This is a genomic window from Acinetobacter sp. ANC 3929, assembly GCF_000369405.1.
Lineage (GTDB): Bacteria > Pseudomonadota > Gammaproteobacteria > Pseudomonadales > Moraxellaceae > Acinetobacter.
On sequence record NZ_KB849994.1, the window covers coordinates 303613 to 418955 of the forward strand.

115 protein-coding genes, 3 tRNA genes and 4 pseudogenes (2 of these 122 only partly in view) are annotated in these 115343 nt (G+C 40.7%); 68 read left to right on the forward strand and 54 right to left on the reverse strand.

Annotation, left to right across the window (positions count from 1 at the left end):
• Together F909_RS18290 and F909_RS18285 are read right to left on the reverse strand one after the other, a co-directional pair.
• Nucleotides 1-62 carry the 5' portion of a Smr/MutS family protein gene (locus F909_RS18290; RefSeq protein WP_005145360.1) on the reverse strand. 628 nt of this gene lie to the left of the window's left edge, so the window shows 62 of its 690 coding nt (coding positions 1-62); the start codon lies at nt 60-62; the stop codon falls past the left edge of the window.
• A gap of 124 nt (nt 63-186) precedes the next feature.
• The gene (locus tag F909_RS18285; protein ID WP_005145362.1) at nt 187-885 is read right to left on the reverse strand and encodes a hypothetical protein; all 699 of its coding nucleotides are present in this window, start codon (nt 883-885) and stop codon (nt 187-189) included.
• An 84-nt stretch (nt 886-969) separates the two neighbouring features.
• Between F909_RS18285 and F909_RS18280 the strand changes: the two genes are divergently transcribed.
• Genes F909_RS18280 through F909_RS18270 form a run of 3 tightly spaced genes read left to right on the forward strand, consistent with a single transcriptional unit; the run spans nt 970 to nt 2610 of the window.
• A complete protein-coding gene (locus F909_RS18280) occupies nt 970-1293 on the forward strand; it encodes a hypothetical protein (RefSeq protein WP_005145364.1) in 324 nt (107 codons plus the stop codon).
• Nucleotides 1294-1295: 2 nt separating this feature from the next.
• Entirely contained in the window at nt 1296-2087 is a 792-nt protein-coding gene (locus F909_RS18275) for a hypothetical protein (RefSeq protein WP_005145365.1), read from the forward strand.
• Between the two features lies 1 nt (nt 2088).
• Nucleotides 2089-2610: a hypothetical protein gene (locus F909_RS18270; RefSeq protein ID WP_157407560.1), complete on the forward strand. Its 522-nt coding sequence runs from the start codon at nt 2089-2091 to the stop codon at nt 2608-2610.
• Between the two features lie 112 nt (nt 2611-2722).
• Here F909_RS18270 and trpC read toward each other — a convergent pair whose 3' ends face one another.
• Both trpC and trpD read right to left on the reverse strand, forming a co-directional pair.
• Nucleotides 2723-3529: an indole-3-glycerol phosphate synthase TrpC gene (gene trpC / locus F909_RS18265; RefSeq protein WP_005145369.1), complete on the reverse strand. Its 807-nt coding sequence runs from the start codon at nt 3527-3529 to the stop codon at nt 2723-2725.
• Nucleotides 3530-3538: 9 nt separating this feature from the next.
• Nucleotides 3539-4588 carry an anthranilate phosphoribosyltransferase gene (trpD, locus tag F909_RS18260; RefSeq protein WP_032877580.1) on the reverse strand — a complete coding sequence of 350 codons (1050 nt, stop codon included), beginning with the start codon at nt 4586-4588 and terminating at the stop codon, nt 3539-3541.
• Nucleotides 4589-4957: 369 nt separating this feature from the next.
• Here trpD and F909_RS18255 point away from each other — a divergent pair, with 369 nt between their 5' ends.
• Together F909_RS18255 and F909_RS18250 are read left to right on the forward strand one after the other, a co-directional pair.
• On the forward strand, nt 4958-7690 hold the full coding sequence (locus F909_RS18255) for a TonB-dependent receptor plug domain-containing protein (RefSeq protein ID WP_005145372.1): 2733 nt from the start codon (nt 4958-4960) through the stop codon (nt 7688-7690).
• 7 nt (nt 7691-7697) lie between these two features.
• Nucleotides 7698-10470, forward strand: a pseudogene (locus F909_RS18250) (M1 family metallopeptidase).
• A 58-nt stretch (nt 10471-10528) separates the two neighbouring features.
• Here the strand turns inward: F909_RS18250 and F909_RS18245 are convergent.
• Together F909_RS18245 and F909_RS18240 are read right to left on the reverse strand one after the other, a co-directional pair.
• The gene (locus F909_RS18245; RefSeq protein WP_005145375.1) at nt 10529-11893 is read right to left on the reverse strand and encodes an L-cystine transporter; all 1365 of its coding nucleotides are present in this window, start codon (nt 11891-11893) and stop codon (nt 10529-10531) included.
• A 356-nt stretch (nt 11894-12249) separates the two neighbouring features.
• Nucleotides 12250-12834 (reverse strand): anthranilate synthase component II, encoded by a 585-nt coding sequence (locus F909_RS18240; RefSeq protein WP_005145378.1) that lies wholly within the window; start codon nt 12832-12834, stop codon nt 12250-12252.
• A 623-nt stretch (nt 12835-13457) separates the two neighbouring features.
• On the opposite strand from F909_RS18240, the gene glnA reads away from it, so the two are divergent.
• The 5 genes from glnA to F909_RS18215 all read left to right on the forward strand — a co-directional run bounded on the left by glnA (nt 13458) and on the right by F909_RS18215 (nt 18530).
• The gene (gene glnA, locus F909_RS18235; RefSeq protein WP_171067252.1) at nt 13458-14873 is read left to right on the forward strand and encodes a type I glutamate--ammonia ligase; all 1416 of its coding nucleotides are present in this window, start codon (nt 13458-13460) and stop codon (nt 14871-14873) included.
• Between the two features lie 391 nt (nt 14874-15264).
• The gene (locus tag F909_RS18230; RefSeq protein WP_005145382.1) at nt 15265-15756 is read left to right on the forward strand and encodes a chorismate--pyruvate lyase family protein; all 492 of its coding nucleotides are present in this window, start codon (nt 15265-15267) and stop codon (nt 15754-15756) included.
• Between the two features lie 15 nt (nt 15757-15771).
• Nucleotides 15772-16653 carry a 4-hydroxybenzoate octaprenyltransferase gene (gene ubiA / locus F909_RS18225; protein ID WP_005145384.1) on the forward strand — a complete coding sequence of 294 codons (882 nt, stop codon included), beginning with the start codon at nt 15772-15774 and terminating at the stop codon, nt 16651-16653.
• 109 nt (nt 16654-16762) lie between these two features.
• Nucleotides 16763-18208, forward strand: a complete 1446-nt coding sequence (locus tag F909_RS18220; RefSeq protein ID WP_005145386.1) for an alpha/beta hydrolase — start codon at nt 16763-16765, stop codon at nt 18206-18208.
• Between the two features lie 115 nt (nt 18209-18323).
• Nucleotides 18324-18530, forward strand: coding sequence for a hypothetical protein (locus tag F909_RS18215; protein WP_005145387.1), 207 nt, complete (start codon nt 18324-18326; stop codon nt 18528-18530).
• A 19-nt stretch (nt 18531-18549) separates the two neighbouring features.
• Here the strand turns inward: F909_RS18215 and F909_RS18210 are convergent, their stop codons facing one another.
• The 4 genes from F909_RS18210 to F909_RS18195 form a co-directional block, all read right to left on the reverse strand.
• Nucleotides 18550-18990, reverse strand: a complete 441-nt coding sequence (locus F909_RS18210) for a DUF2726 domain-containing protein (RefSeq protein ID WP_032877582.1) — start codon at nt 18988-18990, stop codon at nt 18550-18552.
• A 58-nt stretch (nt 18991-19048) separates the two neighbouring features.
• Nucleotides 19049-19124, reverse strand: a tRNA-Asn gene (locus F909_RS18205).
• 85 nt (nt 19125-19209) lie between these two features.
• Nucleotides 19210-19518: a DUF8200 family protein gene (locus F909_RS18200; protein ID WP_005145395.1), complete on the reverse strand. Its 309-nt coding sequence runs from the start codon at nt 19516-19518 to the stop codon at nt 19210-19212.
• Between the two features lie 180 nt (nt 19519-19698).
• Nucleotides 19699-19774, reverse strand: a tRNA-Asn gene (locus F909_RS18195).
• Nucleotides 19775-20010: 236 nt separating this feature from the next.
• Here F909_RS18195 and F909_RS0120090 point away from each other — a divergent pair.
• Nucleotides 20011-20442, forward strand: coding sequence for a hypothetical protein (locus tag F909_RS0120090; protein ID WP_032877584.1), 432 nt, complete (start codon nt 20011-20013; stop codon nt 20440-20442).
• A 36-nt stretch (nt 20443-20478) separates the two neighbouring features.
• Here the strand turns inward: F909_RS0120090 and F909_RS18190 are convergent, their stop codons facing one another.
• Nucleotides 20479-20916, reverse strand: a complete 438-nt coding sequence (locus F909_RS18190; RefSeq protein WP_005145399.1) for a PaaI family thioesterase — start codon at nt 20914-20916, stop codon at nt 20479-20481.
• A gap of 182 nt (nt 20917-21098) precedes the next feature.
• On the opposite strand from F909_RS18190, the gene F909_RS18185 reads away from it, so the two are divergent.
• On the forward strand, nt 21099-21524 hold the full coding sequence (locus tag F909_RS18185) for a GFA family protein (protein ID WP_005145401.1): 426 nt from the start codon (nt 21099-21101) through the stop codon (nt 21522-21524).
• Between the two features lie 70 nt (nt 21525-21594).
• Here F909_RS18185 and F909_RS18180 read toward each other — a convergent pair whose 3' ends face one another.
• Nucleotides 21595-22821: a pyridoxal phosphate-dependent aminotransferase gene (locus F909_RS18180; RefSeq protein WP_005145403.1), complete on the reverse strand. Its 1227-nt coding sequence runs from the start codon at nt 22819-22821 to the stop codon at nt 21595-21597.
• Nucleotides 22822-23035: 214 nt separating this feature from the next.
• Between F909_RS18180 and F909_RS18175 the strand changes: the two genes are divergently transcribed.
• Entirely contained in the window at nt 23036-23215 is a 180-nt protein-coding gene (locus tag F909_RS18175; RefSeq protein WP_004652676.1) for a hypothetical protein, read from the forward strand.
• Between the two features lie 36 nt (nt 23216-23251).
• On the opposite strand, the gene F909_RS18170 is transcribed toward F909_RS18175, so the two are convergent.
• Nucleotides 23252-24046: an A1S_2505 family phage non-structural protein gene (locus F909_RS18170; RefSeq protein ID WP_005145405.1), complete on the reverse strand. Its 795-nt coding sequence runs from the start codon at nt 24044-24046 to the stop codon at nt 23252-23254.
• 432 nt (nt 24047-24478) lie between these two features.
• On the opposite strand from F909_RS18170, the gene uvrB reads away from it, so the two are divergent.
• The 8 genes from uvrB to proB all read left to right on the forward strand — a co-directional run bounded on the left by uvrB (nt 24479) and on the right by proB (nt 34052).
• Nucleotides 24479-26503, forward strand: a complete 2025-nt coding sequence (uvrB, locus tag F909_RS18165) for an excinuclease ABC subunit UvrB (RefSeq protein WP_005145406.1) — start codon at nt 24479-24481, stop codon at nt 26501-26503.
• Between the two features lie 120 nt (nt 26504-26623).
• On the forward strand, nt 26624-27208 hold the full coding sequence (locus F909_RS18160; RefSeq protein ID WP_005145407.1) for a lipocalin family protein: 585 nt from the start codon (nt 26624-26626) through the stop codon (nt 27206-27208).
• A gap of 101 nt (nt 27209-27309) precedes the next feature.
• Nucleotides 27310-28251 (forward strand): EamA family transporter RarD, encoded by a 942-nt coding sequence (gene rarD, locus F909_RS18155; protein WP_005145408.1) that lies wholly within the window; start codon nt 27310-27312, stop codon nt 28249-28251.
• A 268-nt stretch (nt 28252-28519) separates the two neighbouring features.
• Nucleotides 28520-29977 carry a glyceraldehyde-3-phosphate dehydrogenase gene (locus F909_RS18150; RefSeq protein ID WP_005145411.1) on the forward strand — a complete coding sequence of 486 codons (1458 nt, stop codon included), beginning with the start codon at nt 28520-28522 and terminating at the stop codon, nt 29975-29977.
• Between the two features lie 137 nt (nt 29978-30114).
• Nucleotides 30115-30858 (forward strand): hypothetical protein, encoded by a 744-nt coding sequence (locus tag F909_RS18145; protein ID WP_005145412.1) that lies wholly within the window; start codon nt 30115-30117, stop codon nt 30856-30858.
• The gene (locus F909_RS18140) at nt 30858-31538 is read left to right on the forward strand and encodes a hypothetical protein (protein WP_005145414.1); all 681 of its coding nucleotides are present in this window, start codon (nt 30858-30860) and stop codon (nt 31536-31538) included. Before F909_RS18145 ends, F909_RS18140 begins: the two co-directional genes overlap by 1 nt.
• A gap of 147 nt (nt 31539-31685) precedes the next feature.
• On the forward strand, nt 31686-32903 hold the full coding sequence (cgtA, locus tag F909_RS18135; RefSeq protein WP_004808499.1) for an Obg family GTPase CgtA: 1218 nt from the start codon (nt 31686-31688) through the stop codon (nt 32901-32903).
• A 15-nt stretch (nt 32904-32918) separates the two neighbouring features.
• On the forward strand, nt 32919-34052 hold the full coding sequence (gene proB / locus F909_RS18130; protein ID WP_005145416.1) for a glutamate 5-kinase: 1134 nt from the start codon (nt 32919-32921) through the stop codon (nt 34050-34052).
• A gap of 26 nt (nt 34053-34078) precedes the next feature.
• Here proB and F909_RS18125 read toward each other — a convergent pair whose 3' ends face one another.
• Together F909_RS18125 and F909_RS18120 are read right to left on the reverse strand one after the other, a co-directional pair.
• Nucleotides 34079-34753, reverse strand: a complete 675-nt coding sequence (locus F909_RS18125) for an HAD-IB family hydrolase (protein WP_005145418.1) — start codon at nt 34751-34753, stop codon at nt 34079-34081.
• Complete coding sequence (locus tag F909_RS18120) at nt 34720-35928, reverse strand: DUF1615 family protein (RefSeq protein ID WP_005145420.1); 1209 nt, start codon at nt 35926-35928, stop codon at nt 34720-34722. The genes F909_RS18125 and F909_RS18120 overlap by 34 nt, the downstream gene beginning before the upstream one ends.
• 82 nt (nt 35929-36010) lie before the next feature.
• Between F909_RS18120 and dusB the strand changes: the two genes are divergently transcribed.
• Nucleotides 36011-37033, forward strand: a complete 1023-nt coding sequence (gene dusB / locus F909_RS18115; protein WP_005145422.1) for a tRNA dihydrouridine synthase DusB — start codon at nt 36011-36013, stop codon at nt 37031-37033.
• Between the two features lie 59 nt (nt 37034-37092).
• Here dusB and oxyR read toward each other — a convergent pair whose 3' ends face one another.
• From oxyR to rubA, 4 genes are all read right to left on the reverse strand, one after another.
• Complete coding sequence (oxyR, locus tag F909_RS18110; protein ID WP_005145424.1) at nt 37093-37998, reverse strand: LysR family transcriptional regulator OxyR; 906 nt, start codon at nt 37996-37998, stop codon at nt 37093-37095.
• Nucleotides 37999-38004: 6 nt separating this feature from the next.
• A complete protein-coding gene (gene estB, locus F909_RS18105; RefSeq protein ID WP_005145426.1) occupies nt 38005-38949 on the reverse strand; it encodes an esterase EstB in 945 nt (314 codons plus the stop codon).
• 84 nt (nt 38950-39033) lie between these two features.
• Nucleotides 39034-40215 carry a rubredoxin reductase RubB gene (gene rubB, locus F909_RS18100; RefSeq protein WP_005145428.1) on the reverse strand — a complete coding sequence of 394 codons (1182 nt, stop codon included), beginning with the start codon at nt 40213-40215 and terminating at the stop codon, nt 39034-39036.
• An 83-nt stretch (nt 40216-40298) separates the two neighbouring features.
• Nucleotides 40299-40463, reverse strand: a complete 165-nt coding sequence (gene rubA / locus F909_RS18095; RefSeq protein ID WP_004678010.1) for a rubredoxin RubA — start codon at nt 40461-40463, stop codon at nt 40299-40301.
• A gap of 348 nt (nt 40464-40811) precedes the next feature.
• Here rubA and F909_RS18090 point away from each other — a divergent pair, with 348 nt between their 5' ends.
• A complete protein-coding gene (locus F909_RS18090; RefSeq protein ID WP_004808488.1) occupies nt 40812-41249 on the forward strand; it encodes an SRPBCC family protein in 438 nt (145 codons plus the stop codon).
• A 158-nt stretch (nt 41250-41407) separates the two neighbouring features.
• The gene (gene lysS, locus F909_RS18085; RefSeq protein WP_004808486.1) at nt 41408-42934 is read left to right on the forward strand and encodes a lysine--tRNA ligase; all 1527 of its coding nucleotides are present in this window, start codon (nt 41408-41410) and stop codon (nt 42932-42934) included.
• Between the two features lie 53 nt (nt 42935-42987).
• Here the strand turns inward: lysS and F909_RS18080 are convergent, their stop codons facing one another.
• Entirely contained in the window at nt 42988-43485 is a 498-nt protein-coding gene (locus F909_RS18080; protein WP_005145431.1) for a DUF2059 domain-containing protein, read from the reverse strand.
• A 167-nt stretch (nt 43486-43652) separates the two neighbouring features.
• Here F909_RS18080 and F909_RS18075 point away from each other — a divergent pair, with 167 nt between their 5' ends.
• The 4 genes from F909_RS18075 (at nt 43653) to F909_RS18060 (ending at nt 48473) form a co-directional block, all read left to right on the forward strand.
• Nucleotides 43653-45098 carry a capsule assembly Wzi family protein gene (locus tag F909_RS18075; protein WP_005145432.1) on the forward strand — a complete coding sequence of 482 codons (1446 nt, stop codon included), beginning with the start codon at nt 43653-43655 and terminating at the stop codon, nt 45096-45098.
• A 322-nt stretch (nt 45099-45420) separates the two neighbouring features.
• Nucleotides 45421-46329 (forward strand): sulfate adenylyltransferase subunit CysD, encoded by a 909-nt coding sequence (cysD, locus tag F909_RS18070; protein ID WP_004808480.1) that lies wholly within the window; start codon nt 45421-45423, stop codon nt 46327-46329.
• 83 nt (nt 46330-46412) lie between these two features.
• Nucleotides 46413-48026 (forward strand): sulfate adenylyltransferase subunit CysN, encoded by a 1614-nt coding sequence (gene cysN / locus F909_RS18065; protein ID WP_005145434.1) that lies wholly within the window; start codon nt 46413-46415, stop codon nt 48024-48026.
• Between the two features lie 90 nt (nt 48027-48116).
• A complete protein-coding gene (locus F909_RS18060) occupies nt 48117-48473 on the forward strand; it encodes a hypothetical protein (RefSeq protein ID WP_005145436.1) in 357 nt (118 codons plus the stop codon).
• Between the two features lie 47 nt (nt 48474-48520).
• Here the strand turns inward: F909_RS18060 and F909_RS18055 are convergent, their stop codons facing one another.
• Nucleotides 48521-49072 (reverse strand): DUF2239 family protein, encoded by a 552-nt coding sequence (locus tag F909_RS18055; protein ID WP_005145438.1) that lies wholly within the window; start codon nt 49070-49072, stop codon nt 48521-48523.
• Between the two features lie 217 nt (nt 49073-49289).
• On the opposite strand from F909_RS18055, the gene F909_RS18050 reads away from it, so the two are divergent.
• Nucleotides 49290-49805 carry a hypothetical protein gene (locus F909_RS18050; protein WP_005145441.1) on the forward strand — a complete coding sequence of 172 codons (516 nt, stop codon included), beginning with the start codon at nt 49290-49292 and terminating at the stop codon, nt 49803-49805.
• 67 nt (nt 49806-49872) lie between these two features.
• Entirely contained in the window at nt 49873-50136 is a 264-nt protein-coding gene (locus F909_RS18045; RefSeq protein ID WP_005145444.1) for a ribosomal protein L7/L12, read from the forward strand.
• Nucleotides 50137-50174: 38 nt separating this feature from the next.
• On the opposite strand, the gene F909_RS18040 is transcribed toward F909_RS18045, so the two are convergent.
• Together F909_RS18040 and F909_RS18035 are read right to left on the reverse strand one after the other, a co-directional pair.
• Nucleotides 50175-51503 (reverse strand): polyamine export protein PaeA, encoded by a 1329-nt coding sequence (locus tag F909_RS18040; RefSeq protein ID WP_005145448.1) that lies wholly within the window; start codon nt 51501-51503, stop codon nt 50175-50177.
• Between the two features lie 201 nt (nt 51504-51704).
• The gene (locus tag F909_RS18035) at nt 51705-52706 is read right to left on the reverse strand and encodes a LysR family transcriptional regulator (protein ID WP_004808464.1); all 1002 of its coding nucleotides are present in this window, start codon (nt 52704-52706) and stop codon (nt 51705-51707) included.
• A gap of 530 nt (nt 52707-53236) precedes the next feature.
• On the opposite strand from F909_RS18035, the gene F909_RS18030 reads away from it, so the two are divergent.
• Complete coding sequence (locus F909_RS18030; RefSeq protein ID WP_005145450.1) at nt 53237-54841, forward strand: isocitrate lyase; 1605 nt, start codon at nt 53237-53239, stop codon at nt 54839-54841.
• A 311-nt stretch (nt 54842-55152) separates the two neighbouring features.
• On the opposite strand, the gene F909_RS18025 is transcribed toward F909_RS18030, so the two are convergent.
• The 3 genes from F909_RS18025 to F909_RS18015 form a co-directional block, all read right to left on the reverse strand.
• Nucleotides 55153-55779, reverse strand: coding sequence for a superoxide dismutase (locus tag F909_RS18025; protein ID WP_005145453.1), 627 nt, complete (start codon nt 55777-55779; stop codon nt 55153-55155).
• A gap of 227 nt (nt 55780-56006) precedes the next feature.
• Nucleotides 56007-56630, reverse strand: coding sequence for a superoxide dismutase (locus tag F909_RS18020; RefSeq protein WP_005145456.1), 624 nt, complete (start codon nt 56628-56630; stop codon nt 56007-56009).
• Between the two features lie 351 nt (nt 56631-56981).
• Nucleotides 56982-57740: a Nif3-like dinuclear metal center hexameric protein gene (locus tag F909_RS18015; RefSeq protein ID WP_005145458.1), complete on the reverse strand. Its 759-nt coding sequence runs from the start codon at nt 57738-57740 to the stop codon at nt 56982-56984.
• Between the two features lie 188 nt (nt 57741-57928).
• Between F909_RS18015 and F909_RS18010 the strand changes: the two genes are divergently transcribed.
• The gene (locus F909_RS18010) at nt 57929-59113 is read left to right on the forward strand and encodes a trypsin-like peptidase domain-containing protein (protein WP_005145459.1); all 1185 of its coding nucleotides are present in this window, start codon (nt 57929-57931) and stop codon (nt 59111-59113) included.
• Between the two features lie 204 nt (nt 59114-59317).
• Here F909_RS18010 and F909_RS21640 read toward each other — a convergent pair whose 3' ends face one another.
• The 6 genes and pseudogenes from F909_RS21640 to map form a co-directional block, all read right to left on the reverse strand.
• Nucleotides 59318-59452 carry a hypothetical protein gene (locus tag F909_RS21640; RefSeq protein WP_005145460.1) on the reverse strand — a complete coding sequence of 45 codons (135 nt, stop codon included), beginning with the start codon at nt 59450-59452 and terminating at the stop codon, nt 59318-59320.
• Nucleotides 59439-60650, reverse strand: a complete 1212-nt coding sequence (locus F909_RS18005) for an MFS transporter (protein ID WP_005145461.1) — start codon at nt 60648-60650, stop codon at nt 59439-59441. Before F909_RS18005 ends, F909_RS21640 begins: the two co-directional genes overlap by 14 nt.
• A 178-nt stretch (nt 60651-60828) precedes the next feature.
• Nucleotides 60829-61095: pseudogene (locus tag F909_RS18000) on the reverse strand (porin); the annotation flags it as partial.
• A gap of 83 nt (nt 61096-61178) precedes the next feature.
• Nucleotides 61179-62525, reverse strand: coding sequence for an MFS transporter (locus F909_RS17995; protein WP_005145463.1), 1347 nt, complete (start codon nt 62523-62525; stop codon nt 61179-61181).
• Between the two features lie 380 nt (nt 62526-62905).
• Nucleotides 62906-64048, reverse strand: coding sequence for an OmpW/AlkL family protein (locus F909_RS17990; protein WP_032877514.1), 1143 nt, complete (start codon nt 64046-64048; stop codon nt 62906-62908).
• A 204-nt stretch (nt 64049-64252) separates the two neighbouring features.
• Nucleotides 64253-65077 carry a type I methionyl aminopeptidase gene (gene map / locus F909_RS17985; RefSeq protein WP_005145466.1) on the reverse strand — a complete coding sequence of 275 codons (825 nt, stop codon included), beginning with the start codon at nt 65075-65077 and terminating at the stop codon, nt 64253-64255.
• 213 nt (nt 65078-65290) lie between these two features.
• On the opposite strand from map, the gene rpsB reads away from it, so the two are divergent.
• Together rpsB and tsf are read left to right on the forward strand one after the other, a co-directional pair.
• The gene (gene rpsB / locus F909_RS17980) at nt 65291-66043 is read left to right on the forward strand and encodes a 30S ribosomal protein S2 (protein ID WP_004652723.1); all 753 of its coding nucleotides are present in this window, start codon (nt 65291-65293) and stop codon (nt 66041-66043) included.
• A 138-nt stretch (nt 66044-66181) separates the two neighbouring features.
• Entirely contained in the window at nt 66182-67057 is an 876-nt protein-coding gene (tsf, locus tag F909_RS17975; protein ID WP_005145469.1) for a translation elongation factor Ts, read from the forward strand.
• Between the two features lie 100 nt (nt 67058-67157).
• Here the strand turns inward: tsf and F909_RS17970 are convergent, their stop codons facing one another.
• The gene (locus F909_RS17970) at nt 67158-67631 is read right to left on the reverse strand and encodes a copper resistance protein NlpE (RefSeq protein ID WP_005145471.1); all 474 of its coding nucleotides are present in this window, start codon (nt 67629-67631) and stop codon (nt 67158-67160) included.
• Between the two features lie 108 nt (nt 67632-67739).
• Nucleotides 67740-67865, reverse strand: a complete 126-nt coding sequence (ykgO, locus tag F909_RS20660; RefSeq protein WP_081401646.1) for a type B 50S ribosomal protein L36 — start codon at nt 67863-67865, stop codon at nt 67740-67742.
• A 298-nt stretch (nt 67866-68163) separates the two neighbouring features.
• Between ykgO and F909_RS17965 the strand changes: the two genes are divergently transcribed.
• Nucleotides 68164-68511 (forward strand): hypothetical protein, encoded by a 348-nt coding sequence (locus tag F909_RS17965; RefSeq protein WP_005145472.1) that lies wholly within the window; start codon nt 68164-68166, stop codon nt 68509-68511.
• A gap of 21 nt (nt 68512-68532) precedes the next feature.
• On the opposite strand, the gene F909_RS17960 is transcribed toward F909_RS17965, so the two are convergent.
• The 15 genes from F909_RS17960 to F909_RS17900 form a co-directional block, all read right to left on the reverse strand.
• The gene (locus tag F909_RS17960; RefSeq protein WP_005145473.1) at nt 68533-68829 is read right to left on the reverse strand and encodes a hypothetical protein; all 297 of its coding nucleotides are present in this window, start codon (nt 68827-68829) and stop codon (nt 68533-68535) included.
• 4 nt (nt 68830-68833) lie between these two features.
• Entirely contained in the window at nt 68834-70225 is a 1392-nt protein-coding gene (locus F909_RS17955; RefSeq protein WP_005145475.1) for a DEAD/DEAH box helicase, read from the reverse strand.
• Entirely contained in the window at nt 70222-70425 is a 204-nt protein-coding gene (locus F909_RS17950; RefSeq protein WP_005145478.1) for a hypothetical protein, read from the reverse strand. The genes F909_RS17955 and F909_RS17950 overlap by 4 nt, the downstream gene beginning before the upstream one ends.
• Nucleotides 70422-70685: a PDDEXK family nuclease gene (locus tag F909_RS17945; RefSeq protein WP_005145480.1), complete on the reverse strand. Its 264-nt coding sequence runs from the start codon at nt 70683-70685 to the stop codon at nt 70422-70424. Before F909_RS17945 ends, F909_RS17950 begins: the two co-directional genes overlap by 4 nt.
• Entirely contained in the window at nt 70666-70827 is a 162-nt protein-coding gene (locus F909_RS21200) for a hypothetical protein (RefSeq protein WP_005145483.1), read from the reverse strand. Before F909_RS21200 ends, F909_RS17945 begins: the two co-directional genes overlap by 20 nt.
• Nucleotides 70828-70838: 11 nt before the next feature.
• Nucleotides 70839-71444, reverse strand: coding sequence for a beta clamp domain-containing protein (locus tag F909_RS17940; protein WP_005145487.1), 606 nt, complete (start codon nt 71442-71444; stop codon nt 70839-70841).
• A 4-nt stretch (nt 71445-71448) separates the two neighbouring features.
• On the reverse strand, nt 71449-73512 hold the full coding sequence (locus F909_RS17935) for a bifunctional 3'-5' exonuclease/DNA polymerase family protein (protein ID WP_005145488.1): 2064 nt from the start codon (nt 73510-73512) through the stop codon (nt 71449-71451).
• Complete coding sequence (locus F909_RS17930) at nt 73509-74225, reverse strand: hypothetical protein (protein WP_005145490.1); 717 nt, start codon at nt 74223-74225, stop codon at nt 73509-73511. The genes F909_RS17935 and F909_RS17930 overlap by 4 nt, the downstream gene beginning before the upstream one ends.
• Nucleotides 74226-74326: 101 nt before the next feature.
• Complete coding sequence (locus tag F909_RS17925) at nt 74327-75145, reverse strand: DUF2303 family protein (RefSeq protein WP_005145493.1); 819 nt, start codon at nt 75143-75145, stop codon at nt 74327-74329.
• A gap of 62 nt (nt 75146-75207) precedes the next feature.
• Complete coding sequence (locus F909_RS17920) at nt 75208-75537, reverse strand: hypothetical protein (protein WP_005145496.1); 330 nt, start codon at nt 75535-75537, stop codon at nt 75208-75210.
• A gap of 168 nt (nt 75538-75705) precedes the next feature.
• Nucleotides 75706-76260, reverse strand: a complete 555-nt coding sequence (locus F909_RS17915; protein ID WP_005145498.1) for a DUF2815 family protein — start codon at nt 76258-76260, stop codon at nt 75706-75708.
• Nucleotides 76261-76273: 13 nt separating this feature from the next.
• Nucleotides 76274-77566 (reverse strand): DUF2800 domain-containing protein, encoded by a 1293-nt coding sequence (locus tag F909_RS17910; protein WP_005145499.1) that lies wholly within the window; start codon nt 77564-77566, stop codon nt 76274-76276.
• Nucleotides 77567-77576: 10 nt separating this feature from the next.
• Complete coding sequence (locus F909_RS21205; protein WP_005145501.1) at nt 77577-77735, reverse strand: hypothetical protein; 159 nt, start codon at nt 77733-77735, stop codon at nt 77577-77579.
• Nucleotides 77732-78226 (reverse strand): hypothetical protein, encoded by a 495-nt coding sequence (locus F909_RS17905; protein WP_005145503.1) that lies wholly within the window; start codon nt 78224-78226, stop codon nt 77732-77734. The genes F909_RS21205 and F909_RS17905 overlap by 4 nt, the downstream gene beginning before the upstream one ends.
• Before the next feature lie 145 nt (nt 78227-78371).
• Nucleotides 78372-79037, reverse strand: a complete 666-nt coding sequence (locus F909_RS17900; protein ID WP_005145505.1) for a LexA family protein — start codon at nt 79035-79037, stop codon at nt 78372-78374.
• Nucleotides 79038-79190: 153 nt separating this feature from the next.
• On the opposite strand from F909_RS17900, the gene F909_RS17895 reads away from it, so the two are divergent.
• From F909_RS17895 to F909_RS17770, 29 genes and pseudogenes are all read left to right on the forward strand, one after another.
• Nucleotides 79191-79448, forward strand: coding sequence for a helix-turn-helix domain-containing protein (locus F909_RS17895; RefSeq protein WP_005145507.1), 258 nt, complete (start codon nt 79191-79193; stop codon nt 79446-79448).
• The gene (locus F909_RS21210; protein ID WP_005145509.1) at nt 79445-79597 is read left to right on the forward strand and encodes a hypothetical protein; all 153 of its coding nucleotides are present in this window, start codon (nt 79445-79447) and stop codon (nt 79595-79597) included. Before F909_RS17895 ends, F909_RS21210 begins: the two co-directional genes overlap by 4 nt.
• A 2-nt stretch (nt 79598-79599) precedes the next feature.
• Nucleotides 79600-79914 carry a hypothetical protein gene (locus F909_RS17890; protein ID WP_005145511.1) on the forward strand — a complete coding sequence of 105 codons (315 nt, stop codon included), beginning with the start codon at nt 79600-79602 and terminating at the stop codon, nt 79912-79914.
• The gene (locus tag F909_RS17885) at nt 79911-82523 is read left to right on the forward strand and encodes a phage/plasmid primase, P4 family (protein WP_005145512.1); all 2613 of its coding nucleotides are present in this window, start codon (nt 79911-79913) and stop codon (nt 82521-82523) included. The genes F909_RS17890 and F909_RS17885 overlap by 4 nt, the downstream gene beginning before the upstream one ends.
• A gap of 209 nt (nt 82524-82732) precedes the next feature.
• Nucleotides 82733-82942, forward strand: a complete 210-nt coding sequence (locus F909_RS21380; RefSeq protein WP_005145514.1) for a hypothetical protein — start codon at nt 82733-82735, stop codon at nt 82940-82942.
• Nucleotides 82942-83517 (forward strand): terminase small subunit, encoded by a 576-nt coding sequence (locus F909_RS17875; protein WP_005145516.1) that lies wholly within the window; start codon nt 82942-82944, stop codon nt 83515-83517. The genes F909_RS21380 and F909_RS17875 overlap by 1 nt, the downstream gene beginning before the upstream one ends.
• Nucleotides 83510-83866: a hypothetical protein gene (locus F909_RS17870; RefSeq protein ID WP_005145518.1), complete on the forward strand. Its 357-nt coding sequence runs from the start codon at nt 83510-83512 to the stop codon at nt 83864-83866. Before F909_RS17875 ends, F909_RS17870 begins: the two co-directional genes overlap by 8 nt.
• A 69-nt stretch (nt 83867-83935) precedes the next feature.
• Nucleotides 83936-84187 (forward strand): hypothetical protein, encoded by a 252-nt coding sequence (locus F909_RS17865; RefSeq protein ID WP_005145519.1) that lies wholly within the window; start codon nt 83936-83938, stop codon nt 84185-84187.
• Complete coding sequence (locus F909_RS17860; protein WP_005145520.1) at nt 84184-85806, forward strand: hypothetical protein; 1623 nt, start codon at nt 84184-84186, stop codon at nt 85804-85806. Before F909_RS17865 ends, F909_RS17860 begins: the two co-directional genes overlap by 4 nt.
• A 76-nt stretch (nt 85807-85882) precedes the next feature.
• Nucleotides 85883-86167: a hypothetical protein gene (locus F909_RS17855; RefSeq protein WP_005145521.1), complete on the forward strand. Its 285-nt coding sequence runs from the start codon at nt 85883-85885 to the stop codon at nt 86165-86167.
• Nucleotide 86168: 1 nt separating this feature from the next.
• Nucleotides 86169-87857, forward strand: a complete 1689-nt coding sequence (locus F909_RS17850) for a portal protein (RefSeq protein ID WP_005145522.1) — start codon at nt 86169-86171, stop codon at nt 87855-87857.
• Nucleotides 87850-88179, forward strand: coding sequence for a Bbp19 family protein (locus tag F909_RS17845; RefSeq protein ID WP_005145527.1), 330 nt, complete (start codon nt 87850-87852; stop codon nt 88177-88179). The genes F909_RS17850 and F909_RS17845 overlap by 8 nt, the downstream gene beginning before the upstream one ends.
• Nucleotides 88142-88786, forward strand: coding sequence for a hypothetical protein (locus F909_RS17840; RefSeq protein ID WP_005145529.1), 645 nt, complete (start codon nt 88142-88144; stop codon nt 88784-88786). Before F909_RS17845 ends, F909_RS17840 begins: the two co-directional genes overlap by 38 nt.
• A gap of 17 nt (nt 88787-88803) precedes the next feature.
• Nucleotides 88804-89799 carry a major capsid protein gene (locus tag F909_RS17835; RefSeq protein ID WP_005145531.1) on the forward strand — a complete coding sequence of 332 codons (996 nt, stop codon included), beginning with the start codon at nt 88804-88806 and terminating at the stop codon, nt 89797-89799.
• 9 nt (nt 89800-89808) lie between these two features.
• Entirely contained in the window at nt 89809-90213 is a 405-nt protein-coding gene (locus tag F909_RS17830; RefSeq protein ID WP_005145533.1) for a Bbp16 family capsid cement protein, read from the forward strand.
• A 2-nt stretch (nt 90214-90215) separates the two neighbouring features.
• Complete coding sequence (locus F909_RS17825; protein WP_005145535.1) at nt 90216-90494, forward strand: hypothetical protein; 279 nt, start codon at nt 90216-90218, stop codon at nt 90492-90494.
• Between the two features lie 130 nt (nt 90495-90624).
• A pseudogene (locus F909_RS21385) lies at nt 90625-90792 on the forward strand (DUF2829 domain-containing protein); the annotation flags it as partial.
• Nucleotides 90775-90990, forward strand: coding sequence for a crAss001_48 related protein (locus tag F909_RS21710; RefSeq protein WP_081401895.1), 216 nt, complete (start codon nt 90775-90777; stop codon nt 90988-90990). The pseudogene F909_RS21385 and the gene F909_RS21710, both read left to right, overlap by 18 nt.
• Nucleotides 90991-91006: 16 nt before the next feature.
• Nucleotides 91007-91561, forward strand: coding sequence for a phage connector family protein (locus F909_RS17820; protein WP_005145539.1), 555 nt, complete (start codon nt 91007-91009; stop codon nt 91559-91561).
• A 2-nt stretch (nt 91562-91563) separates the two neighbouring features.
• Nucleotides 91564-93561 (forward strand): phage tail protein, encoded by a 1998-nt coding sequence (locus F909_RS17815; protein WP_005145541.1) that lies wholly within the window; start codon nt 91564-91566, stop codon nt 93559-93561.
• On the forward strand, nt 93558-94025 hold the full coding sequence (locus tag F909_RS17810) for a hypothetical protein (RefSeq protein ID WP_005145543.1): 468 nt from the start codon (nt 93558-93560) through the stop codon (nt 94023-94025). The genes F909_RS17815 and F909_RS17810 overlap by 4 nt, the downstream gene beginning before the upstream one ends.
• The gene (locus tag F909_RS17805; protein ID WP_005145544.1) at nt 94026-94520 is read left to right on the forward strand and encodes a hypothetical protein; all 495 of its coding nucleotides are present in this window, start codon (nt 94026-94028) and stop codon (nt 94518-94520) included. It abuts the gene before it with no gap.
• Complete coding sequence (locus tag F909_RS17800) at nt 94520-96802, forward strand: transglycosylase SLT domain-containing protein (protein WP_005145547.1); 2283 nt, start codon at nt 94520-94522, stop codon at nt 96800-96802. Before F909_RS17805 ends, F909_RS17800 begins: the two co-directional genes overlap by 1 nt.
• Nucleotides 96803-97141, forward strand: a complete 339-nt coding sequence (locus F909_RS17795) for a hypothetical protein (protein WP_005145549.1) — start codon at nt 96803-96805, stop codon at nt 97139-97141.
• Between the two features lie 78 nt (nt 97142-97219).
• Nucleotides 97220-103753: a hypothetical protein gene (locus tag F909_RS17790; protein WP_005145550.1), complete on the forward strand. Its 6534-nt coding sequence runs from the start codon at nt 97220-97222 to the stop codon at nt 103751-103753.
• Between the two features lie 91 nt (nt 103754-103844).
• Nucleotides 103845-106526: a GDSL-type esterase/lipase family protein gene (locus F909_RS17785; protein ID WP_005145557.1), complete on the forward strand. Its 2682-nt coding sequence runs from the start codon at nt 103845-103847 to the stop codon at nt 106524-106526.
• A 110-nt stretch (nt 106527-106636) separates the two neighbouring features.
• Nucleotides 106637-107041, forward strand: a complete 405-nt coding sequence (locus F909_RS17780) for a hypothetical protein (protein ID WP_005145558.1) — start codon at nt 106637-106639, stop codon at nt 107039-107041.
• Entirely contained in the window at nt 107034-107243 is a 210-nt protein-coding gene (locus F909_RS17775; protein WP_005145559.1) for a hypothetical protein, read from the forward strand. Before F909_RS17780 ends, F909_RS17775 begins: the two co-directional genes overlap by 8 nt.
• On the forward strand, nt 107233-107853 hold the full coding sequence (locus F909_RS17770) for a lysozyme (RefSeq protein ID WP_005145560.1): 621 nt from the start codon (nt 107233-107235) through the stop codon (nt 107851-107853). Before F909_RS17775 ends, F909_RS17770 begins: the two co-directional genes overlap by 11 nt.
• 130 nt (nt 107854-107983) lie before the next feature.
• On the opposite strand, the gene F909_RS17765 is transcribed toward F909_RS17770, so the two are convergent.
• The 5 genes and pseudogenes from F909_RS17765 to F909_RS0120105 all read right to left on the reverse strand — a co-directional run.
• Complete coding sequence (locus F909_RS17765; RefSeq protein WP_005145561.1) at nt 107984-109273, reverse strand: Y-family DNA polymerase; 1290 nt, start codon at nt 109271-109273, stop codon at nt 107984-107986.
• 132 nt (nt 109274-109405) lie between these two features.
• Nucleotides 109406-110422 (reverse strand): tyrosine-type recombinase/integrase, encoded by a 1017-nt coding sequence (locus F909_RS17760; RefSeq protein ID WP_005145562.1) that lies wholly within the window; start codon nt 110420-110422, stop codon nt 109406-109408.
• A gap of 217 nt (nt 110423-110639) precedes the next feature.
• A tRNA-Gly gene (locus F909_RS17755) sits at nt 110640-110715 on the reverse strand.
• 62 nt (nt 110716-110777) lie between these two features.
• The gene (gene cysS / locus F909_RS17750) at nt 110778-112199 is read right to left on the reverse strand and encodes a cysteine--tRNA ligase (RefSeq protein ID WP_005145572.1); all 1422 of its coding nucleotides are present in this window, start codon (nt 112197-112199) and stop codon (nt 110778-110780) included.
• A 108-nt stretch (nt 112200-112307) separates the two neighbouring features.
• Nucleotides 112308-112673: pseudogene (locus F909_RS0120105) on the reverse strand (cytosine permease); the annotation flags it as partial.
• Between the two features lie 226 nt (nt 112674-112899).
• Here F909_RS0120105 and F909_RS17745 point away from each other — a divergent pair.
• The 4 genes in view from F909_RS17745 to lptA are tightly spaced (at most 39 nt apart) and all read left to right on the forward strand, a layout consistent with a single transcriptional unit that may run on beyond the window.
• Nucleotides 112900-113877, forward strand: a complete 978-nt coding sequence (locus tag F909_RS17745) for a KpsF/GutQ family sugar-phosphate isomerase (RefSeq protein ID WP_005145577.1) — start codon at nt 112900-112902, stop codon at nt 113875-113877.
• A gap of 3 nt (nt 113878-113880) precedes the next feature.
• Nucleotides 113881-114420, forward strand: coding sequence for a KdsC family phosphatase (locus F909_RS17740; protein WP_005145578.1), 540 nt, complete (start codon nt 113881-113883; stop codon nt 114418-114420).
• Nucleotides 114421-114459: 39 nt separating this feature from the next.
• Nucleotides 114460-115011, forward strand: coding sequence for an LPS export ABC transporter periplasmic protein LptC (lptC, locus tag F909_RS17735; protein WP_005145579.1), 552 nt, complete (start codon nt 114460-114462; stop codon nt 115009-115011).
• On the forward strand, nt 114995-115343 hold the 5' portion of the coding sequence (gene lptA / locus F909_RS17730; RefSeq protein ID WP_005145580.1) for a lipopolysaccharide transport periplasmic protein LptA. It continues 200 nt past the right edge of the window; only the first 349 of its 549 coding nucleotides appear in the window; its start codon is at nt 114995-114997; the stop codon falls past the right edge of the window. The genes lptC and lptA overlap by 17 nt, the downstream gene beginning before the upstream one ends.

The following is a 115343-nucleotide window of genomic DNA, read 5'->3' on the forward strand; positions in this document are numbered from 1 at the left end:
TTTTTAAAGGCTTTCAGTAAATTAAACTGATCTTTAGAAAGCGATGAATCATGTTTACTCATAATTTTAGAAAACAGGCAAGATAGCAGAGAGGGGTAAAATTATAGTCTGAAACCGTGCTGATTTGAACTGTCTTGCATTCATGGGAAAGGTATGCATGGTTCTAAGAACAATATCATTGTAAGCCTATGAGTTAGTTTCCTGCTCATAATAATATGTTAAATCTATTGGTATATTCTGTTGATTAGGAATATGCCACATTGAGCAAACATTTTTTGTTTGAAGAAAAACATCGAAACTCGAGCTCATTAATGTATCTATTTTACTTTGTTTTTTATAGATAGGGGCGAGTTGACTAATATAATGGGATAACCAAGCTTCATCGTTAGGAAATGCTTGATAATCTTTTATATTTTTATAAAGACTTTGAAGATCTGTTTCGATTAATGTAATGTCTGGGTAGAATAGCCAAATAATGATATCCATCGATTGGATAGGAACCATAGTGTATTCTTGAGATGGTTCAAATCTTTCGATTTTATAAAGTTGTACGCCTGTACTGTCAGAATAGGAGCACAGTAATTTTGTATTTTCAATTTGGTAATAACCTTTACCAACTTCTAACTCCCTTAAATATCTAGAAATATTTAGACATTCTGGTAGTTCATTAATATCTGGAAATGTCAAACTCTTAAAAATGGATGTTGCTCGATGTATAACATGAGCCTCTCCTGTGCCTGTTATTAATCCGTGTTTCCATGGATAAAGTTTTGATAGCTTATCTTTATTGAATTGAATTTCTCCAGTATTCTTTAACGTGATTTTTTTATTGTCCGCAGCGATAATGATGCTATCATTCAACTGAATGGCGATGATAAAAGTCATGGTTCCATATTTTTTAAATTCGTCTGTTATATATTAAGCGATAATTGATTTATTTTATATTTTTATAAAAAGATAGGTGTCTGAATGGCTGGCGGCTCGCAGGTAATTATTAATAAAGCAGGTATTACGTTTATTACTCAGGCAAAGTTTGAGGCAAAAGCTGGACAGCATTTGTTTAAAAATGGAGAAAAAATAGATTCAAAACTTCCTTTTTTGCCTGAGGGAACCAATTATAACTTACGGTACTTATTTACTGATGATGAAGGAAAACCATATAGAAATATAGCTTATACAGCAACTTATCCTAATGGAGCAGAGGTCAAAGGTATTACAGATAAAGAAGGCTATTCTTCTACATTTTTTTCGAGTGAAGAGAAAAGTATAAAAATTCATCTAGAGCTAGAGTAAAGATGACAATTTTACAAAGACAAATTTCAACGGCTGTTACGGCTTCCGCGGAAAATAACACGCATCACGTTAAAATTACTAAGAAAAAACAATTGTTTCTTTTGTTCTATACTACTCAGAATCATAGAGGTGATGATTTAATGTATTTTTCGGCTAAAACAAGAAGACATAATATTGAAAAAGCTTCATGGTTTGATCCAGAAAGACATTTAATTTTTAATGTACCAATTCAAGACATAGCTGAAATTATTACTACAGTGGCAAGTTCTATTCAGAAAAGAGGAGGAATAGGAAAAGTCGAAATTAAAGAAGTCAATATTTTTTCTCATGCTTGGTATGATGGCCCTACAGGATCTGTGCCATGTAGTGTCGAACCAGAGGGATATCAAATGAAATTAGCTGGTTGGTCACTTATTGATTTTCAATGGGCAGCAAAGTCTCGTTTCGCGATGTTTGGTTGTAATACAGCAACAGATGAATATAACGCGAGAGTCTTTGCAGAAGATTTATCTAATTCCCCAAACTTTAAAGATGTTGAAGTATGGGGACAAACAAGCCCAGCAAAACCTTCTTTTTATCCTGACCAGAGGGATAGTAGCGTTTTAAGAAACATGGATACAGGATGGAGCGTAAATTTTACATATATGGTGGCTTCAATCAAAGGAGATGGATGGGCTGCAACCCGTGGTATTCCTAAAAAGTCTCCTCCAGCTATGCCTATGAAGAAATATATGAATGGAGTGCTAATAGAAAGAGCATTTCAAAGTCAATTTAATGATCACAGGAAACTTTAGGTTGAATAAAAAAATTGGTCTCGGAATAATGATTGTTAGCGCGATTATTATATTATTGGTAACTAAGTCTATGAAAAAATATGAAACTAATATTGATATTGTATTAAATGAAAATATAGAGAAAAAAGATTTAAAAATTATTTTAAATACATATGGTTATCTATTGAATGGTTATGAAATTGATAAAAAAGTTGGACAGACAAATACTTTTTTCGCTTTATACAAAGATGGTTCTAGTCAAGATTATAAAAAAACTAAGATTAATCAATACAGTGATTATATTGTCTATGCAAAATATAAAGATAAATATGCAAAAATGAGATCAACGAATACTTTGGTGATGGGGCAAGATGTAACGAATATAAAAGTAGTTGTGAGCAGTTTTAATAATTATGTTTATATTTCATCTAGTGAAGTTACTCCAAGCATTGAATCTATAAAAGAAGCTTCTTTTAAGAGTAAAGATGAGTATTTGAAAGATAAGCATGACATAAAAATGTTGGAATATTTAGATAGATTATAGCTTTTATTTGGAATATAGATTTTATTAATTGATGGTTTGTAAGAAATAGAGAAAAGATCTGATTCTGACGTATTAAGGTCCAAGGTAAAATCTCACCTTGAACCTTATTTACTTAAATTTGCTCAGGCTGTCCAAACAATTGATTAAATGCTTGATCAGGGCGAGGCTGCTTCATAAAACTTTCGCCCACAAGGAACGTATGAATATCATTGGCTTGCATCATTTCTACATCAGCAGGTGTGGCAATTCCACTTTCAGTGACTAAAACACGAGCAGCAGGTAATAATTTCTTTAAACGCAATGAGGTATTTAAATCAACATCAAAGGTTTTAAGATTACGGTTATTCACACCCAAAATACATTGCTCAGAAAGTTTTAGCGCACGTTCTAATTCATATTCATCATGCACTTCAACTAACACATCTAACTGCTGTTCAAATGCGGTCTTCGACATTTCTTCCAGTTGTTGGTCAGATAAACAAGCCACGATCAATAAAATACAATCCGCTTGCAGTGCACGTGCTTCAACCACACTGTAAGGATCAATCAAAAAGTCTTTACGCAAAGCTGGTAGGGCACAATGCTGACGTGCAATCGCAATATTTTCGTCTGCACCTTGGAAGAAATCCACATCGGTCAATACCGACAAGCAAGCAGCACCCGCCTGCTCATATTGTTGGGCAATCTCAGCAGGATTGAAATCTGCACGAATGATGCCTTTAGACGGTGATGCTTTTTTAATTTCAGCAATTACAGCAGGGCGTTTGTGCTGTAAAGCATTGGCAAAACCACGTACAGGTGTTGCTTCATTTGCCCACTGCTCGACATCATGTAAGTTACGTTGTTTTAAACGTGCTACAAGTTCCTCATGTTTGCGGTCAACAATTTTACCTAAAATGGTATTTTGAATATCGATCATGAGAAGTCCTTAGTCTGCCTGATATTGTTTCAATGTCTTGGTAAATTCAGCCAAGATACTCATTTTTTCTAGCGCTTGTCCGCCATAAAGAATATCTTGAGCCAACTCAACGGCTTGTTTATAGGTTTTGGTCATGCCTGCGACGTAAATGCCTGCACCTGCATTCAGTGCAATCATATTTGCTGCTTTTTCACCAACGTCTGATTTGTCCCGACTTAAAGCATCTTTAATCAGTTTTAAGCTTTCTTCTGAACTATTGACGACTAACCCTGTGAGAGTTTGAGAGGCAATACCAACGTCTTCAGGGTTTAGCGTCCATTCGGTAATCTCGCCATCTTTAAGTTCGGCCACAGCAGTTGGTGCAGCCAAACTAATTTCATCTAGGCCATCTTTAGAATGTACAACCAGTACATGCTCGGCACCAAGCTGTTTTAATACTTCAGCAATTGGACGACACAATTCATCTGAGAATACGCCAATCACAAAACGATTTACGCCAGCAGGGTTGGTGAGAGGACCAAGTAAGTTAAAAATACTGCGGATACCCAATTCACGACGGGGTGCCACTGCATATTTCATGGCTTTATGATGATTTGGTGCAAACAGAAAACCAACACCCATTTCACGGATACAGCGTTCAGTTTGCTGCATGTCTAAATCGAGCTGAATGCCAATCTGTTCAAGTACATCAGAAGAACCAGATTTGCTGGATACGCCACGGTTACCATGTTTAGCAATGGTTGCTCCCGCAGCAGCGATCACAAAACTTGAAGCGGTTGAAACATTAAATAAGTTTTGACCATCACCACCTGTACCCACGATATCGACGAGATGAGGAATATCACTGACATCAATTTTAATCGCGAATTCCCGCATGATACGTGCAGCAGCAGTAATTTCATCAATACTCTCACCCTTCATGCGCAAACCCATCATTAGTGCACCAATTTGAGCATCTGTGGCTTCACCTTGCATGATACTACGCATGACATCTTCCATTTGTGGCTGGGTCAGATGGATGTTCTTGGTAATGTTATTGAGTGCCTGTTGGATATTCATAGTCATGAGTTACAGCATTAAATGATTAAAAAAATTGAATGAAAGTGGTTAGTGGTGAGGGATAGCTCGGCTTTTTGTGGTGTATGTCCCACACATTAAGGGGGTATGTTAGCAGAAAATAGCTCAAGATTTAGGTTGTGGCTAGAGAGTTTTTAAAATTTTACCCGTTTAAGCAAGTTGGTAAATTTTTGACTGGGAGTGATTGAATGAAAAAGGTTTTATTTTATGAGAGGGTTATTTGAGTTTTTATGATAAATAATCAACCATTTGGTATATATTATTCACACATATCCCTATAAAAAATGTGTATAAATCAAATAAATAAAAGTGGATATATTAGGGCGGTCTTCATTTTAGTCATTCATAAATATGTATCTAAATTACTTGAAATATCTTGGGGCTGTTAAAAATAAAGGCTGCTTTGTTTTTGTGTTTATTACATGCCTTCATCCATTAGAGAGCTATGCTGAGACAAATATAGAAAAGCCACAAACAAAGACAACATCGGATAAAGTGGTACATGTTGCGGTCACAGGTTCACGTATTTCCAAAGCCCAAAAAGATGGTCCAACCAGTGTAACGGTGATTACCGCAGCGGATATTGAAAAGCAGGGCTTTAGCAATGCTTTTGATGCATTAAACAATCTGACCCAGAATACAGGTTTTGTGCAGGGGGCTGACTATGGTAATACCTTTACGCCAGCGGCCAACGCGATTAGTTTACGAGGTTTGGGGCCGAATCATACATTGACTTTGATCAATGGACACCGAGTTGCCGACTATCCTGTGCCATATGATGGTGCTGTGAATTTTGTCAATTTAGCCAATATCCCTACTGCGATTATTGACCGTATTGAAATCTTAAACGGTGGTGCTTCAGCGATTTATGGTTCAGATGCGATTGCGGGTGTGGTGAATATTATTCTGAAAAAGAAGACCGATGGGACGCAATTTAATATCAAGGCAGGTGGCACTAAAGAAGGTGGTGAAAATTTACGTCTACAATTGAGTGGCAGTAAAACACTGGACAAGCTTAATCTGGTTTATGGTGTTGAACTGAGTGGGCGCGAACCGATTTGGGCGGCTGACCGAGATTTTATGTCGAGCCGAACGCGTCGAGGGGAAAAGCCAGACACGATCGTTGGGCGTAAAAATGCCAAGACAGGCCAGTATCTTTCAATTAGTGGCTGTGATGCATTTGATGATCTATTTAAAGGCTCAGTAAAAAATATTGGAAAAGCGGGAGCAGATAACTGTGCTAGTGGTTTAGCTCGACCGACCTATTGGACTGTTCAAACCAAGAATCGCAGTCAAAATGGCTATCTTGGTTTGGATTATGAACTGAATGAAAAAACACAATTATTTGCAGATGTTTTGATTGGTGCCAATCAAATTGAAAATAATACCCGTGGTCCGACATGGACATCTTTAGGTGCAAGTAGTGGTTATTTCCTAAACCAAGACACAGGAAATTATGAAATCTGGACACGACGTTTTGCACCAGAAGAGTTAGGTGATGTGGAGCAAGCCAATAAAAAATGGAAAGAACTCTCCTCAAATTTAAACTTTGGTATCCGCGGTGATATTGGAGACAGCAGTTGGCGTTATGAGGCCGCCTATAATGGCTCAATTTATACCAGTCAATTACGCAAACAAGGTCTGGTTCGCTCGAATGTTGATGAATATTTCTTGGGTCAGCGATTGGGTACTGATCAAGATGGCATTTCGATTTATTCACCGAATCTGGATCGTTTAAGTCGACCACTGACCGCCAGTGAGTTTAGAGCGATTTCGGGTACGACAGAAGAAAAAGATAAGTCTTGGGCACAGAGCTTAACTTTAAGTGCCAATGGTGATGTGTTTGAACTTCCTGCAGGAACGGCCAAGCTTGCTGCTGTGGCAGAAATCGGGCGTCAAGGTTTTACAATTAAACCCGATAAGGCGGTAGAAAATGGTGACTTCTATAATGCGACTTCCAGTGGCGAATATGGTGGGGCGCGTACCCGCCAAGCGTTAGGTACCGAATTATTCTTACCTTTAGCCAAGCCACTCAATTTGACCTTATCTGGACGCTATGACCGCTATGCCTTATCAGATAACAGTATTGATAAATTCACATTTGGTTCAGGCTTAGAATTTAGACCACATCCAACCTTATTAGTGCGAGGCAACTACGCCACCAGTTTCCGTGCGCCAGATATGAACTATCTGTTTTTAAATAAACAAAGAGGGTATTTCCCAAGTACCACCGATTATTTACGTTGTAGCCAAACGGGGCAATCATTAGATAAATGTAGCTTTAAAGATTATTCGCCTGGCGCGAACTACACATTAACAGGCAACAAAGATTTAAAACCTGAAGAAGGTAAATCTTATGGTGCAGGGTTTGTTTGGTCACCAAGTAATAAGTTTGATATTTCAGTCGATTATTGGGATATCAAAATTGATAATCTAGTGACCAATTTAAGTGAAGATAAAATTTTACGTTTAGAAGCAGACTGCCGTTTGGGCGCACAAGATATCAACTCGGCACAATGTGTTGATGCGTTGGCACGTGTAGAGCGCAACCCTACAAATGCAATGGTTGATCCAAATGTGATCAATAATATCAATATTGTACCGATCAATGCAGCCTCAGATCATACTCGTGGGATTGATTTCACCAGCAAATGGCGTTGGAAAACAGAAAATCTGGGTAACTTCCTGTGGACGGTGAATTATAGCCGTGTGCTTGAACGTGAATATCAACAATCCAAAGATGGCGAGAAAGATAACTATTTAAAAGACTTAACCATTCCAGATTGGCGAGACCGCTTTAATACCAGTCTCAGTTGGAGTCTCGGTGATTGGGCATCAACCGTATTAGTCAATCGCTATGGCAAGATTCCAAACGGTAATCAAACAGCTTACTTAAGCCCAACTTATTTGGTCAATTGGAGTGGAACTTATAAAATTTCACCCATGGCCTCTGCATCAATTATTGTGAATAATCTATTTGACAAAGTGAAACACGATGACACAGGCGGATGGCCATATTATCCAGTAGGATCATATTCACCAATCGGCCGTCAGGGTTGGTTGGAGTTTAATTATAAATTCTAACAATGATGTGTGGACGCAGCGAAGTGGTACACCATTTGCTGCGTCTTTTTATTTTAAAAACTACAGAGGACAGATCTCCTATGTTGGTCAAACCTTCATTTAAAAAACAATTGCTACTTACAACATTACTTTCATTATCTGCAACACAGATTTTTGCATCAAATAGCAATGAACAAATTCCAATCGGCAAATTACCTGAATGGGCCATACCTGAATCTTATGATTTAGATTTTAAAATTGATCCTGCACAAAAAAGTTATAGCGGTAAAACTACAATCCATTTAAAACTGACCCAAGCAACCGATCATGTTTGGATTCATGGTAAATCTTTATCGGTAAAAGATGCCAACATCCTATCCGCAACCGGGCAGAAAACCACGGCCAAATATGAGCAAGCTTCAGAAGTCGATGGAGTCAGTGTAATTAAATTTGCCAAGACACTTCCCGCAGGACAATACCGCTTAGTATTGGATTTCAATGCGGATTATGATCAGCAACTGGATGGTATTTATAAAATTGAATTTGAGGGTAAACCTTATGTCATGACTCAAATGGAGGCGATCAGCGCACGTCAATCTTTTCCATCATTTGATGAGCCGCGCTTTAAAACACCCTTTAGTATTCGCTTAACCATACCAAACAAATATTCAGGTTTTGCCAATACCAATCAAGTCTCTGAACAGGCCGAAAAATCGGGGTGGAAAACTTTAAGCTTTGCAGCGACCAAACCGCTACCAACTTATCTACTTGCACTGGCGGTTGGCCCTTGGCAAGTACAACAAGGTCCTGATATTGGTGCGACTGAGTGGCGTAAAGAGGCGATCAAATTACGAGGTCTTGCACCTGATGGTAAGGCTGAAAAAATGCAGCAGGCTTTATCGGAAACCCCTGCAATTTTAAAAACATTAGAAGATTATTTTGCATTCGGATATCCCTTCGACAAATTAGACTTACTTGCTGCACCTGATTTTGCTGCGGGTGCAATGGAAAATCCTGGGTTGATTACCTTTAGAGATTATTTGATGCTGCTAGACAAAGACTCTCCAGTGTCTTTTGTACAGAGTTCATTTAATGTCAATGCACATGAGTTGGCACATCAATGGTTTGGGGATGTGGTGACCATGCCGTGGTGGGATGATCTGTGGTTGAATGAATCTTTTGCTACGTGGATGCAAAGTAAAATCACCCAACAATTACATCCTGAATTTAACGCTGATCTTGAACGTGTCGCTGATACTGCAGGCGCAATGAAAAGCGATAGTTTGGTCAGTGTACGCCGTATCCGTCAGCCAATTTTAAGTAATGCGGATATTCAAACGGCTTTTGATGGTATTACTTATCAAAAAGGTGCAGCTGTTTTAAATATGTTTGAAAGTTATTTAGGCGAGGAAAAATTCAAACAAGGGGTAAGAAACTATATTAAAAAGCATCAGTATGGCAGTGCCACAGCCAATGACTTAATTAGTTCCCTCGCACAACAGTCTGGTCAAGCTGAGCACTTTAGCAAAGCGGTAAAAAGTTTCATTGATCAACCAGGCGTACCTTTGCTGAATACTTCATTGCAGCAACAAGGTAATAAAGTCTTTTTAAATGTGAAACAAACGCGCTATCTCCCTGTCGGTTCAAAAGGGGATGCGAACAGTCTTTGGGGCGTACCATTGTGTGTGCGTTACGAAGTGCCAAATGCAGCGAGTAAAGTTCAATGTGAACTGGTTGACCAAGCTGAAGCCAAAATTGAACTCAAAGGTGCAACGATGAAGAGTTGGTATATTCCAAATGCTGATGCGGCAGGCTATTACCAATTTAGTTTACCTGAACCAGAGCTTGCTCGTCTGACTGCGGCGACAGAGAAGCTTTCTAACACTGAACAATTGGCTTACGCCTATGCTATTTCAGCAGCATTTAACCATGGCGATATTAATTTGTTGGCGGTGGTGGATGTGGCGAAGAAATTTGCTCACTCGAACAGCCGCCAAATTAGTACAGCATTGTTTCAGCAGCTTAGCGTTATACAACGTCATGTGTTGAAGACCGAGGTAGAACGTGAACACTTAAGAAAGATTTTGGCGAATTTGTATTTACCAAAATTGAATCAGTTGGGTTATACCAATAAATCAGGTGAGTCTGCCGAAGACAGTTTATGGCGGAGTGAGTTGGCGCAGTTCCTTGCACTGGAAATTCAGGTGCCAGAAGTTCGTCAAAAACTCTTAAAGCAATCGGATGCTTTATTTGAACAGAAGCAACTGAACTTTGCTCAGCTCACACCAGAATTATTACCGACGATTTTGGCGGTACGTGTCCAAGAAAAAGGACAGCCTACATTTGACCGTTTAGTTGGCGAATTACAACGTATCACGCAACCGACCCAACGTTTGGCGATTCTCACTGCTTTAGGCTCCGCAAATCAGGTGGAAACACGTCAGCAGGCCCGTCAGTTAGTTTTAGACCCACGTGTGAAAGTCGGTGAAGTACGTACCGTAATTAATTCAATCAATAGCTATAGTGGCGAACAAGGTGGACTCTGGACATGGTTTAAGACCAATCACGATGCTGTGTTTGATCGTTTAGGTAAATCTTCTGCAGGACGCTTCCCCGCATTGTTTAGTGGTGCAGCATGTTCACAACAAGAAGCGACACAGTTGAATGCTTTCTTTGCACCGAGAACCAAAGAACTGGTCGGGGTTGAGCGCGGTTTAAATCAAACCAAGGAGCGTATCCAACTCTGTGAGTCTTTAGTCGCAAAACAAGATGGTTCGCTTGTACAACAACTGAAATTATAATTAATTCAATCATAAAAAAGCCAACGATCATGCGTTGGCTTTTTTATTTTAATAGGGCTTAAGCATCATTATCTGGTTGCGGATTTCTGACACCGAGCAATTGACTGGTTGCAGTGCCTGCAGTCATCGAACCGTTAACGTTTAAAGCCGTACGGCCCATATCAATCAATGGCTCAATTGAAATCAGTAAGGCGACTAAAGTAATCGGTAAGCCCATTGCTGGGAGGACGATTAAAGCGGCGAAGGTTGCACCACCACCAACGCCAGCAACACCAATTGAACTAAGGGTCACGACGACAACCAACTGGGCAATCCATAATGGGTCAAGTGGATTAATGCCGACTGTTGGTGCAACCATCACGGCAAGCATCGCAGGGTATAAACCTGCACAACCATTTTGACCAATCGTCGCACCAAATGAAGCAGAGAAGCTGGCGATACCTTCAGGTACACCCAATTGTTTGGTTTGTGCTTCGATATTGAGTGGAATACTCGCGGCACTTGAACGACTGGTAAATGCGAAAGTTAAAACAGGAAAAACCTTCTTGAAAAAGTCGATTGGATTGACACGTACAAATAGCAAAATTAGTGCATGTACGAGGAACATAATCGCAAGGCCAAGATAAGATGCGACGAGGAATTCACCCAGCTTGACAATGTCGGCTACGTTTGCTGTTGCCACCATTTTAGTCATCAATGCCAATACACCATAAGGCGTAAATTGCATCACCAAGCGGACCAGACTAATCACCAATGCTTGTAGTGCTTCAATTCCATGTCTGATTCTTTCACCATTAACGGTGTCCTTATCCATCAGTTTTAAGGCTGCTACACCTAAAAACGCAGAGAAAATCACAACACTGATAATTGCAGTAGGGCGAACACCTGTTAAATCAGCAAATGGGTTTTGAGGGAATAGCGAAAGCAATAATTTGGGAACGTCTAAATCTGTTACTTGTCCAATGTACTGGCTTTGAATGGTCGCTAGGCGTGCTGCTTCTTTGGTACCTTGTACCAATCCTTCAGCGGTTAAGCCAAATAAGTTGGTAATCCCAGCACCGACAAGTGCCGCAATAGCCGTTGTGACGAGCAAGATACCGATCACGAGTACACTGATTTTTCCAAGAGAAGTGGTTTGGTGTAACTTCACCACTGCACTTAAAATTGAAATGAAAATCAGAGGCATGATCACCATTTGTAATAGTTGTACATAACCATTACCAACAAGGTTAATCCATGCAATTGAATGCTCAATAACAGGGTTGTCACCATAGATCGCTTTCAGTGCTAAACCAAAAAAGATACCTGCGATCATACCGATCAGAACTTTTTTGGAGAGACTCCAATCTTTACGATAGCTAAAAAACAATCCTGCCATGAGCAGGACGAAAACAATAATATTCAATAAAACCAAGGTATTCACAATAGGTTATCCTGATAAATCATTCAGGGGGGAATGCTAAGAACAATGACTTAGATTCTATCATCCAGCCGCCCTGAAACTTAATCATTCCTATGACTATAGTTAATCTAAAAAAGTAAAAAGCAATTCACGCTGCTAGAAAACACGTATTGAACTTACTTTTTATAACGTGTGAAAAGTGGATTAATTATTGAAAAAGAATGACTTGTTTTAAATGTATTTTTTCACTTTTATTTTAATGCTGTAAATTTATGCAGTATGTATGAGTTGTATATTGTTTTTATATGTTCAAAATAAAAACAGCCTATTCATAAAAAATAGGCTGTTTAAAGATGAAGTATGGTTAAGTCTTGAGATTAAGCATAAATATCTAAGAAGTTTTTGAAAATTTGATGGCCATGTTCACTTAAAATAGACTCAGGGTGGAATTGGACACCTTCCACAGGCAGTGTTTTATGTCTGACACCCATGATTTCTTCAATCGTACCATCTGTTTGATTGGTCCAGCAGGTGACTTCTAGGCATTCAGGCAAAGTTTCTTGTTCAATCACGAGTGAATGATAACGTGTCGCTGCAAAAGGCGAAGGCAAGTTGCTAAAAATTCCTTTGTCGCTATGGTGCATGTCGGATAGGCGACCATGCATCACTGTTTTAGCACGAATGATGTTGCCACCAAAGGCTTGACCAATTGCTTGATGGCCTAAACAGACACCCAATAACGGAATTTTGCCAGCAAAGTGATTGATGGCTGGAATTGAGATACCTGCTTCACTTGGGGAACAAGGGCCAGGACCAATGACCAGATATTTTGGCTGCCATCGTTCAATATCCTCTAATGTCACTTGATCATTACGAACAACTTTTACTTCTTGATTCAACTCGCCAAAGTATTGAACGATGTTGTAAGTAAATGAGTCATAATTGTCAATCATTAGAAGCATGATTATAACCTTTTGAAAAATATGCACTTAATTGTGCTATTGAATTCGATAAACTGATCTGAACGCTATACGATTTCATCTATCTTTAACAGGAGAAGGATTATTCTAGCGATAGCGGGAAATCATCATATCAAAACCGATCATTAATGTGGAAAGTTTTGAAACAAAGCGTGGGTTGGAATCAGCTCGATATTCTTGCTTTGAAATACCTGCTTAATTGAGAATAAATTTTTGTAATTGAAAGGCTTGGTAAAAAAACATGAAAGTGAATCTAAAGTCTAAATGAATTGATTGGAATGATCTTGAAAAGAATGATATAAAAAGCCAATTTATGCTAAGAATAATAGCGTAATTGGCACTACATTGGTTCTTTGTTATATGTATTGCACTATTTTGGTTCATTTTGTCTTTTTTAGGGACGCGCCAAAATAGGAATGTGTAAATATGGTGCGTTTTTGGATATAAGCATTATAGTAGACATAGGACATGGAGCTTAAAGCATTTTTTCTGCAAAGAATTTCAATGTTTTAGGTATGCTTTAAAATTGTTGGTATGATAATTGCTAATTAGATATCAACAACTAACACGCACTTAACAGGTGCATAGAAATTTCATTGGAGCAAATGAGCATGGCGAACAAGGTCCTTCAACTCATCAAAGAAAGTGGCGCAAAATGGGTCGATTTTCGCTTTACTGATACTAAGGGTAAAGAGCAGCACGTAACTTACCCAGCTGACACGATTGATGAAGATACATTTGAAGACGGTAAAATGTTTGATGGTTCTTCAATCGCTGGTTGGAAAGGCATCGAAGCGTCTGACATGATCTTACGTCCAGATGCTGAAACAGGTTTTCTTGACCCGTTCTTTGCTGAGCCTACAGTTGTTGTGACTTGTGACGTAATCGAGCCATCTACTGGTCAAGGTTACGAGCGTGACCCACGTTCGATTGCTCGTCGTGCTGAAGAATATTTAAAATCTACAGGTATCGGTGATACTGCATTCTTTGGTCCAGAACCAGAATTCTTCGTTTTTGACGAAGTAAAATGGGACATCGACATGTCTGGCGCGCGTCATACATTGATCGCTGAAGAAGCTGCATGGTCAACGGGTAAAGATTACGAAGCGGGTAACTCTGGTCACCGTCCACGTGTTAAAGGTGGTTACTTCCCAGTTCCTCCTGTTGATTCTTCACAAGATATGCGTGCTGAAATGTGTGCAAAAATCGAAGACATCATGGGTCCTGGTCGTGTAGAAGTACATCACCACGAAGTTGCATCTTGCCAATTAGAAATTGGTGTGAGCTTCAATACTTTAGTTCGCAAAGCGGACGAAGTTCAACAGTTCAAATATGCAGTTTGGAACGTTGCGCATCAATACGCTAAAACAGCAACATTTATGCCTAAACCAATGGTAGGTGATAACGGTTCTGGTATGCACGTTCACATGTCAATCTCTAAAGATGGCAAGAACTTGTTTGCTGGTGATGAATATGCTGGCTTATCAGAAATGGCATTATTCTTTATCGGTGGTGTGATCAAGCATGCTCGTGCATTGAATGCGATCACAAACCCTTCTACGAATTCGTACAAGCGTTTGGTTCCGCACTTCGAAGCACCAATTATGCTTGCTTACTCAGCGCGTAACCGTTCTGCATCTATCCGTATTCCTTACGTTTCTAGCCCTAAAGGCAAGCGTATCGAAGCACGTTTCCCAGATCCAATGATGAACCCGTACTTAGGTTTTGCGGCATTATTGATGGCGGGTATCGACGGTATCCAAAACAAGATTCACCCAGGTGAAGCTGCTGATAAGAACTTGTATGATCTTCCTCCTGAAGAAGAAGCGAAAATCCCAACAGTTGCTCACAGCTTGGATATGGCACTTGAAGCTCTTCAAAATGACCATGAGTTCCTGTTGAAAGGTGGTGTATTCACTAAAGAAATGCTTGATGCATATATCGAACTTAAAACTGAAGATGTACGTCGTCTTAACACGACAACTCACCCAGTTGAATTTGATATGTACTACAGCCTGTAATACATTCAATTCAAAAAAGCTCGCTTCGGCGAGCTTTTTTTATGTTTTTGATTCAATTGAAAGTCATACTCTTTTTTGAAAAAAATCATGTACACTCATAGGGGCTGCTGATACTTCACAGATGCTTGCGACAGAGGGCATTTTTTAGATGCTACAAGGCAGGTCGTATGAAATTTAGTGATTCTAAAAAAATACGAGCTAACGTAGTAACATCAAAAAATTTCCCTGTCCCGAAGGGTTATGGCTAAAACTCCCCCAAACTTCGTTATGAAACTTGACAAGGGTATCGCCATTGTCTACGTTCCATGCCTTGTCTGTGTGGTTTTAGCCTATAACGCAATGCATGGTTGAAGTATCAACAGACCCTAAAGATGTTTTTAGTGAGCCAAGCATGCCAAATTTACGACCAAACAGAATAAAGGGGAAAGAAATCCCGGTTGATTTAAAGAAATGGTTGTATGCATCTGGTTCGCTTACTCAACAATTAACCGATTTAGGTCTTGGTCAGTTCCATGTTGAGCGATTGAAAGAACATTATCAGCGTTTAACCTTTGCCGATAGTCAATGGATGCAGATGCCACCTCAGCATATTGGTTGGGTGCGTGAAACTTATCTTTATGGTAGTGAAGAGCAGGCATGGGTCAAAGCGAAAAGTATCTTTCCGATTCTGAGTATGCAAAAAAAAGCACGCTTGTTTCGGCATATCCGTAATAAGCCGATTGGCTGGTTTTTATTTCAAAGAACAAATCCCGCTTGCGAACGACGAGTGATTCATCTTGAAGAAGGGTGGACACGACAGAGTTGCTATACATGGCATGGATGTAAATTTATTGTGCAAGAAACATTTTTACCTGCATTTGAACAATTTATTCGACAGCATTGACTCTAAGGATTCATCATGGAAACAGTGCAACACACAACTTGGCGGCAGCGTTTAGAGGCCTATTACTATTTGTGCCGTTTCGATAAACCGATCGGCACAGAACTGGTTTTTTGGCCAACCATGTGGGCTTTATGGATTGCTGCGGGAGGATTACCTCCATTTCAGATCCTCATTGCGATGGTTTTGGGTACGATTTTTATGCGTGCAGCGGGTTGTGCAATTAATGATTTTGCAGATCGTAAAGTTGATGCGCATGTAGAGCGAACGAAAACCCGTCCATTGGCAACAGGCGTTATTCGTCCACGCGAAGCGGTTTATGTTTTTCTTGCATTAGTCGCAGCAAGTGCCTGCACTTTATTTTTCCTGCCGATTGCAACCTTTTATTGCGCGCTTGCTGGGTTGGTGTTGGCATTCATTTATCCATTCATGAAGCGCTATACGCATTTGCCACAAGTGGTTTTGGGTATGGCTTTTTCATGGGGAATTCCTATGTCTTTTACCGCAATGGGTAAGCCTTTAGATTTAACTTGCTGGCTTTTATATTTTGGTAATTTGGCGTGGACGGTTGCCTACGATACTCAATATGCAATTACAGATCGCGAATATGATTTGAAAATTGGAGTGAAATCTACGGCGATTTTATTTGGTCGTTACGATATACAGATTATTGGTTTACTCCAGATTTTAAGCTTACTCCTTATTGGTGGGGCCCTATATTTGGAAAATCTGTTATTGCCATTTGGATTGGCTGCATTGCTAATTGTTGCTGCTGATTTTGCCTATCAGGCGTTTAAAACCAAAGATCGTGATCCGCAAATTTGTTTCTGGGCATTCCGTCACAATCGCTGGGTTGGGCTGATTATTTTCATTGGAATTTTTTTAGAATTAATATTTTAAACTGACTGAATAGTTGAAAAGTGTTCTATGCAGAGCACTTTTTTTATGCCTTAATAATGTGGCATGTAGTTTCATGCTTAAAATAAAACAAGGACTAAAAGGATATTTTATGAAACGGTCTAAAATTGCGTTGGCAATGACATTCTCTATTTCTGCATTATTTTTAACCGCATGTAATGACAATGATGATGATTACACTGGGGTAAATACGGAAAAAACTTATCTGTCTGAAAGTAATTATGCGATTGATCAAGTTGATAATGCTTCATCTATTAAAGTCATGACCTATAACATGGCAAATGTCCAAGGAAAAACTGCAACGGCAACAGCGTTGGTATTGTTCCCGAAAGCAACTCAACCTAAGGATGGTTATCGAGTCGTGGTGTGGGAGCATGGAACTGTTGGGGTAGGTGATGGCTGTGCACCAAGTAAAAATGTGATTAATCCGCGTTTTAGAATTCTTGCTGATACGTTATTGGCAGCTGGGTATGTTGTCATAGCGCCAGACTATGAGGGCTTAGGTACACCAGGTGTTCATCCATATCTTAATTTGAGTAGTGAAGCAAAATCTGCACTTGCCGCGGTCAAGGCTGCAAAAGATCATTATGGCACTCAATTGAAAGGGGATTGGATGTCGATTGGTCAGTCACAAGGTGGACATGCTTCATTAGGCACAGCGGAGTTTGCAAATACAGATGCAAGCTATAAAGGCGCAGTGGCGGGTGCACCTGCATCAAGTTTGGGAACAATTATTCAGATTTATATTGATCCACAATTTAATCTTGATACGGATGGAAAGCCTAAAGTTGTAAATAAATTGGATGAGAGCTTACTACAAGTACGTTATGCAGTAGCGAATAACATACTCACACCAGCACAAGGCCAAGCAAAAATTGAGGAAATCGCAGATGGTTATGCGGAGTTGTTAGCATATGCAGCTTTAGCTAGTGCTGGGATTAAAGCACAGCAACCAAACTACGATTTAAAAACAATCTTTACCTCGGGAGCGGCTGATATTGCAGAATTAGCTCATGGGCGTACAGGGGATGATGGAGCATGTTTAAGTTATCCAGCACCAGATAGTGCAAATGGCTTGCAAGAAAAGTTTAAAGCCGGAATCTTAGCTTTCTTGGCTGATCCTACACATCAAATTGCACAGTACGGTATTGATCTGAATAAATTTAAGAATGATCAAGTTGTTAAAAACTTTTTAGCAGATACCCAGCCTGCAACCAATGCGACAGCAGCGAAAGTAATTAAAACGCCAGTGTTTATTATTCAGGGCGAAAAAGATCAAGCGGTATTACCTGTAGTAACACAGGGGTTATTTGCGAATATGAAAGCTAATGCTTTGAAGTTCTTCCCACAAGCAGCTTATGATAAAGGCTATAGTCTAACTATTGTTCCAAATGCAACGCATACACAAGCGATCATATGTAAAAATGCCCAAGCTTATGACTTTATCCAAGCCAATATGTCGGCTGGTACGGGTATTGTATTAACGGATGCGCAGAAGGATGCCAGTCAAAGCCCTCACTGTACTGGTAAATTCTAAGATTTATTTGCTTATTTAGAAGAAATTTTCTTTTAAAAAGAGTCTCTTTATAGGGACTCTTTTTTGTTATATTGTTGCACTGTTTAAAGCCATGCAATTTGAGTTTAGATCACTTATGAGCCAGCCGCCTGTTGAGAAAAAGTCAATCCCTTGGTTATTAATGAGTTTGGGATTGTTGATTCCAATTTTTATTGTCGGTATGGCCTTTGTTGCTGCCAAAAGTGATGCGCAAACCAAGAAAAAATATGATCAGCAACGCGCTGAAATGGCAAAGAAATTTGAACAGCAGAAAAATGCTGAACAATCGGCAAAGACGGAATAATCTTTCTTAAATTAGCTGACTATCGAAGATCCATCTGTAGCTGTTTTATAGATGGAATCTCCGTATAACGTTGTACTTGATAGCCTGCTTCTTGCAACATCTGATCGCGCTTTTTATCTTCTAATTCTTTACCTATATGGCTTGGGTCATCTAACTCAATAATCGCCAAAACATTCATCTGCTGATCTAAAACCACAAAGTCTGTCACCTTACGATTAAACTTACTGCGAATCTTGTAATGATCACTGGTAATCAATGCACTAAAGGCAACCTGCGCAAGCACATGGTGCTGTGGAAAGGCCTGTTGTAATCGTACAAACATTCTTGATTCAAATGATGTGATGACAGGTCGAGCAAAGAATTTTTGTTTGGGAAAGAAAGGGCGTATACAGCTAAAGAGTAATATAGCTGTACTAATAAAACCAATCGTTAGAAATAGGAAGTGATTTGATTCAAACATGTGTTTATCAAAGAGCAAATAAAAAACCCACTCAATTAAGAGTGGGTTTTTAGAATCTTGGCTCTCCCACCTGGGCTCGAACCAGGGACCTGCGGATTAACAGTCCGTCGCTCTACCGACTGAGCTATGGGAGAATCTGGAGCGAATTTTAGGGCTTAAATGTCAGTCCGTCAAGTAAAATTAGTATGAATAATAATCGCTTAACCAAAATGTTGAGTATTAACGTGCAACTTGATTACATTGTGCCAATTCAGTGGAGCGGGCATTCCAGATTGCACCTGCTGAGTTTTTATAATAACTAATCTTACCGATACGTAAGACGAGACTCTGACAAGAATCCAAGGAGAGCGCATTGCCCCAAGGGCCAGACATGCTACAGACATGACCATTACATTTCCAGACGACATTGGGACCATTCTCAATTGGTACAGTCACCGTGCCCTTATAAGAAGAACCAGCATACCAAGTGGTTTGGGCAGCCATTGCTGGACTGCAAAAGACGATTAAACAGAATAGAAGTTTTTTCATTATACGCTTTCCCTAATATTATAATTAAGGCTTATTTTATATTGAAATTATAGCGGCGATTGAAATTTATACGATATACAACATGAAATGAACAAAATAATAGCAATTATAAGTATAGATGTATTTTTTTGGCTAACAATAAAAAAAGCCCATATCATTGATATGGGCTTTTTATAATCTTGGCTCTCCCACCTGGGCTCGAACCAGGGACCTGCGGATTAACAGTCCGTCGCTCTACCGACTGAGCTATGGGAGAATCTGAGAGCCATTATAGGCAGCTTTTAAAATTGGTCAAGATAAAAGTGTCATGTTTCTTTCATTTTTGCATCGTATGCTTTTTATTTGCACAATTGCGATAAATTAGGAAAAATAACTTGAACTTTGAACAGGCTGTTGCTAGATTCGAATAAGAAAGAGCGTTTAGATATTGATCTAAACAGTGTGGATTTAACCCTACTTGCCAGCACTAAAATGGCTAAACTGGAGGTCGAAATGACTATTCTAAATATTCAATCTATTTTTTCAAATTTGCCTTTTTATCAAGAGCATTATCTCGAAATTATTCAAGATGCGGCGCAGTATTATACGCCCGTCGAAAATTCATTTATAAATACCTTTCCGTTTAAACAACAAGCCTTGTATCTGGGCGATTTATTGCAATTATGGTTTGGCAATAAGTGGAAAATTCAAACGGCTAAAGATCTACTCACACAAAAAAATACATCAACTGTTGATGAGCATGCCCCTTTATATTTATTTCAACTTGGTGGTGAATTATTTTTAGGCGCAAATACTGCTTTGGCTTGGTCTGTGGCAGAGCAAAAAATTGTCTCAGTACAAGTGAAAAGCATTTGGCAATACGCAGTATTCAGTCATTTGTGTATTCGACCAAAAAAGTTTCAAGCAACTCAAGCGATTGCATAGGGCTATAAGGAAATAGCCCATTTGCTTAATCTGTGCTTATGGGCGAATGATCATGCAGGTCGCGGTGGCATGGGCATAAAGCTTTCCATCAGCATCGATGATCTTGCCTTCAGAAATGCCAAGGTTTTTACTCATATTGATGATGCTACCCGTTGCAATGAGCTTTTGGTTTTTAGGAATAGGGCGGCACATTTTAATATTCAGATCGATAGTGCCATAACCTACACCTGCTTCTAGAAGTGTATGAACAGCGCACCCAGTGACTGAATCGAGTACAGTCGCAGCAAAACCACCATGTACACCGCCTAAGGGGTTAAGGTGACGTTGATCTGCTTGAACTTCAAATTTAATAAATCCTTCTGCAACTTCGACTGGCTGCATAGGGATGGTTTCACTAATACTGGCAGGTGGAATTTTTCCTTCACACATCGCAGTTAAAAGCTCAAGTCCGTTCATTTCTTTCGGGTGTTTCATGTTGTTTATCCTTTATAGTTCCAAAATAGAACTCGTATATAAAATAGACTTTGTGGTTGCGAGTGTCAAGTATCACTGCTGCTAAGCATCTGTTTTACAAATTGTTCGTTGCTAAAGATTTGGATTGTTTTATGCTATTTGAAAAATCATGCATAACAATTCTGGATAAAAGGTAAATGATAATGAACGGACAATGCGTTTGTGGTGAAACCACTTTTGAAGTTGAATTAAGCAATCATGATGTGCATGCCTGTCACTGTTCTATTTGTCGCCGACAGACCAGTGGTGTGATTATGACGATTGATGTCAAACAGGGAGGCTTAAAATTTTTAAAACAAGATCATCTTTCGGTATATAACTCATCAGCTTGGGGCGAACGTGGTTTTTGTAATGCCTGTGGAACCAATTTATTTTGGCGAACTAAAGACCAGAGTTATTGTAATATCAATGCATTTGCCTTGAATGAGGCACCAAAAGATCTGAATCTTGATTTGGAGATTTATATTGATTATAAACCTGAGTTTTATGCTTTTGAAAATTTGACCAAGAAAATGACCGAAGCTGAGGTGGTCGCACTATTTAGTGGAGAATCCCCAGAAGAGGGTTAAGCATTTTTGATTTATAAATAAAGAGATAAAAAAAGCTTCCATTTGGAAGCTTCTTTTACTGTAACTTAAATTATTGAGCAGCTTTTTCTGCTGCGATTGCAGCGTCTACGCCCTCAATTGAATCAGCCGCTTTTTTGATACGTGCTAAAGCATCTACTAAAACTTCGTCAGCAGTTGCGTAAGAAATACGCATGAAACCGCCTAGACCGAATGCATCACCAGGAACAACAGCAACGCCAGTTTCTTCAAGTAACCATTCAGAGAATTCTGTGCAAGATTTTAAGCCTTTGGCACGAATCAATGGACGGATGTTTGCATAGGCATAGAAAGCACCATCAGCAGGAAGACAAGAAATCCCTTTAATGTCGTTCAAACCACTCACAACGAGGTCATGACGACGTTTAAATGCTTCAATCATTGGCTCAAGTACATCTTGTGGGCCATTCAATGCTGCTTCAGCTGCAACTTGCGAAATCGATGTTGGGTTTGAAGTCGATTGTGACTGGATCTTTTTCATCGCACCAATGATTTTTGCAGGACCCGCTGCATAACCAATACGCCAGCCTGTCATTGCATAGGCTTTAGATACGCCATTTAAAACGATGGTGCGGTCATATAAGTCTGGTGCAACAGTCGCGATATTGTAGAACTCATCTTCCCAACGGATTGGTTCATACATGTCATCAGATGCAACAAAAACCTGTGGGTGACGACGTAAGACTTCAGCCAATGCTTCGAGCTCAGCTTTGGTGTAGATCATGCCTGTTGGGTTTGAAGGGCTGTTTAATACAACCAAACGTGTATTTGCTGTGATCGCTGCTTCTAACTGCTCTGGCGTGATTTTGAAGCGTTGTTCTTCACCACATTTTACGATAACAGGAGTACCTTCTGCAATGATCACCATATCTGGATAGCTGACCCAGAACGGCGCAGGGATGATCACTTCATCACCTTTGTTTAACAAAGCAAGAGCCAAGTTAAAGAAACTTTGCTTACCACCACAAGATACGAGAATCTGGTTGGCTTGATAATCTAAATTATTATCGCGTTTGAGTTTTGCAATAATTGCTTTTTTTAAGCTTGGAGTACCGTCTACCGCTGTATATTTGGTAAAGCCTTTATTAATCGCTTCAATTGCAGCATCTTTGATGTGTTGAGGGGTATCAAAGTCTGGTTCGCCTGCACCTAAACCAATCACGTTTTTACCTGCAGCTTTAAGCTCAGCAGCTTTGTTGGTTACTGCAAGTGTAGGGGACGGTTTGATGGCATTGACACGATCAGAGAGACGTACGTCCACGGCATTATTCCTTCTTATGGGATTAAAAAATAAAAAGCAGGTTATCTTAGCCTAAATCGCCTTCTTTGTGGCTGAAACTTGCCAGAATCGCATAAAAAGTTACTAAATTTTAAGCATTAGAATCATTGTGTTTTTTTACATATTTTATTTTTATCAAAAGCGCAAAAATCTATTACAATATGCGGCTAGAAATCTAGATTTCGAGAGAATTCCAATGAGTACCCAACAACCTAAAGCCAAAAAAGCTTTGGTGAAATTGCCTTTCCCTATGCCATCTGCTCAGGATGATGCTGAGGATGCAACGCATAATCAGGTTCGTCCAAAACCTGAACAATATGCTGATCGCACTTGGATGCCACCACGCGGTACACGTCGTTCGATGGGTAAGCGTTAATAAAAAAGCCAATCATTCGATTGGCTTTTTTATTGTTTAATGGCGGTTTAATGGATGCTGTATTTCTAATTCACCACGCCAAAGTTTAATAAAATCATACTCATCAATGTCATACAATTCCATTAAGGCAATAATTACACTGACAAAAATCATTGCACCTTCTTTATTGTCGTGGAAATTAAAAATCTTGCCGTTGAGCTTTCCGAGAATATCGCTGATTTCATGTTCACGCCCGCGTCCATAACGATCACGTGGATAAAGTTCTTCATTTAAAACCACTAGTGCAATGGCTTTTTCGGCTGCAGTTAAATTGGTTTTATCCAGTGCCTCTTCAAATGACTCATAACCATGATTGAAGTAGAAAATCACTTCATCATTAATAAAGGCATGTACCGCTGCGGCGGTTAAGTTGGGAAATTGTGAAACCGCATCTTCTTCAATATAGGGACGGAAAGATTCTGGAAAAATCACATTGGAATGGATGCCTTTGAATAATGGTGCGATTTCTGAGACTTTATAGCCTGCAATACCACAACCTAGAGCTGTCAAAAAGTATTTCATTTTTGCATGGTTTTTGGCGTAGATTTTAAAGTCATCGACATAATGCTCGATTTGGGACAGTGGCATTTGTTGTAAGTGTTCGTTCAGTGTTGGAATTGCGAAGGTTTGTCCTGCCCAACCACGACCAACACCTTTGACTGCTGCAAAGTGTTGTGCTGCAACACGGGCCGCACCGCTGTCATGTATACCTGCTAAATTACTACCAAAAACAAAGACCGTATCTTCTGGAAGTTCCGTTACGATTGTTTCATCGTGATATTGGTAAGCCATATTCTTATCATTGACATTGAGTATAAGTCCATGTTGCAGTTGATTACGTAGCGGGTCAAGTCTTGCTTAAGATTAATTTGTTCAAGACATGTTTTTGAGGGGCGATATTCCAATGATGATTAGATTCAAATATTGCTAAGCACTAAAATACAGATCATGTCATGCTTGGCAGAGTCTTTGGTATTTTGATGTGTTGTCTGGGAGTTATAGTTAACAATTGATGTAAAACTAGATTGAAATTTCATCCCATTCTGTTAAGTTTTTTAGGTTTATAAATATAAGTTGCGAGCTTTTTAAAGAGCAGGGCAATCCCTTGATTGGACCATATTGTAAATTGCATAACAATTCAAAGGTATCGTTAGACTTTAAAAAGCGGTTTGTTGCCCCCATTAGAAAGTGAAAATAGCCATCCAATCAGTTGAGTATCTCTGTATGAGCGAAAACCAACCTTTTGAATTAGTCACCAACTATCAACCTGCGGGAGATCAACCTCAGGCGATTGAAAAGTTGGTCAGCGGTATCGATCAAGGTTTTCGCAATCAATTGCTGCTCGGGGTTACTGGGTCAGGGAAAACCTATACCATGGCCAATGTGATTGCCCAAACGCAACGGCCAACGATTGTCATGGCACATAATAAAACACTTGCTGCACAGCTCTATGGTGAGTTCAAAGCCTTTTTCCCGAATAATGCAGTTGAGTATTTCGTTAGTTATTACGATTACTATCAGCCTGAAGCCTATGTGCCATCTTCAGATACATTTATTGAAAAAGACTCTGCCATCAATGACCATATTGATCAGATGCGTTTGTCCGCAACGCGTGCTTTATTAGAACGTCGTGATGCCATTATTGTGGCCTCGGTTTCTGCGATTTATGGTTTGGGTGATCCAAATGCCTATATGCAAATGTTATTGCATATCGTACAAGGCGATCGTGTCAGTCGTGATGAAATCATCCGCCGTCTAGTTGAAATGCAATATACCCGTAATGAACTAGAGTTTTTACGCGGTACTTATCGTATACGTGGTGAAATCATTGATATCTTCCCAGCGGAATCGGACAAAGATGCGATTCGCGTTGAGTTATTTGATGATGAAGTTGATTCGATTCGTTGGTTTGATCCGCTGACAGGGAAGCTGGTACGTAAAGTTCCTCGCGTGACCATCTATCCAAAAAGTCATTATGTGACGCCGAAAGACCATTTAACCCGTGCCATTGATACCATCAAAGATGAGTTAAAAGATCAACTGAAATTCTTCAAAGAGCATGACAAATTATTGGAGGCTCAGCGGATTGAACAGCGTACGCGTTATGATTTGGAAATGATGCAACAACTGGGCTATACCAACGGTATCGAAAACTATTCACGCCATCTTTCAGGTCGTAGCGCTGGAGCAGCACCGCCAACCTTATTTGATTATATTCCCGAAGATGCATTGTTGATTATTGATGAGTCACATGTGACCGTTCCGCAGATTGGTGCGATGTACAAAGGTGACCGTTCGCGTAAAGAAAACTTGGTCAATTATGGTTTCCGTTTGCCAAGTGCTTTAGATAACCGGCCGATGAAATTTGAAGAGTGGGAGCGGATTGTTCCAACTACGGTCTTTGTCAGTGCAACGCCTGCACATTATGAATTGGAAAAGTCAGAGCAAATCGTTGAGCAGGTGGTGCGTCCAACGGGTTTGATTGATCCTGAAATTGAAGTACGTCCAGTGTTAACACAGGTGGATGATGTGTTATCTGAAATCAATATTCGCAAGCAACTGAATGAGCGGGTACTGGTGACGACTTTGACCAAACGTATGGCTGAAGATTTAACCTCATATTTAAAAGAATATGGTGTGAAAGTTGCCTATCTGCATTCAGATATTGATACCGTCGAACGTGTGAAGATCATCCATGAATTACGTACAGGTGTCCATGATGTACTGGTCGGGATTAACTTGCTGCGTGAAGGTCTGGATATGCCGGAAGTGTCTTTGGTGGCAATCTTAGATGCAGATAAAGAAGGTTTCTTGCGTTCAGAGCGCTCATTAATTCAGACCATTGGCCGTGCTGCACGTAATGTGAAAGGTAAAGCGATTTTATATGCAGATCGTATTACCGACTCTATGCGTAAAGCAATGGATGAAACGGATCGTCGTCGTAACAAGCAAATTGAATTTAATGAATTACATGGGATTACACCACGTAGTGCGGTGCGCCAAGCGATTAAAGAAATCGATACTGGTGAAGTGCTGACTGATGATGAGATTGATGAAAAAGTGCTTGAGCAAGGGCAGGCGATTAGCGCGGATGAACAGCATTTGTTGTCTGATCCAAAACTGTTTGCCAAGCACATCAGCAAGCTTGAAAAAGAGATGTTGAAAGCGTCTAAAGAGCTTCAGTTTGAACAGGCAGCAAGATTGCGTGACGAGATCGTGCGCTTAAAAACACATATGCTGCAATCTTAATTAGACAGAGAAATCCTCACAAGGGATACATATCGCAACAGTTTTTGTTTATAAAGTAGGCTATTTTTAGTAGCTAACTATATGACTATTGATAACAAATTACTGTTTTGAGGATTTCTCATGCCCTTTATTCAAAATTTCCCGAAAGCGAGTTGGCGCCTTGCAAAGATTGCGATTGGTGGGGCCGTCTTAACAGGTTTGGCTGTTGGAACCATTGCTTATGCACAGGCAAAACCTTTACCGACAGTAGATAAAGTTGAACTCGATAAGTATTTGGGAGTTTGGTACGAAGTAGCGCGAAAACCGATGTTTTTTGAGCGTAAGTGCGCTTATAACGTCACTGCGACTTATACCTTAAATGAAAATGGCAATATTGTTGTTGATAACAAGTGTTATGACAGTGAAGGCAACGTACAGCAAAGTGTCGGTGAAGCCTTTGTTGCCAATGCACCATTTAACAGTAAATTACGTGTCAGCTTTCTACCAGAGGTCGTACGTTGGGTCCCTGTGATTCGTGGTGATTATTGGATTTTAAAGCTAGATAATGATTATCAAACCGTATTGGTTGGAGAGCCACGCCGAAAATACTTATGGGTACTTTCACGGATACCCAATCCGAGAAAAGAAATTATTCATGAATATCTAAATTATGCTAAATCATTGGGTTATGATATTGCGGATGTGATTTATCCTGAACATCACTAAATAAGATATACTTGTTTTAAAACCATGCTTGCATGGTTTTTTTATTTTCATATAGTGGATAAATCACATATTTTTAATTCTTTCAAATTTAGAGGTCCAAAGTGTTTAAAGGAATTGCTTATTCAGTTTTGGCTTCTGTGACTTTTGGGGTTCTGTACTTTTATACTCAATTGCTTGGTGCATTTGATAGTGAACAAACCTTTGGTTGGCGCATCATTGCGACATTGCCCGTTTTAACGCTATTTATGTGGTTTAGCGGTGATTTAATTCATATCAAACATATATTTAAAAGAATTCTGGCACAGCCCTCACTATTACTACTTTTAATCATTACCTCGGTGCTGACATCAACGCAGTTATGGCTGTTTTTGTGGGGACCTATGCATGGCCGAGGTTTGCAGGTTTCATTGGGCTATTTCTTATTGCCTTTGGTCTTAGTGCTGGCTGGAAGCGTTTTGTATGGTGAAAAGCTTTCAAAATTCCAGTACCTCGCTGTATTGCTCGCTGCTTTAGGGGTTGGACATGAAATATGGCGTTTAGGTAGTATTGCTTGGGAAACCGTCTTTGTTGCAGTCGGTTATGCAGCTTATTTTATTCTTCGTAAAAAGATTCAAACGGATAATTTAGGTGGGTTTTGGTGGGATTTATTATTGATTTTGCCCATTGCAATTTTCTTTGCTCAAACAGGGAATACGCCCTATCTCAAATTCTTAGAACATCCAAGCTTGGTATTGGTGGTGATCGGACTTGGGTTACTCAGCGCAATTGGCTTAGGCAGTTATATTCTTGCCAGCCGCTATCTTCCACTGATTATCTTTGGTTTGTTAGGGTATTTGGAACCTGTATTGCTGGCCTTGGTGTCTTTGCTACTTGGGGAAAAAATTGGAGCAGGTGAATGGTTAACCTATATCCCAATTTGGTTGGCAGTGTTGGTATTGGTGATTGAAGGTGCGGTGCATTTAGTACAGCAAAAGCAACGCAAACAGCATTTGCAACTTAATGTCAAAAAATATTCAAAACGGGTGGGGATAGATGAAAAATAGGATAAATCTGCGATTTACTTTTTCATGAAGCAAAAATTATCAATAAAACTGTTATAAGCATTGATTAAATTGAACATATTGTGATGAAGGAGAGTTTGTTTTACCAAAATTCACAAAAATAATTATAGGTATTTTATGAATTTATAGTCAATTAGGACAAAATCTTAGCGCGTTTAGCAGCTTTTGATTCAATCTTGATGATAATTCTATTACAATAATGGCGTTTTAAAAATTCACGCCCAGTATATATAAATTAGAGGACGTAACTGTGAGCAAAGAAACAATCGTTGCCCTACACGCAGAACACCAAGGTCGTTGGAAAAACCGTGAAGAAATCGCGGAACGTATGATTACCTTAATCGGTCAATTGTACCGTGAGAAAAATATTGTTGTTTCTGTTTACGGTCGTTCTTTAATCAACCGTTCAGTAATCCAAATTTTAAAAACACATCGCCGTACGCGTATGCTCGATGTTGAACTTTCAGTTGTAAATACCTTCCCAATTTTGGAAGCGTTAATGAAAGTTGAGAACATCGGTTCTGCTGAAGTTGATATCGGTAAACTTGCAGTTGAATTCAAAAATGCAGGCGGTGATGTTGACGCTTTTGTTGCAAATGCTGTTGCTTCAATTCAAGGTAAAGAGACTGCTGCTGCGCCTAAAGATGTTGTTCTTTACGGTTTTGGTCGTATCGGTCGTATCTTGGCTCGTTTAATCATCAGCCAATCTGGTTTAGGTCGTGGTTTAAGCCTTAAAGCAATCGTTGTTCGTAAATCATCGGATGGTGACTTGGCAAAACGTGCTTCATTATTACGTCGTGACTCTATTCACGGTACTTTTGATGGTACGATTTCTGTAGATGAAGAAAACGAAGCAATCATTGCAAATGGTCAGTTCATCAAAGTGATTTATGCGTCAAGCCCAAGCGAAGTGGACTACACTGCTTATGGTATTGAAAATGCACTTTTGATCGACAATACAGGTAAATGGCGTGATGCTGAAGGCCTAAGCCAACACTTGAAATGTGCAGGCGTTGCACGTGTTGTATTAACTGCACCAAGTAAAGGTGAGATGAAGAACGTTGTATTTGGTGTGAACAACACTGATATTTTAGATGAAGATAAAATCATCTCAGCTGCAAGCTGTACAACGAACGCAATTACACCTGTATTAAAAGTTTTAGATGACAAATACAAAGTATTGAATGGTCACGTTGAAACAGTTCACTCTTTCACAAATGACCAAAACTTGATTGATAACTACCATAAAGCTGATCGTCGTGGCCGTGCTGCAACGTTGAACATGGTGATTACAGAAACGGGTGCGGCTAAAGCAGTTGCTAAAGCTTTACCTGGCCTTAAAGGCAAGTTAACAGGTAACTCTGTACGTGTTCCAACACCAAACGTTTCGCTTGCAATCTTGAACTTAAACCTAGAAAAAGAAGTTGATCGTGAAGAAGTGAACGAATACATTCGTCAAATCTCGATCAGCTCTAGCTTACAAGGTCAGATTGGTTATACAAACTCGACTGAAGTTGTATCAAGTGACTTTATCGGTTCTCGTACAGCGGGTGTGTTTGATGCGCAAGCAACAATCACTTCAGGTACACGTTTAACCGCTTATGTTTGGTACGATAACGAAGTGGGTTATAGCTGCCAAGTATTGCGTATCGCAGAACAAATGTGTGGCGTAAGCTATACAAAAATTCCTGCTGAAACAAATGCATAATTTGTTTGTAGCACGATAAATAAAAAAGCCCAGTTTGACTGGGCTTTTTTATTGACTGTACAGAATATATGCTGAATAAAACATAAAAATCGATGAGAATGATGGAAAAGGGACATAATTAATCAAGGAATCATTCATTGTTGCAGTTTAGACGTTTATTTATCGTATTTGCTTTAATTGTGGTGGCCAATTTGTGTGGTGTGTATATCGCAATGTGGGTATTCAAGCATTTTAATATTTATATTCCGTTGAAGAATCAAGATGTCGCCATCGATTTACAAGAGCCTTTGCAGGTACGGGTAAAAGTCAAAGATGCTTTAAATGTTGATGTCAATGGACGTGTTGATGCAAAAATTCCAATCAATGAACAACTGAATGTTCCTTTAACTCAAACACTCACACCACGAGTTTATTTTGATAATGTGGTTCCGATTAGTACGACGATTCCAGTCAAGGAAACCATTAAAGTCAATCAAAGTTTGCCAATCGATACCAAAGTTCAGGTAAAGATTTTAGGTAAAGATGTGACGTTGCCTTTGAAGGGTTCGATTCCTCTACAGCTTGATGTTCCAATCGATATTCAAGTACCGTTACAGCAAAAAGTACATTTAAAATTTGATGCGCCTGTCCGTACTGTACTTAAGGAAAATTTAAATATTCCGTTGAAAGCGCAATTGAATGCCAATATTCCTATTCAAGGCAATTTGAATGTCCCGATTACTTCTGAACTCAATGCCACAGTGGATGTAAAAAATACGTTACCTGTCAAAATCGCGCAGGGTGAATTAAAGATTCCTTTATCAACCATGTATTTGGACCGTGTCAAAACTCAACCTGTAGAAGCTCCAGTCACTCAAAATGATGTAAAAGCAGGTGAGTAATGGAAATGCCAAAAACACTCAAAAGTTTTTTAATCAGTTTTGTGATTGTGACCACGTTGGTGGCGATTTTGTTTTGGTTCTATCTGAATATACAGGCTTCTTTGATCGTTTCAGCACAGCAGGCGGATATTCGTTTACCTGAGTCATTGGGTACCAAGATTCAGGTGGGTGATCATTTACGCGTAAAATCAGAAGGTCAACTGAATACGGTTTTGAACATTGATCGTAGCTTGCAATTGCCGTTAAAAGGTAAATATTTGGCCGATCTGAGTTTTGAAGTTGAAACCCCGATTACGGTGGATATCAATTATGAAACCATGCTGAAAGTGGATGAAGTCGTGCCGATTGAAACCAGCACAGATTTGATCTATCAAAATAAACTATTGCCTAAGTTTCCTTTGAGTCTGAATATTCCAGTGAAATTGGATATTCCTTTTCAACTGAAAAGAACCTATACCGTGCCAGTGAAAATTGTTTTTGATGGACCTGTGCATTTTGCGTTTGATGAGTCGGTAGATTTGCCAGTGAAGCATCAATTTAAACCAAGTTTTTATATGAATGATGCAATTAATATGAGTAAGATTTCTTCCTTTGATGCGGTCATGTATAACTCGGTGCAACAGACCAAAGCCAATTTAGATATGCAAATGGAACTGCCTTTGAAGAATGTGAGACCATAATCAGCTAAAAAAATCTCTATAGTTCGTTGACTTGGATAATGAAATTGAATAATAAGTTTAAAAAAATCAATTTGCTGATTTTTCTATTCGAGAATTTTCTTAAAATGTGGCAAAATAGTCCGCTTTTAAGAATTTGAGGATTGGCACATGCGCTTTGTTGATGAAGCAGTCATTATCGTAGAGGCTGGCGACGGTGGCAATGGCGTAGCCAGTTTTCGCCGTGAAAAATTTGTCCCTTTTGGTGGCCCAGATGGCGGAGATGGGGGACGTGGCGGAAGTGTATATATTCAAGCTGATGATGATACCAGCACACTGGTAGATTACCGTTATACGCGTCGCTATCGTGCAGAGCGTGGTAAAAATGGTTCGGGTGCGAACTGTTCTGGTCGTGGTGGCGAAGATGTTATTTTGAAAGTGCCAGTCGGTACAACCATTGTAGATACCGAATCGGGTGACATTATTGGTGACTTGGTCGCTGATGGTCAGCGTGTAAAAGTTGCCCATGGTGGTGATGGTGGTTTAGGTAATACTCACTTTAAATCATCAACCAACCGTTCGCCACGTAAGTGTACGCACGGTATCAAAGGTGAATATCGTGAAGTCCGTTTAGAGTTGAAAGTACTTGCAGATGTTGGCTTACTCGGTATGCCAAATGCAGGTAAGTCAACGTTCATTCGTGCAGTCAGCGCAGCAAAACCAAAAGTTGCAGATTATCCGTTTACCACGATGGTACCAAACCTCGGTGTGGTTGATGCGGATCGTCATCGCTCATTTGTAATGGCAGATATTCCAGGATTAATCGAAGGGGCTGCTGAAGGTGCTGGTCTAGGAATTCGTTTCCTTAAGCATTTGGCGCGTACGCGTATTCTTTTGCATATTGTGGATGTTCAACCAATTGATGGTTCTGACCCAGCACATAATGCAAGAGCGATTTTAGGTGAGTTAGAAAAATTCTCTCCGACATTGGCAAAACTGCCAGTGGTCTTGGTATTAAATAAACTGGATCAAATCGCAGAAGAATCAAGAGAAGAATGGTGTCAGCACATTCTTGATGAATTGCAGTGGAAAGGTCCTGTATTCAAAACTTCTGGTCTTATGTCGGAAGGAACCAAAGAAGTTGTGTATTACTTAATGGATCAAATCGAACAACAACGTGAGCGCGAAGTTGAAGATCCTGAGTATGCAGCAGAAGTGAAAGCATTCCGTGAACAGCTTGAAGCTGAGACACGTGAACAAACCATCGCAGCGAAAGAAGCATATCGTGCCATGCGTAAAGCACAGCGTGAAGCTGGTTTGGACGATGATGAAGACTTTGATGACGATGAAGACGAAGGCGATGTAGAAAGCGTCTACATTCGTGACTAGTAAACCGAGGGAAAAATGATAGAAGTGGTCGATGGGCAACGTCAGCTCAATGCGTGTAAACGAATCGTTGTTAAAATCGGATCATCTTTACTCACTGCAAATGGGCAAGGTCTAGATTTAAATGCAATTTCGCACTGGGCGAAACAAATTGCAGATCTACACAATGCTGGACATGAGATTATTCTGGTGTCTTCAGGTGCAGTTGCAGAAGGGATGGTACGCATGAAACTTGCGAGTCGACCCACTGATCTACCCAGTCTACAAGCTTGTGCTGCTATTGGCCAAATGGGTTTAATCCATACCTGGTCAAGCGTACTGGATCAACATGGTATCCAAACTGCACAAGTCTTACTCACGCATGATGATCTTGCTGATCGTCGTCGTTATCTCAACTCTTGTGATGCTTTGCAAAACTTGATTGATTGGCATGTTATTCCAGTCATCAATGAAAATGACACCGTATCAACTGATGAAATTCGCTTTGGTGATAACGATACTTTGGCAGCGATGGTTGCGGGTCAGGTACAAGCAGAATTACTGATTATCCTTACCGATCAGCAAGGGATGTTTGACTCAGATCCACGTAGCAATCCAAATGCAAAACTGTTCTCTGCTGTTCGAGCACTCGATGATCGTTTGTTTGAAATGGCTGGTGGTGGTGGTGTGCTTGGTCGTGGTGGCATGGTCACCAAGGTTCGTGCTGCGCGTTTAGCGGCAAAGTCAGGTTGTCCAACGTTGATTGCCAGTGGTGAAAGTGATAACGTGCTGGCTCGTCTAATGGCGGGTGAGATGTTGGGGACCTTATTTACTACTGACAATGATCGTGTCACAGCACATCAGCAATGGTTGGCTGCACATTTGCAAACTGCGGGTCGTTTAGTGATTGATGATGGCGCTGTTGAAGCGATTAAGCTCAAACATCGTAGTTTATTGCCTGTCGGAGTCAGAGCGATTGAAGGGCATTTTGATCGTGGTGATGTGGTTGAATGTGTTGATAAAAATGGTGGTCGTATTGCAGTAGGTCGTGTCAATTTTAGTTCACGTTCTGCCGAAATGATTAAAGGTTTATCATCAGAAAAAGTCTATCAAGTTCTCGGTGAAGCGCGATCGCTAGAGATGATCCATCGTGATCATATGGCAATCTACTAAATTGTTTTAAAATAAAAAAGCCCGCATTAAGCGGGCTTTTTTATGTCTGCTTGATTTAATTGTTTTAGCTCTAAGGTGGGAAGTGCTTTCTCTTCTCCCATCATATAAGGATGGTCTGCTAAAGAGAGCATTTCTAAATCCTCCTCACTATTCCCATAGGCATAAATCGTTTGATAATTTGCTAAATTGTAGGTTTGTAAAATGCGCAATTTCTTTTGCTCACAACTACAATCTTCTGAACTGTAGCGACCTGTTAAACGTCCATCTTTACTTTCAGTTTGGGTGCACAGTAATTCAATATTGAGAACCTCACAAATGGGAGCCAAATAAAGATCAACCGATGCCGATACCAGAACAATGTGATCACCACGTTGTTGATGCAGTTGAAGCTGTTGAAATAAATCTGGATCTAATTTTTTAATCAGTTTGTGTGCGTATTCTTGGGCCAGTTGCTCGACCACATCTACAGAAATGTCTTTAAACATACTTTGGAATAAACGTGGACGCATGGCATGTGCGGGGTAGAGGCGTAAATAATAGGCTTGAATCCAAGGCAGGATTTTCAAGCCTCTTTTGACAATATGGCGTTTTGATAAAGCAAAGAAAATAAATCCAGTGAAACTGTCTCTTGGATAAAGTGTTCCATCAAAATCAAATAAAGCAAGATTTAGAGTTTTATACGTTTCGCTCTTTGCATGCATGTTTCATATCGTCCATTAACGCGACTGGCAAACCAATTGGTATTATAGTCACGACTCAGTTTAGGGCCTGAAATAACGACTTCAGGCATAATTGCATAAATAGGCTCTTTATTGGTTTTATTTTGATACAACTTTTGAACGGCTAAATAAGTTTGTGTATCTTCGAACTTCTTCTCTTTTTCTTTCTTTAAGTCCGCACGAATTTGGCGTGGAGTAACTAAAATCTTATTGTTTGTAAATGCTGAGATCACTTCTTTTTCGGATTGGCTCAGTGCAGATTGTGGGTTTCCATCTTTATTGTAAAGTAATAAATCGCCATCCAAATCAAGGTCTTTACCTTGTATAACTTCAAGCATTTTTTGAAAAGCAGCATTACGACTCGAGAACATACCTGAGTTGTAATCAGCAAAACGATAGATGGCTTTGTCATAATCAGCAGAGTATTCCATCAAACGGTGAATGCCATAATACAAACCACCATATTGGGTATAGAGATCATCACGCAGTTCAGCAATATTGCCACTTTGACGCTTATGTTCTCTGGCATAATTGATATGCACTTGCATCGAACCCAAGGTAGTAATTGGATTCATTTTCTCGCCAATGTCTTGTCCCACCAGTTTTGCAGCACCTGTTAACGCACTGACATGATAATGCTTCGACATATAGTCAAAAATTTCACGGTAGAGCAGATCGAGTTCGCGTTCAGTTTTTACTTTGCGCATTTGGCTCATGTAGTTATTTTCTGGTGAAGGTTGGTTCTTGAGTACATCCTCAAAATAACCTGCCACTGTGCCGCCAATGGTTTCACCTAATTTAGCTTCAAATTTCTCATTGAGTCGGGTATTGATTTCCTGAACGGCTTTTTCACCCAAGCCGGGTACAGCAGGATCAGCAACAAAGTTAGACTCTTGATCGACCACCGCCACAATGCTGCATACATTTTGCTTGGTTTTGGGAATACTCAGTTGTTGCATGATATCAAAAATATCTTGCGACCAAGACTGTCGGTCATTCACCCGTGGTGGCAACACTTTTGTAATTTGCTCTGCCTTCATTTCAGGTTCTTTATTATTTGACCACCAAGCATTATCACCACAAGCTACTAAGCTTATGCTGATTGCCAATAGGCTAAATGTTTTGAATAGAGGACGAGTCGAAAACGATTGGTTCATAATGAAGACAACACCGCACAAAAAGATGAGCCGAACGGGCGAATGAAGTATACTATGTTGATCAGAAATTGTAAGAAAATATATGTATATTGGTTCATATCAACTGTCAAATAATTTGATCGTTGCCCCAATGGCAGGCGTCACCGATAGACCCTTCCGGACGCTATGTAAGTACTTTGGTGCAGGACATGCAGTCAGTGAAATGATGACCGCAGACAAGACACTCCGTATGAGCAAAAAGAGTCTCTATCGGGCTAATTTTGATGGTGAGCTTGCACCAATCTCTGCGCAAATTGCAGGTTCTGATCCTGAGCAATTGGCAGAGGCTGCGCGTTATCAGGTATCGAATGGTGCGCAGATTGTTGATATCAATATGGGTTGTCCAGCCAAAAAGGTGTGCAATAAGCTTGCTGGTTCGGCTTTACTGCAAGATGAAGATTTAGTCGCACGTATTCTCGATGCAGTGGTTACAGCTGTGGATGTGCCCGTGACATTGAAAACTCGATTGGGGTTTTTAAATGGTCATGAAAATATTTTGCGTGTAGCAAAACGTGCTGAAGAAGCGGGCATAGCTGCTTTGGCATTGCATGGGCGTACCCGTGAAGACATGTATTTGAACACTGCACGTTATGAGTTGATTAAACAGGTTAAAGAATTGATTGATATTCCATTGATTGCTAATGGTGATATCGATAGTCCTGAAAAAGCCAAATATGTGTTGGACTATACCGGCGCAGATGCCATTATGATTGGGCGTGCTGCCCAAGGCCGACCTTGGATATTCAGAGAAATTGCCCATTATTTAAAAACAGGTGAGCATCTTGCTGCGCCTGATATTGCTGAAGTCAAAGCAGTATTATTGGGACATTTGGCTGAGCTATATGATTTCTACGGTGAATACTCAGGTTGTCGTATTGCGCGTAAGCATATTGCGTGGTACACCAAGGGCTTGCGTTCAAGCAATGAGTTCCGTCAGAATATGTATAAAGTTGAAAGCACAGTGGATCAGGCTAAAGTAGTGGAATCGTATTTTGATCAGTTGCTAGATCAAGGCCTGCGAATGAGTGATGTACAAGTTGAACAAGTGAATTTATTGGATATTTAATAATTATTTTAATTGTATTGAAAAGCCTGTAATTCGATCTGAATTACAGGCTTTTTTTATTACGATAAATGAGCCGTGATTTTTTGCAGAATTTGCAAGATCACATCAAACTCACTTTGTAATGGTGTGCTTTTACGGGTCACTAAAGCCAATGTGCGGCTTGGTGCAGCTTCAATCGCTTTCACATCAATCTCTTCATTGAAATGAATCATGCTGTTTTTGAGTGCGATTTCAGGTAAAAGGGTGAAACCAAGATCTGAAGAGACCATTTCAACCAGTGTTGGTAATGAGCTTGCTTTTAAGCGATGATCATTTTTGCGCTCACCCACAGGGCAGGCACTTAAAGCATGATCACGTAAGCAATGCCCTTCTTCGAGCAACATTAAACGAGATAAATCTAAATCATCTAATGAGTTGGCATTGGCAGCATTAGTGTCTTTCTTGTTATACACAAGGAAGAGGTGCTCTTTGGCAATTTCAGCAACTTTTAGACTGCGCGTATCAAACGGAAGCGCAAGTACAATCATGTCTAAATTACCATGTTCTAACTTCTCTACAATCTTCTCACTTTGAGCTTCATGTAAGTGTAGTTGGATTTTTGGCAATTGCTGATGAACTTCATCTAAGAGTTGAGTCAGAATAAAAGGTGCAATGGTTGGAATAATACCGAGATGTAAATCACCTGTTAATGGTTCACTCATCTCTCGACTTAAACGCATCAGGTCCTGGGCATCGGCAAGCAACACTCGCGCTCGCGCTACCACTTGCTCACCTAATGGGGTTAAACGGACGTTTTGACGATCACGCTCAACTAAGACGCCACCTAATAAACGCTCCAATTCCATGATGCCACCAGACAGTGTTGACTGGGTAACAAAGGAACGACGCGCTGCTTCAGTAAAATGTAAAGTTTCTGACAACGTAACTAAATATGATAGCTGTCTTAATGAGGGTAATGCAGCCATAGTGTCCTAGTGTGATGATCTAAAGTGGTGAGTAAACAAACCACTAAGTTGCGGAATGAAATGTGCAGGAATATCATGCCCCATTCCTTGAATTAATTCAAACTTAGCACCAGAAATTGCTTTTGCAACAGCTTTCCCGTGACTTGGTGGTAACAGGCGATCTTTTGATCCGTGTACAACCAATGTCGGCTGAGTAATTGTTTTGTTCAATGCTAACAAAGAACCTGTACATAATATTGCTAAAAATTGTTGAAGTACACCCGCTGGGTAAAAACTACGTCGATATAATTTGCGAATGGTTTGAATTGATTCGACTGGATTGACATAACCAGGTGAACCGATTATGCGGAAAACATTTAAACTATGATTAATAATTGTTTCTTCATCATGCCCCTCAGGTTTACCTAATAAACTGAAAAGCTGCTTTGGAAAAGGCGGAGGTAAAAATGGTTGATTATTACTGGTAAATAACAAACCGATTTTTTCTACTTTTTCTGGATATTTCGCAGCAACAATCTGTGAAATCATTCCGCCCATTGAGGCACCAATAATGTAGGCTTTTTCGATACCTAATTGATCAATCAGCATCGCCACATCATCGGCCATATCATATAAGGTATAAGGTGCACCTTCATTGCGAAGGCCAAACATGAAGCGACTCATCAATTTCATGGTATTGAGTCGTTTGCCTTTATTGCGAATTTTAGAAGATAAACCAATATCACGGTTATCAAAGCGGACCACACGGAAACCTTGATCGATTAAGGCTTTACAGAAGAAATCAGGCCAAAACAGCATTTGTGCGCCTAGGCCCATGATTAATAAGATCGTTGGATGCTCGGGATTCCCACCCATTTCAACATGTAGTTCAATGCCATTGCCCAAAGTAACTTTGGTTTCCTGCATAAAAGACGCATAGGGTGACACGTTAAATTGGAGGGCACTGTTCATGATCTTCGTTCCAAATAGTATTCTTCTTATTGCGTAGAGAGTTTGGAGGAAATTCTTTTCTCAACAAACTCTCGTATTTAAACCTTAAACTTGCGCTGGAATCAAGTCAGGAACCAGCTTGGTAAGTGTTAAACGCTGTTTGCCTGCAGTTGGGCCTAACAGTACAAAACCTCTTAAGGTTCCTTCGCCATCAGCTGCTTTGGCAAGCATACCGTCATCAAACTCTTCAGTTTCCCAGTTCACATCCACATTAAGTGGTGCAGGTAAAACCGTCAATGGCGCAGCTGGTGTTTTTACCGCAACTGGCATCGCTGGGTAGTGTACCGCTGTACTTTGACCACTGAGGGTTTTTGCTAAAGCGCGTGCTTGTTGCATGATTGGCATCACATATGGCAATAACGTGCCATTTACTTCTGCACAGTCTCCAACAGCATAGATATCAGCTTGATTGGTTTCTAGCAATGTGTTGGTAATAATGCCACGACTGGTTTGAATGTCTGCTGTTTTTGCTAAAGCGATATTCGGCTGTAAACCAATCGCGGATAGTACAATATCTGCCACTAAGGTTTGACCGGTAGCTAAAGTGACTTCGTAGTCTTCACCATTGTTAATTTTGGTGACTTTTTCAACCGTGGTAGAGAGGGCGAACTTAATGCCTGCCTGCTCTAAATTGGTTTTGAAGGCTTCAGCGACATGGTTCGGTAATAAGCGACCGAGGGGCTGAGGGGCTAAGTCAATCACTGTAACATCATATTGGCTATGCAATAAGTCATTGGCAAATTCACAGCCAATCAGACCTGCACCAAGAATAACCACACGTTTATCTTTACGTTTTGCAAGGTTTTCACGGAAGATACGGTAGTCGATCAGCGAGTTCACGACATGAATGTCATCACTGCCATCACCCGCAATGGCTAATCGAATCGGGTTTGCACCGACAGCCAATACTAACTTTGAATAAGGCTGAGTAATGGTTTGACCATTTTTTTCTAATATAATTTCGTGGTTTTCAGCATCAATGGCTTTTACCCAAGTATCTGCTTCAATACGCATATTCAGTTGAGTTGCCATTTTAGTCGCATCGCCTAAAGCGATTTGTTCTGGTGCTTTGTTCCCCGCAAAGGCATTGGATAATGTTGGTTTTGCATAATTTACCGCATCATCTGCACAGATCATAACCAGTTCTTGTTCAGGACTTAGTTTACGAAACTCTCGCGCTACGGTGTAACCTGCCATGCCCGATCCGATGATAACGATAGGATGCATTCTATTCTCCAATATTTTCTTATTTAAAAACAAACGATAGCAAAAAAAAGACCATGATCATTGTCACGGCCTTCTCGATCTATTTAGATTTCAACCATTTCAAAATCAGCTTTTGAAACGCCGCAATCTGGGCAAGTCCAATCATCTGGGATATCTTCCCATTTGGTCCCTGCTGCAATGCCGTCTTGTGGCCAACCTTCTGCTTCGTCGTAAATCCAACCACAAACGATACATTGATATTTTTTCATGTGACTCTCCAAACTGATAGGTATGTTCAAGTTGCCTTTCAGTAAAACTATTCCGTAATGTCGCTATGATCGCTGCAATAGGAACTAACTTATGCTAATCGGGAGTTAGATTTTTACGCAGAACGACATTTAAGTAAAGTAAATGCAAGAGTTTAATCATTTATTCAAAAAGTGATATGGCAATTCTATCTGAAAGTCTTGTTATTTGAGCAATTGCTCTAATTTTTTGTAAAAATATAACGCTTATACAGTTTAAAAAAGCCAAAATGTATAAATATAGTGTGTATAAAAAACAAACATTCAGAATCAATATATGATGATGAAAACAATGATCAAGGAGAAAAAAACATGGAAACCTTATCTTATAATATAAAAATTTATGCGACCCCTGAGAAAGTTTGGGAAGTTCTTTGGACTCCAGAAAGTTATCAAGCATGGACAAAATTCTTTGCATGTGATTCAACCATGACGACGGATTGGAAAGTCGGTGGCAAAACTTATTTTGGTGATGGTAAAGGCAATGGCATGATCTCCACCATTGAAAGTATAGATGAGCCTAAAGAGATTGTTTTTAAACATCTTGGGATGATCGAGAACGGCAAAGAAGATCTGGAGAGTGAGACTGTAAAGTCTTGGGCAGGTGCTTTGGAAAAATATATGCTGTTTGATTTTAATGGTGAAACACAACTGCATGTAGAAGTCGATATTCAACCAGAGCATGCAGAATTTATGAATAAAGGCTTTGATCAGGGACTTGCCATGGTCAAGCATCTGGCTGAAAAATAAGTTGTAATTGTGATCATCAGCAGAGGGTGATTGTTGTGTTATCTATATTCAAAATTGATAAATCTTGATTTTTTTGAATTGTCTGGTTGAAACAATACGAAAATGAGTTGTGATCTGCTATTCTATGTCACTTCATTTTTTACTTAATCGAGGCAGAGATGACGCAACAAAACGCTCAATCGACTTCTGAACAAACACTTTCCGAAAACGATTTAATCGCACAGCGTCATGCCAAATTAAAGCAAATCCAAGAGACTGCAAAACAAACGGGTAAGAGCCCGTGGCCAAACACGTTTAAACGTGAGCATTATGCTGCTGATTTGCAAGAACAGTTTAAAGATCAAGATAAAGCGCAAATTGAAGGTGCTGAAAAAGTTTATGTAAAAGTTGCGGGTCGTGTGATGTTAAACCGTGGATCATTTATGGTGATCCAGGACATGACAGGTCGTATCCAACTTTATGTGGACCGTAAAGGTTTGCCAGCTGACATTTTAGAAACGATTAAAAGTTTAGACCTTGGCGATATCATCGCTGCTGAAGGTTATATTGGGCGTTCGGGTAAAGGTGACTTATATGTACACCTTGAAGGTTTTGAATTACTGACCAAATCACTTCGTCCACTGCCAGATAAATTCCACGGTTTAACTGATACAGAAGCTAAATATCGTAAACGTTATTTAGATTTGATTGTAAATGAAGAGACGCGTAAGACTTTTGAAATTCGTGCCCAAGTGGTTGCAGGTATTCGTGCCTTCTTGACCAATGAACGCTTCATGGAAGTTGAAACGCCAATGATGCATGTCATTCCTGGTGGTGCATCTGCAAAGCCATTCGTAACGCATCATAATGCTTTGGACATGGAGTTGTATTTACGCGTTGCACCAGAACTCTATTTAAAACGCCTTGTGGTAGGTGGTTTTGAGCGTGTGTTTGAAATTAACCGTAACTTCCGTAATGAAGGGGTTTCGACACGCCACAACCCAGAATTCACTATGATTGAATTCTATCAAGCCTATGCAGATTATAAAGACTTGATGGTATTGACTGAAAATATGCTTGAAAAATTGGCAGTCGATATCTTGGGTTCTACTGATGTGCCTTATGGTGAAGAAGTCTATAGCTTCAAAGGTCCATTCAAAAAGATCTCAATGTTTGATGCAATTCTTGAGAATAACCCTGATTTCACACCTGAAAATGTGAATGATCGCGAGTTCTTGGCGAAATTTACCAAAGATGTTTTAAAAGAGCAGGTGAAACCTGGTTTTGGTTTAGGTAAATTGCAAACCATCGTATTTGAAGAAACGGTAGAAACGAAGCTACGTCAGCCTACTTTCATTACTGAATATCCAGCTGAAACGTCACCACTTGCACGTCGTAATGATGATAATCCACATATTACTGATCGTTTCGAGTTCTTTATTGGTGGTCGTGAACTGGCAAATGGTTTCTCTGAGTTAAATGACCCGATTGATCAGGCTGAGCGTTTCCAAGCACAGGTTGCTGAGAAAGATGCTGGTGATGACGAAGCAATGCATTACGATGCTGACTTTATCGAAGCATTGGAATATGGCTTGCCACCGACAGCAGGTCAAGGCATCGGTATTGACCGTTTGGTGATGTTGTTTGCCAATGCTGCGAGTATTCGTGACGTGTTGTTGTTCCCGCATATGCGCCGTAAAGATTAATTCTTTGATTAATAAAAAAGCCACTTTAAAAGTGGCTTTTTTATGTTGACTGATTATTCTGCTTGCATATCTTTTGCTAGTTTATCAGCAGCTTGCATAATTTTAGGTGTAATGGCATCCATTTGTTTGTAGCCCACTTGCATACTTTTTTGCATGACAATTGGCATTTTATCAATAGTCGATTGCCCTACAGGCGTTTTATAAAATTTAATCATACCGTCGATTTCTTCTTGGCTAAACTCTTCAGCATAGATTTTGATCATTTCAGGTTCTAATTTTGCCCATGTTAATTCTTCTTGCATAATTTTGCCGAGTTCCTGAGTGTAGTTAACAACGGCAAGCTCCTGTTTGGTCGTTAATTTTCTTCCTTGAGTGATCTTTTCTATACTTGAATGCATCATGCTATTGATCTGCTGACTCATTTGACCGAGGAATTGTTCTGACTTGGTTATCTTTAACAACTCTTTTACAGATTCTTTCGTTGTGGGTTGAGCAAAAGCAGGGGTAGAAATTGCTGTCATAATGACAAATGTCGCAATCATCTTTTTCATTATTTGATTTCAGTTGTGTTATAGATGAATTAAATGTTACTGATTGGCATCAATTATTGTCAATTTATGTTGCATGTTAAAAAATGTAATTGTTTCGTTTGACGATTGAAAACTACTCATAAACCAACGATCATGTCACCATAAATAAATTTGAGAACAGTTTGGATATGTTTTTAAAAAAATCGCTTTATATCGCATTATTCGCTTCTCTTTCTTTCCCAGTATTTGCACAGGGTATTGTGCTCAATGATGAAAATTTAAGAACTGATCTGAATTGGCTCAACCAACAAGGTGTAATTCAAATCAGTACATCGACTTGGCCGATGAGCGGTGATGAAATTCAACGTGCATTGTCTCAAGCAAAGATCAGTAATAATACACAGCAAAAGGTTGTGAATTCTATTGTAAACGCCTTACAAGCAGATAATGCAACTGTGAAAGTGGGCTTACATGCTGGAACAGATATTAAGACTGTTCCGCAAGCATTCGGTGACAATCAGAAATCTCAATATCAGGCTGCAGTTGAGTTTAATGCGGGCGGTGAAAATTGGGATGCAAAACTTCGTGTGAATGGCGAAAAAGATCCATTAATTGATAATGGGCATGATGCAAATGTTGAAGGTTCATACATTGCAGGCAAGCTGTGGAATCAGTGGGTCATCGCTGGTCAGATTCCGACCTATTGGGGACCTGGGCATGATGGTAGTTTGATCCGTGGTGATGCGAGTCGCCCTGTTTATGGTGTGACTGCGCAACGTGCAGTGCAAAATGCATTTGAAACAAAATGGCTGTCTTGGATTGGTCCTTGGCAATACCAAGCTTTTGCTGGGCAACTGGATGATTATAAAGCGGTGCCAGATACTAAATTGATCGGTTTGCGTTTAACAGCTCGTCCATTCCAAGCCTTAGAAATTGGTGCTTCACGTGCAATTCAGTGGGGCGGTGAAGGACGACCAGAAAGTTTGAGTTCGCTTTGGGATGCTTTCACTGGAACAAAAGATAATGGCGGTACGGGAAAAGCTGATCCATCTAACCAGATTGCTGGTTTTGATGGTCGATTGTTCTTACAGCCATTATTGAATGTGCCTGTGAGTTTATATACGCAATTTGTAGGTGAAGATGAAGCAGGTGGCCTACCAGCTAAATATATGTACCTTGGTGGTGCTGATTTTTCATCGAGCTATAAAAATATGCCATACCAGCTTTATGCTGAATGGGCGGATACGCGTACCAATGGCGAAGTAAGAAAAATTTCTTATACCCATACGACCTATAAAGATGGTTATTACCAACACGGTTTCCCATTGGGACACGCGATTGGTGGTGATGGTCAAATGTATTCGGTTGGCGGTGATATTCGTTTTGATCTGATGAATCGTTTAAATGGGCGTGTTATATATGCCAAAGTGAATCAATCCAACTTGGCAATTAATGCAGCATTTCCAAAAGAGGATACCGTAAAAGGTCTTGATTTGACTTGGACGCATTATCTGAAACCGACTATTCCATTAAAAGTGAATGGCTGGGTCAGTGACTCAGATCGTGATGGTCGTGATGGCGGGGTTTCAGTTGGTGTTGAAATTCCTCTGGAAACAAAGATGTTCCGTTTCTAATTCATGTATATAGTAAAAGAAGCTCTTAGGAGCTTCTTTTACTTTGCTTCATTTATGTAAAGTGGATTGTTTTAATATCTATGAATCTTATTTTCATATCATAATTTTGCATATTGATATGAAAAAACAAGCTAAAGAACTGAATCTAAATTATTATAATGAATAACCTTTACTCAGTAGCAAGTTCTACTGCAAGTAAGAATATCGATATCATGAAAAATTGGAGTTGTTATGGCACTCGTTCCTCCACACAGTCTTCAAAGTGGTGGTTTAATACCGCTTATAGATTTTATGGATAGCATGGATAAGGAGGAAATTGTACATGACTGAAAATAGATTAACTCACCTCAAGCAACTTGAGGCAGAAAGTATTCATATTATTCGTGAAGTTGCAGCTGAATTTGAAAATCCTGTGATGCTTTACTCGATTGGTAAAGACTCGGCAGTGATGTTGCATTTGGCATTAAAAGCATTCTATCCAGCGAAACTCCCATTCCCACTATTGCATGTAGATACGGGTTGGAAGTTTAAAGACATGATTGCTTTTCGTGACAACATGGCCAAAACGCATGGCTTCGATTTGATCGTGCATCAGAATGTAGAAGGTCGTGAGGCTGGGATTAACCCGTTTGATCATGGCAGTTCAAAATATACGGATATCATGAAAACCCAAGGTTTAAAACAAGCTTTGGATAAGTATCAGTTTGATGCTGCTTTTGGTGGTGCACGTCGTGATGAAGAAAAATCGCGTGCCAAAGAGCGTGTGTATTCTTTCCGTGACAATAAACATCGTTGGGATCCAAAAAACCAACGTCCAGAACTTTGGAACCTTTACAACGGTAAAGTGAACAAAGGCGAAAGTATTCGTGTATTCCCATTGTCTAACTGGACTGAGTTAGATATCTGGCAATATATCTATTTGGAAAACATTCAACTCGTTCCTCTTTATTTCTCCGCGGTTCGACCTGTGGTTGAGCGTAGTGGTACGTTAATCATGGTTGATGATGAACGTATGCGCTTAAAAGAGGGTGAAGTTCCACAAATGAAATCGGTACGTTTCCGTACACTTGGTTGTTACCCCTTAACCGGTGCAGTTGAGTCTGAAGCAGATACCTTGCCTGAAATTATCCAAGAAATGCTTTTAGCAACTAGCTCTGAGCGTCAGGGTCGTATGATTGATCATGATGAGGCTGGTTCGATGGAAAAGAAAAAGCAAGAAGGTTATTTCTAATTTCCTTAAGCAAGTTCCTCTTTTGAAAGAGGGATTTAGGGAGATTAAAACCGATTTCTAAAGAATATGTGGAGTTTTGAGCAATGTCTCATCAATCAGATCTTATTAGCCAAGACATCTTGGGATATTTAAAACAGCATGAGCAAAAAGATTTATTGCGGTTTTTGACGTGCGGTAATGTCGATGATGGTAAAAGTACCTTAATTGGTCGTTTACTTTACGATTCAAAATTGATTTATGAAGATCAATTGCAAGCGGTAACACGTGACAGTAAGAAAGTAGGTACTACAGGTGATGCACCTGACCTTGCCTTACTGGTTGATGGTTTACAGGCTGAACGTGAGCAAGGTATTACCATTGACGTGGCTTATCGCTATTTCTCTACCGAAAAGCGTAAGTTCATCATTGCCGATACGCCTGGACATGAACAATACACACGTAATATGGCAACGGGCGCATCAACGGCCGATCTTGCGATTATCTTGATCGATGCACGTTATGGTGTACAAACACAAACTCGTCGCCATTCGTTCATTGCAAGCTTACTCGGTATTAAAAATATCGTTGTCGCGATTAACAAGATGGACTTGGTTGAGTTCTCTGAAGCGCGTTTCAATGAAATCCAAGTTGAATATGATGCCTTCGTCAGTCAACTCGGTGATCGTCGCCCTGAAAATATTGTATTTGTTCCGATTTCGGCATTGAATGGTGATAACGTCGTTAATCCATCTGCAAGTACGCCGTGGTACAAGGGTCAAACCTTGATGAACCTTCTTGAGTCAGTGGAAATTAAACGTGAATCGAATAAGCGTGAATTCCGTTTCCCTGTTCAGTATGTGAATCGTCCAAACCTCGATTTCCGTGGTTTTGCAGGTACGATTGCGCTGGGTGAAATTAATGTTGGTGATGAAATTATTGCATTGCCATCAGGGAAAAAATCAACAGTTAAAGAGATTGTAACTTTTGATGGAAATCTTGAACAAGCGGTTGCTGGCCAAGCTGTTACTTTAACCTTAAATGATGAAATTGATATTTCACGTGGCAACGTACTAGTACGTGCAGGTGAACAGCCATTAATTTCACGTAGTGTGCGTGCATCTGTTGTTTGGATGAATGAACATCCTTTGGTGAAAGGCAAGCTGTACAACGTCAAAATTGGTACGCAAACTGTTCCTGCTAAAGTGACTGCAATTAACTTCCGTGTCAATGTGAATACATTGGAGCACACGCAAGTTGAGGAACTAGAGTTGAATGCAATTGCGGATGTTGTAGTCGAATTTGATGCACCAGTAGTCTTTGATCAATACCAAGACAGCCGTTACACAGGTTCATTTATCTTTATTGACCGTCTAAGCAACGTGACGGTCGGTGCAGGTATGGTTGAAGCCGCGGTTGAATGGACAGCGCATAGCAATCCTGTGACTGCGGAAGATCGTGCAGCTCGTTTAGGTCAAAAGCCTGCGGTGATTGGTGTTTCTGCATCGTTGATCGAGAAAGCTCAAGCTTTAGAAAGCTTATTGATCCAACAGGGTGTAGTTGCGATTGCGAAAGCAAATTTAACTGCTGAGCAAATTGCATTGTTGCGTGAGACAGGTGTTGTAATTATCACGACGACTGTGGATGGTACAGATACCGAGATTTCTGCTGAAACGGTTGAGGAAGCCGCTGAGAAAGTGGTGGAATTAGTTCGTCTTTAATCGGCTGAATTGATTTTGTAAAAACCCGCGTAAGCGGGTTTTTTTGTATTGTGTATACTCTATATTTTTATATAACTACATTTCTAATAGATGAAACTTGAAACCTTGAATAAAAATGCTGAATTCTATATCGCTTCACTAGCTCTAGGAGTTTTAGGGGGAATGAAACAGGGTGTTCTTTCTCCTGAAGCTGGAATATGGTCTTTAGCAAGGTCGAGCTTTTCTAATGAATTCTTAAAATCCACAATAATTTCTGACGATCTGAAATATGTAATCGCATGTTTTGATGAGATTGATGCTTTATCTGACTTTGATGGTGGAGAGGTAAAGCAACAGAAAATGATTGATGAATTGAAAGAGAGATGTCTAAATTGTTTGCAGAGAGTTGATTATAAAAATATTGATATGAAAATGACATCTTCAATAAGTGATGAAGATGATTTATAGGTTAAGTCTGATTGTTCCACTTATCAAAAGGCGGAACAATCAAAAAATTAAAAAATATTTTGGGTTTTTTGAATTAAATATTCTTTTAGATCTTTAGGATAATCCTGAATTATTTTCAAAAAGACTTCCCGATCACCCTGATATAAAGCACGGGTTGCCTCTTCATAATTTGGCATATTACCTAGCATGGCAGACATAAAGCGGTCTGTAGACTGTTTGGCAAGCATGATATTGCTTTCAGAAGTTGGGTCATTCAGCTCTTTATCAATCAGTTTACGAATCACAGCAGAAGCACTTGCACTCTGTTGGTCTAACCAATCCCAATGTTTTTTCTGTAAGGTAATTTCACGAGAGATGACTCCAAGTTTAGGTCGCCCAACTTTCTTTGTCGGCTCAGGCTCGCTATAACGTTGATGAATTTCTTGTTCAGAACCAGAAAGATCAAGATCAACCTGTCGGCCAGTTTGATCATTGAAAATTAAAATATTCTCAGCTGTCTTAGGCGTAAGTTTAATCTTAATTGCAAGTTCAGCAGGTTGCCCACTTGCGATAAATGTACTCCCTGAAAAGGCAGTGTAGGTTGTTGTTTGAGTATTCATTTTCTTTGGATTGTTTTATACGGGTAAAATGATATTATCAGGGTATAAATAATTATGCAAATAAATAACGCTTCAAAAAGATCTGATTCATTTGGAGAGCCAGCTCTGAAACCTGACATAAAAAATGATGCAGATAGAATCCCAATTTTCAATTTTATTCTGCTTTGATAACGCTTTTATGAGACAATGTTTTTTTATTTTGTGTATTAGGACTCCCATGATTGAGCAATCTCCTGAATCTTTAAGCGATATCGAAATTTTAGACATTTTACAGTCTATGAAAAAAGATAAGCTGGATACGGAAGCAAATGAGATTATCCGTAATGGGGGGAAAGCCGGACGTCAAGAAGCACATAAACAAGCTTTGGTTGCACTGAATACAAACTTTGAAGAAAAGTTTGTAGAAGCGGTGACACTGGCATTAGGCTTGAATGCAGGTCAGGCGAAAAAAATTCGCTATAAAAAAGATCGTATCCGTATTTTAAAAGTGCGAGGTATTGATTATTTAGCGATTGATGGTGCAGAAACTGCACAGGTTTTAGCTCAGGTTGCTCAAGCGATTACTCGTGAAGATGCGATCGTGACCGAAGGTTTGCACAATATTTTCCCATTTTGGAAAGAAGGTTGGCCGATGGTTCAGTTTGATAATGCCTATAAAATCTTGGCAGAAGACATTGGGATTCACTATCAAGCGACGCTGGATGAGCTCATTTCATTGTATGGCGGGAATTAAGGAATTATAAATATCCTGTTCTGATCAATACGGTTGCCAATAGAAAATAACAAGGATTGTTACTTTTATGAATTTACCACCAACGATTCCTGCAGAAGCTTTAGCTATGCTTCGCGCAGGGCAACTGATTGATGCAATCAAGATCACACGAGAAAAAACAGGTTTAGGTCTAAAGGAATCTAAAGATTTAATTGATCAGTATTTGCAAGACCATCCACAAGAGCAGGCGCAGATTCAAGAGCAGTTAGCGCAGCGGAGTCGTGGTGGAATTAAAATATTTATTTTAATTTTATTGATTTTCGCAGCCGTGATCTGGTTTGTTGTGAAATAAAAAAAAGCCCATCTATGGGCTTTTTTTAGCTTTCAAGATTAATCATCTTGGGGAGCTGGAGATTCACCTTCGAGATTTGGTAAAACTTGGGTCACCAGTAATTGGTCAATTTTATAGTGGTCAATATCGACAACTTCAAACTTAAACCCTGCATATTCTACTGCATCGGCAGGGCGTGGGATTTTGCGTAAACGATACATGATAAAGCCCGCAATCGTTTCGTAATTTTCATTTTCTGGAAATTCTTCGATAGTTAAAGCATGTTTTACATCTTCAATTGGTGTGCTGCCATCAATCAGCCAAGAATGATTATCGCGTTTGATAATCTGCTTTTCCTCATCCATTGGTGTGACCCAGTCTCCCATGACCGTGATCATAATATCGCTGAGCGTGATAACACCTACAACCAAAGCATACTCGTTGATCACAACAGCAAACTTTTCTTTGGTCGAGCGGAAACGATCCAGCAATTCAGACAAGGTTAAAGAGTCTGGAATAATCAGGACATTACGGATGGTCGATTCATTGAGTTGGGTAAAGGACTGATTGTTTAAGATACGCACCAAAATATCTTTGGCATCGACATAACCAATGACCTGATCAATATGTTCACTACACACTAAGAATTTTGAATAAGGATGTTCAGCCAGTTTTTGACGAATACTCTGTTCTGCTTCATTTAAGGTGAAATAAACAATATTTTCTCGTGCTGTCATGCTGGATGGGACAGTCCGTTCTTCAAGCTCAAATACATTTTCAATGAAATGATGCTCTTGTTTTTGTAAGACACCAGCTTGTGCACCTGCATTTACGATGGCAGAAATATCATCAAAAGTCATACTGTCATCGCGTTTAGTATCAATTTTAAAGATTCTAAAAATTGAATTTGCAATGATATTAATAAACCAAGCCAATGGTCTGCAGATTTTGATAAAGATGGTAATTGGATTGATGACTTTAATGGCTAATTTTTCTGGGAAAATCATGGCCAGACGTTTTGGCATCAAATCAGCAAATAAGATAAATAGGGAAGTGACTGTTAAAAAAGATAAGCTGAATCCGATCGTATCTGCCCAAGGGCCTGGATAAAGCTCTGTCGCCAAGTTATGGAAGTAGGGACGCAATGAGGATTCACCGACAATACCACCCAGGATCGCGACAGCATTCACACCGACTTGCGTAGATGCGAAAAAGTCTGCGGAGTTTTCCTGCAACTCAATGACTTTATTTGCTCTTTCCTCACCGCTTTCAGCAATGAGTTTGAGTTTGAGTTTTCGTGATCCAGCAATCGCGATTTCAGATAAGGATAAAAAGAATGAACATGCGACTAGAAGGACTAGAATCATCATGCTTTGTAAAATATCCATACATCACCTATGTTGATAGGACACAGCCTATAAAATCGCTTATGCAAATAATTGTTTGTTACGCATTATTTCACTCGCTTATTCTTTAAGAGAATATAATCTATCAATAAGTAAAAGAAATAAATTTTTATTGATATTATTATTAAAACAATCAGCCACACATAAGATATGGCTGAAATTTCATCTTGTTAATGTGTCTGTTTAGAAAAAGCTATGTGGTAATTGTGAATTGCCATTATTCAACAAATACTCACGATTTTCTTCCTCAATCATTTGACGTGCAACAAACAAAATCAATTGTCTGAGCCAACGATGTGCAGGATGATGATGCAATAACGGACACCAAGCCATTTTTAGTTCAAATTCTGGAATATAGAAAGGAGGGTCTTTTATAACCAGTCTAGGATTTTGTGTTTGTAAGCGCGCCATACGTGTTGGTAGCGTCGCGATTAAATCTACATTTTGCGCCAAGAGTGCTGGCATTTGATAATGACGGGTAAATACAGAGATCTTACGGCGTTGACCAATACGCTCTAAAGCTTGATCAATCCAACCTAAGCCCGCTTGTTTTTCTGGATTAACACCAAAGCCGACACCCATGCCCGTTTTAGACACCCAGATATGTTGTGCATCTAAATAGCTTTTTAAATTGAGGTGAGTCACTGCAGGGTGCTTATCATTTAAAATACAGCTAAAACTATCACGCCATACCAAAACCTGATGAAAGCTTTGAGGAATTTCGTTGAAGCGGTTAATCGCTAAATCAACTTTACCTTGTTCCATATCACGGTAGGACACGTCACTTGGTGTTAAGAAATCCAAGACAACGTTCGGTGCTTCTGAGCGTAATGCCTTAACAAGACGTGGTACCAAAGTCGCTTCGGCATAATCGGATGTCATAATCCGGAATACACGATTACTGGTATAAGGACGGAATTCAGTACGTGGTTCAAGGATCATTGAAAGATCAGCTAACGCATCTCGAATACGTGGCTGTAATTCTAATGCACGTTCTGTTGGCGTCATGCCTTCAGAAGAACGAATGAGTAGGGGGTCGTTAAATAAATTACGTAAACGACGTAGAATATTACTCATCGCAGGCTGGGTGACACCCAATTGCTCTGCTGCGCGGGTGACATTTTTTTCACGAAGAAGTACGTCAAGATAAATTAATAAATTGAGATCGACGCGCTCCAGATTCATAAAAAAAATACCGAAAATAAAATCCTTGAATTGCCTTGAATTATGACATATTCAGAGGGATTTGTGTAACTTAATCCTACATAAAAGCAACAGCGGCAATGCTTATCCCCCAACTTGGCACATTCTGTCGATTTATTTAATTTTGACGGCTTTTTATGGTGTGCTTTTGTATTCAAATTGAAGAAAAACATAGAGGAAAATTGTCATTTTCTGCAACTTGAATAAGTAAATTTTAGCTTTTTCTGAACTGATGAGTCTAGAAAGTGAGTCTGAAACTTGATGATTAGCTATAACTATGTATTTTATAAGTTTAATAAAAACAATTATTTGTATTATGTTTTTTGCATTTTTGAAAAATGGTTATACATATATTTTTTTAGAAAATACTGAAGATTAAGCTAGAATATTGGATAAAACACTTGCCAAAGACTAAGCTGTGATACATGTTGATGACGTGCTTTAAATCTAGACTAAATAAAATCAGGATTTTTTAGCGATCATTCGATGCCAATCCGCAAAAGGAATATATCATGTCTACATATCAAACAGCGATTGATGCAATCCGCGAACTAAAAGCAAAATTCGGCGACACTTGGCGCGATATTAGCCCAGAAGATGCTGCGCGTATGCAAATGCAAAACCAATTCAAAACTGGTTTAGATATTGCTAAATATACAGCTGCGATTATGCGTCGTGATATGGCTGCTTATGATGCTGATTCTAGCAAATATACTCAATCATTAGGTTGCTGGCACGGTTTTATCGCGCAACAAAAAATGATTGCGAACAAAAAATACTTTGGTACAACTGAACGTCGCTATATCTACCTTTCTGGTTGGATGGTTGCTGCACTTCGTTCAGAATTTGGTCCACTTCCTGACCAATCTATGCATGAAAAAACGTCTGTACCTGCTTTGATCGAAGAAATCTACACTTTCTTACGTCAAGCTGATGCGAAAGAACTTAACGATTTATTCCGTGCACTTAAAAAAGCAAACGAAGCAGGCGATACTGCTAAAGCTGCTGAAATCACTGCTCAAATCGATGGTTTCCAAACTCACATCGTACCAATTATTGCAGATATCGATGCTGGTTTCGGTAACGAAGAAGCGACTTACTTACTTGCACGTAAGATGATCGAAGCGGGTGCTTGTGCACTTCAAATCGAAAACCAAGTATCTGATGCGAAACAATGTGGTCACCAAGCTGGTAAAGTAACTGTTCCACATGAAGACTTCATCTCTAAAATTCATGCATTACGTTATGCATTCTTAGAAATGGGTCTTGATGACGGTATCATCGTTGCACGTACTGACTCTGAAGGCGCTGACTTGACTCAAAAAATCCCAGTGGTTAAAGAGCCAGGCGACATCGCTTCTCAATACATCAGCTACTTAGATACAACTGAAATTGACATCGCTGATGCTCAAGAAGATGAAATCTTAATCAAACGTAATGGTAAATTACACCGTCCTAAGCGTTTAGCTTCTGGTTTGTATCAGTTCCGTGCTGACACTCAAATTGACCGTGTTGTACTTGACTGTGTATCTAGCCTTCAAAATGGTGCTGACCTTCTTTGGATCGAAACTGCGACTCCAAACGTAGAAGAAATCGCTCACATGGTTAACCGTGTACGTGAAACTGTTCCAAATGCGAAGCTTGTTTATAACAACAGCCCATCATTCAACTGGACTTTAAACTTCCGTCAACAAGCTTACGACCGTTGGGTTGCTGAAGGTAAAGACGTTTCTGCTTACGACCGTGCTAAATTAATGAGCGCTGAGTATGATGCTACTGAATTAGCTGCTGATGCAGACGCTAAGATCCGTACATTCCAAGCAGATGCTGCTCGTGAAGCAGGTGTGTTCCATCACTTGATCACACTTCCGACTTACCATACTGCTGCTCTTTCTACTCATGAGCTTGCACAAGGTTACTTCGGTTCTGAAGGTATGTTGGCATATGTTGCTGGCGTACAACGTAAAGAAATCCGTGGTGGTATCGCTTGTGTTAAACACCAAGCAATGGCGGGTTCTGACATCGGTGATGATCACAAAGAAATCTTCTCTGGTGACAACGCTCTTAAAGCGCACGATGATGCTAAAAACACAATGAACCAATTCGCTGCTCACTAAGCACTGAGTTGATTCAAAAAAACCCTGCGTAAGCAGGGTTTTTTATTGCTTTAAAATAAATATTTAAGACTGAATCTTTGTTTCAAGAAAACTAATTATGGCCTTTCTGATTATTAGTGATGAGACGCTTTCTATTGAAAGCACTTATTCAATGAGAGTGGGTCTATCTTTATTAACCTAAGGACAATGTAAAAGAGACTTTATTTTAACAAGAGCGAGTGAATTGGATGGCTGAGTCGAATGATTCCATCAAAATATAGACATAAAAAAACTGCCCATGAAGAGCAGTTTTTTATTCAAGAAATAATCACTTATTTCTCAACACCTGCTGGTTGACCTGCAAGTTTTGCATTTGCATAGTCCCAGTTTACTAGGCTTTCTAAGAAAGTTGCGATGTACTTAGGACGTAAGTTACGGAAGTCGATGTAGTAAGCGTGTTCCCATACGTCGATAGTTAATACTGCAACTTGGCCATGTGCAAGTGGAGTGTCTGCATTCGCAGTTTTAGTAATCGATAATTTACCGTTTACTTCATCAGCAACTAACCAAGCCCAACCTGAACCGAATTGAGTTGTTGCAGCAGCAGTAAATTCCTCTGCAAACTTTTCGTAGCTACCAAAAGTTTCGTCAATCTTCGCTGCAATCGCGCCTGTAGGTTTACCACCACCATTTGGCTTCATGCTGTTCCAGTAGAACGTGTGGTTCCATACTTGCGCAGCATTGTTAAAGATACCTGCTTTAGATGCATCACCAGCAGAAGCTTTGATGATTTCTTCTAAAGTTTTGCCTTCAAGGTCAGTACCTTTAATTAAGTTGTTTAAGTTAACAACATAAGTATTGTGGTGTTTGTCGTGATGGTATTCTAAAGTTTCGCGAGTGATGTGTGGCGCTAAATCATCATAGCCATATGGAAGTGCAGGTAAAGTAATGGTTGTCATGTTTCATTCCTTGCAAATTTGCTGGGTTTTACATTAAGTGCTTTTATTGTAAATGATTCTATAGACAATAGGGCAGTCTTTTAATACACAAAATATGCAAAAAATTTCGTTATGAGACATATACGATACAACAATGATTAGAGTTTTTAGCTCGTTTAGTGAACGTTATAAAATACTCTAACCAGTTTTTTATGGTGATACTGAATTAGGCTGAGCTGATTCGAAAATTATTGTACTTTTGCTTGTAATGTTTGGTGATAACGGCGATTAACTTCATTCCAATTCACGACATTATAAAATGCAGCAATATATTCAGGACGGCGATTTTGGTATTTTAAATAATACGCATGTTCCCATACATCCAAACCTAGAATAGGCGTATTACCATGCATCAGTGGCGAGTCTTGGTTGCCACTGCTTTCGACCACTAATTTGTGTTCAGGTGTCACACTCAGCCATGCCCAACCACTACCAAAACGACTCAGTGCTGCTTTGGTAAATGCATCTTTAAAAGCATCGAAACCACCAAGTTGCTGATGAATGGCTTTAGCAATATCACCTGTAGGTTCACCACCTCCTTGCGGGCTCATGACTGTCCAAAAAAGTGAATGATTGGCATGTCCGCCGCCATTATTGATCACCATATTTTTAAGGTCCGCTGGAACTTCATTCACTTTGGCGACCAGTTCCTCTACAGGGAGTTTTTCCCATTCTGTGCCTTCAATTGCGCCATTAATATTATTGATATAGGTCTGATGGTGTTTGCTATGATGAATTTCCATTGTTTTGGTGTCAATGTTCGGTTCGAGTGCATCATATGCATAAGGAAGCGCAGGTAAAGAATAGGCCATGTGTTTGATTCCTTTTGTAATCAATGTGGTTTTATTGCGATGAATTAGAGCGCCTTTATTATTTATTTAAAAGCTAATGAGAATCAATATCTTTTAATTTGCTTTTATCTATGCGAAATGGAGTAAAAAATAAATTTTATTTATCATTCGTTTGTTGGGGCTTGAATTGACTTGCCAAGGAAAATAGAGGGCTGATTTAGGCTTTATAAGCCCAAAGATATGATAAAGACATTGCGATGATGATAAGGCTAGCGCAAATCTTAAGTTGAAAATGGACGGATTAAAAAACTACGATAGATTGTGATGGGAAGGAGCAAAAATAATTTCACTCCTTCAAAGGATTGAATCGAATTAGATCGGGTTGTTAAGTTCAAAATATTCTGTTTCGATCGAAAACTGCTTTGCAATTGCCTGTGCTAAGCGCTGTACACCATAACGTTCAGTTGCATGGTGACCACATGCAAAATAATGTACCCCAAGTTCTTTGGCTTCATAAAAAGTACGTTCACTGACCTCACCTGAAATATAGGCATCACAATCTGTTTGAGCTGCTTTGGCAATAAAATCTTGCGCGCCACCGGTGCAGAAGCCTACTTTTTTAATTGCAGTTTTATCACTTGGCAGATGAACCACGTTAAAATCAAAAATAGCCTGTAACTTCGCTTTAAATTGTTCTGGGCTAAGGGAATCGTCTAAATAGCCAATATTTCCAATCGGGTGTTTTTCGGCAGGATCCAAGGCTTCCAGATTTTGTAAACCAATTAAATCTGCAATGGCGATATTATTTCCGAGTGTAGGGTGGGCATCTAAAGGCAAGTGATAGGCAATCAGGGAAATATTATGTTGAATAAGTTTCTTGATACGATTGCCGCGCATGCCTGTAATTGGATAGGCTTCACCTTTCCAAAAGTAACCATGATGTACAAGCAAAGCGTCGGCTTGTTGTGCAATCGCGGCATCAATTGCATCTTCAGATGCAGTGACAGCACACACAATTTTATTCACTTCAAGCTTGCCTTCAATTTGTAAGCCGTTAGGTGCGTAGTCTTTAAATTCGTTGGCCTTTAAAGTTTGATCACACCATTGCACAATTTCATGCAAATTTGCCATACGATTCCTCAAATGATTTACATCTCGTCTCAGCATTCATGAGAACATATTTTTAAATGTAACTAAAGCTAGACAAAACTTTTTTAACTTTTGCATTGATTTTAAGCAATTTACTTTACAATAGTGGAAACTTCCAGTTCTTCAATAAATTACGTTCATAACATAATTTCGCCTAGAGGATGATAGACGTGCGCCGTGCATTTACATGGTTACCTTGGGTATTACTCATTCTTGTTATATTTAGTTTTCTGGCTTGGCAGAAATCACATCAACCGAAGCCCACAGTGGCTGCTGATGGCGTAAAAATGCCAGCCGAAAAGGTTGAGCCACTGATTGATACATCACGTACCGGTGGGGTGGTTTCGTATAGTGCTGCAGTTAAAGTGGCTGCGCCTGCCGTGGTGAATATTTTTACCACTCAGAAAGTTAAACAGATGAATCATCCATTACTGAATGATCCTGTGTTTCGTGAGTTTTTTGGCAATCAAGTGCCACAGCAACCTCAAAATGAAAACAGTCTGGGGTCAGGTGTAATTGTGCGCGCTGATGGTTATATCTTGACGAATAATCATGTGATTGCACAGGCTGAACATATTGTTGTGGCATTGCATGATGGGCGTCGTGCTGAGGCGACGGTTATTGGGACTGACCCCGATACAGATTTGGCTGTGATCAAAATTGAGCTAGACAAATTGCCAGTATTGCCATTTAAGTTGAGTGGTAATGAAGTGGGAGACGTTGTTCTCGCGATTGGTAATCCATTTGGTGTGGGGCAAACGGTCACACAAGGGATTATTTCTGCGACTGGTCGTTCTGACTTGGGTATTAATACTTACGAAGACTTTATTCAAACCGATGCGGCAATTAACCCAGGTAACTCTGGTGGTGCATTGATTGATGTTGCCGGGAATCTGATTGGTGTGAACACAGCAATCTTCTCTCAATCTGGAGGTTCACTAGGGATTGGTTTTGCAATCCCAGCGAAAGTTTGTCAACAAGTATTGAATTCAATTTTGAAAGATGGCCGAGTGGTTCGTGGGTGGTTAGGCATTAGCTTAATTCCAAATAATTTGGATGAAGATGTGCTGGCGGCGAAACCGATTGGTGTTACTGTTGCAGATGTCTTACGCCAAGGTCCAGCGGATACAGCAGGGATTAAACGTGGCGACAAGATCATTCAAGTCAACAATGAGCAAATTTCTTCTGCATCGCATTTAATTAATTATGTGGCATTGCAAGCACCAGAAAGTTTGATTGATGTGATCATTGAGCGTGAAGGAAAGCAGCAAACAGTCCAAGTGAAAGTGGGTGAGCGTAAAGTACAGCAAAATGCGCAATCGCAGTATATTCCACTGCCTAAACGCCAACAGTAAAGTGCTTTGTTTCTAACCAAATAAGGGTTGCTGATGAGTAACCCTTATTTATTTCAGGCAATAAATAAGCGTGTTGATTTATTCGATCAACACGCTTTTTGCATTTTATAGATTTTTTATTTTTCATTACACCATCGAAATTTGATGATTTGATGACAGTTTTTTGATCTTCATATGACAAATAACAGCGCTTGAAAGATTTGCTCAATGCGCACAAAAGGCTTGATTAAAGTATTCAAATAAATCTGGTGTTTGAAGCCAGATGGCAATTGAAATACTGATCAGACCAAAAATAAAGATGACTAAGATCAGCTTGAAATTTCGTTCAATACTCGTCATGGATCACAGCCTCTTCATTGACGAAAAGATGGATAACTACACCAAAGATACTCAGGATTAAACAGGTGAGCCAGATCAAATTATAGTTGCCTGTTAAATCATGATTTACGCCGCCTAACCAACCGCCAAAGAACGAACCGATTTGGTGGGTAAAGAACACGATCCCACTAAGCATGGATAAATATTTGACGCCAAACATGTTGGCGACAATCCCATTGGTGAGTGGAACTGTTGATAGCCACAGTAATCCCATAATGATCCCAAAGCTATAAACGGTCAATGTGCTTAACGGGAGGAGTAAAAATGCGATAATTGCAATACCACGTAAGCCATATAACAACATCAGTAGCTTTGGTTTGGAATAGCGATCACCTAACCAGCCTGCACCATAAGTTCCGACAATATTAAATAAGCCTACCAGTGCTAAAAATATTGTGCCAGTGGTGGCATCAAACCCATGATCAATCAAATAGCCAGGAAGATGTACCCCGAGAAAGACTACTTGGAAACCGCAAACTAAAAAGCCAAGTGATAGCCACCAAAAGGGTTTGTGATCTCTCGCGATTTTTAATACTTGTTTAAAGCTTAAGCTGGGTTGGTTGAGTGCTTTTGGTATACTCGAAGTTGGTGCTTTTAATAACCAAGCCAAAGGAACAATAAACGCAATGGCGAAAGCACTGACCAATAATGCAGATGACCAACCGATGTTTTTGAGTAAAAGCAAAGTCGATGGCAGCATGATAAATTGTCCAAATGAACCTGCTGCACTGGCAACCCCCATCACCATACTGCGTTTCTCAGGTGGCGCAGCACGGCCAACAGCAGAAAGAAGGACCGTGAATGAAGTCGCGGACAAGGCAAGTCCAATCACCAGACCTAAGCTGAGGTTCAGTAATAGTCCTGTGGAGCTAAATGCCATCAGAATCAAGCCAATGGCATACAGTAAACCACCCGCTGCAACGACTTTCTTAGTTCCGTATTTATCTGCAATCGCACCTGTAAAGGGTTGTGCTGCGCCCCAGATTAAGTTTTGCATGGCAATTGCGAAACTGAAAATATGGTGTCCCCAGCCAAATGCATCACTCATTGGGACCAGATACAGCCCAAAACCATGACGCACACCTAATGAAAGTGCGAGTACCAGTGCACTTCCAATGAGCATGTAAATCAGCTGTTTGGAAAATTGTGGGTTGGACATTGTTGTTATGATCTTAGAATAAGTGAAAAGTATTTTAAAATACTTCGAGTCATATTTCGATTCTTAACGGAAATAATTGTGGGTTTGTTTCAAAGGCATAAAAGCGGAACAAACTCAATTTGCCCGCTTTAATCGTACCCAGTTGAGTATCTTTTAAACCTAAGAAGCGGTTACGCTATGTCCATTCATTACTATCACCATCAGCACTAAATTCCCACTCAATTGCATAGACCGCATTTAGCCGCTCAGTGAGTTTTTCATCACCTTTAATACCGAGATATGAACTATTTGAGTTAATTTCCCATACATCCTTATTTGAGCTGTTGGTATTTTTTTCTGGTAAACAATCGATGCTGGCATCAATTTCGCCGTATAGCGTTGGTGCTGCATAAACAGCACTGCTTAAAAAACTGAGCATAGCGAAGCTAAGAAGATTCAATTTCATATTGAGACCCCTGAAAATGGTGTTGAAGTATTTGATTTGAAAATCGTGTGGGATAATTGCATCCCACAGCAAAGGTATTGTGATCAAGCGAGAGAGTTACGTTCTAAGACGGCTTGCTCAAACAATTGTTGTTCTTTGGCTTTATGTTCGACTGAGAAGCGTATAAGGATGACGCTAAATGCAGCCACGGTGACTAATGCACCTAAGATCATCAAGCAGGTTTGCACGTCAAGTAAACCTTTGAGTAAGAAACCTGCGGCAACCGCACCAACATTGCCACCCGCACCGATGATACCTGCGACACCACCCAAAGCATTACGGTCAATAAAAGGTACAAGCGCATAAGTTGCACCACAAGACATATGCGTAAAGAGCGCAAAAACGGTCATGCTGATAATCGCAAGTGCTACGGTATTCATTTGAGAGAAAAGTATGAGGAATAAACCTTCACATAGGATCATGATAAATAAAACTTTAGTTCGGCCATCTAAGCCTTTTGAGATCGCAACCTTATCTGAGAGGTAACCTCCGAGTGCACGAGCAAACAGGGCGAGTAGGCCGAAAATACCCGCAGTTAAACCAGCTTCTTTAAGTCCCATATTGAAGTGATCGACATAGTACATCGCTGCAATGTTATGAATAAAAATTTCAATACCAAAGCATGCAGCATAAGAGACAAAGAGAATCCAAACACGGTAATTACGGGCAGCTTGCATCAGGATAGCAACACCACCTTTTTTGCCACTACCAACGTCAATGCCTTGCTCGCGAAGCTCTTTAAAATTTCCTTGAGGGCAATCTTGAGTAAATTTCCAGTACAGCACACCTACAATCAGCATCATGATGCCAGGTACGAGCAGAGCAATTCTCCAACCCATAGCTTGTTCAACACCAAACATGACAATCGCACCCAAGATAAGCGGCATAATTGCTTGGGTCGCACCACCACCTGCATTTCCCCAACCTGCAGAAGCGGCATTGGCAGTGCCAACAACGTTTGGTGCAAACATCACACTGGTATGGTATTGGGTAATGACAAAGCTTGCGCCAATTGCACCAATCAATAAGCGGAAGAATAGGAAGGATTCATAGGTATTTGCTGCGGCAACACCGAACACGGGAATACTGCCAAGCAGTAAAAGTGCAGTGTAAGTCTTACGTGGACCGTATTTGTCACAGAGTGGGCCAACGATGAGGCGAATTAGAATGGTAATCGCAACTGCTGCAATGTTGATATTGGCGATTTGATCTTTGGTTAAATTGAATTCACCTTTAATGACAGGCATCAGTGGTGCGCAGGCAAACCACGCAAAGAAACAGACAAAGAATGCCAGCCATGTCATATGAAAGGCACGCATGGCAGGTGTTGAAAAGCTGAATAATTTTATTTCGGTGGCTTTTTTTGCATCTATATTCATTGGTGAAGACATAACTTTCTCCTGAACTGCACGTTATTTATTTTTGCTTGGCAATTACGCTGCCAAAGCAAATCGAACAGAACGGACGTCATTGGCCGTCATCAAATTAATTTATGAATCGTCGTTGATTCATTTTGTTTGATATACAGCAAGTGTCATGCCAGAAAAATAAATTAACCAAATGAATAATTTAAAATATTAATCATCAAGGTGTTTATAGGAATATTGGGTGGGGCAAGCTACTTGTTTGTAAGAAAAGGCAAGATGGCTTTGTAGATTGATGTGAGACAAGCGTCTGAAAATTGATTTCTCTTGGTGCATGATTTTTGATCATAGTATTTTAAAAGATCACAAAAAAAGCAACTGATGCTGCTTTTTAGGGGAAATGAGATTTAGAAGCGATAGCCGACACCTGCGTAACCTAAAATAGGATTGATTTCGATATCAGTTTTTGCGCGAATAAGTTCTCCATATTTATCATCATTCACTGTTATTGTTGCTTCCCCTGTGAGGTGTGCATATGAAACAGAACCAACAGCAAACCAGCGATCGTTAAAATCATAAGTAAAACCAGCAGTAGCAATAGGAGCAAATGCGTCTGACGCTTCTAATTTAACTTTTGGATCACCAGAGCTGGTCTTTTTATCCAATGCTGCACCTGCTTTGCCATCTTTAATATTGACGATCATATGTCCAGCATTGATGAGGTCATTTTCGATTGCAGAGTTGATTTTTAGCTCATTAAAATAAGCATACATTAGACCTAATCCAACATAAGGTCTGAATTTATTCACACCTGTTTTACCGAAATGATATTGGAATTCAAAGGCAGGCGTCCATGCGCGTGCGGTAGCTGCTGTACCATGTGATTCAAGGTCAGTAATAAAAATATCTTTTTTTAATGGGAGATCACCAATAACTGAGCCCAATCCTTCAGGTGACGCTAAACCTGTTAATGGTGCGTAAATTTTTCCTTTTCCTTGAATATCTACTTTAGGGGGGATACCAGCTTTCATTTCTAAGGAGACATTATCTGTGAAGAAGTAGTTAGTCATAATACCTAAAGTTAGAACATCATCTGCTTCTAATCCCGTACCTGCATTATCCCAAGATGATAGTCCATTAATCTCTGCTGATCCTGCTGTCTTCGCTTTTAAATATTGCTCTCCATCTTCGCCTTTATAGGAAATTACTCCAGGTAATCCTAAGTTGAGAAGTGTATTTTTTTCTAGATCAAGCACACCCTTTAGTATTGTTTTTTTTGCTGTAGCATTTTGTTTAGATTCATCAATAGCATTCAAGACTGAGTCGGCTTTAACATCTCCAACACGCGTTTTAGTGCCTTCTGCAATAGCTGTATTAACATTTACAGGTTGAGCTTTGCCTGTTGGTTTCACATATAAAGCACCTACAGAAACAGAAAAGCGCTTAAAGCCATCTCCATCTTTTAGACTGAAATAAGGTGAGTCTGCGAAAGTAACGGTAGGTAGGGCACATAAACCTGTAAGCAGGCAAGCGAATGATTTCTTCATCATCGTGGGACTCCATGTCCAGAAAGTTTGTTAGGATTTTTCTTGCGCCCACCATAACGCTATTTTTAGACAGGGTTTGTTTAGTTAGGATTTATAATTGTTATGCTTATGAATATTTTTGTTTGATTTAAATAAATTGATGAAGAAATTGTGAATATATAAAAAGCCACCGAAGTGACTTTTTAAAAATAATTTAAATCAAATGAATTACATAAAACGAGACAAGTCTTCTTCAGGACGAGCAGTCAAAACTTCGATCCCTGTTTGTGTTACCAAAATCGTATGTTCATATTGGGCCGACAATTTGTGATCTTTTGTGACAACCGTCCACTTATCACCTAAAAGCTTGGTTTGCCAAACACCTGCGTTTACCATTGGTTCAATAGTAAAGGTCATGCCAGCTTCTAAGCGCATACCTGTGCCTTTTTGCCCATAATGTAAAACTTGTGGTTCATCATGGAAAACATTGCCGATACCATGACCACAATATTCACGGACAACACTGAAACGCTCAGATTCAACATATTGCTGAATTGCATAACCTACATCACCAAGGTATGAACCATCTTTAACGGTTGCCATACCGCGATACATCGCTTCTTGAGCCACTGAGCACAGGCGATTTGCAAGAATAGAGGTTTCACCACCAACCACATACATCATGTTGGTATCGCCGTGATAGCCATCTTTAATGACTGTTACATCAATATTTAGAATATCACCGTTCTTTAATGTTTTATTTTCAGATGGAATACCATGACAAACCACATGGTTTACCGAAGTACAAATCGAATGTTGAAAAGCAGGGCGACCAGGTGCGGCACCATAACCTACACAGGCAGGAATCGCTTGTTGAACATTTTCAATGTGATTGCGACAGATCGTATCGAGTTCTAGTGTGCTCACACCCGCTTTAATATGCGGTTTAATCATGTCTAGAACTTCAGCCGCCAATTTCCCTGCAACACGCATCTTTTCAATTTCTTCAGGTGTTTTGATTAATCGGCGTGGGGCTGTATAAGTTGTATTCATGATCTCTAAAAACTTTTGGTAATTTGCAAGTGTCTATGGTATAAATAGCCGCCTATTTTATCAAATGCTTTTCGTGAATATATTTTACGAAAATATCTGATAATGATAGTCGTAAAAAATCCGCACATATATCGACACATTACTCTGGGTGCCTAGCAATAGGTGGAGAATGCGGATATATGGAGGCCTAACCCAAACTTTAAGGTAAAGAAAATGGCAGATTACAACGTAAGCATGCGCGACCTTCTTCAAGCAGGCGCACACTTTGGTCACCAAACTCGTTTCTGGAACCCAAAAATGCGTCAATACATTTTTGGCGCGCGTAACAAAATTCACATCATCAACCTTGAACACACTGTTCCTGCGTTAAATGATGCTTTGAACTTTGTTAACAATCTTGCAAGCAAAAAGAACAAAGTATTGTTCGTTGGTACTAAACGTGCTGCTTCTAACATCATCCGTGAACAAGCTCAACGCGCTGGTCAACCATATGTAGATCACCGTTGGTTAGGTGGTATGTTGACGAACTGGAAAACACTTCGCCAATCTATCAACCGTTTAAAAGATCTTCAAACTCAATCTCAAGACGGTACTTTTGCTAAGCTTACTAAACGTGAAGCTTTAGAACGTACTCGTGAGATGGAAAAACTTGAACGTGCTTTAGGCGGCGTTAAGAACATGGGTGGTTTACCTGACGCATTATTTGTAATCGACGTTGATCACGAAGCGATTGCAATCAAAGAAGCGAAAAACTTAGGTATTCCTGTAATCGGTATCGTTGATACAAACTCTAACCCAGACAACGTTGATTACGTTATTCCGGGTAACGACGATGCGATTCGTGCAGTAACTTTGTATGCTTCAGCTATGGCTGATGCGATTCTTGCTGGTAAAGAATACGCTCAATCACAAGCTAATGCACAAGCAAAAGGCGACGATGCTGCGAAAGACGCATCTGAGGCTTAATGCGTTTTGACGCAAGCTTGTCATTTTTGCGACATGTAATGGTGGCAAATTAAAGCGTCGAGAGTGCAAACGGCCCAGAGTTTCTTTGGGCCGTTTTTGTTGAACAGATTTATTTTCTACCGATTTTAGGAGATCAACATGACTGCAGTTACTGCGAGCATGGTAAAAGAATTACGTGACCGTACTGGTCTTGCAATGATGGAATGCAAAAAAGCATTAACAGAAGCAGGCGGTGACATCGAACTTGCGATTGATAACCTTCGTAAATCAGGTCAAGCAAAAGCTGCTAAAAAAGCAGGTAACATTGCTGCTGATGGTGCGATCACTATTATTCAAAACGGTAACAAAGCAATTCTTGTTGAAGTTAACTGTCAAACTGACTTCGTTGCTAAAGACGAAAACTTCAAAAACTTCTCTGATAAAGTTGCTGCTGCTGCACTTGCTGCTGGCGAAACTGATGCTGCAAAAATTGCTGAACTTAAGCTTGAAGACGGCGCAACTGTAGAAGAAGCGCGTGTTGCACTTGTTCAAAAAATCGGTGAAAACATTCAAGTTCGTCGTGCTCAAATCGTTGAAGGCGAAAACTTGGCTGTTTACAAACACGGTTTAAAAATCGGTGTTGTTGTTTCTTATACAGGTGATGCTGATACTGGTAAAGGTATTGCAATGCACGTTGCTGCGTTCAACCCAGTTGCGGTAAATGCAGAAGCTGTTCCAGCTGACTTGATCGCTAAAGAGAAAGAAATTGCTGAAGCAAAAGCGTTAGAATCTGGTAAGCCAGCGAACATCGTTGAGAAAATGGTAACTGGTTCAGTTGAAAAATACTTGAACGAAGTTGCGCTTGATCGTCAAATGTATGTAATCGACAACGACAAGAAAGTTGCTGACGTATTAAAAGCAACGGGTACTGTTGTTGCTCAATTCACTCGTTTCGAAGTGGGTGAAGGTATTGAGAAGAAAGCTGAAATGAGCTTTGCAGAAGAAGTTGCTGCTGCTCAAGCTGCTGCGAAGTAATTCGTATCTTCTAAAAAAACCCAGTCATTGTGACTGGGTTTTTTATTGCCTGCTAAAATCTCATTTTGACTTATGGATTTCTAAGGCGTCACTGATTATTTTATTCAGCTTCTTTCTTAAGCTCGTATTTGTCGGCTAGCTCGCCTGTGATCTCTTTGCCTTCAGTATCTAAAGCTTTTAAGTAGCCTTCGGCAACAAAGTATTTACGGCCATCACCAGCTTTGTCTAGCTCAATAATCGAGGTGTTTTGGCTGTCGAAGTTAAAGCTACCTTTGCTTTCAAATGCTTTACCATCACCTTTGCCGAGATAAGTCTCTTTTAACTCAAATGTTTTATCTTGGTTGAGTTCAAGTTCAGTTTTGATTCCTTCGCAATCTGCGCATGGAAGTACCCCTGTATATGTGCCATTCCAGTCAAGTGAGTTTTCTGCGGTATGAGCACTATCTGCGACTTCAGAGGTCGCTTCGGTAGAAGTTGCGGGAGGTGTTTGCTCATCTGTTTTTGGGGTTTCTGCTTTATTACATGCAACTAAAAAAATAGACGCCAAAGAAATTGCGATTAGTGATTTTTTCATCTTAGATATAACCTCATGAAAACAGTAATATCTAAGTTATGAAATTTAAAGGAGAAATGGTAGTAAGGGAATGTAAGGGTTGTTTAATCTTTGGTAAAGCAAGACAAGTTAACCTTGTCTTGCTTTGAAGCGAGGGTTGGATTTGCAAATAACAAATAGCTTGCCGCGACGTTTTACAATCTGGCAATCAGGGCTACGACGTTTTGCACTTTTAAGGGATGAGCAAACTTTCATTTTTAAGTCTCTGTTGTTAATGTAATGTTATACTATTACATTAACTGGGCCGTGTAAAGTTTGTCTGATTCTTTGGTGGGCTTGGATAGGGTAGATGTATATAAGAAAAAAGCCCTCATCTTTCGATGAAGGCTTTTTTGAATCTGGAGCGGGAAAGGAGACTCGAACTCCCGACCCCAACCTTGGCAAGGTTATTTATATTCATAAAAAACAAAAGGTTAAGTTTTTATGGTGTCGAAGTGGTGTCAATTGCGCAAATTGTAACAAAATACATATTTTATCTATTTTATGAGTAAATATGTTTATTATTATCAGTATTACTTATAAACGACATGGTATCGAAATGGTTTTCAAAGAAATAGCTGAAATTGAACGTAGAAAAATTGTAGATAAGCAATGGGATTTAATTAGGAATGATAAGGGTCTTTCATTAGAGTTTGCAATCAATGATTTTATTAATGAAAATACTCAATTCAAAAGTATTTTTGATATACAAATTCAAGCATGTCAAAAATTTCTAGGGCATAGCAATTTTGCAGAGTTGAATCATAAGGATATCGATAAGTTTGTAAAGGAAAATACGGAATTTGAAAGTTTAAAAGAAATTGAAATACAGACAAGAAATTATCTTTCAAAACAAAATTAAAGGCGCATAAAGCGCCTTTTTCTAATTTTTACGTCGTGATTGCCTTGCTAAGGTCTGTGCGTTTAGATTCTCCAAGATCGGCATGACCTCTTTGGGATCGTACATGTGTTTCCCATCTCGACCACGATTAAAGGGGCGAAGGGTTTCGATAATAGTTTTACGTGAAAAACTGAACCGCTCCATTAAAAAAGATACTGGAACACGTGGCGGCAATTCTTCTGATTTCATTTCAACAACCTTTCCAATATTGGGAATGGTTTGATTGAGAAAAATTTGAGGCGGTGTTTCTGATTCAAAAGTTAATACATATTTACCCATTTTATTAAACCTCTCTGCGTTTCATTGCTTCCATCAATAAATCCTGCACTTCGCGCTTGGAGTCTCTGCGCTCCATAACAACAGAATCGATCGTGTTTTTGGCAATGATGTGGTAAATGTAAACTGGACGATCATGGCCCGCTTGCGCTTGGCGCGTTGGCCCAATGCGTTCTATGATTTGTTGGTATTGTTCTAAATCCCACCAATGGGAAAAGAAAACTAAAATATTCCCGCCATCCTGAAGATTCAGCCCGTGACCAGCGCTGGCAGGATGAGCAAACAGCACAGGGATTTTTCCCGCGTTCCAGTCGTGAATCGTCTTCGGATCTTTGTCTAAATGTCTGCCACTAGGAAAAGCCTTTTGTAATCGCTCAAGGTCACTTTTAAAGTGGTACGCAACAAGTACCGGCATTCCGCAGGCTTCTTCGACAATTGATTCAAGCGCCTGTATCTTTAAGTCATGCACCGCCTGCCAATTACCTTGATCATCCGTATAAACAGATCCGCTTGCCAATTGTAGGCACTTCATTGTCTTTGATGCGGCGTTGAATGCTTCAACTTCTGTGGTTTCAGAAAGCTCAATGAACATTTCCTTTTCCATCTCGTCATAAAGTTTTCGCGCTTTGCCTTTGAGCTCAATTTCAACTGTTCTGAATATTGGGTCTTTAATATCAAAATAATCCTTAGCCTCAATGCTCAAACAAATATCTTTGAGCTTAGTTTGGATTTCATTTTGACTATGAGGAAAGGGCACAAGCTGAACTGCGTTGCGGTCTGCACCAACTTGGATTTGTTGAAACCAACGCTGAGTAAATGCGCCGAAACTTGTGCCTAATCTTTGACCGCGATCAATGAACCATACCTGACCCCAAAGGTCTTTAAGCCCGTTGGGGCTTGGCGTTCCAGTCAAAGCAATGAATCTTTTTACTCGATTATGTGCAACCTTACCTAAGGCGCGTGCTCGTACTGAACCTTGGCTCACGCGAAAACCTTTGAGCTTTGTGCTCTCATCAGCAACCACTTTGGTAAAGAACCAGTTTGCTTTTAAGTAGCCAACAAGCCAAGGCAAATTTTCATAATTGATTGTGTAGACATTGGCTTGTTGCTTTAAAGCGCGTACACGTTCTTCAGCAGTGCCGACGATCGCCACAACTTTGAAGTGCTCTAAGTGCTTCCACTTCTTAGCCTCATCGGGCCAAGTGGTAGCAGCAACGCGCAAAGGGGCAACAACCAGAGTTGCACCAGGTTCGATTAAATCGAGCATGTCCAATGCGGTGAGGGTAGAGGATGTTTTGCCTGTACCCATTCCCGCCCACACACCGCAACGCTCATTATCAAGAATATGCTCGATAATGGCGTGTTGGTAATCGTGTGGTTTGTATTCGAGTGCTGTCATGGAGTCACCTCGATATCTCTAGGCTCTCCGTTTATTAAAATTTGGATTTGTATTAGGCCTTCCGTGCGAGCCTCTATTAATTTTTTGAACAAAGCGGGTGCCAGAAGCAAATCTCTTTGCTTAACTTCAGCAGGACGAACTGCGATTTTTTCTACAGACTTTAGAAGATCTCTAACCTCTGGCATTGTAATTTCACTCATCCCAATAACTCCTCAATTTGTTCTATGCTGTCAATAACTTCAACTCGCTGGCCCATATCGTGCATACGTTTATGCTCTCTGATCTGTGCCGCTGTTGGTTTTTCGCCTGTTGCTTTTAGCTCTGCCCAAAAGGTGTTGTCAGGTAGCATTACGATACGGTCAGGGGCAGAGTTGCGACCGATCCACTTAACTTTCCTAACTTCACCGCCTAGTGCCTTAACTCGTTGCACTAGGTGGGCTTCAATTTTCGATTCGCGCATGTTCAAGCGCTACCTTGCGCAATTCGATGTAGAGATTGGCTTTCTCATCTTCAGATAGGTATTCGTATTCACTGAAAAGTGCATCCTTTATAATCGTTTTGGCTTTCTCAATTTCGTACCAATCAGGATCATTAATTTGCATGATCGTACCCCCTAAATCCTCATAGGCATTAAGCAAGCTTTAACATCTTGGAAAACACGCCCATCTTCAAAAGGCCCGCCTCTAAAAAATATTCCTGCCACTTCTCTAGCTGATAGAGCACGGAAACCCACATTAAGACCGTCACCGCCTAATATTTTGTGCACCTTTTGGAAATCAGCCAAATATTGCCAATTGAATTGAGGGATGCTTCCTTCATAATTGATTGAAGGAGGTAAGTCTTTCGGAAAAATTCTGCGCCAATCTGGGTATTTACCGTCTATTGCTACAAATAATATACGGGCCGCCACATTTTTCTCAGTTATAACAATTTCGCCCTTTTTGGCATGAGGATCGAAAATAACTTTGCAAATTTCATGACGGTGCTTGCTTGGTACCTGTTTCAAAAAATGCTTGATATCGTCTAAGGGAATAATAAGTTCTACGTTTTCATCTAGCCCTTTAATCGGACATGCAAATGCGCGGTGACCATCGCAAGATGTGATATGCCCGTGACTAAAAGCAACACCAATAAGAACCTTTCTAATGTCCTTTTTTGAAGCACATATTGTTGCTGCTTCTAACAGTTGAATTGGTAATTCAATTTCGATATTTCCCATAGCGTTAGTCCTTCTTATAACGGTAAGATTCAAAGCCTGCTGCCGCCAAAGGCAAATCAATTGCCCAATCTGGATTGCGTGCGAGCAGACTCGATAAATGGTCAGGGTTAAATTCAGGTTGATCATCCGTTTCGGTAATCACTTCGTCATGTACAGAAAGGCAAATGTCATAACCTGATTCTTCGATTAGAGGCATGTTGTAGCCCAGCACATCACGTGAAAAAGCCTGTGTGATGTTCTCGGCAAACTTGCCGCCGTATGTATAAAGGCGTTCCCATTTACGTGTGTACTGGTTATTGCCCATATAAGAGATTTTGCTTTCTTCAGCTTTCGCACCCGGATAGCAAAGGAATCGACCACTTGGTAATTTAATCAATAACCAAGAGCCTTTTTTGATAAAGGTAACTTTGCGGCATGGTACAGCACGGTCAGGATTGCTGATTGCTTCAATCGCTGCCTGTCTTAGTTCATTCCACCATGCACTGATATTCGGATGCGCATAGCGCCATGAGCGCTTAAATGAATCGCACACAAGCCACGTTTTTTTCTTAAGTCCGAATGTCGTGCGGCGCTCTTTCTTATGCCATTCCCAAGCGCGGATAGCTTCATTCAAAATGCTTGGGTCTAAACTGGCGTATGCTTGGTCAGCCATTGCATCAAGGTTTAAACCGTATGCGGCCGCGAATGTTAAAAACGCACCCACACCGCCCTCATAACCTAAGGCTAATTCCTGAACCTTACCCACTTGGCGCTGCTCTTTGTCTACTGACTCAGGCGAAACGCTGAATGATTTTGCATAAGCCAGTTTGTAAAGGTCATGCCCAATACCAGCGTCAAAGTCATAGAATGCTTTGATCTTCCATGTTTCGCCTGCAAGCCAAGCAAGTGCACGACCTTCAATGTTCGATAAGTCAGTGACTACAAGCTTTCTGCCTTCAGGCGCACAAATACAACCACGGATTGCAGAGCTGGTCAGTTCCATGACATTTTCATAAAACAGATCCGCACAGCCGATTTTTAAGGATTCGATGCCTTCATCAATTACAGATTGCTTAAGAGCAGGGCGCGGTAAGTTTTGAGGTTGGAATAATCGACCTGCCCAACGTCCTGTGCGGGAAGCGCCATTAAATTGAAGCGTCCCACGTAATCGGCCATCTTTGCTTGTGCCTTTGGCTAGAGCGTTGTATTTGGCTGTACTGGTGGTTGATGCCTGCAGACGGATTGCAAGCAACTCGCGCACAGCAAGAGGCAACGAATCATCATTTAGTCGACGCTCTAAAGTTGATTTCTGCATGTCTGGTAGCGAAACGCCATGTGCTTCAAGAATATGCTTAAGCATTGCGTCGCGCTGGGTTGCCGCTTGCACTTCGCCATCAGTTAATGTAACTGTGCGTTTTGCCAATCCTTTTTGCGCTTTCTCTACAGCTTCGATTGCTGTATGGACAAGCTCAAGGTCAATGCACACACCACGATCATTAATTTTTTGGTCCAGATGCCACAGTGCTAATTCAGCATTGCGATAGTTCCACTTTGGGATTTTTCTATGCAATTCGCGCATAGCCAAAATATCGCTTTTGGCATATTCAAGAAATCGTGCCCATTCAACTGGATGCGTTTCACTGTTAGCTCGTCTGATCTTTTGGTTTGCGGGACGTGGTTTGCAGAATAACTGAATGAGTTGCTTACCCGCTTTGTCCTTTGCCTTGTCCTGATCGATCTTGAAAATCTCACAAAGGATATCAAGACCACCGGGTAATGAATGGCTCAAGGCTTGAACCATGGTATCTTCCCAACGCTCAATATCTAAAGGGCGACTAGGCATTGCGTGGCGTAATACCGTGCGGTCAAAGCCAGAGTTATGGGCAACCAATTTAACGGTTGGATCATTAAGAGCGTTGCTGAGCTCAAAAGGCAAAAATGGGTATGCAGTGCAATCCTCTACATTTACAGGACCGTCATCTAAAGCCCATGCAAAAACCATGATTTCGGCATTCTCAGCGTAAGCATGTGTGCCGTTTTTAATCGGGGTTTCGCAGTAGGTTTCTAAATCGAGATAGAGAGTGTTCATGCAAACTCTCCTACCCAAAACCGTGCAGGTTTAACTGATTCGATTCGCGAACGCATTACTGCAGCTCGCATCTCTTTAGTTGGAGGTGAGTATGTTCCTTTCCATTTCTGATCAATCCCAATATTGCGACCAATATTTGTTGAGTCAGCGGATGAAAGTGGGACTTTTGAAAATATCTTAGGATTAAGCATTCGTAATCCGTGCATCTTTACTAGTGGTCTACCATCTGCATCACAAACAATTTTCATCATTTCTGATATGCGTTGCCACCAGTTCACACTGCCAACATTTGCAAATTCGCCTGAAGAACCCAATGCGATTCTTGAGTAGTCTGATGCTAAACGCTGTAATCGATCTAGGCTTTCGTGCATGTGATACACCGGCACAGCAAAGCTTTTATTAATTGGGCATTCTTTTAATAGGGCATCGTTATCTTCTTCTCCGCCATCGATCACATCAGGAATAACAATAAAGTCGCAGTGAGGGTGCTTCATGCATTCTGAAGCAAAGTCATAAAATGAAGTCCAGTCTTTTACTGGCTTGCCGCTTTTCCAAGCGCTAAAGGCACCGTTATCTACAGCAAAGCTTTGGCAAACTTCAATAGCAACCCCAAGCTGTTGTTTATGGGCATAACTTACAAAAGCATGCCCTTGTTTTACGGCTTCGAGAGCTGCTGTAGCTGGTGTAATTGGCAAGCCATGGTAGTGGATCATTTCTTTATTTTCCTTATTTATGCTTTGGTAAAGTGAACGCAGAGGGTCAGCAATACATTCACTTTCCAAAGCATCTAGCGCATTGCTAGATGCCCTATGTTTTAGGCTTGGTATGAACCTTGGTAGAAGCTACCTAAATCAGCTAATTCACTTTCAAGAATTTCAGTGAATTGATCCGCGCGAAGTTGGTTGTGCGCATCGCGTCCAACAAAGCGCAATACAAACGTCGGTACATCGTCTTTGGTTGAGATACGGAAAGAAATTTTGATTTCTTCAACTGGTAGGCCTTTGTAGCTTTCAGTTGTTAAAATAAAGTGGGTTGGCAAACCTGCAACTACGCCTTCGGCTTCAACTGATTCGGTAACGCTGAGCTTTTGGCCCATGTCACGAACATCACTATCTACATCATGGCTACGGCCAATCTTCACATTACGAATTGCACGTAATGCTTTTTCAGTTTGCAGGGGGCCGTTAGCATCATGCGGTTTCACAAAGTCTGCCCAATCATCCAACCAGTCAATTAATTTTTGCTGTGAGAAACGATCACCGTCGATATTTTCTAAAGCGATAAATTCAGGTGTCTTTTCCAGGTTTAAACGTGCAGTATCGTCGCCATGTCCTGGTGCAACTTCATCGCCAATATTAAAAATGGTTTCAGCTGATAATCCGTTTTTTGTTGAGATAAATGACTTAATGCCGTTGACACCACGATCAGACACGTATGCAATAAACGCTGCGATTGCTAATGTTGAAAAGCGTCCGCGGAAACGGTCACGATTTTGGTTGAATTGTTCAAGCGAATGAACTTTAAAATCCGCAGGGATGATTGCAATTGAAGCGCTGCTGTCAACGTTAATCGGCATTTTTCCTTGCGCTGCAATTGCAAGTTGTGTGATTTTTTCGATTGCTGATTGTTCCATGATTTTTACTCTTGGTTAGGTTTGTGTTGTTTAAATCAATGTTTGAAAGGGACTATGCAGAATTAATCTACATAGTCTGTTGCGCGTACCTTTTCAGGCATAAGGGAAATCACACCGCCACGTAATACGTGCATCGGTGTGGCACCTACTGAATATTCGGTAGAATGTCCGCCTTTTGCGGTTGGGGTTTTATAGTCGATAGAATGTTCGACATTGACCTGTTGGGTGTCTGAAATTTGCTTAAGCTTTAACTTAATGGTGACTTCACCTTGTCTACCGTTAAGCACTACGCCAGCAGCAACAACAGAAAGCACAGCACCTAATTGCTTTTCAAAGATGCCTGCATTCAGGTCGCCAATAAAATTCGAAACATCAGTTGAGGTTTGGCTCATTTTTAATTGTCCTTCTTTTGATTCGGAAATTGATGCCACACTGACGCAGTGGCGGCGGCTATTGCCTAAAGGAGAAATAGAGGACCTTTATCAATAGCTGCTATGGTTGTTTCCAGTCCCAACACTCATAACTTGTCGGGTGGGGTGTTGCACTGGTCTTGGCGGTCGTTATGCGAAAAGTGGATCTTCACCCATGTCGTCGGCCGCAAGGTCATCAAATTCGTCAGCATTGGCAACACCGCCGCCCGCAAATGCTTCACCATCTTTCAAGAATTGAACGCCGCGAAGCGAAGCGTTAATGCGTTTGCCATAGTTGTTGTCTTGGCACCACAATTCGATTGATGCGTTGACGTAGCAACCTGCATAAGGTTTGCCATCAGCTTGAACAAGCGGAGTGCGGTCACGGTCAACTACAGTCACACGGGTTTTGTTGCGTGAAGAAATGAAGTAGTGGCCTGCAAAACCTTCATAGTCAGATTTAGTGTCGCCATCATGCAAAGCCGTGCGGTCTTTGGTTTCGATTTCTTTTTTAACTTGAGGCCATTTTGCGCCCCATTTTTCTGAACCTGCTTTTTCCATAGCATCTTTAATTTCTTTGAGCTGCGGATGGTTCGCAGGAAGTAAGAAAGATGCTGAGAATGCAGGTTCACCTTCTCCATTAACTGTTTTTGCTTCGAACAAGTTAGGGAAGGCAAGGCGTACGTTTTTAAGAGTTAATTTCATTGTTATTGCTCCATTAAGCAGTGAGATCGTCAAAATCGTTTTGTGGGTTTACATCCAGTGCAGGACGTTTGTCGCTAATCGGTGCGACAGTAGGTTTACCGTCAGCACGAGTAATAAGGGCTTCTACTTTGGTCCATTGGCGTGGGCCGATAACTTCAGCTTTTTTGAGTTTTTCGGCTGTCGTTGGGCTAATTAATTTGAGGTCGTACATTTCCTCAGTTTTGAGGCGCATGCTTTTAAGCATTGCTTCTGCTTCTTCAGGATTTGCCCAAGTGCGGTTGCCTTGTTTACCTTGAACTAGCTTGAATCCGTCAACAGCTTCGCCAGCGTGTAGCTTCTGGTGAACTGCTGAATCGACTGCCTTTATCCAGCCTTCGAGAAGGGGGATAGCTGCGTACATACGGCTTAGTTGTGGGTTTGTAGCAATCCAGACTTGCTCTGTGGCCTGTGCAATCTCAGTTGGCAAATCGACTTCTGTTAGGTCGTCAAAATCGCCCAGTACAGTTTGCAAGTTGTGCTTTTCAAGTGCTTTGCAGTTTGCTTTGGCTTTACACCACTGGCATTGCTTCTCACCTGGATTAAAAGAACCCTCAAAATCAGCAATTGCACCTCCATCGCCTTCGCCCAAACCGACTTCCAAGCAGCGGATGTATTCAGCAGATGATTTAGCTTCTTGTGCAAATGCTTCGAGTTCTTCGATTGTGCAAACCGCTTCTGACATATAGCCTAAGCGTGGTTGGTGGATGACCATTCGGACTTGTTTAAAGTCGCCGATCAAACCGAACTCGTTTAATGCGCCTAAACCGTACAGCTTCAATTGCTCATTATTTTCTGCGTCGACTTTCACACCACGACCGTATTTCAGGTCGTGTACTTGGATTTCATCAGCGGTTAGAACAATGGCGTCACTTGTGCCGAAAGCATTTTCCGAGTTGATGTAGTTAGAGAACTCAACACGTTGTTCGACTAACAGCTCGTTGCCTTCTGCCTGTGAGCGCACAGCATCAAGATAAACCTGTACGTTCTCTGTCATTTCCAGATCGACAGTGAAGTAAGAACTGCATTTCATTTGCTCGTCTATATCACTCCAATGCGCTGCACCTTCTTTGATATAGATTTGACGGTTCAGAAAATCAGTCGCGTTTTTACCTTGCTCTAAGCTCTCAGACGCAAGGAAATGAGCCGCTGTACCTAAATCCGCATGCTCAGATGTAGAATCAGGGATATCTTTTTCTAGGATCATGCTGCCCGCGCAATGCATCCAACGGTGTGCAGCAGACGGGCTTAATTTAGCGTGTGAAGTCATGGCAAACCCCTTAGTAGCTAATTGCAGCACAGTAAATAATCAAAGCACCCATGACGCTGAAAAATACGATTGCAGCGATCTTTTCACCTTGGGTGATTTCTTGTGGTTCTGCGAAATCGTCAGCGTTTAAACGCTTTTCTACGATTTCATCGAAACGTCCTTTTTTCATGCTGCGTATCCTTCAACTAATTGAATGACTTTCAAATAATCAGCCTCAGCAACACCTGACATGTTTTCGGCACCTACTTGCTCTAAAACCGATGCAATTGCCTTACGACCGTGCTTTTTACCTAGACCGATCATTGCTTTAGTAACGTCATCCTTAGTGATTTTATTAACTGCTTCCTCTGAAACGGTTTCAGTTTCAGTGGCTGCAGTTTCTTCAACTTGTTCTGCGCTCGCTGCTTCAGCAACTTTTTCAGCGGATTCATCAGCTGCTTTTTGTGCTTCGACTGCAGCATTATTTTTTTTGTTTGATGCCTTTTCAGTTTCTGCATTCTTAACTTCAGGGTTAGAAGTTTTTCCTGCGTACTCATCAAGGTTGAATACAAACTTTTCTAGGGCAGCGACCGTTGAAATGATCTGTGCTTGTTGCGTAATGCCAGCGCTGATTAGCGCTACACAGGTTTGTTGACGGAATTCTGGAATTGCGATTGTCATAACTTTATCCTTCTTTTGTTGCGTTTGGCTCAACATATGGATAAGTTAAACGCAACTCAAAGTTGCGTCAAGCGCAATTTTTAAAAAATATGCATAAAAAAACCTGCTTTTAAAGCAGGCCTTTGATTTTTAAAATTTTATATTTTTAATTAGGGCGCGAACGTCTTTTAACCTTATAAGTTCTTCTGAATGAATCAACAACTTGACCTACAAAATGGCAATCTTCATCTAGTGGGATGATGTTAGGTTGAAAATTTGAATTAAGTGCTTGAAGGTATCTATTGCCGTTAGACTCTATTACTAACTTTTTGAAAGTGGCATCGTTTCCCTTACGGACTACTATGAGATCGCCTGAGATCATATCTGAATACCAAACAGTGGGATCGACTAGGATATAATCGCCTTCATAAAAGTCTGGCTCATTGCTTACACCTTTAACTTTTAAATAAAAACAATCATCACATGGATCTTCTGGGGCGGGCATCCATTCTGTAACTTCTGTTAAATCAACTGCCTGAACGTTTGTGAAAGTTCCCGCTTGTACCCATGTGAGCACTGGCAAAAGATTGTTTCTTTTCAAATGAGTAACGTTATTTTCTAATTTATTTTCGGCTGTTTTGAATAGTTCTGAGACAGTTGTATTGAATGCCTGAGCAATTTTTTCAAGTGTAGGGAAATCGGGGTACTGCTTGCCAGACTCATATCTTGATACATTGCCTTTATCGACTCCGATCTTTTCAGCAAGTGTTTGTTGACTCATCTTTGTAGCACTACGCAATTGTTTAATTGCATTTCCTAATTCGGCTTTCATAACGTGTCTCAATTTGCAAAGTTTTGCATTGTTGAGAAATTTTATCGTTAATATTGCGTCAAACGCAATGAATTTATGCGCAACATGTATTGCTAATTAGTTGCGTTTAATGCAACATAGTTCCAGTTATTAGTAAAAAACAAGGCGAAAACGATGACACCACTTCGTCGCATTAGAGAAATTCATAAGTATTCACTAGCAGAAGTTGCTGCTGCGGTTTCCTCTGATGCAGGGAATCTTTCACGGATTGAAAGCGGGGCACAACGGCCTTCTTTGGAATTGGCTGAGAAATTAGCTCAATTCTTTAACGGTGAAATTAACGAAATGCAACTGCTTTACCCTGAGCGCTTTGATGTTGCAGCTCCAAAAGAGTTCGAAGATTTATCCGAATCAAAAGGGGCAACGGCATGAAAAAGCGCGACATTCTTTTAGCAAAAATTGACGGGGCTTCATTAAAGAAAGCCCGTTCTTTGCATAAACCGCATTGCCCTAAAAATGGTGCTCGATACCTGTCTTTTGGTGTTGGGCATTGTGCGGGCTGCATTAAAGGGAGGGCTTAGGGATGACATGTGAATTCGATAAATGGCATTACTCTGACTTCTGCAAAGTCAATGATTGTGAGGATTCAGCTCAAATTCGTAATCTATATGAATCAATTTTCTCAATTGATGAAAATGATGCTGAGAAAGAAGCCCAGCATCGCGCTTGGAATCACCGCCAGAGCGAGGTGGATGAGCTGCAAAAGCGGGTGGATGCAGTAATGAAAATTGTCAGCACCAAACGTCAAAAGTGCTGGTCAACAAGCATTGAAGCAGCAAATGTCTTGTATGAACTTGAGCAAGAGTTAGAGCAAGCGCTCAAGGGGGGTGCCGAGTGAGCTATTTCAAGGAACACGGCAAAAACCTCTTAGCCAATCACTACATGATCATCCCGATCAAGCAGGGTATGAAGCGCCCTGTGATGGATGAATGGCAGAATGTACGACTCACTGCTATTGATGTGCCGAAGTATGCAAATCAAGGTGTGGGCATCTTAACTGGTCAAGGGCCTTTCCCGATCTGTGCGGTTGATATCGACGTGACTGATCCAGAGCTGGCAGAGAAATTTGCAGATTGGTGTCGTGATAATTTAGGGCTGAGCTGTGAGCGGGTAGGACGAGCGCCTAAGATTTTGCTTGTGTATAGAGCAGAAGAAGCGAATTGGGGAAAATCAACTTCTGCATGGTTTGCAGACCCTACAGAAGTTGATAAACCTTTTAAACAAATGCAGAAACAGCGTATCGAAATGTTAGGCCGTGGTCAACAATTCGTCGCGTACCACGTGCACCCTGATACAAAACAACCATACGAGTGGGTCGATTTCTTCGGTGGTATTACTGAGTTTGCTGCTAATTCATTGCCTGTTATTACCAAAGAACAAGTTGCAGAAGCCGTTCAGGTCTTTGAACGTATGGCTGAAGAACATGGCTTATTGCGCGTCAAAAATAGCAAGTCACGTGTGGGCGCTTTGACGTCTAGCGAATTGGATGATGACGAAGACTTTCTAAACAATATAACTGCGACTATCGGATGGTCGCTTGACGATGCAAAAAAATATTTAGGTTATATCGACAATGAAGATTTTGAAACTTGGGTTCGTGTGGGCATGTCTTTGCATCACGAGTTCAGTGCCAGTGATGATGCTTTGCAGCTTTGGAACGACTGGGCAGCAACAGCAAGCAATTATTCTTCGTTTGAAGACCACGAATATAGATGGGGGACCTTTGAGCAAACAGGTTCAAATATCATCACAGCGCATTGGCTACTCAAAGTTGGGCGCGAATCAAAGCAAGAAAAAATACGTTTAGAAAAACGCAAAGTTCTAGCTGATATAAAAAACAAAATCATTGAATGCCAAGAGACACAAGAGCTCTTGCAAGTTGTGGCCAAAGAAGCAGGTAAGGTTGCAGGCACTGACGTTGCTTTACGTGTTGAGCTTTCGGGCCTGTTACAGCAACGATTCAAGCAACTTTCAAAAGTATCTATTACACAACGCGAAATCAATATCGCTATGGGTGGCAAGAAGGTGCAAATCGCACTGGATGATGCTCAAAAGCGCCCGATGACTGAATTCGGCAATGCTTCAAGAATGCTTGATGCCTATGGCACTGAGATTATGTATGTAGCAGAAACAAGTTGTTGGTTCCGTTGGAATAGCATTTATTGGGAACCATGTGTGAACATGGTTATCGAGCAATATGCAAAGCAAACTGTTTTAGCTTTAGGCGATGAAGCCAAAAAGATTGATGACGATGCTCAGCGTGCTGAGTTCTATCAATTCTGTGCAGCGAGTCAAAAGGCGTTCATGGTTAAAAACATGGTGTCTCTTGCTCAATCAGATCCGCGTGTTCTTGTACCTTTCAACGAATTGGACAGCGACATTTATCTTCTTGGTTGTGCCAATGGTGCTGTGGACTTACGCACGGGTGATCTGGTCAAACCTAATCAGGACTTGCTGATTACCAATAGCACAGGCGTTGATTACAACCACAAAGCGAAATGCCCATTATTCGAAGCAACCGTACTTGATGCCTTTTTTGGTGATCAAGAAATGGCGGATTTCTTTCGTCGTTTGATGGGGTACTCAATTCTAGGCAATCCAAAAGAAAACTTGATGATCATCCCATTCGGTGATGGCTCTAATGGTAAATCCACGATCCTAACAACGATTTTCAAGGCGCTTGGTGATTATGCCAAAACAACACCAGCTGAAACGTTTTTAGGTGCGGGCAAGAGCAGTGCAGGCGGTGCACGTGAAGATTTACTTCGATTACGTGGTTCGCGCTTTGTCTATGTGAACGAGCCTGAAGAAAACCAAGAATTGAAAGAGGGCCTTGTTAAGTCATTAACAGGCGGCGAGTCGGTGACTGCACGTGGCCTCTATGCCAAGGGTTCAGTTGAGTTCAAGCCGACATGGACCACGATCATGCCAACTAACCATAAACCGATTATTAAGGGCGGTGACCATGGGATTTGGCGTCGATTAATGATGGTGCCTTTTCAGCGCAACTATGACGCAGACAAAACCTTAGTCAAAGACACAAATCGATCAGAGAAATTGCTTGCTGAGATTGAAGGCGTTTTGGCTTGGTTGGTGCGCGGTGCGCTTGAGTATCAGCAGGATGGATTGCAGGAACCTGGCAAAACGAAAGCGGCACGTGACGAATATAAAGACGAAATGGATCTGCTCAAGGATTGGATTAGTGAATGCTGCGAGCTCGGTGACACGGAAAAGGTTTGGGATTTATCTGCAAATTTATGGGCAAGTTGGCAAACCTACGCGGTTAAAAATGGCGAATTAAGGTACATCCCAACTGCAAGAAGTTTAGGGCGTCGTTTAAGTAGTAGGTTCCGAACAGCTAAAGGCGTAAACGGTGCAAGGAAAATGCTGGGTATTCGCGTGCGTGTTTCCGCAGAATTTGCGGATTTTGACACACCTAGTAATTAGTTTTATGGGTCGAACACGTAGCTTTTTGCGTATTCGCAATATTTTACGTGTTTGTAGTGGTCGGCAGGTGGCGTTAAGGCGTTTAGGGCGTAATTTTCAGGAACTTTCTATTTATATATATAGGACTTTCCATAAAAAACATATTTAAACGCCTTAACGCCACTAAAAAGACAAAAACGAAAAATTTAACGGTTTGGCAGGAGGGCGACATGCCTGTATTAGCGTTTCTTCCGCAGTACGTGGTGAAAGACAAGGTAAAACGTTGCTCTACGCCAAAAGTATCTGAGGATGATGTGAAAAACATTCGAGAATTATATAAATCAGGCCTTTCGTTGCGTCAGCTTGGTCACAAGTACGAGATATCACACGAAATGGCTAGACGTATTTGCAATGGGTATTGCTATAAGGAGGTTATCTAATGGCTTTACGCGGAAAACAACAAAGATTTGTCAATGAATATCTGGTTGATCGTAACGCAACGCAAGCTGCAATTCGCGCTGGGTATTCTGCAAAAACTGCGTATTCAATCGGTGAAGAAAACTTGAGAAAACCTGAAGTTAAAAAAGCCATTGAAATTGGTGAAGCGGAAATCACCGAACGCACAAAGATCACACAAGATAAAGTGATGAAAGAATTAGAGAAAATCGGATTTAGCAACATGCTTGATTACATCACCATCACAAACGGCGGTGATCCAGTAACTGATTTTTCTACTCTTACACGTGATCAAGCAGCTGCAATTAGTGAAATTGTCGTTGAGGAGTACACAGAGGGGCGCGGAGACGATGCTCGTAATGTGAAGCGCACCAAGTTCAAACTCAGCGATAAGCGATCTGCATTAGTCGATATGGGCAAGCATCTTGGCATGTTCAAAGATCACCTTGTTCACAGCAATGATCCCGATAACCCATTAACAGACACTAAATCTGCAAGCAAAAAGCTATCTGCTTTGGCTAAGTTGCACAAAGCGAATAAGGAGAAGAAAGATGCGTGAACAATTTGAACAATCAATCAAGAACACACTGAGTTATCAGAAACTTGTATTTCAACATGGCGAGCGCCTTTTTATTTATGAAGATGGGCAGTACAAAATCGCTGCTGTGCAATTGGCTTGGGAAATCTGTTTAGCTAATCAACACGCACATAGCAACCCACATGGACATAACGCAACATGCACATACCAATTTGAACTTGCATTTCTCCACCTACAAGACACGCCAGAACTTCGTAGGATGTATTGGTCTGCATTAGGTCAATTGCAATTTGATAACAACGATCAGGTTATTACGCCTGAGTTAGAGCAATGCGCTTGTTGCAAGGAGAACCATGTTGACTCCATTTGAAGCAATTTTGATTGTCGCTTTAGGCATAGCCATAGGCATATGGTTTATTAAACATGGCGGGTATTGATCATGAGCACGATTCTAAGTTTGTCGCTTTTGCCACTAATCATAGCCATTGCCACTTTGATTATGGTCCTACTAAAAATAGTAAGTAAGAAAAAGGCAATTAATTACTTCACTTGGATGATGTTTATAGGTAGCGCATCACTTTATTTCAAACTTTTTGGTGATACGAACCATAAAGAACTAGCAGATATTTGGTTCGTATCTGCGATTAGCTACATGCTCGTTTTTGGGAAAGAAGATTGGATGGATATATGACCAAAAACACTGACGAACAGATTCTTGCATTGCTTGCGGATATGAGCGAATCAGAAATTGAGCAATATTTACTATCGCTTGATGATGATGAACAAGCAGAAATCAGCAAGTTACTTGCCAATGCGCCTGTGTGGTTTCCGCTTGAAGGACCACAACTAGCAGCGTATTTATCGCATGCCGATGTAATTGGCTACGGCGGTGCAGCAGGCGGAGGAAAGACCGACTTGATCGTTGGATCTGCGCTAAACAAACATAAGCGTGTGCTTGTTGTACGTCGCGAGAAAGCGCAAACAGAAGGTATTGTGCAACGTACAGAAGAAATCCTAGGGCATAAGAAAGGATTCAACTCGCAGAAATCATTTTGGAATTTGGGATGCGGCCATCTAATTGAATTCGGCGGATTGGATAACCCAGGTGATGAGAAGCGTTGGCAAGGTCGTGCACACGACTTGAAGGCCTTGGATGAAGCAACAGAGATCCGCGAATACCAAGCGCGATTTGTAATGGGTTGGAACCGTTCTTCAGATCCTAGAATCAAATCCAAAGTGCTTATGACCTTCAACCCACCAACAAATGCCGATGGTCGATGGGTGATTAATTACTTTGCACCATGGATTAAGAAAGGACATCAAAAGCCAGCAGCGCCCGGCGAACTACGTTGGTTTGCAACCGTAAAGGGCAAGGACCATGAAGTTGAGAACAACAAACCATTTGTGTTGATAGACGATCAAGTGGTCTATGACTTTGATTCTACCAAATTTAAACCTGAGCACATTATCAAACCTATGTCACGCACATTCATTCCTGCACGTGTGACAGACAATAAATACTACATGGAGACAGGATATATGAGCGTACTGCAATCCTTGCCTGAGCCTTTACGGTCGCAAATGCTATACGGCGATTTCGGCGCAGGCATTGAAGATGATCCATGGCAAGTTATCCCAACAGAATGGGTAGAAGCTGCACAAGCACGTTGGAAACCTGAAGACGAAATGCGCGTTTTGTACAAGGGCGATTTCCCAATGGATTCATACGGCCTTGACGTTGCACGAGGCGGTAAAGACAGCACAATCGGCTATGCGCGTCATGGACATTGGTATAACCGGGCGAATGTACTTGAAGGCATTCAATCTAAAGATGGTCCTGCTTCTGCATCATTTGCAGTTAGCCATGTGCGTGATGAAGCACCAATCCATGTCGATGTAATCGGAGTGGGCGCAAGTACTTATGATTTCTTGAATCAATCAGGATTACATGTAATTCCAGTTGACGTACGGCAATCCGCAACATCGTTTGACCGATCAAATCAACTTACTTTCCACAACATGCGCACACAACTTTGGTGGCAACTCCGTGAATCTTTAGATCCTGCGTACAACAGCATTGTTGCATTGCCGCCTGAACCTGAATTACTTGCAGATTTAACAGCGCCACGTTGGTCGCTGCAAGGTAAGAACATTCAAGTTGAGTCACGTGAAGATATCGTCAAGCGCCTCGGTCGAAGCCCCGATTACGGATCTGCAATTATCAATGCGCAGATTGATACACCGAAACGCAAGGTGATGCAGGCCATTCATAGCAGCCAATCACGTAGAAATTACGATCCATATGATTAGTAGTGTCAACAGGAAACAAGGTCGATCAGCAGTTGCATTGCCATAATGCTAAAAACAAGTTTTTGGAGTAACTGAAATGTGTGTGAACAAAGTAGTAGATGCCTTAACAGGCGGCGTAATTGGTAGTCAGTTAGGCGGATTGCTTGGCAGCAATAAACAACCAACTGTGCAGGTCCAAGCACCACCACCACAACCTATTCGCCAATCTGCAAAATCAGCAGATGCATCTGGCACGATTGACCGAATGCAACAAGCACAAAGCTCTATGTCAGGTGGAATTGCAAATACTCTGTACACAGATCCACAGGGCGTAAGTGATGAAGATTTACGTTTAGGCAAGAAAACTCTTTTAGGTCGTTAATATGAACGAAGATGCAATCAGAAAGCTAAAAAAGCGTTTTGATAAGATTTGGCAAATGCGTGTCAATGATCTTGACGATTATTGCGCTGAGATTGCATTGCACGTTTTGCCTGTTGCAATTAAAACGATAAAAAACCAAGAAAAACATGATCGCGGAGCATGGCGCAAGATCGTTGATAACACGGGCAAAGATGCGCTGAAAGTACTTGCTGCAGGCATGTTGTCAGGAACTTGTTCACCAAGCAGACCATGGTTTGTTATTGAAGCATCAGATCCCGAATTAAAAAAAGATTTGATGGTGAAGCAATGGCTAAAAGAATTGCAGGACATTTGCTATTCAACCTTTGCAAAAAGCAATGTGTATAGAACTATTCACAATTGCTATCTGCAAGAGGGCGCATTTGGAACTTGTGCAGCACTTGCGCCACGTTCGGATGATTCCGAGCTAATGGATTTAATTCCAATGTGTTTTGGTGAATATGCAATTACCACAGATGCCTTTAACAAGCCTAACGGCGTTTATCGTAAGTTCAAACTGACCGTTGAAAACATGATTGCCTACTTTGGCGAAGATGCCGTATCCGATACAGTCAAACAAGCATATGAGAGCGACAACATAGAACAAGAATTTGTTATTCATCACGCAATTTACCAACGCGTTGGTGCCAAAGGATTTGGCGCTAAGAACATGAAATACGCATCTGTTTACTATGAAGCTAATACACAAGACAAACTGCTACGTGAGAGTGGTCTAGAAAGTTTTGAGGTTATCTGTGGCCGTTGGACGGTATCAAGTAGTGATGTGTATGGTGAGTCGCCAGCAACGGATTGCTTCGGTGATATGCGAGCATTACAGAAAGCGCATCAACAATTTGCAAAAGGGGTTGATTATCAGGTCAATCCACCAATGCTTTTACCTTCCTATTTGAAAGGGCAGGAAAGAGAGACATTGCCCAATGGCATAGCTTTCTACAACCCAAGCCCAACAGGAAACGTTGCACAAGTACAGCCAATGATGAATGTGCAATTTGCTGTAGATGGTGTATTCACTTCAATAGCTCAATGCCAAGAGCGGGTGAACAGGGCGTTTTTCAAAGATTTATTCTTAATGCTCGATCAATACGATCAAGGCAAGATGACAGCGACAGAAGTGTATGAGCGCAAAAATGAAAAGATGCTTATGCTTGGCCCAGTGGTAGAACGACAGATCGATGAGTTATTACGCCCACTTGTAGAGCTGTGCGTATTACGTGTTTTAGAAAGCACACCTTATTTGACCGAAACAGCGCCTGAAGCAATCCAAGGATCAGATATTAAGATCGAATTCGTATCCATCCTTGCCTTGGCGCAACGTGCTACTGGTGCATCGAATCTGCAACAAATGCTCGCAATGGTAGGGCAAATTGCCCAAGTCGATCAGCAAGTTTTAGACAAATTTGATACTGATAAATTCCTTGATGAGTACGCAGACACTATTGGCGCATCGCCTACAATTTTCCGTGATAAGAAAGCAGTAGAGCAAATCAGAACCCAGCGAGCTGAACAGCAACAAGTAGCAGCTCAACAGGAAGCAATGTTGCAGCAATCCAATGCAAGTAAACAGCAGGCTGAAGCGCTACGCACAGTCAGTGAAGTAAACACCGATGCACTGACGGATGCTGCTATTGGCGGAGGATTCGTTGATGCCTAAAAGCCAATATGAATTGCAACGTGAACAAGAAGTCAAAGACATTGAGTCAATACTTGCAACAGATTTTGGAAAACGATTTTTAATGCGATTAATCGAAAGAGCAAAGCTTTACGAACCAACATATGCAAATGGCGCACAGCCTACAGATTTTGCATTTTTGGAAGGGCGTAGAGAGTTTGGTCTTTTCTTACTTGCAGAAATTACCACGGTTAGCACAGATGCATGGTTAGACATGCAGAAAATGCGTTTTAAACAAATTCAAGAAACTGAAGAGAGAGCTAAAAATGAGCGAGAACAACAACGCGCCAGCGACAACGACTGATACGCCTGCTACAACAACGGCTGCACCTGCGACTACAGATGCACCAGGCACAGCAACTACCACAACTCAACCTGCGGCAACTTCTGCTGCTACAACTGACAATCCTGTTACTGAAACTTTGTTAGGAGGTGAGCAACCGCCTGCTGCCGAACAGCCGATTACTTATACAGATTTCACGATGCCTGAAGGTTTTGAACTTAACGGAGATGATTCAAAGGTTCTGCAAGAACTTGGTCAACAATTCAAAATGCCGCAAGAAGCGGTGCAAAAAATTGTTGATTTGGGCGTTCAAATGCAGCAACGCCAAGTTGCAGAACAGCAGCAAATGGTTCGCTCTTGGATTGATGCAACACGTGCCGATGCAGAATATGGCGGTGAAAAATTGCAACAAAGCCTGTTGACAGCGCAAAAGGCTCTCACCTTACCTCGCGGCGATAAAATCTCTAAGCTTCTAGTTAGTAGCGGACTTGGCAACCATCCAGATGTGATTGGGTTTATGACAGAAGTAGGCAAGCTATTACAACCTGACAGTATTGTCACAGGTAACGGCAACAACACTTCTACACCAAGTCTCGGTCAACTTTGGTATGGCAATAGCGATAAATAACTAACAGAGGGCTTATTATGTCTTTAGTCGCACAATTACAACCAACCCTCATGGATCTAGCTGCGCGCTACGGACAAACGCCCGAAAGTGCAGTGATTGAGATCTTAGCAGCGAGTAACGAATTGCTCGCTGATATGGTGTGGGTTGAAGCCAATGACGGCACAGGTCATAAAACAACAATTCGTACAGGTTTGCCGAAAGGTGCTTGGCGTTTATTAAACTACGGTGTGCCATCTGAGAAATCAGCAACAGCGGCTATCCGTGACACTTGCGGATTGCTCGAATCATATTCTGAAGTTGATAAAAAACTTTATGAAATGGAGCAAAACCCACAAGAATGGCGTGCAAGTGAAGACGCAGCATTTGTTGAAGGTATGTCACAAACAATGGGTGAAACACTCATTTACGGCAATTCGCGTGATACACCTGCGGCATTTACAGGTTTTGCACCACGATTTAACGACATTGCCCAAACAAACCCTGCAAATAAGCGCAACATCCTAGATGCTGGCGGCACAGGCAACAACAACACTTCTATTTGGTTCGTGGTTTGGCATAAAGACACTGTTCATGGCATTTACCCACGTGGTACCAAAGCAGGCCTGCAAATTCGCAATTTAGGTGAAACCACCAAAGAAGAAGCGGGCGGCTTGATGCACCAGGTGCTACGCACTCATTTCGAATGGAATGCAGGCGTGACAGTACGCGATTGGCGTGCGGTAGTTCGTATTGCAAACATTGATGTGACTGCATTAACCAAAGATGCTAGTGCAGGCGCGGATCTGTTTGATCTACTCGCTCAAGCAGCTGAGTTACTTCCGCATAAAACATCGGGTCGCGTTGCAATTTATGCAAACCGTACCATCTCGTCTTTCTTACGTCGTCAAAGCGTCAAAGGTTCGAATGTTCGTATCACTGTTGAAGAACAGGGCGGGCATAGCGTAACCAAGTTTGATGGCATGCCTATCCGTCGTGTTGATGCTTTACTGAACACCGAATCTCGCGTGGTTTAAGGAGTAAGTATGTTAATTGATAAATTACTCGTGCTGTCGATGGATCAAGCCATCACAGCCACAGCAACTTCTACTGACACACTTGATTTGCAGAAAGCATCAACGAGTGTCAATCGCTTACCCGTTTTGCTACGTGGTAAAAACCTTTCACCAACGACTGCGACAGTAACCGTCCAATTGCAGGAATCATCTGATAACTCTACATGGGCTACTATCGAAAGCTCACGTGCATATACAGGTGCAGAGCTTAATTCAGGTGTAATTGGCGAAGTGATGTTGCCTGTTAAGCCTAAGCGTTATGTCCGCTTGAATTATGTTGTAGCAAGCGGCCCATTCACTGCAGGTACTGTTTTTGCACATGTCTCAGATCATCGTGATGTGCAAGCAGCTTATCCAGTTTATGCAGGGGCTTAAACATGGAAAGCTTAAAACAAGTACGTGCAAATCAAAAGGGCTTCTACAAAGACCGTCTTATCCAAGATGGTGAAGTGTTTGCGGTTGGCGAAGAAGAAACAGGGTTATGGTTTGATGATGTTGATCCAAAGCCTGCTAATAATGACGCTAACAGCAATTATTCACGCATGAATAAAGAAGCTTTAACCGCAGCAGCCGTTGCAAAAGACATTGAACTTAACGGCTCAGAAACTAAGGCTCAGCTTGTTGAGTTGTTAGAAGAATCAGACCTTTTGAGCTAATGCATAAGGCCCGTATCCGTACGGGTCTTTCACCAAGTAAACGTATCGAATAGGCATAACGATGACAAAAAAATTAATAGCTTTATCTTTGTGTGCGTACATTGGCACCAAGTCTGTTCTAGCGACCACGATGACACGTGGTGAATACAACGATTATCGCGGATGGCAGATCCCTGAAAACGAAAATCCTTCTGAGCAAGGGTATTTAGTCGAATATGTTGACGGCGGCAAGCCGAACGATGAACGCCATGCAGGTTATATCTCATGGTCACCGCGTGATGTGTTTGAAAAATCATACCATCAAAGCCAGACTCCGCAAGATCGTGTTCGCCTTGAGTATCAAGAGTTAAAAGAGCGACGAGATAAGTTGATTGAATTCATTCAAAAAGGTCAACCCGATTTTATTGATGATAAAGGGTGGGCTCTATTGAATGAACAATGTGATGCAATGAACTGGTACTACACGATTTTAGGTAGTCGAATCGAATTGTTTTAAAACAGGGTAAAACCATATGAGATCAATTACTGATCTTTTCAATCTAGCCCTGTCGCATCTTGCGCAGGGCTATGTTGTTAATGATCCTACGGAACAAACACCACATGCACGATTGTGTAGTACTTACTACCCAATTTGCAGACAGGAACTATTGGATGATGATCACCAATGGACATTTGCTGTTGCTAGTTTGCCCTTGAATATTGATGCAGGGTATTTAGCAAAGCCAGCTTATGTTTTGCCAAGTGATTTTATTCGTCCGTTTCAGCTTGAATCAGGTGAACGCTTTTTCATTGAAGGCGATCATCTTTTTACAGAAGATCCAGCACCGATTTTGCGTTATGTGCGTGACATAAAGGACCTTGCTAAATTACCGCCTAAATTTAAAATTGCTTTGTCATATTTATTGGCTTGGCGAATTGCGGGCCCATTAGCACAAAGCAAAGAAAAACAAGACAAAACTGAACAGCAGTTTGCGATGGCCAAAACAGAAGCGATCAACAAAGACTTGCAACAACACCGAATAGAAAACCGACCTGATTTCGAAGGCTCTTTGATTCAAGCGAGATAACCATGCAATTATCCTTTAATGGCGGCATTGTCTCATCCGAAATGTTTAGCCGATACGACCAAGCAAAATATCAAACTGGTGTAGCTAAATGCACAAACTTTGTCGTTGAGCTATACGGCGGTCTTACATTTCGAGCGGGTTCACAATACATTTACCATTACACATTGGATAAAGGCATCATCCGTTTAGTTCGATTCGTATTTAGTGAAGAACAAGCAGTCGTTTTAGCTATACGGAAAAACGCGGTTAATTTTTTTGCTGACGGCGGTATTCTTTTAAACGATTTAGATCTGCCATTAGAACTCGTATTGCCGTATACAGAAGAACATTTAATGCAACTGCGCTATGCACAATCTGCAGATGTAATCACAATCACACACCCAAATTACGCGCCACTTAAAATCATTAGAAAGGGCGCAACACTATGGGAAACTGAATTAGTATCGGTTTCGTATGGCTTGGGTCAGCCTCAGAATCTATTAGGCACTGCCAATAAACCAAATACAACAGGGTATGTAGAACGCGATTATGTTTATCAAGTTACAGCTATAAATGAAGAAAACGAATCCCAAGCATCTGCAAAATCACCTATTCTAAAAAACGATCTGACATTAGCAGGGAACAATAATGTTCTAACCTGGGATGCGGTCACAGGCGCAACCCGTTATAACGTTTTCAAATTACGTTCGGGATTAGCAAGCTATATTGGTGAAACAACAGAGCTAAGCTTTACCGATGACAATATTGAAACTAATGGGGCTATTACTCCGCCTTTAATTCGAAATCCATTTGAATTTTTCCCAACAGCGATTGCTTATCATGGGCAACGCAAAGTTTATGGTGGTGGGTATCAATCACCGCAGTGGTTGCGTATGTCACGCACAGCTACAGACGATAATTTCGGGTATCACATCCCATTGCAAGATACTGACTCGATCCAAATTCGTTTTGCTGCACGCGATGGAAACGGCGTTAAACATCTTGTTCCTATGGATGATTTGTTGATTTTAACCAGCGGCGCACTTTGGAAAGTCTCGTCAGATGGGGCGATGACTGCTGCAAGTGTCAATGCTAAGAAAAGCTCAAGCACTGGTGCAAATGATGTAACACCTGTTGAAATAGATGGGGCCACAATATTCTCATCAGACCAAACGGGGCATATTCACGAAATATCAATGTCACAAGGCATTAACTCCGCATATCAAACAATTGATTTGTCCTTGGTTTGCCCACATTTGTTTGATGGCTACAAAATTATTGATTGTGCTTTGGTGCGTAATCCTTTGGATATTATCTATTTTGTGCGTAATGATGGTGTTCTTCTTTCACTAACGTATAACGCACAACAACAAGTTTGGGCTTGGGCGGAGCATCGCACTCAAGGCAAATACCTATCTGTTGCAGCAATCCCTGAAGACTCACAAACTGTTTTGTATTGTGTTGTAGAGCGTGAAGGGATTAGAACTATTGAACGTCTTTTAATGCGTCAACCGATCGATATGAAAGATAAATGTTTTTTGGATAGCTCTATTCAATACAAGGGGTTACCAACGCAAACAATCACGGGATTGGACTGGCTAGAAGGGCGCGAGGTTTCAATCTTTGCTGACGGTGGGGTGAAGCCTCCTAAAACAGTTACAGGTGGAGAAATCACATTAGATAGGGAATTAACAAATGTGTGGGTTGGCTTGAGTTATACAGGCGAGATCCAAACACTGCCTTTAATATCACAAAGCACTCATCCTGCAAAACCAAAAACAGCAACTCAAGTACACTTACGTGTGCAGGAAACGCAAGGAATATGGGCGGGTACTGATCCAAACAAACTTACGGAATATAAACCGCGTTCGAATGAAAACTATGGGCAATCATTAAATTTGCTTAATAGTTTTATCCAAGTTCCTGTTGCCAGTACATACCAAAAGGACCTACAAATTACTGTAAAACATGATAAACCTTTACCTATGAAGTTATTAGCTATAGAGGTGGAATTCCAATGACAATTACTAATATTGAGATCCGCAAACCAACTGAGCGCGATATTCGAATTCTTGTTGAAAATCTGCGTCCAGCTGATAAAGAAGAAATGAAAGCATATTTCAACGACAATTTCGCTTGGCAAATTAAGACAAGCGTTAAATATTCTCGCGATGCTTGGGCGGTCATTGTTAATGGCAAGCTTCTTTTTATCTGTGGTGTGGGTTTAACAAGTATGCTCGGCAATGTCGGTTGCCCGTGGCTATTGGGTACGGTCCATATCAACACATATCAGAAAGAATTTTATAAGCAGGCACAAAACATTCTTGCCGAAATGAAAGAAAATTATTCTGTGCTTGAAAACCATGTTCATGCAAAAAATGAAACTGCAGTTTCTTTCCTGAAGCGACTCGGTTTCAAAATGGGTGAAGCAGAACCTTATGGGGCAAATGGCGAATTGTTCTATCCATTTGCAATGGTGGCATAAATGGCGATAGCACCAGCTGCTGCTTTTGCAGGATTTAAGGCTTTAAACACATATAACAAATCTAAGGCTGCAAAAAAAGCGTATAAGCAACAAGCGCAAATCGCAGATATCAATGCGACACAAGAAGATATTCAAGCACGAAACGCAATTGAGTACGGACAAAATCAGGTCGAAGATTATCAACGAGAAGTATCGTCCTTTAAATCGAGTCAAATAAATGCGCTTGCCGATAATGGGATTGATGTTTCACAAGGTTCAGCAATTGATTTATTGGCAAGTACAGAAATGCAGGCGCAAAGTGATATTGACACATTACGCTACAACGCGGCTTTGCAGTCTTGGGGACATCAGGTTAATAAAACAAATTATGTAAACCAAGCCCGCGGCCTGCGCGTACAAGCCAACTCTATCAATCCAATATTTGATGCTTTACTTGATGGGGCAGGATCATTTATGCAAGCAGGTGGTTTGCAAGGCTTAGGAGGCGGTAAATAATGCGTGTACCTGTTTTCAAATCTCAAGTAAATGAGGCGCAAGCACCTTCAGTTCAGATACGTGGAGGTTTAACACCTGGTGAAGCGGTCAATGCGGTAGGCAATCAACTTGATGCGCTTACAGGATTTGTTGGTGCAGGTGCACAAGCTGTTAATCAGTTTAATGATGAATCTGATCGTGTCCGGGTAATGGACGCTGAAAACCAATTAGCCACTTTAAAAAATCATCTTCAAACTAACAATATTGATGGATTCAGTAATAAAAAAGGCGCAGATGTAGTTGGGTTTAATGACGGTCAAGGCGGCGGTTTTGTAGATTACTATTCACGGGCCTACCAAGATGGTGTAAGCGAAATCACGTCAAAGCTTGGTAATAACCGTCAGCGCCAAATGTTTAACCAATTGGCATCAAGAGATAGCGTTGCTTTTAAATCTAATCTGCAAAACTATTTCGTTCGTGAAAACGATACGTACCAGAAAAGTGTTTATTCAGCTTCAGCCGATCGATACATTCGAAACATTAATGAGAACCCAGCTAATTACGCTTTGATTGATGAGGATCGATTAAATCTAAAAGCGGCAATTAATAAATCAGCACAATTGGATGGCAAGTCTGCTATTGAGGCAGAAAATATTTATTTAGGTACAATTACCCAAGCACATATTGGCAATATTAATTCGTTTATTGAAAACCACGATTTACGTGGTGCAGTGCAATACCGCGATAAATATAAAGATGAAATTTCTCTAAACGATTCATTCAAGGCAACTAAGTTAATCCAGCAAAAACTAGAGGAACGCCAAGTCGATGCTTTGGTTGAATCAGCGTCCTTCGGTACAGATGAAAATAGTAACTTCGCTTTAAATCTACCGCCACAAGCAGCTAAACAAGCAGTGGATGAGCTGCAAAGTCTAACGCCTGAAGAAATGAAGCACATTAAATACAATGATCAGCGCTTAGATATCTATACGGTTCAAGCTGCAAAAGATAAAGGCTTAGAACATTTTGTGCCCCTTGTTCTTGGTCTTCGTTTGGCAGGCGAAAAGTCTAATAACAATCAAGTCTCAGAGGTTGGTGCCAGATCAATTATGCAATTCATACCTGCAACTTGGAACGGCAAGTCGGATCAAAAAAATGGGTATAAGTGGGATCGATCTTTAGGCAAAGAACGGGATATAAACAACCCAGCCCATGTAATTGATGCGGCTTTAGATTATGTTTCGGATGTGAGCAAAAGATATAACACAAAAGATCCAATGGTTATTGCAGCTCAGTATCATGGTGGGGATGCCGATGCAAAAAGGGTATTAGCAGGCTTGCAACCTAACGGTCCAAGGGGGCGCGCTTATTTGGAGCGAATGGACAACTGGCTCAACGATGGTTTTGGTCGTTACGCGAGTCAACCAGGTCGATCACGAGAAAAGGCTTTCGACGTGGTGTGGAATAGTGGTGCCTCATCAGAAGTAAAAGGGAAAGCCCAAACTCGCTTAAATCAGATGTTTGCAGCCCAAGATAAAATTAAAACAGATCAGCAGGATCAAGTTTATAGCGATTTGCATAACAGCTTAATCACTGGCCAATCGACATTTGAGCAATTGCCTGTAAATGTTGTATCTGTTCTCAAGCCTAATCAAATTGATAGTTTACGGTCAGTTAGTAAATCGCTTTATGAGAAGCCTGTAAAAACAGACCCGACTATTTACAGCACAATCATGCTGAATAAAGATGAACTTTTCAAAGGGAAACCGCAGTCTGTAGTTCACCAATACGCAGATAGGTTATCGCCTTCTGATTATCGAAACATTACGCAAATGTACATTGAAGTGAATAAACCGCCTAAAGATGTAAGTAAAGCTGACAGCTTGGACGTAACACCTAACAACGTTGCGAACGCGATTCAGCCATATTTACCAATGCTGGGGATCACTAAAAAAACTGACAAATCACAGATAGACCATTACTCTGCGGTACAAACTGACCTAATACAAACGTTAAGAGAGGCGCAAGCAAAAAATGGTGGTAAATTAACCCGCGATCAATTTGATCGTGTTGTTATGAAAAATATCAATCGTCAGGTACAGATTACAACTTCAAGACCTTTCTTTGATGATAAAGTTGAACTCAACCGTGTTTATTCTCAAGTAAAAAATAAAGAGGATATTTCTGATTCAATGAAACAAAAGATTGATAATATATTTAAAAAGCAAGGCAGAAATCTGAACAATGTTACAAATTCAGAATATATTAATGCCTATTATGCAATGATGAGAAGGGGGCTTTAATTGGGTAAGTATAATAAAACTGAAGTTTTACAGTTCATTCTGATATTTATTTTAATTATATTTTCTATTTATAATGTTAATACAATCAATGAATTATCTGATTCTATTGATTCGTTGAATGCTCAAATTGAAAGCATAGAAAGCAACGGTGGTGGGAGTGATCTAGTAAATAAAGTTTCAGATTTAGAAGAAAAAGTTGAGGCACAAGGTTCTTTGATTTCAGAGCAAGAAGATAAGATTGCTGTAATCGACACCCGGTTGGGTAATGCAGAAAATGATATTGATGAAGCTAAAGATAAAATCGATAGCTTATGCTTACATAAAAACATCTGCCTCTAAGCTGTCAACAGCAAAAGCCTTTATCACATATAACAGCATTTAAGATTACAGAAGTCCGTAGTCTTAAGTGCTTTTATTATGTCTGATCAAAACCCAACAAACCTAACTATTGGTCAATTATTCGAACAAAACCAAGGTAAGAACGCAACTCAGATTGCTGATAGTGAAGCGCGAGCGCGCAAAGCAGCGGCATCTTTGGGATTAGATTATAACAAGATGACCGAAACACCTGAGCAGATTGCATCGGTTGCGGATGAGGTCAATACACAAAAACAAGTAAACGAAGTCATTGCAAGCGATCCCGTACTTGGTAAATACGCCCTAAACCCAAATCAAGCGGCTGTGTCATTAGACGATTTTGGCTCATTAAAAAAGATCAGTGATAGTGTTTCATTGTTTGGCTCAAGCTATAACGATCCAAAACAAGCTGTTAGTTTTAGCGATATTCAAAACGCGATTACCAAAGGCGCATCACCTGAGCAACAAAAGCGATTACAAGAATTAGGTGTGTATCAGAAGCCCGAACGTGAAATCAAACCGAACGTTAACGCAGGTTTATTGTCTCAACTTAATGGGCCATTAGTTCCCCAAAGCTATGAGCAGATTGTAAAAACCACGCATGATAAAATTCTAAAAGAAAATGGGGCGTATGCGGCCGCAAGATTTAATCAGTACATGCAGAATCAAAAGTACTGGATTGATCAGACAACGTCAGCCGAACCGCTTAATCAGAACGATCAAGGCAACCGGTACGCAAATGCTGCATTTCGTGCTTTAGCAACAATTGGGCAAACAGAAGGCGCAGCACTGTATGCAGTTACGGGCAATGACAGTCTTTTAAACCTAGCTACGCGAGTAAAGAACAAAGCAGTTGCATCTCAAGAGATGGGCGATTTATTACAGCAAGCGCAATTGGCCGCACAATATAACGATGCGGGCGCATTAGGTGCTGCGCAGGAAATTATTAGGAACGGTAGTGCAAGCGTACTTGGCGAATTCCTTGTTGAACAAGCACCCCCAGCTTTATTAGGTTTTGCAGCAGGTGCGGGGGCGGGTAGCGTACTTTCTCAAACTTTGACACGTAGTACAGCGAAGTACGCTCCAATCCTTGTGAATATGGAAAGGGCAGCAGCTTTAACACGCGGTGCAGCATTCACAGGAAGTGCAATCGAAGGCGGTCTAGGATCTGGTGCTGCAGATATTGTTGCATCATATGGTCAGAACATGGCAGAAGCACGGGAAAAGTTTTTAACTCGCCAAGAACAAATCGATTATGCGTCAGCTAAAACGTGGGGTTCTGCAAAATATTCTGCGCTAGGCGGTCTATTGTTGCCTGTAGGCTTTGGGGGTCCGTTGCGCACAGTAGGCGGACAAGCTGTTATTCAGGGGGCAGCAGGCGTTTATTCTGTGCAAGGTGCAGCGGATGCAGTAGGAGAGAAGGCGGATCCTGTTGAAATGGCGCTTGAGGGCGTTTTAGGCATGGCAATGGCTGCGCCTGAAGTCGCCATGGTTTCAGCAGGTAAAGTTAAAAACCAACATACAGCGCAATTTGCATTGGACCAATTAAGACAAGAACAGCAAAACGAAGCGGTCAAATCGAGTACGTTTGCTGCAATTCTCAATACTTTGGTTGATCGTAACAAAGAAAGTAAAACAGCCCAGCGTGATGAAACTGCAAGCCAAGCGTTTTTAAAACAGGCCATTGAAGAACATGGTGCAGTCAATGAAGTATTTATTGATGGGCAGACTTTCAACCAATTATTGCGAGACCGTGATATAGCGCCTGAAGATCTGTTTGCACGTGCACCAAGCCTCCAAGATCAAATTGGAAATGCTCAAGAGTTTAACGGCTCGATTCAAATCCCCGTCGACGAGTTTGTATCAGCAATGTCTGTACTTGATGATTCAAGCGCATTTGTTGAAAACGTCCGCTCTAGTCCAGATATGCCGACCTATCGAGAATCACAAGAGAACTTGGCAAAAACGACTGAACAGATGCGCCAAGAATCTGATATTTACTTAGCTGAACAATCAAAATTTGAAGCAATTGAAGATTCACGGGAAGCGGTAGCAACTGAGATCCAAAGCCAGCTTGGTAAAGTCGGCACATTCAATGCTAAATACAATCGCGCAGCAGGCGAACTGGCATCTGCATTCTATTCAACATTAGGCGATAAAATTGGAGTACCAGCCAAAGAAGCTTTTGACCGTTACCCAATCCGTATCGTGGATTCTACTGAGGTGAAAGGAACTACATTTAATCAGATGGATATGCCGTCTAAAAAAGCTGAAAACAATAGCAAAGCGGCTTCGCCTGAGCAAAGTGCATATAACCAAAGCAAAGGCGGCACGCGCGGTTCTATTGTGTTCCCGAACGGCGATATTGGTTCTAATATTCTGTTAAGTAAAAATGCCGACTTCTCTACTTTTGTGCATGAGCTTGGACACCATTTCTTAGAAATGAATATGGACATAGCAATGCGTCCAGATGCGCCTTTGCAAGTTCGCCAAGACATGGAGACAGTATTGAAATGGGCAAAGGCCGATTTTAAAGATATTGGTGAATGGGATTTTTTCACTGACGCTGAAAAGACTGAAGTGCATGAAAAATTTGCAGAAACTTTCGAGCAGTATGTCTATACAGGTAAAGCACCAAGCGTAGATTTGAAACAAGTGTTCAATCGCTTTCGTCAGTTCATGATTGCTGTATATCGCAATGTAGAAAAATTCTTAGGTATTAACGATCGTGCCGAGTTGAATAGTGATATCACTGGCGTAATGGATCGTATGCTTGCAACCGAAAGTGCAATCCAAGAAGCACAAGCTGCATCCAATTTAGAAATGCTAATCCAGCAGGACGATGCAATGCGTTTGGGTATTAATCCAAAAGATTATGATGAAATGCGACAAGACCATGAGGTAGCCACAGAATTAGCGATCAATACGCTGGAGCAAAAAACACTTCAAAATTTATCCTGGTATCAAAAACAAAAAACTAAGTACATGCGCACGTTACAACGTGAAGCGAATAAAAAGCGTGAGTCAGTAAAACAAGAGATTGCAAAGGACGTAGCACAAGAACCGATTTATCAGGCCATGATGTTTTTACGTCAACCATTAGAAAAAGCAGAAAAGCGAGACTTAAATAACGTTCAACCTGAGCGCGACACTTTGTTTGAAGCTATCGCCAAATTAGGTGGTCTAGACTCAATTGAGATCGAATCAACTTGGGGCATCGATCAACCGGCTAAAATCAAATCAGGGATTGGTAATAAACCTGTAGCACGTTCAGATAAATCGAGAGTAAAGGGTCTTTCTATAGAAGAAATGTCAGAACGTTTGGCCGAGCTTGGTTATTTAGCCAAAGATGAAAACGGAAAATTTGATTCAAGAGAATTAGAGGATCGTTTTGCAGATGAACTAATTGGCAATAAACATTACTCAAACCAAGTTGAACCCGCATTGCTTGAATACGCGCAAGACATGGATATTTTGCAAGGATATGCAGAAGGCAAGGTAACCAAGGGTAAGTTGTCTTTAGACTGGATTGAGGCTAAATACGGCAAAGACAGCAAAGACAGTGAAGTATTCAAAACAATTTCTAAAGGTGCGTATGGATTAGCACAGCGTGGCGGTGAAAACCCCGATCTAGTTGCAGAAATGTTTGGGTTTGAAAGTGGGGATGCTTTAATCCGTGACTTAATAAATTCACCTACACCAAAACAGCGTATTGACCAACTTACTGATGAACGTATGGCTGTTCAATATTCTGAGTTCTACGATCCGCAGAGTATTACAGAAGCAGTTGAATCCGCTTTGCATAATGATATTCGCGCTCGGATGTTGTCCGCTGAAATGGCTGCATTAAATGGCTTGATGGGCCGTAAATCTGCTTTAAATGAGGCAGCTAAAACAGTAGCGAGTGATATGGTCCAGCGCCAAAAGATACGTGACATTCGACCCCATATGCGTGCGCAAGATGATGCGCGTTTGGGACGCATGGCAAACGATGCGTTTAGAAAAGGTGAAACAGTCGAAGCCGCACGTCACAAGCGCAATCAACTTGTTCAATTCTACGCAACCAAGTACAGCTATGATGCAAAAGACCAAGTGCAAAAAAGCCTAAACCTTGTGAAAAAGGTTTTTGGCAATAATGAGAAATTATCAAAAAACCGTGATTTTGACATGGTAACCGCTGCACGTGGGATTTTAGGTAAATATGGTTTGGGTCGTGATTCGTCTAACTATGAACAGCAACTTGATTTGATTAGAAAGTATGACCCAACAACTTATGCAGAGATCCAAAACATTGGCGCATTGCCTGAAAACCAAGATTATAAAAACCTTTCCTTAGAAGACTTTGGTGCGGTCATGGCAGCTGTAGAAACGCTATGGCATCGTTCAAAAGAAAACATGGTTTGGCACACAACCAATGAAGGCTTGGAACGTGAACAAGTTCGTCAAGAATTAATACAGCAATCAGGCGGCAAAAAAAGCATAGAGAAAATTCAACAAGATTTACTTGGTAAAAATAAAACAGCAGAGTTAAAAACAAAATTGATGGAGTTAGGCGCATCTGCTAAACGCGTGGATCAAGTTGTGACTTGGTTAGACGGCGGTGTAACAGGTAAATACCGTGAATATATTCTTAATCCTATGCAAGATGCGTTGGCTAAGTACCGTATAGACAAAGCCAAAATGTTGAACGATGTCGTTAAAACTTTTGAAGGCTTTGGAAAATTAGATAATTCTAAGATTGCTGCGCCTGAATTAAACAACTTTACGTTCGTTGGAAAGCAATCATTGCTACATGCGATCATGCATACAGGCAATATGAGTAACAAAGAACGTTTAGTACTTGGTTATGGGTGGGGGCAGCGGTTAGAGGATGGCTCAGTTGATTTCAGCGCGTGGGACCAATTCTTTAATCGAATGATTGTAGAAGGCACGATCACCAAAACTGATATGGACACGATTCAAAAGTTTTGGGATTTATTCGATAGTTATAAACAAAAAGCGCAAATCACACATAAAAAGATCAACGGCCGTTATTTTGATGAATTGCCAACAACACCTGTAAATACTCCGTTTGGAGAATACAAAGGCGGCTATGTACCTGCAACTTATGACCGTTTACGTTCAAATGAACAAGACAGAATGCAGGATAAAAACCTTGCAGAAAACAATTTGCAAGCTTTAGACATCGCAACCACAGGTGCTAATTTCACTAAGTCACGTGCGGATCGATATAGCGACATGTTGGAGTTGGATTTATCTAAATTACCATCTGCTTTAGACAAAGAACTTCGGTACATCCATCTTGAATTGCAAGTTCGCCAGGTAGGGCGGTTGCTGCTTAACAAAGATTTTAGAAATGAATTGGAACGTGTAATGCCGTTCGGTGTCAAACAAGTCTTTAATCCATGGTTAAAAGCGATCGCAAACCAAACTGTCGATGAAAGTTCGGGTATTAATATTCTTGATAATATCTATCGTGTTTTGCGTAGAAATACAGGCATTGCGATCATGGCCGCTAACCTAAAAAATGCTATTGAGCAATTCACTGGGTTTGCACAGATTTCAGTTGCAGTGCCAGTTAAACAGTTGGTGAAAGCACAAGGGCAATTCTTTAGCTCAGTAGCGAATCGTGAAAGCATGGCTAATCAGATCATGGAAATGTCTGATTTTATGAAAACGCGGTTTGATCGATCAGCAGATGAATACCGCTATGCAATTGACGATATGGTGTTTCAAAAGAATGCATATCAAACGGTGAAAGACTTCACCATGAAACATGCCTACATTCTTCAAACAACAATTCAAAAGCCTATGGAAGTTGTTTCTTGGCAAGCTGCTTTTAATCACTTCACTGAACAAGGCTTAAATCAATATGACGCTGTACATGCAGCTGACGGCGTAATTCGCCAATACATGAACGACATGTCACCTGAAGGGATTTCGAATCTTGAAAGGGGCACACCTGCAAAGCGTATGTTCCTCATGTTCTATAACTGGTTCAATATGGTTTGGAATACAGCAAATACAGAAATTAAGTTAGCACTTGAAGCAAGCAACGGTAATTGGGTTGAAGCATCGCCGCGTTTGGCTTATGTCGCTCTTATGATGATCTCAGTGCCTGCAATTTTATCAGAGCTGTTAGGCGTAGTCTTTGCAGGTGGTTTATCTGATGACGACGACGATGGCAGTAAATGGGATGATTTATCTGCGAAGATGGCTTTATCTCAAGTCAAAATGCTATCTGCTTTTGTTCCCTATGCAGGCAACGTAGTGAATGCAGCAATTAGTAATACCGATGGCAACGTGATGAATGACCGATATACAGCTTCACCAGTGTTTAGCATTGGTGAAAGCGGGCTTGCATTGATCCAACATGCTAAACGCGCCATGAGCGAAGATAAAGAAGTCAATCAAGGCAAGGCAGCAAAAGACATTTTGAACACTATGACCTTGGCTACTGGCATCCCGTTTGCTTCGCTTGGCAAACCTACTGGCTATTGGTTAGACATTTTTAGTGGCAAAAAAGATGAACCTGAAAGTACTTTAGATGCGGTACGTGGTTCGATTACTGGCAAGCATGCTCCAACAGATTAAGCTGTTGACAGGACAAGACTTGCGACCAACTATTTAAAAGCCACCTTACTTAAAATGGGCTGTAGAAATACGGCCTTTTTTTGGTGGGTTCATGACAGTCTCAACATCGACACGTTTAAGCGATTTATATGTCGGAAATAATGTAAATACAAACTTTTCCTTTACGTTTAGAGTTTTTAAACAGGAGGGGGAAGACGGCATATCTGTTCGTTTGAAAACAGAGAACGGTTTCACTACGCTAGATAAAGCCCTGTATAACGTAGTACTGAATACAGATAATTTAGGAGGACAAGTCGTATTTAAAGCACCTCCATCACAGATTGATTTTTTTTATATCGCGGGAACAACGCCAGCGGATCAGCAATTAGATATAACCAACTATGATAATTTCTACCCTGATGCGATTGAAATTGCTTTAGATAAACTAACAGCAATTTTGCAAGAATGGTCAACGCTACTTACTCAGGAAACTCAAGCACGTCAAATAAAAGATGATTTGTTAGAACAGTACATCAAAGATTATGTCGATTCAGTACTACAGATTAACAATCCAGAAGCTATAACATCCATACTCGCAGATATTGTAAAAACAAATGTTGGGGGCAACCCATACAATCAACAAGAATTTAATGAATTCCTTCTTGAGTTTGTTAACACCCGCTATCCTGATATCAATCAGTTTATTGAACAAGCTCAAGAGGCCTTTGATAGTTTTGTACTAACCAATCAAAATTTAATTAATGAGACTGTTGCTCAAGCTCAACAAGATGTTTCAATTGCTATTGCAGGGATCCAACCCACTGTAGATGCCGCAGTTGCAAATGCGGGCAATATGATTGGGGCTGCGAACAAAGCTGCACTAGATTTAATAACCGACAAACCTATCAACCAAAATGCCATGCTGGATAACGGAGATATTTATCGATGGAACGGCGCTATTTGGATTTCTACAGGTCTAAATTACTTTAATTACGTAAATGCGAATCCTTTGTTTAAACCAGTTACTTTAACTAACGCAAATAATCTAAATGATGTCCGTACCGAAGGTTTACATAAGCCAAATACAGGTGTCCCTTCATTAGCATTGAATTATCCGGTGACTGGGGTGGGCGAACTTCAGGTACGTAATCTTGGCGGCAATGTCTGTGTTCAGACATATTGGGTTTACGGAACGTTTGGGCAATGGATTAGAACTACAGATGGTTCTGGGAATTGGTTAGCATGGGAACAGATCGGAACAAAGTCATTGATTGATTCACTTATTAATGCTGCTAAAGCGCCTGTAAATCTCACAGGCAGCTCAAACATAGATCTTAACACACTAACTATTCAAGGTGTTTCAGTAGTCTATTCAACAGCAGATGTAAGTGTTTCGCACTTCCCGAAATCTGGAGTTCAAGCATTTGTTCTTAACTACACTCTGACAACGCATCAACAGCAGATCTTTTTAGTGCGCGGCACTAACGAGATGTACATCCGTACTTATTGGGGAAGTAATGGCTGGACCGCATGGAGTTTGATTGCTACTACTGATTATGTAAATACCGCTATCACCGATGCACTTAACGCTTTGAATTTAGCTAAATATGAAAATTTAATTTATTCAGACTCGTTAGATAAGTTATTGCGTGACCCTTTGCGTTCTTCTCGTATCAAGATGATTGCAGACTCAATAGGATGGGGCTTAGGTGCCTCAAATAACTCTGACCCAAATCCTCCAGATAACCCTCGAACTGGTTATTTAACTGATGCTAGAAATACTACTGATCCTATCTCTCCGACTTTCGCCAATCTGTTACGTAGATGGATTGCATGGGTGTATGGAAACAAGACAATTACTGAAGATCGTCCAGGGAGTGCATATACAAGTAAGCAGTTGGTTACTCATTGGCGTGAAATTTACAAGTCAGTAAAAATGACAACAAACCAAGCTGTTGTTTTGACAGATACGCAAAAACTGGCGGTTATTGATGTTCAGAATTCATTTGCAGTCAGCGGCACAAGTGTAAATCTATTAAGTACTACATTTGCAACTGCCTTTCGACCTCAACAGATGGAGTTTGATATCACAGGTGACAACATTACTGTGTTGTATCAGAAGCAGAATATCGGCGATGAAAATAATATTGTTGATATCTATGTTGATAATGTCAAAGTTGATAGTTTTAACTACTTTAATGCAACAAGCGACTACACAGCTGAAAAGTCTATTTCGTTCACGTATGGCAAGCACACAATCAAACTTGTGAATACGGCTACACATGCAAGTTCTTATGTTCGCCTAGGTGGATTCAAAGTAAATAAAAAAATATGGTTGATCAATGAGGGGATTATTGGTTTAAGTACTGCCACGCTTTTAAGTCGTAATATTCTGCAAGATACGATCAATCAATATGATGACGTGGTTTTATTCCAACTTGGGACCAATGATCGTCAAGAGATAGGTGGTGTAGAGGGGTATAAGAAACGGTTAAATGATTCACTTGATTTAATTCTTACATTAAATCCAAATGCAAAAATCATTTTAATGTCGTCTTCATATGCTCAGTTAGATGCACCATCTGCTCCGTATAAGTTTGATATGGGAGTGGTAGATAGAGTGATTGCTAGTGTTGCAAGAGAGCGTAACTTTATCTTTATTTCCAATTACAAAGGAACTGCTGAAAAAATGATTGAGGGTGCAAACCTTTGGTCTGATGGATTGCATTTCAATGATGCTGGGAATAAAGCTTTCTTTGACACAATGGTAGACAAGCTTTTTACATATGACTAAAAAAAATAAGCAAAGCATTAGCCCCTTCAGGGGGTTTTTTGCTGTCAACAGATTTCGATACTTAAACACCCCTAATCAATAGAATTAAACAAAATGATTAGGGCTATTTTATGTCTGAACAAGAAACCTACGGCATAAGAGTTGAAAAGAAAATCGACCAAGTTCAGGCAGAGCTTAAAGCTCTGTCAGAAAATCAAATTCGCCAATCTGAACAACTTACAACCATACTTACTCAAGGCAAAGATAACGCCCGTGAGATAGATCGCATTGATGAAAAAGTACGGCATTTAGAAAACAAGTCTAGTTCTTTAGATGGGGGCCTAAATGTCGTCCGCTGGATTAGTGGTGCTCTAACAGGCGCTCTGATAGGCATAGCGGGTTGGCTAGGTTCTTCAATCATAGATTTAAAACAAGAAACGTCAATTCATACGTCAAAGATTTTGAGATTAGATACGGATTCAAATTCAACCAATCAGCGAATATCTCAACTAGAGAGGGAACAAAAACATGAATAAAGAACAAACTAAAACGGCCATTGCGTTTGTTGCTCTTGCCATTGCGGCCCTTTCAATCATCGGATTATTTTTCGTCGATATTCCTGAGCGTAATCGCGATTTAGTAAACATCGTGCTCGGTGCAATCATAGGCTGGGGCACAACTGTTTTTGGTTTTTATTTTGGTAATTCAGATCGAAAGGAGAGTTCGGATGAGCATTGATCAATCTCAACAAATTGCGCAAGCTTATTCTTGGCTGCGAGCGATGTCAGGTGGAAAGCTTACTCAAGATCAAGTTATTGCAGGGGACGCGGTTATCGCATTGAATGGTTTACCTACTTTTGCAAATCTAATCGGATTCAAGTTGGATTCAACTATAACGGGTCAGCGTGATATTTCAGACAAGGGCTACCAAATTATTCGTGAATTTGAGGGTTTTAAAGCGAATGCCTACCTTGATACGGGCGGGGTTTGGACAATTGGATTTGGTACAATTAAATACCCAAACGGCGCACGAGTTAAAAAGGGCGATACTTGTTCTTTGGAGCAAGCGGAATTATGGCTTAAAAACGATTGTCTTTGGGTCGATGCTTGCCTTGATAAATACATCAAGATAAATATCAGTCAAAATCAGTTTGATGCACTTGCTAGTTTTGTTTATAACATCGGTGAAACAGCATTTGTCAAAAGCACTTTATTAAAAACTTTAAATACTGGAAACTTCGCGGGTGCCGCAAATCAGTTTGATAACTGGGTTTATGACAACGGGAAGTTAATTAAAGGTCTAGTAAATCGACGTGAGAAAGAGAAGGCCTTATTCTTAAAAAAGTAATGCATCTTTGCAAACGCTCATTATCATCGTTGATTCTGAGCGTTTTTGTTTTGTGTGTTTTACCTGGTTGTACGGCCCATTCTATAAAAACCAATGTGAGCATTTCCGTATGCTTGTAGTGTGTTCAACACTAACTGACACGCAATAATCCTTCCCATGTAAAAGGGTTGTTGCTCAGTTTATCTCGACTCATAGACCAAGTCCTGTTTGGCATAAAGCATGGTCCTATTCCAATTTTCTTTTTCCCGAACTTCTCTTGAATCCCTTCAAATGCTTTCATTAATTTTTCTTTTTCTTCAATCTCATTCATATCTGTTAATAGGTCATAAATGTGCGAAGACTTTGGCTCTAAACACGTAAGCATCACACCGCATTTTTTAAATTTGATACCCGGTTTAAATACATGCGTAATCATGATCGTTGCAGCTTTCACAAAATCAGTTACGCAATCGGTAGGTTGGGGGAATGCAAAAGAAACGGACTTATTATAAAAAGGGGTGTTTGCGTCAAAAGGATTCGATTGCGCAAACACTATTAAGCAACCACAAAGCGACTTATCATTTCGCAATCTCTTACATGCATCTTGAGCGTGCATAGCGATCGCTTCTTTTAGATCCTGAATTTCAGTGACTTTATGACCAAATGATCGGCTTGAGATTATTTGTTTTTTACTTGGTGGAGTATCTTCTATTTCAATGCAAGAAATTCCTTGAAGCTCGTTTACTGTACGTGCCATCACGATGCTGAACATTTTTTTCATTTGAATAGGGTTGCTACAAGCCAAGTCCAGAACAGTGTTGATCCCCATGGTTTGTAATTTTTTCGTGTGCTGTCGCCCTACGCCCCAAACTTCGCTGACATCGATCTTTGCGAGATAATCTTCTTTATTACACAGATCCATTCGGGCAAGGTCGCACACACCGTTAAATTGTTTGTTCTTTTTAGCGATGTGGTTTGCGATTTTAGCTTCAGTTTTACTGCGGCCAATGCCTACACAAACAGGTAACCCAAGCCACTGCCATAAAGTGTTTTTCATATCATGGCCGTATTGCACGAAGTCTATATAGTTAGAGAATGATGTTAAATTTAAGAACACTTCATCAATTGAGTATCTCTCAATTTCAGAATTGGCAACGAATCCAGATAAGATGTTATAAAAGCGCTTTGACATTTCTTCATACATAGCGTAGTTACTTGACATCACAACAACGTTATTGCGCTCAACCATATCTTTAATTTGAAAGAGTGGCACACCCATCTTAATACCCAAATCTTTCGACTCCTGCGAACGAGCGACAGCACAGCCATCATTGTTTGAGAGCACAATGACAGGGCGGTTGTTAAGTTTCGGATTGAACACGCGCTCACAACTGACATAGCAGTTATTCACGTCAACGAGTGCGAAAAATTGTTCTTTCATGGTTATCTTGAAAACGTTACACATTCAAGATAAATGTTAGAACTGTGCCTTTGTGAATTCAAATTTAAAAAACTGTGGATAAACAAAAGGGCGACTTATTATGTCGCCCATTTTGATGTGTTTGGTCGGAAATTATGCAGCATCCAACATTCTTGCAATTTCTGTTGCAGTAGGGTTGTAGTACGTGTTTACCAAAATAGATAAAGTCTCGTGTCCAGTAATCTTAGAAAGAATCTCGATAGGCAACTTATAGTTGTGCACGAACCTGGTGATCGCTTCATGTCTTGTATCATGGAATCGGATCTTTCCGACTAGGCCCGTTTTGGTTAGATTGCGTTGCCAGATCAAGCGGAACGAGTTTGCATTGTGTGGAATTAAACGACTGTCATCGAAAGGAGTATCAAGAACAGTCAATAATTCCTTAGCTCGTTTGGTAAGTGGCACATCACGTGATTTACCATTCTTTGTATCGACCAGGCGAATAAAATCCTCATAAACATTTTTCTTTTCAATACTTAAGATTTCGCCTTTACGCATCGCAGTTTCTAAAGCAAATAGAAATGCCCAAGCTACATAGTGCATTTGTTTGGTTGGCACTTTACCTTTCTGGTAGTCAAGACCAGCTATGATTTTTTCTATATCATCGTCGCTCACACGCTGATTCCGTGGCTGAGCTTCAGGCGGTCTATTTACTTCTTTGAAAGGGTTTTCTTTGGTTAAGAATAATTCTTTTCGTGCATAGTTAAATGCAGCACTGAATACAGCGAATTGTCTGCTAATGGTTGCAGGCTTCACTTCTTTCAATCTTTTATCACGCCATTCTTTTACGATCTGAGGGGATAAGTCGTGAATAGATAAATCGGCTGCTGGGCCCCATTGTTTCTTCAGCAATTTTAATTGTTGATCAATAAAGTTTTTACTTTTCTTATTTCTGCCTGATTCGTGGTAATACATGTCGAAAAGGGCGTAAAAGGAGAGATGAATTTTATCAGGCTCTTGGCTTTTATCACCGCCTGCTTGTAGTTCTAATAATTTTTTAGCGGCCCATTGTTCACATTCTTGAGCAGTATCTCTAGTTGCTGTGAATCGTTGACCATTGTGGCGTAAAGTAATACGCCAAGCGTTGCCGCGTTGTACGGGTTTTTGCATGAAAGAACACTCCAAATTTCATGGTGTCGCAACGTCACCAAAAACTTGAAAAGGGCAAATGACCCTAACTTTTCTGGTGTCGTTACGGAAATATAAAGCGTTTTTTAATGTGAAATACAGTAAAAATGATCCACTGTAGCTGACCCATCGACAATAAAAAACAAGCCGCACAGACCTATTAATCCGTGCAGCTTACTGATTTTTAACTAAAAAAATCTGGAGCGGGAAAGGAGACTCGAACTCCCGACCCCAACCTTGGCAAGGTTATGCTCTACCAACTGAGCTATTCCCGCAATAGGACGCATTATAGAGAGTTTCATTCAAGTGTCAACTCTTTATCATGCTAAGTGTTGAATTAATCAGCACGTCGCCAAATTGTACCTTGACGCGTATCTTCCAAAACGACACCTTGATCTAATAAAGACTGACGAATGCCATCTGCTTGAGCAAAGTCTTTGGCCTTTTTCGCATCAACACGCTGTTGGATAAAATTTTCAATTTCAGCATCAGAAAGAGTAAGTGCTTCTTGACCAATATCTGATTTGAGGAATTCATCAACATCATGCTGAACTAAACCAAGAATGTTGGTTAAGTGGCGTAGGGTAGAGTAAAGCACAGTGGCTTGCTCAGCCTGTTCATCTTTAACCGCACGATTCAGTTCTTTGTTGAGCTCAAAAAGGACCGCCATGGCTTCAGCAGTATTAAAGTCATCACACATGGCATTGTTAAAACGTTCAACAAAGCTGTGTTCTAAGTTCTCAACAGTTATTTGGCCATAGACCTGTTGATAGGCTTTAAACGAATGATAAAAGCGGCTGAGGGCAGTTTTCGCTTCTTTTAAGGCGACATCAGAGAAGTTTACTGGACTACGATAATGTGATGACACAATGAAGTAGCGAATCACTTCTGGATGGAATTTTTCCATGACGTCGCGAATGGTAAAGAAGTTACCTAAAGACTTAGACATTTTCTCGCCATCAACATTGATGAAACCGACATGCATCCAATAGTTTACATATTGTTCACCCGTTGATGCTTCACTTTGCGCGATTTCATTTTCATGGTGCGGGAACATGAGGTCTGAACCACCACCATGAATATCAAAGTGATTGCCTAAGCAGCAAGTCGACATTGCAGAACATTCAATATGCCAACCTGGACGGCCATTGCCCCATGGTGATGCCCAAGCAGGTTCATTTTCCTTGGCATGTTTCCAAAGAACAAAATCAAATGGGTGTTTCTTTTCAACTTCAACATCAACGCGTTCCGAAGCACCAGCTTGCATGTCATCCAATTTACGGCCAGATAGACGACCGTATTTATTGAATTTGGTCACTTCAAAATAGACATCACCATTCGCAGCAGGGTAAGCAGCACCTTTATCCACTAAGGTATTGATCATGCTTTGCATCTGATCGATATACTCAGTTGCCTTTGGTGCCTCATCTGGTGCAGCACAGCCCAAGTTAGCTGCATCTTCATTCATCGCATCGATAAAACGTGCAGTGAGTTGCTGAATGCTTTCACCATTTTCATTAGCACGCGCAATAATTTTGTCATCAATGTCAGTGATGTTGCGGATATAGCGAACTTTCCAGCCTTGGCTACGTAAGAAGCGAATGATGTAATCAAATGCAACCATAACTCGAGCGTGTCCGATATGACAGTAGTCATAGACTGTCATACCACAGACATACATATCGATTTGACCTTCTTTGCGTGGGACAAATTCAACTTTTTTACGTTGCTCAGAATTATATAGAACAAAAGGTTGCATAAGGGTTTTCAAACACTCTACAAAAATCGTTATTCATCATAACGTATGCACCATATTTCATAAAGTTATCAGGAGAAAAAAGATGGTTTTGGTTCGCAATTTTTTTCTTTATTCAAAACTGAATTTACTGGTCGCTCGAAGCAGGGTCTTTTTGGCAAAGTAATAATAAATCACCGCTGTTGCTAAAATATCGACCAGCCAAGATATATCTATACCACTTAATGCTGTGGCGATTGCACCCGTAAAAAATTTACTGTGAATAACGGGAAGTTGTAGCAAAACACCCATCACATAGTAGCCAATATCAATACTATTCCAGCGGCCATATTTTCCGTTCGGATCATATAATACGGCTATATCGCACTCTTCTTTAGAAATAAAATAGTAATCGGCTAAATTAATTGCACTCCATGGGATAAAGAAGGTGAGCAAGAACAGGAAAAATGCTTTAAAGGTGTTTAAGAAGGTAGGTTCTGTGTCCGTGATTAAGCCGTAAGCCTATACGCATGAGAATGGCGAAAATTTTGTATTTAACACGCTTGCTATACGCTATAACACCCCGAAAAGCCCTTCATTTTTCATGAAAACTTATACATTTAGAAACGTGTATGGTGTGCAAATATGCTAGAATCTCCACCATTCTTTTGATTAAAATCATCTACCATCAGGTGGATAGAGTATTATTTTGAGTCAAACTCATATGTCACAAGCCATAGATTTCCAGAAAAGCGCATTAGAAACATTGCGTGTCGAACAACAAGCAATCGAAGTCCTTGCTGCACAAATTGATGAACGTTTTGATGCTGCATGTGAAATACTTTTGCAATGCAAAGGGCGTGTTGTGATTACGGGTATGGGTAAATCTGGTCATATTGGCCGTAAAATGGCAGCGACCTTTGCATCGACAGGCACACCCTCGTTCTTTATGCATCCCGGTGAAGCTGGGCATGGTGATTTGGGTATGCTGGTACGTGGTGATGTACTGATTGCGATTTCTAACTCGGGGAAGAGTGATGAAATCATGATGTTGATGCCATTAATCAAACATTTAGAAGTGCCGCTAATCACCATCAGCCGTGATGAGAAAGGACCAATGCCACAAAATGCAGATGTTGCCCTGACCCTAGGTGAGGCAGATGAAGCGTGTCCTCTCGGTTTGGCACCCACCTCAAGTACGACTGCGACTTTAGTTTTGGGTGATGCCCTTGCTGTTGCATTGTTGGAAGCGCGTGGATTTACCGCTGATGATTTTGCACGCTCACACCCAGCGGGAGCATTAGGCAAACGTTTGCTTTTGCATGTAAAACATTTGATGCATACAGGTGATGAACTGCCTAAAGTTCGACCTGATACGCCAATGAACAAAGTGCTATATGAAATTTCGGATAAGCGCTTAGGTTTAACCACCATTGTTGATGACAATGACACATTGTTGGGTATTTTTACAGACGGCGATTTGCGTCGAATGATTGATCAGCAACAAGGTTTTGACGTCAATCTACCTGTTTCTGAAGTCATGACCAAAAGCCCTTTAACGATTTCTCAGGAAGCTCGTGCGGTCAAAGCGTTGGAAAAAATGCATGAGAAAAAAGTAAATCAATTTGTCGTTGTTGATGATACCAATAAAGTGATTGGTGTGATTAGTATGCATGACCTTATTCAGGCAGGAGTAAATTAAGCCATGGCATCTTATGCTTTACAAGAACAAGCACGTCATTTACAAGCACTCGTGCTTGATGTGGATGGAATCTTAAGCGATGGCTTTGTTACTTTAACCAATTCAGGTGATGAGCTTAAATCATTTGATATCCGTGATGGCTTAGGAATGAAACTGGTCCAAAAAGCTGGTATGAAAGTGATTATCATCACAGGGCGTAAAAGTCAGATTGTTGAAAAACGCATGTCTGATCTTGGTGTTGATCTGGTCTTTCAAGGGCGTGAGGACAAAGGCGTTGCGTTACGTGAAGCTTGTGCTCAATTGGGATTATTGCCTGAAGAATGTATTTATATGGGCGATGACTGGCCTGATTTATCTGCATTTGCTATCGCGGGTATGAAAGTAACTGTGCCAAATGGACATGAAGAAGTACGCCGTCGTGCTAACTTGGTGACTCAAGCAATGGGTGGCCGCGGTGCAGTTCGTGAGGTATGCGATATGTTGTTGATGGCAAAAGGTGTTTACCAAGAACTGCTTGAAAAATATCTTGCGGTACCACATTAATATAGTGTTGATTTGCTCAAAGGTTAGGTAACCCTGTTTATGGATACCAAAATTTTATATGTTGTTGCTGTTGCCGTCGCTGCTGTCAGTGGTGGGTATTATTATTACAGTGGCAAAGCAAAAAAGCTGGATGTTGATTCTGCAAAGAATATGACTTATTCAGCACAGGGTGTTCATTTAACCCAAACGGATGAGCAGGGTAATTTGTATATCCGAGCTGAAGTCAAACAGTTGCAGCAAAATATGCAATTGAAAACGTCTACGCTTGATCAACTGAATGCAGTGATGTACAAACAGGGCAAACCAGACGCAACGTTTTATGCAAAAAAAGCCAATGGCTATGATGACAACAGTAAAGTCATACTCATTGGTAATGTTGTTGCGACAAAGTTGTCCGATCAGGGAAACAAAATGGAGTTTCATACGGATGAACTCACAGGTTACCCAAAAACTAGAGAACTTGAGACGCAACATCCAGTCACGGTTCAATCACCGTCAGCTGAGTTTGTGAGTCAAGGTCTCAAAGCTAATTTAAATAATGGTCAATATGAATTTTATAAAATTCGAGGAAAGTATGCGCCAAGTTCTTAATTCTAAATCTCGTTCTACTTTCCTGAAACAAGTCACTTGTGTTGCCGTTGTTGCGCTTTCTTCTGCGGCAAGCTTTGCATTGCCATCAGACCGTAATCAACAGCTTTCTTTGGTCGCCGATCGTGCAACATATAACGATAAAAGTGGCGTGACCACTTATACGGGCAATGTTGTGATCGAACAAGGTACGATGAAGCTTCAAGCTGACTCAATTGTGGCAAATTTAAATAGCAAAAAAGAGATTCAAATTATTACCGCGAAAGGTCAGCCTGCGAAGTTTCAGCAGCAAATGGATGCGAATAAGGGTTTAGCGCGTGGCGAAGCACAGACCA

What these genes read in the sequence shown, in the direction of transcription:
- F909_RS18285 (WP_005145362.1), bottom strand. Translation starts at nt 885, where the DNA reads ATGACTTTTATCATCGCCATTCAGTTGAATGATAGCATCATTATCGCT.
- F909_RS18280 (WP_005145364.1), top strand. Translation starts at nt 970, where the DNA reads ATGGCTGGCGGCTCGCAGGTAATTATTAATAAAGCAGGTATTACGTTT.
- F909_RS18275 (WP_005145365.1), top strand. Translation starts at nt 1,296, where the DNA reads ATGACAATTTTACAAAGACAAATTTCAACGGCTGTTACGGCTTCCGCG.
- trpC (WP_005145369.1), bottom strand. Translation starts at nt 3,529, where the DNA reads ATGATCGATATTCAAAATACCATTTTAGGTAAAATTGTTGACCGCAAA.
- trpD (WP_032877580.1), bottom strand. Translation starts at nt 4,588, where the DNA reads ATGAATATCCAACAGGCACTCAATAACATTACCAAGAACATCCATCTG.
- F909_RS18255 (WP_005145372.1), top strand. Translation starts at nt 4,958, where the DNA reads ATGTATCTAAATTACTTGAAATATCTTGGGGCTGTTAAAAATAAAGGC.
- F909_RS18240 (WP_005145378.1), bottom strand. Translation starts at nt 12,834, where the DNA reads ATGCTTCTAATGATTGACAATTATGACTCATTTACTTACAACATCGTT.
- glnA (WP_171067252.1), top strand. Translation starts at nt 13,458, where the DNA reads ATGAGCATGGCGAACAAGGTCCTTCAACTCATCAAAGAAAGTGGCGCA.
- F909_RS18230 (WP_005145382.1), top strand. Translation starts at nt 15,265, where the DNA reads ATGCCAAATTTACGACCAAACAGAATAAAGGGGAAAGAAATCCCGGTT.
- ubiA (WP_005145384.1), top strand. Translation starts at nt 15,772, where the DNA reads ATGGAAACAGTGCAACACACAACTTGGCGGCAGCGTTTAGAGGCCTAT.
- F909_RS18220 (WP_005145386.1), top strand. Translation starts at nt 16,763, where the DNA reads ATGAAACGGTCTAAAATTGCGTTGGCAATGACATTCTCTATTTCTGCA.
- F909_RS18215 (WP_005145387.1), top strand. Translation starts at nt 18,324, where the DNA reads ATGAGCCAGCCGCCTGTTGAGAAAAAGTCAATCCCTTGGTTATTAATG.
- F909_RS18210 (WP_032877582.1), bottom strand. Translation starts at nt 18,990, where the DNA reads ATGTTTGAATCAAATCACTTCCTATTTCTAACGATTGGTTTTATTAGT.
- F909_RS18200 (WP_005145395.1), bottom strand. Translation starts at nt 19,518, where the DNA reads ATGAAAAAACTTCTATTCTGTTTAATCGTCTTTTGCAGTCCAGCAATG.
- F909_RS0120090 (WP_032877584.1), top strand. Translation starts at nt 20,011, where the DNA reads ATGACTATTCTAAATATTCAATCTATTTTTTCAAATTTGCCTTTTTAT.
- F909_RS18190 (WP_005145399.1), bottom strand. Translation starts at nt 20,916, where the DNA reads ATGAAACACCCGAAAGAAATGAACGGACTTGAGCTTTTAACTGCGATG.
- F909_RS18185 (WP_005145401.1), top strand. Translation starts at nt 21,099, where the DNA reads ATGAACGGACAATGCGTTTGTGGTGAAACCACTTTTGAAGTTGAATTA.
- F909_RS18175 (WP_004652676.1), top strand. Translation starts at nt 23,036, where the DNA reads ATGAGTACCCAACAACCTAAAGCCAAAAAAGCTTTGGTGAAATTGCCT.
- F909_RS18170 (WP_005145405.1), bottom strand. Translation starts at nt 24,046, where the DNA reads ATGGCTTACCAATATCACGATGAAACAATCGTAACGGAACTTCCAGAA.
- uvrB (WP_005145406.1), top strand. Translation starts at nt 24,479, where the DNA reads ATGAGCGAAAACCAACCTTTTGAATTAGTCACCAACTATCAACCTGCG.
- F909_RS18160 (WP_005145407.1), top strand. Translation starts at nt 26,624, where the DNA reads ATGCCCTTTATTCAAAATTTCCCGAAAGCGAGTTGGCGCCTTGCAAAG.
- F909_RS18140 (WP_005145414.1), top strand. Translation starts at nt 30,858, where the DNA reads ATGGAAATGCCAAAAACACTCAAAAGTTTTTTAATCAGTTTTGTGATT.
- cgtA (WP_004808499.1), top strand. Translation starts at nt 31,686, where the DNA reads ATGCGCTTTGTTGATGAAGCAGTCATTATCGTAGAGGCTGGCGACGGT.
- proB (WP_005145416.1), top strand. Translation starts at nt 32,919, where the DNA reads ATGATAGAAGTGGTCGATGGGCAACGTCAGCTCAATGCGTGTAAACGA.
- F909_RS18125 (WP_005145418.1), bottom strand. Translation starts at nt 34,753, where the DNA reads ATGCATGCAAAGAGCGAAACGTATAAAACTCTAAATCTTGCTTTATTT.
- F909_RS18120 (WP_005145420.1), bottom strand. Translation starts at nt 35,928, where the DNA reads ATGAACCAATCGTTTTCGACTCGTCCTCTATTCAAAACATTTAGCCTA.
- dusB (WP_005145422.1), top strand. Translation starts at nt 36,011, where the DNA reads ATGTATATTGGTTCATATCAACTGTCAAATAATTTGATCGTTGCCCCA.
- oxyR (WP_005145424.1), bottom strand. Translation starts at nt 37,998, where the DNA reads ATGGCTGCATTACCCTCATTAAGACAGCTATCATATTTAGTTACGTTG.
- estB (WP_005145426.1), bottom strand. Translation starts at nt 38,949, where the DNA reads ATGAACAGTGCCCTCCAATTTAACGTGTCACCCTATGCGTCTTTTATG.
- rubB (WP_005145428.1), bottom strand. Translation starts at nt 40,215, where the DNA reads ATGCATCCTATCGTTATCATCGGATCGGGCATGGCAGGTTACACCGTA.
- rubA (WP_004678010.1), bottom strand. Translation starts at nt 40,463, where the DNA reads ATGAAAAAATATCAATGTATCGTTTGTGGTTGGATTTACGACGAAGCA.
- F909_RS18090 (WP_004808488.1), top strand. Translation starts at nt 40,812, where the DNA reads ATGGAAACCTTATCTTATAATATAAAAATTTATGCGACCCCTGAGAAA.
- lysS (WP_004808486.1), top strand. Translation starts at nt 41,408, where the DNA reads ATGACGCAACAAAACGCTCAATCGACTTCTGAACAAACACTTTCCGAA.
- F909_RS18080 (WP_005145431.1), bottom strand. Translation starts at nt 43,485, where the DNA reads ATGAAAAAGATGATTGCGACATTTGTCATTATGACAGCAATTTCTACC.
- F909_RS18075 (WP_005145432.1), top strand. Translation starts at nt 43,653, where the DNA reads ATGTTTTTAAAAAAATCGCTTTATATCGCATTATTCGCTTCTCTTTCT.
- cysD (WP_004808480.1), top strand. Translation starts at nt 45,421, where the DNA reads ATGACTGAAAATAGATTAACTCACCTCAAGCAACTTGAGGCAGAAAGT.
- cysN (WP_005145434.1), top strand. Translation starts at nt 46,413, where the DNA reads ATGTCTCATCAATCAGATCTTATTAGCCAAGACATCTTGGGATATTTA.
- F909_RS18060 (WP_005145436.1), top strand. Translation starts at nt 48,117, where the DNA reads ATGAAACTTGAAACCTTGAATAAAAATGCTGAATTCTATATCGCTTCA.
- F909_RS18055 (WP_005145438.1), bottom strand. Translation starts at nt 49,072, where the DNA reads ATGAATACTCAAACAACAACCTACACTGCCTTTTCAGGGAGTACATTT.
- F909_RS18050 (WP_005145441.1), top strand. Translation starts at nt 49,290, where the DNA reads ATGATTGAGCAATCTCCTGAATCTTTAAGCGATATCGAAATTTTAGAC.
- F909_RS18045 (WP_005145444.1), top strand. Translation starts at nt 49,873, where the DNA reads ATGAATTTACCACCAACGATTCCTGCAGAAGCTTTAGCTATGCTTCGC.
- F909_RS18040 (WP_005145448.1), bottom strand. Translation starts at nt 51,503, where the DNA reads ATGGATATTTTACAAAGCATGATGATTCTAGTCCTTCTAGTCGCATGT.
- F909_RS18035 (WP_004808464.1), bottom strand. Translation starts at nt 52,706, where the DNA reads ATGAATCTGGAGCGCGTCGATCTCAATTTATTAATTTATCTTGACGTA.
- F909_RS18030 (WP_005145450.1), top strand. Translation starts at nt 53,237, where the DNA reads ATGTCTACATATCAAACAGCGATTGATGCAATCCGCGAACTAAAAGCA.
- F909_RS18025 (WP_005145453.1), bottom strand. Translation starts at nt 55,779, where the DNA reads ATGACAACCATTACTTTACCTGCACTTCCATATGGCTATGATGATTTA.
- F909_RS18020 (WP_005145456.1), bottom strand. Translation starts at nt 56,630, where the DNA reads ATGGCCTATTCTTTACCTGCGCTTCCTTATGCATATGATGCACTCGAA.
- F909_RS18015 (WP_005145458.1), bottom strand. Translation starts at nt 57,740, where the DNA reads ATGGCAAATTTGCATGAAATTGTGCAATGGTGTGATCAAACTTTAAAG.
- F909_RS21640 (WP_005145460.1), bottom strand. Translation starts at nt 59,452, where the DNA reads ATGACGAGTATTGAACGAAATTTCAAGCTGATCTTAGTCATCTTTATT.
- F909_RS18005 (WP_005145461.1), bottom strand. Translation starts at nt 60,650, where the DNA reads ATGTCCAACCCACAATTTTCCAAACAGCTGATTTACATGCTCATTGGA.
- F909_RS17995 (WP_005145463.1), bottom strand. Translation starts at nt 62,525, where the DNA reads ATGTCTTCACCAATGAATATAGATGCAAAAAAAGCCACCGAAATAAAA.
- F909_RS17990 (WP_032877514.1), bottom strand. Translation starts at nt 64,048, where the DNA reads ATGATGAAGAAATCATTCGCTTGCCTGCTTACAGGTTTATGTGCCCTA.
- map (WP_005145466.1), bottom strand. Translation starts at nt 65,077, where the DNA reads ATGAATACAACTTATACAGCCCCACGCCGATTAATCAAAACACCTGAA.
- rpsB (WP_004652723.1), top strand. Translation starts at nt 65,291, where the DNA reads ATGGCAGATTACAACGTAAGCATGCGCGACCTTCTTCAAGCAGGCGCA.
- tsf (WP_005145469.1), top strand. Translation starts at nt 66,182, where the DNA reads ATGACTGCAGTTACTGCGAGCATGGTAAAAGAATTACGTGACCGTACT.
- F909_RS17970 (WP_005145471.1), bottom strand. Translation starts at nt 67,631, where the DNA reads ATGAAAAAATCACTAATCGCAATTTCTTTGGCGTCTATTTTTTTAGTT.
- ykgO (WP_081401646.1), bottom strand. Translation starts at nt 67,865, where the DNA reads ATGAAAGTTTGCTCATCCCTTAAAAGTGCAAAACGTCGTAGCCCTGAT.
- F909_RS17965 (WP_005145472.1), top strand. Translation starts at nt 68,164, where the DNA reads ATGTTTATTATTATCAGTATTACTTATAAACGACATGGTATCGAAATG.
- F909_RS17960 (WP_005145473.1), bottom strand. Translation starts at nt 68,829, where the DNA reads ATGGGTAAATATGTATTAACTTTTGAATCAGAAACACCGCCTCAAATT.
- F909_RS17955 (WP_005145475.1), bottom strand. Translation starts at nt 70,225, where the DNA reads ATGACAGCACTCGAATACAAACCACACGATTACCAACACGCCATTATC.
- F909_RS17950 (WP_005145478.1), bottom strand. Translation starts at nt 70,425, where the DNA reads ATGAGTGAAATTACAATGCCAGAGGTTAGAGATCTTCTAAAGTCTGTA.
- F909_RS17945 (WP_005145480.1), bottom strand. Translation starts at nt 70,685, where the DNA reads ATGCGCGAATCGAAAATTGAAGCCCACCTAGTGCAACGAGTTAAGGCA.
- F909_RS21200 (WP_005145483.1), bottom strand. Translation starts at nt 70,827, where the DNA reads ATGCAAATTAATGATCCTGATTGGTACGAAATTGAGAAAGCCAAAACG.
- F909_RS17940 (WP_005145487.1), bottom strand. Translation starts at nt 71,444, where the DNA reads ATGGGAAATATCGAAATTGAATTACCAATTCAACTGTTAGAAGCAGCA.
- F909_RS17935 (WP_005145488.1), bottom strand. Translation starts at nt 73,512, where the DNA reads ATGAACACTCTCTATCTCGATTTAGAAACCTACTGCGAAACCCCGATT.
- F909_RS17930 (WP_005145490.1), bottom strand. Translation starts at nt 74,225, where the DNA reads ATGATCCACTACCATGGCTTGCCAATTACACCAGCTACAGCAGCTCTC.
- F909_RS17925 (WP_005145493.1), bottom strand. Translation starts at nt 75,145, where the DNA reads ATGGAACAATCAGCAATCGAAAAAATCACACAACTTGCAATTGCAGCG.
- F909_RS17920 (WP_005145496.1), bottom strand. Translation starts at nt 75,537, where the DNA reads ATGAGCCAAACCTCAACTGATGTTTCGAATTTTATTGGCGACCTGAAT.
- F909_RS17915 (WP_005145498.1), bottom strand. Translation starts at nt 76,260, where the DNA reads ATGAAATTAACTCTTAAAAACGTACGCCTTGCCTTCCCTAACTTGTTC.
- F909_RS17910 (WP_005145499.1), bottom strand. Translation starts at nt 77,566, where the DNA reads ATGACTTCACACGCTAAATTAAGCCCGTCTGCTGCACACCGTTGGATG.
- F909_RS21205 (WP_005145501.1), bottom strand. Translation starts at nt 77,735, where the DNA reads ATGAAAAAAGGACGTTTCGATGAAATCGTAGAAAAGCGTTTAAACGCT.
- F909_RS17905 (WP_005145503.1), bottom strand. Translation starts at nt 78,226, where the DNA reads ATGACAATCGCAATTCCAGAATTCCGTCAACAAACCTGTGTAGCGCTA.
- F909_RS17900 (WP_005145505.1), bottom strand. Translation starts at nt 79,037, where the DNA reads ATGAAAGCCGAATTAGGAAATGCAATTAAACAATTGCGTAGTGCTACA.
- F909_RS17895 (WP_005145507.1), top strand. Translation starts at nt 79,191, where the DNA reads ATGACACCACTTCGTCGCATTAGAGAAATTCATAAGTATTCACTAGCA.
- F909_RS21210 (WP_005145509.1), top strand. Translation starts at nt 79,445, where the DNA reads ATGAAAAAGCGCGACATTCTTTTAGCAAAAATTGACGGGGCTTCATTA.
- F909_RS17890 (WP_005145511.1), top strand. Translation starts at nt 79,600, where the DNA reads ATGACATGTGAATTCGATAAATGGCATTACTCTGACTTCTGCAAAGTC.
- F909_RS21380 (WP_005145514.1), top strand. Translation starts at nt 82,733, where the DNA reads ATGCCTGTATTAGCGTTTCTTCCGCAGTACGTGGTGAAAGACAAGGTA.
- F909_RS17875 (WP_005145516.1), top strand. Translation starts at nt 82,942, where the DNA reads ATGGCTTTACGCGGAAAACAACAAAGATTTGTCAATGAATATCTGGTT.
- F909_RS17870 (WP_005145518.1), top strand. Translation starts at nt 83,510, where the DNA reads ATGCGTGAACAATTTGAACAATCAATCAAGAACACACTGAGTTATCAG.
- F909_RS17865 (WP_005145519.1), top strand. Translation starts at nt 83,936, where the DNA reads ATGAGCACGATTCTAAGTTTGTCGCTTTTGCCACTAATCATAGCCATT.
- F909_RS17860 (WP_005145520.1), top strand. Translation starts at nt 84,184, where the DNA reads ATGACCAAAAACACTGACGAACAGATTCTTGCATTGCTTGCGGATATG.
- F909_RS17855 (WP_005145521.1), top strand. Translation starts at nt 85,883, where the DNA reads ATGTGTGTGAACAAAGTAGTAGATGCCTTAACAGGCGGCGTAATTGGT.
- F909_RS17850 (WP_005145522.1), top strand. Translation starts at nt 86,169, where the DNA reads ATGAACGAAGATGCAATCAGAAAGCTAAAAAAGCGTTTTGATAAGATT.
- F909_RS17845 (WP_005145527.1), top strand. Translation starts at nt 87,850, where the DNA reads ATGCCTAAAAGCCAATATGAATTGCAACGTGAACAAGAAGTCAAAGAC.
- F909_RS17840 (WP_005145529.1), top strand. Translation starts at nt 88,142, where the DNA reads ATGAGCGAGAACAACAACGCGCCAGCGACAACGACTGATACGCCTGCT.
- F909_RS17835 (WP_005145531.1), top strand. Translation starts at nt 88,804, where the DNA reads ATGTCTTTAGTCGCACAATTACAACCAACCCTCATGGATCTAGCTGCG.
- F909_RS17830 (WP_005145533.1), top strand. Translation starts at nt 89,809, where the DNA reads ATGTTAATTGATAAATTACTCGTGCTGTCGATGGATCAAGCCATCACA.
- F909_RS17825 (WP_005145535.1), top strand. Translation starts at nt 90,216, where the DNA reads ATGGAAAGCTTAAAACAAGTACGTGCAAATCAAAAGGGCTTCTACAAA.
- F909_RS17820 (WP_005145539.1), top strand. Translation starts at nt 91,007, where the DNA reads ATGAGATCAATTACTGATCTTTTCAATCTAGCCCTGTCGCATCTTGCG.
- F909_RS17815 (WP_005145541.1), top strand. Translation starts at nt 91,564, where the DNA reads ATGCAATTATCCTTTAATGGCGGCATTGTCTCATCCGAAATGTTTAGC.
- F909_RS17810 (WP_005145543.1), top strand. Translation starts at nt 93,558, where the DNA reads ATGACAATTACTAATATTGAGATCCGCAAACCAACTGAGCGCGATATT.
- F909_RS17805 (WP_005145544.1), top strand. Translation starts at nt 94,026, where the DNA reads ATGGCGATAGCACCAGCTGCTGCTTTTGCAGGATTTAAGGCTTTAAAC.
- F909_RS17800 (WP_005145547.1), top strand. Translation starts at nt 94,520, where the DNA reads ATGCGTGTACCTGTTTTCAAATCTCAAGTAAATGAGGCGCAAGCACCT.
- F909_RS17790 (WP_005145550.1), top strand. Translation starts at nt 97,220, where the DNA reads ATGTCTGATCAAAACCCAACAAACCTAACTATTGGTCAATTATTCGAA.
- F909_RS17785 (WP_005145557.1), top strand. Translation starts at nt 103,845, where the DNA reads ATGACAGTCTCAACATCGACACGTTTAAGCGATTTATATGTCGGAAAT.
- F909_RS17780 (WP_005145558.1), top strand. Translation starts at nt 106,637, where the DNA reads ATGTCTGAACAAGAAACCTACGGCATAAGAGTTGAAAAGAAAATCGAC.
- F909_RS17775 (WP_005145559.1), top strand. Translation starts at nt 107,034, where the DNA reads ATGAATAAAGAACAAACTAAAACGGCCATTGCGTTTGTTGCTCTTGCC.
- F909_RS17770 (WP_005145560.1), top strand. Translation starts at nt 107,233, where the DNA reads ATGAGCATTGATCAATCTCAACAAATTGCGCAAGCTTATTCTTGGCTG.
- F909_RS17765 (WP_005145561.1), bottom strand. Translation starts at nt 109,273, where the DNA reads ATGAAAGAACAATTTTTCGCACTCGTTGACGTGAATAACTGCTATGTC.
- F909_RS17760 (WP_005145562.1), bottom strand. Translation starts at nt 110,422, where the DNA reads ATGCAAAAACCCGTACAACGCGGCAACGCTTGGCGTATTACTTTACGC.
- cysS (WP_005145572.1), bottom strand. Translation starts at nt 112,199, where the DNA reads ATGCAACCTTTTGTTCTATATAATTCTGAGCAACGTAAAAAAGTTGAA.
- F909_RS17745 (WP_005145577.1), top strand. Translation starts at nt 112,900, where the DNA reads ATGTCACAAGCCATAGATTTCCAGAAAAGCGCATTAGAAACATTGCGT.
- F909_RS17740 (WP_005145578.1), top strand. Translation starts at nt 113,881, where the DNA reads ATGGCATCTTATGCTTTACAAGAACAAGCACGTCATTTACAAGCACTC.
- lptC (WP_005145579.1), top strand. Translation starts at nt 114,460, where the DNA reads ATGGATACCAAAATTTTATATGTTGTTGCTGTTGCCGTCGCTGCTGTC.